Raw genomic sequence first — 80,899 nt, forward strand, 5'->3', positions numbered from 1 at the left:
AAAGTATACTTGTCTCCCGTTGTCGACTTGTTTACTCAGGAAGTGGTTGCTTATAGAGTGGCCAAAAATGCCTGCTTGCCGCTCGTCACGGATATGCTGACGGAGGCTATATCAACGCTTAAACCTAACTCAAAGCCAATTATACACAGCGATCAAGGTTGGCAATATCGCCATCGACAGTATCAGAAAAAGGTAGCAGAGGGTGGGTTAACGCAAAGCATGTCGAGAAAAGGCAACTGCTTGGATAATGCTGTTGCTGAAAACTTTTTTGCTTTACTCAAAACCGAGATGTATCACAACCAAAGCTTTGAAGATGCAGATGCTCTGATAGAGCAAATTAAAGAATACATCGAGTACTACAATACCAAGCGTATAAAAGTGAAACTAAAAGGCCTGACTCCGATAGAATATCGAACTCAGGCCTTGAAAGCCGCTTAACAGAAATGTCCAACTTTACGGGGTCACTTCATAGTCGCTGGCTTTTGCATATCTATAGGTCTACAAATATAGGTTTCGCTTTTCGATTAAAGAACCGCAGCAAGACCTTTACATAGAGGACCCATGTTTGACTTAGTCATGCCAGCAACACTGATACGGCCAGAGCCAACAATGTAGATAGCGAATTCGTCTTTCAGGCGAGTTACTTGCTCTTTGCTTAGGCCAGAGAACGAGAACATGCCGTTTTGGCGCTCGATGAATGTGAAGTCTGCATCAACACCTTCAGATTTCAGTGTGGTTACGAATAGCTCACGCATCTCTTGGATACGGTCACGCATTTCTGCCACTTCCGCTTCCCATTCAGCACGTAGATCAGCATCACCAAGGATGTGAGTTACTACAGCACTACCGTGCGCTGGTGGGTTAGAGTAGATAGAGCGGATGATGCTCTTAACTTGAGAGAACGCTGTCGTTGCTACGTCTGCAGATTCTGCAACTAGAGTGAATGCGCCCACACGCTCGTTGTACAAGCCGAAGTTCTTAGAGAATGAGCTAGCAACAAGGATCTCTTTGTTGTATTGAGCAAAAATACGTAGACCAGCTGCATCTTCTTCAACGCCTTTTGCAAAACCTTGGTAAGCAAAATCGAATAAAGGAAGCAGTTTCTTCTCAGCAACCAGTTTAGCCAGCACTTCCCACTCGTCAGTTGTTGGGTCGATACCTGTTGGGTTGTGACAGCAGCCGTGAAGAAGAACGATATCGCCTTCAGAAGCTTTCTCTAGGTCAGCAACCATGCCTGCGAAGTCTTTGTCTTTTGTTTCAGCGTTGTAGTAGCTGTATTGAGCTGTTTCGATACCCGCAGCAGCGAAAACGCCGTTGTGGTTTGCCCAAGTTGGGTTACTGATCCAGATTTTAGCATCGCCTAGTTGGCGCTTGATGAATTCGCCAGCAACGCGAAGTGCACCAGTGCCACCAGGAGCTTGTGCAGTTTTCGCGCGTTGAGACGTTACGATCTCTGCGTCTGAACCGAAAAGAAGCTTCTGAACCGCTAGGCCGTACTCAGCTGTACCTTCAATTGTCAGGTAAGATTTGGTTTTTTCGCTTTCAAGAAGTGCAGCTTCTGCTTTCTTTACTGTTTTAAGTACAGGCGTTTGGCCAGCTTCATTTTTGTAGATGCCAACACCAAGGTTGATTTTCTCTGCACGAGAGTCTTTTTTAAACTCTTCAGTAAGGCCGAGGATAGGATCGGCGGGAGCAGCTAACACTTTTTCAAACATAATCTTCATCCATGTCAATTGAGAGGGGATAGTATCTATGGGTAGTTATACCTGTATGGAATTTTTAAGACAATACGAAGTGAACAGAAAGGCCAAAAAAAATCCATTTCAATCAGATTTATTGACTAAAGAGGGTATTTGATAACAAAACACCCTACGGATTAACCTATAGGGTGCAAGAAGTTAGTGGTTTTTATATGGATTAGGCTGGTTGAGCAATAAAGCTTTCACGCTCGAGTTCACTTGGTACATTTTTGCCATCTTTGTAGGTCGCGGCAATCGAAACAAACTCTTGTTCGACTGCCAGAAAAGCTTGGACAACTTGCGGGTCAAAATGCGTCCCATTGCCCTCTAAGATGATCTGTTTAGCTTGTTCGTGAGTAAAGGCTGGCTTGTAAACGCGTTTCGATATTAGCGCATCATATACATCGGCTAATGCCATCAAACGGCCAGATAACGGGATATCTTCACCAGACAACTGATTAGGATAACCGCTGCCATTCCATTTCTCGTGGTGAGTCAGAGATATCTCCTTTGCGACTCTTAAGAAAGAGCTACTTCCTAACTGCTTTTCTGCAATAGATAACGCTTCAGCACCAATCGCGGGGTGACCTTTCATTATCTCAAATTCTTCGTCCGTCAATTTACCCGGTTTCAATAATACGCTATCAGGCACACCCACTTTGCCCACGTCGTGCAAAGGCGCAGATTTGTAGAGCAACTCGATGTAGTTTGGTGTTAACAAGCTTGAGTGGGTTTCTGATTTGCTGAGCTCTTGTGCGAGTACCTTTACGTATTCTTGGGTTCTCAGAATGTGAGCACCGGTTTCATTGTCTCGAGATTCGGCCAACGCAGACAAACTTACGATCGCAACGTCACGGGTCGTTTTGACTTCGTTTTGTGCCGTTTCGAGGCTATCAAGCATGGTGTTGGTCATTGATGCCATTGAGCCTAGCTCGTTGTAACCGAAAATAGGTAAACGAACGCCTTGTTCGCCATTGGTGACCTTGCTCAATGCACACTCTTGGCTAAGCAAAATGCGTTTAATCAGTTTGCTCCAAAGTGTCATGATGATGATTGCGTAGCCACCCAGCACCACTGCCAAATAAATGAACTCTTTAATCACGCTGATCTTGCCTGTGCCATCCAACAAGCGTTCAGGGTTGTGCTCTAACCAGAAGATATCTTTAACGGCAATCATCGTCAGCATGGTGGTCAGTGTAACCAGAAGTACGACGACTAACCCGATCATCTGTTTGACCAGAGAGCTTCTTTCACCAATCAATCGGAAATCAAATTGTCCAGACTCTTCCATCTTGTCCATTTGACTAAGCTTGGCATTCAGTTGAAGAATGGTTCCAGTAAAGAAGCCAAATAGGCTCATGCCAAACAGTACTTTCAAATTACTGTCTATGGTGAATTCATAGCTTAAGTTGTAGTAGAGCGCGAAAGGGACACTTGCAGCAAAAAATAACAGGGTATCGAGCTGCGCTAATCGACCTTGTTTGACTAAGGAGTGTTGCGCTAATAAGTAACGACGCGCGAGCCATAATAAGACAAACACAATACTGACTTGTGTGAAAATCTCTAACGTCGTTAAGCTTTCGAGCATAGGGCACACCCGACTGCCGTAGGTGCCAAACAGCACGCCAGCGATGACGTATAATTTAGTCGTTAGCGATTGATTGTAATTTGAAGTATCCATCGATAAGCCTTTGTTGATTTTCATCTTAGGGTTTCGTAACTAATCCTAAGTTTACGAATACGCGATTTTCACATTGATTTACGATTTTCACATTGATTCACGATATTGGAAATTTGCATGGTTAGCATAGCTGACGTGAATAAGACCGGAAATTCTATCGATAGCTTTCGTTGAATGATACAAGAAACTGGTTTGTGTTAGTGATTTGTTAGCTAGGTGGGGGTTATTGCAGCATTACTATGAAGATAATTGAATAGCCTCGTTGAGATTAGAGGCTATTCAGTCGGTATACTTGAGTGGAATCGCGAGTGATTGAGTTCGCTATCTACTTTAAAACAATTACTTTTTCAGGTTGATTTCAGCTTCGATAGAACCTGTTTCAATCTCAGGGTGAGACGCTAGTTTGTCTGATGCCCATTGGTTAAGGTGTTTCAGAATAGCAGACACCGCGTGTTTCTCAGTTGGTGCTTGGTCTTGATCGACGTCGATCTTCTGCTTTGGATGTGAGCCTGTTGCATCTTCAGCGATATGTAGCCAATCTGGGTGCCAGTAATATGGCTGGCCACTCGGTGTTGTCCAACTATGAACACCGTTTGACTCTCCTTTATAACTTAACTGGTCTGCTTCTATTTTTTTCATTGTTATCTCGCATGTTTTTTGGGTTACATCAAATTATAGAGGCGTAGAACGAACTTGGCTCCCGCCTTGGTTACAAACTTAGCAAAGCATACAAAGTTATCTGTGAACTAATTCACACTATTATAGAAATTAGGTCCAATCATATGGATAGCAGCAATAGTTGTTAACGTTAGTGATAAAATCCCCGGCTTATTAGAATTTATCTAGGTAGTACAATTAGATGGCGCGTTATGAAGAGCTTGCAAAGGATATTCGAACTCAGATCGCTAATAACACTTGGCGATCCGGAGAGAAGATCCCTTCGGTACGCATGAGTTGTCGAAATTACAACGTCAGCAATAGTACTGTCTTACAAGCCTACCAATTGTTAGAAAGCGAAGGGTGGATCATCGCTAAGCCTCAGTCGGGCTACTTTGTTGCACCACGTGTGGACGGCGTTGATTATGAACTGCCGTTAGTACACAAAAAGAAAGCCATTAATGATCGCTTATTCGACTTTTTGAAATCGAGTTCAGCAGAGGGTGTGATTCCTTTTGGCTCAGCGTTCCCCGATCCTGACCTTTTCCCATTACCTACCTTGACTCGAAACCTTGCCAGTGCTGGTAGAAAGATGACAGGTGCCAGTGTGATCAATAATCTGCCACCGGGCAGTGAGTCCTTAAGAAGACAAATCGCGCAGCGTTACCTGCAGCAAGGCATTACGGTTAACCATCAAGATATCGTGATTACCTCTGGCGCAATGGAAGCGCTTAACTTAAGTCTGCAAACGGTTACTAAGTCGGGTGATAATGTTGTGATTGAATCTCCCGCTTTCTATGGTGCTTTACAGGCCGTAGAAAGATTAGGACTCAATCCTATCGAAGTGGATGTTTGTCCAATCAATGGATTGAATATTGAGCAGTTTGAAAGCGCACTACAAAACCAAGATGTAAAAGCGTGTTGGCTGATGACGACGTTTCAAAACCCGACAGGGACAAGTTTGTCTGAAGAAGCGAAGCGCCGTGTAGTTCAGATTGCAGAACAACACGAAACCTACATTATTGAAGATGACGTATATGGTGACCTCTACTTTGAAGGGCATAAACCCAAGCCACTTAAAGCCTTCGATAAGACCGATTCTGTTCTGCTTTGTGGTTCGTACTCAAAAAGTCTGTGTCCGGGTTATCGGGTCGGCTGGGTTGTGAACACGCGTTTCAATGATGCCATTCAAAAGCTGCAGCTTCTTTCTACACTGTCGAGTAGTGCGCCTGTGCAGCTTGGCGTCGCACACTTCTTAACACATGAAAGCTACGACAATCACCTTCGTAAATTACGTAAAAATCTTCTAGTGAGAAAAGAGCGATTCATTGAGGTCATTAAGCAGTACTTCCCGCATTCCGTCGAGATTGAAGAACCGGCTGGTGGTTACTTCATATGGATTCGCCTTTCCGCCAAATTCGACAGTCAACAATTTTACCAACTAGCGATTGCTCAGGGGATCAGCGTCGCTTCAGGCGATCTGTTTAGTGAGCAGGGCAGAGTCGATAACGCGATCAGATTGAACTTCTCTTATGAACTCACAGAAGAGAAAAAACAAGCACTAATCTTGCTTGGCAAACTGGCACATCAACTTACGCATTCGTAAAATCTTAAGTCACTCATAAAACAGAGCATGATTTCAACTGTACGGATTGTTTCTGGTGCAACTGTACGCCTTGTACAACAAAGAGTTGTGATTCAATACAGTTAGACCAAATATTGGAGATACCGTTATGTTGAAAATGACTATGGGAAATGAAGTTAAGCTGATTATCGTCGCGATTGTGTGTGCGCTTCTGCTTATTCTCGGCCACGTATTGCTGGCAAAAGCCTTCGCTGATATGGCTTGGGCTGAATATACAACAGCGGCTATCCCGTTCGTTATGATGGCAATTTGCGGTCTCGCGATAAAATACGCTATCGACCAAGATGTCGATTAAGCCGATTATCCAGTGGAATTATTTTAAGCCCTGCCAGAATTTGGCAGGGCTTTCTCGTTTTAAATGACCTGAACTTTTGCATAATTGCATTAAACCTGAGCTCTGAAGGTTATCTCATACTTTAATGCCACAGGCTTTGTAAGTCTGTGTAAGCGAGAAATGGTGATTATTTGGAATATGCATCACCTTTAGTCAAAAACTTGGCTTATTGGTTGTGCTAGGAAATAACCAGAGCCTACCTTTCGTTGTTATATATTCACGTCAATTATTGGTCGCTATGCGATAAAAGTGACCAGAGTAAAGGCTTACAGTACCTTACAGGTTTAAATTTCCCATTTATTACAATTGGTTATGACTAATTGAGATGCGGGATTATGAGATTGAAATATACAAAAACAAACCTGTGCATGTTGGCTTTGTTAGCCACCAATGCTTCAGCAAGCGAACTCCATGTTGATTTGAATCGACTAAGCAATTTTTCGGAAGTTGGTACTAATAGATTGTCTATTACCAGTGAATTTATCGGCTATGAGCTTGATGAGGGAAAGTATCGTTACGCAAGAGATGTTGACTTAAACGGCTTAGATTGGGCTTTTCTTTATGGAGAGCATCAAAGAAAAGATAAACCCAATAGCGCCTTAATTGGTGATGTGAAGGTTATTGGTGATTTAAAACAAGTCGCTACTTCAGAGACTAAAAATGCAGTTGGTAATCGTTACTACTGGCAAGACGGCGACTCTACGGATTATAACCAAGAGCTGGCTTTTTCAGGTTTACTTGTTGGTTCTAGTGGTTTCTCTTTTGACGTTCAGCCGAGTAAAGAAGGGCGATTTTCTGTAGAGCTTTATACACATAATTGGCTGTCTTCTGCTGATGTAACCGCATGTATTAACAAGCAATGCATCACAATTAAAAATGACATTTCCTTTCACATGACCAGTGTCAAAAATACGATTGTTTTCGAATCTCAATCGCCAGATGACATCGTAGAAATCTCATATTCACGCCAATATAGGCAGTTTGATTTTGAATCGAGACAAGGCTATCACGCTATTGAGGCTATCCAGTTGAGAGAGGTTGAGTAACATGAAAAGAATCATTCTAGCATCAGCAATTGTAGCGAGCTTTTCTGCTCACTCAGGTCTCGGGAAAATGGATCGTTCGGTCACTCAACACAAAACGTTCGCTCTACAAACTCAGTTCGATTTTGCCTGTCATATGAATGCGGGTTCCGCGACCTTAATTGACCCTTACTGGGTGATAACGGCAAATCACGTATCAGGCTCTAAAAGTGAAGGGTATGAAAATGCAGTAACTTGTTCTTCTTATGAAAAAGATGAGAACGGTAAGTTCAACGTTATTCATACATCTCGTGCGACAACTGACCCTGATGGTGAGTGGGGGGAGTATGAATTTACCGATGGCATTTATGATTTCGCTCTGGTGCGCTTAGACACGCCAATCATCGGGATTAAGCCTGCGAAGTTACCAGAGAAAGGGATGTTCGATCATTCAGAGGTTTATGAAGTAAATAGCGTTGGCTTTGGTAACTATAACGGCCGTAATGGCGGGAAGAAATTTGTTAAGTACAATGACACAGATAAGAAATGGTTAGCTGAATATAAATATAACCCGGTGATCATGCCTCAAAGTGATTTGCAGTGGCTGATCATCCATGGCGACTCAGGTTCAGGCATTACGATTGAACGAGACGATGAGTTTTACATTATTGGGGAGATAGGCCTTCAATATTATGGCGAGCTTGGTTGGCAAGATACCTTTGATGATGTTTTGGGGAGATTAGATTCCTTAAACAAGGATATGAGGGAGCATGGGTTTAGTTACACGAAGCCAGTCAATCTTGGTGACGTAAGATGGACGCCAACGACCCAGAACAGTATCGAAGATCTTCACGCCTTTTACAGCTATTGGAAAGCTGGAAGTATGGATTTTAATGGTACTTATTGGACGAAGGATGGCGGTATTTACAACACAGCTTATGCGCAAGAAGGTGAAACGTACACTTTTGAAACTGTCATTCCTGCAAACCCAAAAGCGCCCGCTTTTGATGTGTTTGTAAATGGTCGTCAGGTTGCTCATAACATTAAGGCGGATAAGGAGAGCTTATTCTTTAAAGTGAATGCTTTTGAGCAAAAGGGTGATCAGATGGTGATTGAATTTAAGCCGCTAGAACAGACGGGCGAGAAGATACTTTTAGATCACTTTTTGGTTCGAACTGTTGAGTAGATTGAGCTGTTAATCTTTTATCAGTAGGCGCTTAGCAATAGGGGCTTATGAACATACCCTTATAAATAAGTGCGTATAAAAAAACCTCCGTATATACGGAGGTTTTTATTTATCTGGTGCTGACTTCGTTAAAGAAGAAGCAAGCCGATATTAGAAGTTAGCAGAGCGTGGTGTACGTGGGAACGGGATAACGTCACGAACGTTGCCCATACCTGTTACGTAAGACACTAGACGCTCAAAGCCAAGACCGAAGCCAGCGTGAGGCACAGTGCCGTATTTACGTAGGTCGCGGTACCAGCTCATGTGCTCAGGGTCGATACCCATACCAATCATGCGCTCGTCTAGAATGTCTAGACGCTCTTCACGTTGTGCACCACCGATGATTTCACCGATGCCTGGTGCAAGTACGTCCATTGCTGCAACTGTCTTGCCGTCGTCGTTTAAGCGCATGTAGAAAGCTTTGATGTCTTTCGGGTAGTTCTTAACGATAACAGGAGCTTTGAAGTGCTCTTCAGCTAGGTAACGCTCATGCTCAGAAGACATGTCGATGCCCCACTCAACGTCGAATTCAAATTTCTTACCAGAATCTAGTAGGATTTGGATTGCGTCAGTGTAGTCAACTTGTGCGAAATCAGCGTCTACGAATTGCTCTAGACGAGTGATTGCTTCTTTGTCGATGCGAGAAGCGAAGAACTCAAGGTCGTCGCGGCGCTCTTCAAGAACAGCAGCGAAAACGTACTTAAGCATGTCTTCAGCCAGTTTCGCTACATCGTCAAGGTCTGCAAACGCAACTTCAGGCTCAACCATCCAGAATTCAGCTAGGTGGCGGCTTGTGTTTGAGTTTTCAGCACGGAACGTAGGACCGAACGTGTAAACCTTGCTTAGTGCACAAGCGTAAGCTTCAGCATTAAGTTGGCCAGATACTGTTAGGAAAGTTTCTTTACCGAAGAAATCTTCGTTGAAGTCAACTTTGCCTTCGTCAGTGCGAGGTAGGTTTTCCATGTCTAGCGTCGATACGCGGAACATTTCACCAGCGCCTTCTGCATCAGATGCAGTGATAAGCGGAGCTGAAGTCCAGAAGAAACCTTGCTCGTGGTAGAAACGGTGAATCGCTTGAGATAGACAGTTACGTACACGTGCTACTGCGCCGATCACGTTTGTACGTGGGCGTAGGTGAGCAACTTCACGAAGGTATTCGATAGAGTGACGTGTCTTAGCCATTGGGTAAGTGTCAGCGTCTTCAACCCAGCCTACAACTTTAACGTCAGTTGCTGCTAGTTCGAAGTCTTGACCTTTCGCAGGAGACTCAACAATCTTACCCGTTACTTCAACAGAGCAGCCAGTTGTTAGCTTTAATACTTCGTCTTCGTAATTATTAAGATTATTAGGAACCACGGCCTGAATCGGGTCGAAACAAGAGCCGTCATAAATGGCAAGGAAAGAGATTCCAGCTTTGGAATCACGACGTGAACGGATCCAGCCGCGAACAGTTACTTCACTGTCTACCGCTAGCTTGCCGCCAAGTACGTCTGTTACAGGCGCGTAAGTCATGTTGATTTCATTCTCCATTGAGGGACAAATTCAACTCAAAGTCTCTGGCATTACTGCAAATAAACATACATTTGCACAATAATTAGCCGAAACATTAAGTTGTATAAACTTTTTAAATCGATTGAACATATTACCTGTCATACCGACAGCTTCAACCTTTATTCTTGCTTGGTGAAAGAAATATTGTGTCTACTGACCAGAAATACCTTTTAGGGTGTGTTTTTTGTTCGATCTTAGCGTCAGCCTTACCTTTCACCCTATGTGAGCTGTTGAACGAGCAAGACGTAATCGAAACCTTTGTTTTCAATAATGGGAGTGTGATTGTGTTGAGACTCACTCTATATTGGCGCGGATTCAGTCATTTTGGACTTGATCACCTTCTTAATTTCCCACTAAAGCTACAAGAGGAGTTTAATATTCACGTGTTAATTACGCCGCCTTAACCCCTGCATTCTCTCTACACCCGCACTTTTCGAGCGCTCGCTCATTCAAGAAAAACAGTCGATCAAATTATGTCTGAACAAGGCAGGACTGGCTGTACAAGTAAAAGAGAATTACATGCTTAATTATTTAAAAAAACACTGGTTATCAAACGTTAAAGGAGATTCATTATCTGGGATTGTGGTTGCACTCGCATTAATCCCTGAAGCCATCGCATTTTCAATTATTGCAGGCGTTGACCCTAAAGTAGGGCTTTATGCTTCTTTCTGTATCTGTGTTGTAACCGCTTTGGTTGGCAGTCGTCCGGGGATGATCTCTGGGGCAACGGGCGCAATGGCGCTGTTGATGGTCACCTTAGTGAGAGAACACGGGCTAGAGTATCTACTCGCAGCTTCATTTCTTGCTGGCGTCATTCAAATCGCGGCTGGATACCTCAAGCTTGGTAATCTGATGAATTTCGTTTCCAAATCGGTGATTACTGGGTTTGTTAACGCGCTCGCTATTCTTATATTTATGGCTCAGCTCCCTGAGTTGATCAACGTCCCTTCGAGCGTTTATGTATTAGTCGCTTTGGGTTTGGCGATCATTTATCTGCTTCCTTATTTTCCCAAGTTTGGTCGTGCAATACCTTCTCCATTAGTCGCGATTGTTGCCCTGACTATTATCAGTTTGTTATTTGGTTTAGATGTCAGAACGATTGGCGATATGGGCAAGCTTCCGGATTCACTGCCTGTGTTCTTGATCCCTAATATTCCATTCACGTTTGATACGCTCACAACCATCCTTCCATATTCTATTGCTCTATCTCTTGTAGGCTTATTGGAATCATTGATGACGGCGACGATCGTGGATGACCTGACCGATACTGAAAGTAATAAGAATAATGAATGCAAAGGGCAGGGCGTAGCGAACATCGTGGCTTCACTATTTGGTGGTATGGCGGGGTGTGCGATGATTGGCCAGTCGATCATTAACATCAAATCTGGCGGCTTAACCCGATTATCCAGCCTGATCGCCGGGGTTGTTTTACTGCTAATGGTGGTGTTTGTTTCTGATTGGTTGAAGCTGATACCGATGGCCGCTTTAGTGTCTGTGATGATCATGGTTTCAATCGGCACGTTTTCATGGCGCTCTGTTGTTGAGCTTAAAGACCACACACTCCCAACCAATGTAACCATGTTAGCAACCGTGGCGGTGGTGGTGTTTACTCACAATCTCGCAATAGGTGTTGCGGTTGGCGTGGTGTTATCGGCTCTGTTTTATGCGCATGCCAGCAAATCCATGGTGTTTATATCCGATGAAGTGGTGACTAACGAAATGCACACTACCCACCGAGTAAAAGGCCATGTCTTCTTTGCGTCTTCAGATGCGTTTATCGATCTATTTGATTATGACAATGCGACCTCTTTAGTGACCATCGATATTTCGGATGCGTCTTTCCTAGATAACACGTCGGTTGAGGCGCTTGATAAGGTCGTATTTAAGTTCCGTAAAAAGGGCGCTTATGTAGAAGTCGCAGGAATGGATACCGTGAGTGCGAATCTGATATTCAAACACGCGATGTACCACAAGCATAAAGATTTAACTGCGGTTTCCATTACGCACTAATCGTGGTTTAAGGTACTTTAAAAGCCTAAAAGCCTAAAAGCCTAAAAGCCTAAAAGCTTAAAAGCCTGAGCTAGACATTGTTATGAAGATAAAGCGCTCATCTTTGAGCGCTTTTTTGTTGATGTCGGTAGGGGAGTTCTACCGACCTATGACTGACCTTTATCGTTGGTTTTTGAGTTCGATAAGGTGAATTGGTTGATAAGAGATTCAAGGTGATCAGACAGCTCTTCTAAATCATTACTGATTTCACGAGTCTCAGCCGCAGACTGCGATGTGTTGTCGGCGTGAGAAGTGATGGTTTCAACCTTTTGTTGAACATCTTCGGTCGCGTGTGTAGTGGATTGCGTCTGTTGTTGAATATTTCTCGCATGAGCCAGCACTTGTTTCATTTCTTCAACGACACCATTCATTTCAACGGACAGTGCGTCGATATCTGTTGAGCTTTGATGTGCTTGTTCGCAAACGCGATCGGCAGAAGTCAGCGACTCTTCACTGCCTTGCTGGAACTGATGAATGATAGACTCAATACTGCCAGTTGCCTCTGCCGTTCGTGATGCAAGATTTCGAACTTCATCTGCCACCACTGCAAAGCCCCGACCTTGTTCTCCCGCACGAGCCGCTTCAATCGCCGCATTTAAGGCTAGAAGATTGGTTTGGTCGGCAATGCCACGAATCACGCTCAATATTGAAGAGACCTCTCCGGTTTTCTCATTGAGTGTCAATATTTTGTGTTTCACTTCTTCTATGCTGCTGACTAGGTTCTTTATCTCACTACTTGCATCATGTGCTTGGTTAGCACTTTTACAGGCCACATCAGCGGTATGATTGATGAGTTCTGACGCGGTTAAAGTGGCTTGTTCTACATTGACTTGCTGCGCCTGTATCCCTTCGATATTGTTTTGTACTTCAGCGGTTTCGTTTTGTTGATCGCTGGCGGCTTGCTCGGTAATTTGTGCAACACTGGTCAGTTGGTTGGCAGACGCATTCAGTTTGTGCGAGGTGTCTTGTACCCTCTCTAAGCTGTCGGAAACCGTGCCCATGAACGAGTTGATGGAGTTAGCAAGCGTGCCAATTTCATCCTTGCTTTGCTCTGGCAGCCGAGTTGATAGGTTTTTATCACTGCTGACTTGGGTCATAAAGCGAGAGGTTTGTTGAAGCGGGCGAACGATTATCTTACGAATCAATCCCATAGTAAGAACGAATCCGGCAAAGGAGATCACCGCCATGATACCGATCGCTGTCATCGTTTGAGTATTGATCAGCGAGTTGACATGGCTAAGGTTATATTCAAGTCGAATTGCACCTAATACTTCCCCTTCTGGCGCCATATGACATGCCACACAATTGGTGCCGCGATAGTTCTCGCTCGACTTCATTGGCAGAGCAATAACCAAGCCTTTTCCCCAATCGGCAGAAAAGGGTTCGATAACGGTTTCACCCGCTAGCGCTCGTTTATCAATATCATCCATAGGTGTTTGGTTGTCATTGCCAGGCCCGTATAACTTACTCACCGCATCAGCACGCAATACACGAACATTTTCAATGCCTTCTTGAGCTAACGCTTTCTGACGAAGAGTCTCTTTTTGTGCCATGGTGCCAGTGAGCATCATCATATTGAGGCTATCGAAATAGTTGCTCGCTTTATCGTGAAGCTGCTCACTTAACACTGAGTTTACAAGCTGCTTTTGCTGTGAATATTGAAAGTAGGTCGATATTGCTAATAGAAAAGTGAACACGATGGCGAGGGCCACTAGGATTTTAAAGGTGATTGTTGAGCGCATAAGGTGTTTGTTTTTATTAATTATAATGACGCGCATACTTTACGTGTAAGAGACCCTACCACCTATGAGGTATAACCGATTGTGTGACCACACTCCGGTTGTGGTTATGTTTCTGTGATGTAGCGAGTTTGTGATGATGTTCTTTGGGCGAATGAAAGGGAGTTTATCGTTAAATTTGAAGGGTATGAAAAGCCCAATAAACGTACATGGCTTAAACAAAAATCACTTTCTAAAAGGCACCTAATAGATGCCTTCTTCTTCGTATTATTCAATCTGGCTTAACTGCTGAGTCAGTATCATTCCAGTGAGCTTTTACCTAGTTAGGTTTAAGCCCAGTTGAAGTGCCATGCTTAGCTCATTGCGTTCAACAATCTCCTCGACAACTTTGCCTTCATCATTGAATCGGAAGTAAGTAAGGCTAGTCCAAGTAACGTTTTTGCCATTCAGTTGGTAGCCTTTCCACTCATCAGCACCTTTAGCTCTGTGAGTGAGCGCAACAACAACTTGATGGCCGTCTTCTACGATTTTTTGAAACGTCGTTTCCAGTGATTCATATCGGTCAGTAACGTGAACTTTTAACATGGCTTCGAACTCAGAGAGGCCATTAATTATCTTATTGCAATCAGGTCGATGGATCATTGTATCTTCAGCGAAATATTCGCCAATACGGTGAGTTTGTTTACCGTCTACACAATGCTTAAAGTAGTCTTTTACAACCTGAACTTGTTTGCTTGTCATGGTTTCTATCCTTATGTTTGTTGAGTGCCAACAATCTAATGGAACGTTACTGTCTTGAGTAGAGCCCATTTTGTGGATAATCTGTCGACAATATGTAAACAGTGGGGTGAGGTCATGAACGTATTAACGTCTATTAAGTCATTTATTGTGACTGTTGAGGAGGGCAGCTTTACAGGTGCGGCTAAGAAGATCGGAGTGTCGAAGTCTTTGGTTAGTCGCCATGTAAGAGAGCTTGAGGCTTACCTAAATACTCGCTTATTGAATCGTTCTACCAAGTCACTGTCCTTAACTGAGGTTGGTCGTCGCTATTTTAATGAGGCTCATGGGTTGGTCGACGGCATTGAAGATTTAAATGATTCTTTGAGGTTTGATAGTTCAGAAATGGTTGGCTCTTTGAGTGTTATGGCGCCTAAAGGTCTCACTGAGATTATGTTGATGCCCTTCATTTTGACATTTTCAAACAAATACCCAGATGTGGCGTTAAATCTCATGCTTTCAGATGGTGTTCAAGATCTCGCGACGGTTGGTTATGACATTGCGATTCGTTCTGGTGATTTAGTTTCGAAAGACTTAGGAATGATCGCGCGCACTATCTTTGTAAATCAGAACTTGGTTTGTGCTTCACCTAAATACCTAGAAAATAATACAGAGATTACAACGCCAATTGATTTAGCTAATCACACCATAATTGAAGATCCAAACCTTAAGAATGATGGTGTGTGGAGGTTTGAGCTTAGTGGGCATTTTCATGATGTAAATCTGAAGCCAACCCTCACGGTAAACAGCGTGCAAGCAGTGAAGGTCGCTGTTCGTTTAGACTATGGTATTGCAATGCTACCAAAGCAATTGGCCGAAGAAGATATAGAGTCTGGCGCAATTGTGGAAATTCTGCCGCAGTATGCGCTTAAAGAAAGAACGGTTTACGCACTTTACCGCGAGCGAGTGAATACGCCGCGCAAAGTGAAGGTGTTTATTGATGAACTATGTGAGCACTTCTCTTGCTGTTGAATATACTGGCCAAGCGTCATTATTAAAATCCACTTGCCAAAACAGGTGGATTTTTACTTTTACTTTCAATTACCGATTACCGATTACCGATTGCCAGTTAGCTGACGGTTGAAAGGGGAATGGCGTCAGAGATTGATTTTTCTAATCTGATGGCGATAAATTTCGAGGTAGGGGTAAAGGTTCGTTCACCATAGCTGTCTAGAGGAACCAAAGGGTTGGTTTCAGGATAGTAAGCCGCCGCCTGACCCTGTGGAACGTCATAAGCCACCAAGGTAAATCCTTTCACTTTTCTCGTTACACCATCTTCCCAAAGCGACACCATATCGACCTTGTCACCCGGTTTAAAACCGAGCTTCAATATATCGGCTTCATTGATAAACAAAACTTCGCGCATACCAAAGACACCGCGGTAACGGTCATTCAAGCCATATAACGTGGTGTTGTATTGGTCATGGGAACGCATGGTTTGCAAGATCAGATCGGGTTTATTGCCCCCCTGCAAGACCGCTTCATTAATCAGCTGTTTTGGCAGTTCATTGGAGCCAAATTGCGCTTTGCCGCTGAGGGTGTTCCATTGACGGTTTGCGGCAGGATTGACTAAATGAAATCCACCCGGATTTTCCAGTTTCTGATTGAAGTCAGTAAAGCCCGGAATCGTATCTGCAATGAGGTCTCGAATATGTCCATAATCTTGAATGACCCAATTCCAATCGATTGGATGGCTGCCCAGTGTGGCATTGGCAATACCCGCGACAATGGCTGGTTCAGAACGTAAATACTCTGATCGAGGTTCGAGCTGTCCGTAAGAGATGTGAACCATGCTGAAGGTATCTTCGACGGTGATGCCTTGTGGCCCATTAGCTTGTGTATCGATTTCCGTTCGCCCCAAACATGGCAAAATCAAGGCATCTTGACCGGTAACAAGGTGAGAGCGATTGAGTTTGGTTGAGATATGAACGGTAAGGTCACAATTTTTCATCGCCAGATGTGTGCGAGGAGTATCGGGTGTAGCTTGCGCAAAATTACCACCTAAACCAATAAAGACTTTCGAGCGTTTTTCCTCCATAGCTTTAATCGCTTGTATGGTGTTGTGGCCTACATCTCGTGGGACATTGAAGTTAAAGCGGCGTTCTATGCTATCTAGAAATTGGTTTGAGGGTTTTTCATCGATACCCATCGTACGATCGCCTTGGACATTACTATGCCCCCTAACTGGTGATAGCCCAGCACCTGGCTTACCGACGTTGCCGCGCAACAATTGCACATTGGCTACTTCTTTGATGGTTTGTACTGAATGACGATGTTGTGTTAGCCCCATAGCCCAACACATGATCACCTTTTCTGAACGGCGGTACATGTCTGCGACCATTTCTATTTCGCTTAAAGCTAACCCCGATTGTTCAGCGATATGCTCCCATGTTGTCGCATCAACTTCTGCTAAGTATTCATCAATACCTGTGGTGTGTTCGCTGATGAATTTACGATCAAATATGGCTTTGCCTTCGGTTGCGAGCGCATCACGTTCCCATTGCAGCAAATATTTAGCCATCCCACGAAATACCGCCATATCGCCACCTAATGCTGGTCTTAAATAAGCGGTATTGGTTGGTTTTGAACCATTGCTTAACATTTCAACTGGAACTTGAGGATTTTGGAAACGTTCAAGTCCACGTTCTTTCAATGGATTGAAACAGATCACCTGAGCGCCGCGTTTTACCGCTTCACGCAATGGTTCAAGCATGCGGGGGTGATTAGTTCCTGGGTTTTGCCCGAGCACAAAGATCGCGTCTGCTTGTTCAAAGTCGTCAAAAATCACGGTTCCTTTGCCCACACCGACCGTATCTTTCATGCCAATTGCACTGGCTTCGTGGCACATGTTTGAACAGTCAGGGAAGTTATTTGTTCCAAACGCACGGACGAAAAGTTGGTACAAAAACGCCGCTTCATTACTGGCTCGACCCGAAGTGTAAAATTCGGCTTGATGTGGCGAGTCGAGTTGCTTCAAATGCTTGGCTACGAGCGAAAATGCTTCGTCCCACGCGATAGGGATATAGTGGTCGGATGCAGCGTCGTACTTCATCGGATGGGTTATTCGACCTTGGTATTCCAGCCAGTAGTCTGTTTGTGATGACAAGGATGTTACGCTGTGTTCAGCGAAAAACTCAGGATCCACAAATCGATTTGTGGCTTCCCAGTTCACGGCTTTTGCACCGTTCTCACAGAAGTTCACTTTACTGCTGTGTGGGGATTCACCCCATGCGCATCCCGGACAATCAAAACCACCGTTTTGATTCGTTTTAAGCATTGTTCGAATGTTTTTGATGGCGTTTTCGCTGCCCCACCAACTCTTAGTGACGGCTTTTAACGCACCCCAACCACCAGCAGGACCTTTATATTTTTTTATCTGTTCTTTTTGGCTCACAACTGCACTCCTCACACACGGGAACGGCAGTAAACAAGGGAACCGGTAAAAACAGGCGCGTTATAAAAATAAGGCGGGAGTAAAACGGTTTTGATTATTTGGTATCGATACCTGTTTACTGCTTTGAATATTTAGAAATAGACTGGCTAATTGTTTGCCATGATCTAAATCAAAGGTTATGCCGTTAAGGGGCGGTGCGTCCAATTGATATTGCCGACTAAGTGATAAATAGAATCTATCATGGCGAGTAAATATGGAAAGTGTCGCTTTTGTCACAGTGATAAATGGACTTGTCACAGTGATAAATAAAATTTATTAGTCAGTGCGATGTGAGCTCTACTTTACGAGAGATTCGTTGGGCAGCCTTGATATAGCTGAGTCTCCCGTGATAGTTGCTGTCTATCACGCTATAGATAATTTAGATTTGACCTATATTTAAATTAGGCATACTTTGATTTAAATCAAAAATACCGTTGTTATTTTAGCTGTTGCTTTACAGATTGAGCCATTTCCCGTGATAGGTATTTTCAATCACAGAGAACCGTTAATGTACGACGAACGCGAAGAAGACGCTTCATTTCAAGGTTTTACTAATCATTCATGGATATAAAACAACTTAAGTATTTAATCGCTTTAGATCAAACGAAACACTTTGGTCAGGCTGCGACACTTTGTCATATTACTCAGCCTACGTTGTCGATGAGGATAAGGCGTTTAGAAGAAGAGTTAGACCTCGAGTTGATTTCAAGAAGTCAACGTTTTGAAGGGTTTACCGAAGCGGGTGAACGTATATTGGCTTGGGCAAAGACCGTCTTAGCGGCTCATGACGGTTTACAAGCCGAAGCGGCTAACTGCCGTGGTCAGCTGGTCGGCTCGCTAAGAGTTGGCATGGTGCCTTTAGCCAGTCAGAACCCGATGCAGTTGATTAAGCCTTTAGCAGAAAAATTCCCTGAACTTCGCTTTCAAATTTTGTCGATGACATCTGAGCAGATCATAGACCAGCTCAATCGTAACCAACTTGATTTAGGTATGTGTTACACCGACCAGATCAATACGGCTTATTTTGACGTTATAGAAATGAACTCGACGGATTTAGGCATTCTGTATGATAGCCGATTCTTTGATTTTGCTGAGTCGGAAGTCTTATGGGAATCACTCAATAGCATTCCTTTGGGGCTTTTGTCTAAAGGCATGCATTATCGTCATTCGATTGATTTGAGTTTCGGTAGTAAAGGCCTAGTTCCGCAGACTTTGATTGAAAGTAACTCTACGTTTCACCTGATCCAAGCTGTCACCAGTGGCCTGTGCTGTGCTGTTATGCCGCTTAACTCAGGATTGGAAGAGCTCAACGAACAACTGCGTATCGTACCGATAGAAAAAGCCGTGGTGCATTCGCCTCTCGGTCTACTTAAGCGTAAACAAGAACCTTATTCGGCACTCACTGATCAGTGCTTTGCTGAAGCAAAACACTTGTTTAATCAGTGATGTTTGTTTAACCAGTGATATTTATTTAATCAGTAACGTTTTCAGTCTGAGTCGATATCGTCAAGCTGACCGTCTTTCCGGGTGATTTTATGAGATGTATAACTCAATCCTATATTGAACTGCCTGATTTTAATCAAGCGCCTCCACAGCCCAATGCCATGAGCTATCGAGAGCTTACGGGCTATAGCATGGTGGTGGATGCACCTCTGGCAAATGAATCGGCATTGGCGATCAGTTATAACGGGATCAGTCAGGCGGTTATGATGGTGACGCCCGGTCATATGGAAGACTTTGTGCGCGGTTTTAGTTTAAGCACCGGTATCGTAAAAAGATTCAGTGAAATTCGTGATATTGAGATTGGTGGCAATGGTGAATCTCATTTCGCACAAGTAGAAATCAGCAATCGCGCTTTTTGGGACATGAAAACTCAGCGGCGTAACTTGGCTGGAACCACAGGTTGTGGTTTGTGCGGTGTTGAGGCGCTTGAACAAGCACTTCCGGATTTGGTTCCATTGCCATCGTCATTACCACCCAGTCCACTGGTTTTTGAGGGGTTGAGAGGGCGAATTGCCGAACATCAAAAAGCAGCCAAAATATCCGGTGCTTTACATGCCGCTTTGTTTGCGAATTCGAAAGGTGAAATTTCACTTTGTCGTGAAGACATCGGCCGCCACAATGCTTTGGATAAATTAATAGGGGCAATGGCCGTGAACGAGATCAACCCTAAGTCGGGTTTCGCCATTATGACCAGTCGTTGCAGTTTAGAGCTTATCCATAAAGCCGTGCGTGCTGAAATCGCAACCTTGGTTTGTTTGTCGGCTCCGACCTCATTGACGGTCGAATGGGCAAGACGTAATCGCTTAAATCTGATTCACTTACCCAACAGCAGTCCACCTCGTTTATATAGCCCTGCGCCATAAATGCAATGTTTTCGTTTGGATAAGAAGAGAAACCATTGTGTCTCTCTTTGGTTTTTATTATAAATGATTATTGTTTTACGCGGTTTGGTGGTTAATTTGTATCCAAATGGCTATTTTGTTCAATTTAATAGCAAAAAATGTGGTTATAGCGTTGTGTTTCAAAGCTCATTCGATAAGATGAAAACACCTCTAATGACAGAGGTAGGGCAGCAACGGATACGCTGCTTCAAATACTATGGAATGTGACTTAATTATTGGACACATACATGAAATTCAAGATTACATCACCGATTATTGAACCTACGGAAGGTTCACCACATCAGTTAACGCAAACTCACGCTTCTCGTTTTACCTCTTTTAAGACAAGCTCCCCTTTGAACACCCTGTTCGACAACGTCTTTGCACGCTTCTTTACCGCTTATCGCTCCTATTGTTATTCGTTTTATAACTCTATTTCTATCTGAATTCCTTTGTCATCCGCTCGATGTACGAAGACTCACATCTATAAAAACTAAACAAATAAGTTAAAAACAATGAATATTAAAATGATGGGTAGCTCCCTAATTATCGCTGGTACCGCTCTCGGTGCTGGTATGCTTGCGATCCCAATGGTATTAGCTCAATTCGGATTGCTTTACGGCACACTGCTGATGGTACTGATCTGCTTCGGTACGACTTACGCAGCATTATTACTTCTAGAAGCGATCATCAAAGCGGGTGGCGGTCTAGGACTAAACTCAATTGCCCGAAAAACCTTGGGTAAACAAGGTCAGTTACTGACTAACGGCTTGCTGTACGCGTTATTGACTTGCCTATTGATGGCTTACATTCTAGGCGCAGGTGATTTACTGAGTAAGTTACTGTCTAACTTTGGCGTTGAACTCACCGCGACCACGAGCCAAGTCGTGTTTACGTTACTTGCTGGCGCTGTAGTCGCAAGTGGCACCGGTGTGATTGATAAACTCAACCGTGCACTGTTCTTCGTGATGCTTGCTAGCTTGTTTGCAACCATGGTGTTCTTAGCGCCGAGCATGACTCAAGAAAACTTGATGCAGGTAACCAGCCATGACCACGTTGATTTAATCAAAACCAGTGCCATCCTGTTTACGAGCTTTGGCTTTATGGTTGTGATTCCAACCTTGGTTTCTTACAACCACGAAGCGACAGACAAACAGCTGCGTAACATGGTGATCGTCGGTTCTCTGATCCCATTAGTGTGTTACTTATGTTGGTTGTTTGCGGTAGTGGGTAACTTGAGCGAAGAGCAATTCAGAAGCTTCAAGAACGTATCAGATTTGATGGCGGCGTTTGAGGCTCAGTCTCCTTGGGTGGGTAACGTTCTGTCTACCTTCACTGGCTTGGCGTTGCTGACCTCTTTCTTTGGTGTGGCGATGTCTTTATTCAACCAGAACAAGGACATGTTCAACCAAAACACCGCAGTAACGTACTGCATTAGCTTTATCTTGCCGTTGGCGGGTTCATTGCTTGCTGCGGATAAGTTCCTACAAGTGTTGAACTATGCAGGCATCATCTTAGTGTTCTTGGCTGTTTTTGTTCCTCTGGTGATGGTTCATAAGCAACGCTTTATGAAAGTAGCGGAAGACAGATACAGCGCTGAAGGTGGCCGACCAATGATGTTGTTCTCATTGCTGTTTGGTTGCTTCTTGCTTATCTCGCAAGTGATTTAGCAAAACAATTTGGTCGGTTGAATAATTAGGGCGTGTTGACCTTTCGTGGTTAAATTTTGTTCGAGATAAAAGCGTTTTAATCGCGGCGAGGGGGAAGTAGCCTAGTCACTCTAAGCAAATCCCCCTCAACAAAGAGTAAAACGCTTATAGCCGAACCCTTCGGGCAGCGTTTGCTGGCCATTTCTACTACGTTATCGGCTTCTCATGTAAGCTAGCTACACATCGACGCCTCTGCCTTGTATAAATACCCAGCAACTCGCTGCAAAAATCAGCTCGAAAGATCAACACGCCCTAGTCACTAAGTTTCAGCTACAAAAGCTTCAGATACAAAAAAAGGAACGCATTGGCGTTCCTTTTTATTATCTGCTCATTAAAAGCAGACTGAGTTAAGTGTTGGCTTGTTAACTGATGCTGGCCAATAAATTAATACGGACTAGCAAACGAATGCTAATTAACAAACAACCTTAACAGCCAAACCACCTTGAGAAGTCTCACGGTATTTAGCGTTCATGTCTTTGCCTGTTTCTAGCATAGTTTCGATAACTTTATCTAGAGATACAGTAGGCGCAGAAGAGCGACGAAGTGCCATACGAGTAGAGTTGATTGCTTTAACTGCAGCAATACCGTTACGCTCGATACATGGTACTTGTACTTGGCCAGCAACTGGGTCACACGTTAGACCTAGGTTGTGCTCCATACCAATTTCTGCAGCCATACATACTTGCTCAGGGCTACCACCCATAAGCTCAGCAAGACCAGCAGCAGCCATAGAACATGCTACGCCAACTTCACCCTGACAGCCAACTTCAGCACCAGAGATAGAAGCGTTACGCTTGTAAAGACCACCGATCGCACCAGAAGCCGCGAAGTAACGGATGTAATCTTTCTCTGTCACCGTTTGGATGAACTTGTCGTAGTACGCCAATACAGCTGGGATGATGCCACATGCGCCGTTAGTTGGTGCAGTAACAACACGGCCACCGGCAGCATTTTCTTCGTTTACTGCGAATGCAAACATGTTCACCCAATCAACAACCGTCATTGGATCATTGGTTGTTTTTTCTGAAGTAATCAGAAGTTGGCGAAGTGAAGCTGCACGGCGAGGTACACGCAGTGGACCAGGCAAGATACCTTCAGTATTCATACCGCGATCCATACACTCACGCATCGTTTTCCAGATGTTTGCGAAGTAAGTACGAGACTCTTCGTCTGAGTGGAAAGCCGCTTGGTTTTTCATAACCAGTGTACTGATAGAAAGACCACTTTCTTTACACTGATTAACCAGCTCTTCAGCTGTTGTGAATTCGTAAGGTGCTTTAATCGGGTTTTCTTCTTCTTTGCCGAAGCTCTCTTCGTCAACGATGAAACCGCCACCAATTGAGTAGTACGTTTTTGAGTAAGCTACTTCGTCATCAACCCAAGCATGAATGCTCATGCCGTTCTCGTGTAGAGAAAGGTTGGTTTTATGGAAATTCATTCCGCCATCTTTAGGGAACGAAACAGTATGACAGTGCATACCAACAGGTAGACGTTCAGTTTCTTCTACTCGTGCAATAAAGCCCGCGATAGAGTCGATATCTACTTTCTCAGGGGTGTTGCCAGCAAGACCCATGATGATAGCGATATCGGTGTGGTGACCTTTCCCTGTCAGTGATAGTGATCCATATACGTCCACGGTGATTTTAGTGATGTCGCGCAATTTTCCCATTGAACGTAGGTCATCAATAAATTCTTTACCCGCTTTCATTGGTCCAACTGTGTGTGAGCTCGATGGACCAACACCGATTTTATAGATATCAAATACACTAATCATAGCGATTACCTCAAAAAGAGAGCCTCCCAAGGGGAGTAGGGAGGCTCATTTATTATCATTATATTTTTTGTCTAATCTCGCGATATAAGATGGATGTCATCTTATAAATAGGACTTGAGATTAAAGAGCGCCGTAGATTACAGAACTAATAGCCGCTAGACCACATAAAGCTGTAAAGATTTGCACAGGTGCTGATGTTTTGTACTTAGCCATTGCTGGTACTTTCTGCATCGCGAATACAGGCATTAGGAACAGGATAGCTGCAATCATTGGAGCACCCATTGTTTCAATCATACCTAGGATGCTTGGGTTAACTACCGCAACAATCCAAGTTGTAACAACGATGAACGCTAGAGATGCTTTCTCAATCGTGCTGATTGAAGAACCAGAGCGAGACTTGATTAGACCAACAAGACCTTCATGAGCACCTAGGAAGTGACCGAAGTAGCTAGAAGTAATCGCTGCGAACGCTACTAGAGGACCCATGTAAGAGATAAGTGGAGACTCGTGAACGTTAGCTAGGTAAGAAAGTACAGAGATGTTCTGCGCTTGCGCTGTAGCTAGTTGCTCTGGAGATAGAGAAAGCACTACAGAGAATACGAAGAACATTACAAAACCCATCAGCATCATTGCTGCGCCACCAGTGATCGCGTCAGTTTTCTTAACTGCGTCTTCACCGTATACACGACGTTGCTCTTTAGAGAACTGTGAAATGATTGGGCTGTGGTTGAAAGAGAACACGATGATTGGAATCGCAAGCCAGATAATAGAAGGCATTGAAGACCATTCTGGGCTTGTTTCCATCATTGAAGTGTTCCATTCAGGAACTAGGTAGAAAGACAGCGCTAGTAGGACGAATACTAGTGGGTAAACCATTGCTGACGTTGCTTTAAGCATCAGTTCTTTACCGAATACAACACCTGCTGTCATAGCAAGGATCAGTGCACCAGAAAGAAGAGGACGTGGAATAGATTCCATACCCATTTGGTTTACTAGGAAAGAATCCACCGTGTTTGTGATACCAACACCGTAGATAAGAACGATTGGGTAGATAGCGAAGAAGTAAGCAAAAGTAATAATGTTTGCGCCAGTCTTACCGAAGTGCTCTTCAACTGTGTCTGTAATATCAGCTTCAGGGTTTTTAGCAGACAGTACGAAACGAGCTAGAGATTTGTGTGCGAACCAAGTCATTGGTGCCGCGATTAGAGCTAGGATAACTAATGGCCAAAAACCACCCGCACCAGCTTTGATTGGAAGGAATAGTACGCCAGCACCAACTGCTGTACCGAATAGTGATAAACACCAGGTAAAATCTTTATAGTTAAACTTGCTTGAATCTTTAACGGCATTTGCCGAAGAAGTTGTTGTGTTCATGTTAAATTACTCATTTTTTGGGAACAGGAAATAAGTTGGGGCTAATTCTGCAGAATTTTCTTCTGTAAAAAATAGATCTAAATCATGTAATGAAACGGCGTGTCACATGATATGCGAAAAACGGATTTTTGATCACGAAATTGGCGTGCTACAGGTGATTTATGTTCATGCTAGGCATTAGTTTTTATTATGCGAATGGCGGGGGTGGTCAGATTTATACCAGGAAAACGTTTGCGTAAAATTGCATTAATAAATCTGTTCTATAGAAAGGCTGGATTTTGTTAACAGGGATTAAACAAAACGTAGTTGCTATGTAATTTGTTGCACTACATGTCGCTGCAGAGATTGGATGATTTGTGCTGTAACGCCCCAAATTAGGTGCTCTTCGAAGGGCATCGCAAAAACACGATGCTTGATTTGTTTAACGTTAACAGTGTGGCTGTGTAACTTGGCTTGGTCTAAAACATAGGTGGCAGGCACCTCAAAAATCGAGGCCACTTCGTTCTCATCGATGATGGCTTCATAGTCAGGATCGACCATTGCAACAATCGGTGTCACAGAAAATTTACTAATAGTACTCAATGCAGGTAATTGGCCAACAATTTTAACTTGATCCGATCGAATTCCCACCTCTTCGTGGAGTTCTCTAAGTGCAGTAAATTGCATAGAAGGGTCGGAAAGTTCGTGTTTTCCTCCAGGAAAGCTGACTTGACCTGGATGATGCTTTAAATGAGCGGCTCTTTTAGTAAAAATGACATGTAAACCATCTTCTCGTTCCACTAAACCGACCACCACTGCCGCTTTGCGCAATTGATCGCCACTGATATGCGAAACACGCTCTACAGATTCGGGATGATAGCCAACTGTAGGGTTAAGCTGGAATTGTTGAAGGAAGTTTTCTTTATTCATATCAAGCCAATATATTGATTATTATGATTTTAAGTATAGACATAACCGTGGGCTGATTACCAATTTTGAGTGTGTCTTCATTTACTTACCCTTAGTTCAGTCTTTAACTAAGCACAATAAAGGGGAGGGGCAGTCACCCATCTCCTCAAAATGAGGGGTTTTGCTATATTCAATATTTGTACATTTCCGAGTAAGCGTTACCCATGTCATAAAATTAGGTGATGAAACGTAGTTTTTTTGTTTAAGAATTTGATAACAATAACTTAGTAGACCATTCTAAAAAGAAATAGAAGAAAAGGTATGAGATGAAAGGAATCATATTCACTGAATTTTTAGAGCTTGTTGAAGACAAGTTTGGGCTAGAGCTTTTGGAAGAAGTTTTAGAGATGTCAGAAGACGAAGGGATCTACACGTCGGTCGGAAGCTATGACCACAAAGACCTTGTCAGGTTGATTATCAACTTGAGTAAGAAAACCGATATTGATGCCGCCAGTTTACAGCGTGTTTTTGGGCAGTCGGTCTTTAAGAACTTATTGGCCTCATTGCCTAATAAAGCGAGCCTTGCTCATAGCACGACCACCTTTCAATTTATCCAACACGTAGAGCGCTATATTCACGTTGAAGTGAAGAAGCTCTATCCGGATGCGGAGCCGCCGCAATTCAGCTTTATTACCACGACTGAAGCACAGCTTGTTTTTGACTATAAAAGCGCAAGGTGCATGTCTCACGTTTGCTTAGGGCTTATTGAAGGGTGTGCTGAATACCACGGTGAATCTATCGCGGTTGAAATGACGCCGCAAAATGATGACCAAAGCGTGGTTAGGTTTAATCTCAAAGTAGAAAAGTGATATGGATCCGGCATCTGCCATAGAGAAGAAACTTAAGCGTCAAATCGCGGCAAGGAAAGCGGCTGAAGCGTTGTTGGAACAAAAGAGCCTTGAACTGTTTGAAGCTAACCAACAGCTTGAACTTGCTCTGCGTCAGTTAGAAAAGCGCTCTAACGCGAATATACGCCGTATTGAATTCCAAGAACAAATCGACAATCTGTTGATTGATTTCGGGCGCGCGTTCCTTAGAAATGATCTCGATGACGTCATGTTGTCACAATTGACGATGAATGTGACCAACAGTTATTTGATCGAAGCCAGTCGTTTGATTTTGCCTCCCAAGCTGATCCCTCAGTTACACACCTACGACTATGGTGACGAAGCCGTCGAGGTGATAGAGCAATACATTCAAGAACCTCATTGGCAAGGCAACCTGCTAACGGTGCCATTAGAGGTCGAAAAGGTCATAGTCGGCGCGTTAATCGTGAAGGTCAGATTGTTAGACCAGGACTACGAATTCATTCAAAGCCAACTGTTGTTAGTGACCGATCTTATCTGCAGTGCACTAACTCATCAGCTTGCTATCAATCGAAATGTTGAGTCACGTAAACGAGCGGAAGAGTCCGAGAGGGCAACGCGCGACTTTGTGGCCATGATTAACCATGAGCTAAGAACTCCGCTCAATGGTTTGCTAGGTAGTGCAGAATTGATCAGCGATACCGAACTCAGCAGTTCTCAGCGTGAAATAGTGAATAACCTGAGCCAATCTGGAGAGTTTCTCAGAACCATCATTAATGACTTGCTTGATTTCAGCAAAATCAATGCAGGGATGTTGGATCTTATTCCCAAGAAATTTGCGTTGCATGATTTGAGAAATACGATTGAAAGTATCTTCGTCAATCGCGCGATTGAGAAGCAGATCGAATTTAATATCAGTGTCGCATCTAACGTACCTTCTCATTTCCAAGGCGATTTAGAACGTATCACGCAACTGTTTGTAAACTTAATCGGTAATGCGATCAAATTTACAGAAGAGGGGCACGTCAATGTCGATATTGAATGGGACAAAAACCAGTTTGTCTTCTCAGTGGAAGATACTGGGGTAGGCATTGCTGAATCTGCACATAAGACGCTGTTTGAACCTTTCACACAAGCTGACAACTCAAGTAGCCGAAATTATGAGGGCACTGGGCTTGGTTTAGCGATTTGCCGCAAGTTGGTGGCTCTGATGAATGGCGTGATTGGGGTGACCAGTGTTGTTGGCTCAGGCACTACGTTTACCATCTCGATTCCTCTTCAGGTTGTCGATGTACCAGCAGAGAGTGATAGTGTCGCTAGAGGCTTTGAATCTGAAGTCGAATTGTCTCTGCTTAAAGTGCTGGTGGTTGATGATATTAAGATGAACCAGATCATCATCCAACAAATGTTACGTAAATATGAGATTGAACCTGCTACCGCGAGCAATGGTGTAGAAGCTTTTGAGCTTGCTTCAGATAATGAATACGACATTGTTTTCATGGATTGCAGAATGCCCGTCATGGACGGATTTGAAGCGACAGAGAAACTTAGAGCTAAGGGTTACGTTAAACCTATTGTGGCACTCACCGCCGGAACGACGCTGGAAGAGCGGGAACGTTGTATTCAGTGTGGAATGGATGACATTCTTAGTAAGCCTTACACAGCCAACGATCTTAAAGAAATGCTCAAGAAGTGGGGTGTCTCTGCAGTGAAGGTCGTTCAAACAGATTAATAAAGCGTTGTGAGTCATGTGTTCTAGCTCAAAGACTAAAAAACCGAAGTGATCTTACGATCCTTCGGTTTTTTTATTTCGGCTTCTTCTTATATAGAGCTTTCGCTGGCCGTTAAGCCGCGAAACTCGTCATTAAATCGCGGAACTGTCAGTTAATGACGTTATGCTTAACATTCCTCAAGCACAGGTAGGATACGACTTAGTTTATCCAACGTCTCTTGGTACTCAGAAGCACAATCACTATCGAATACCACACCACCGCCAGCCCATGCATAAAGCGTATTGTTCTCTGCCACTAACGTACGAATAGTAATGCTGGTGTCCATTCTGCCATTTCGGCTGATGTAGCCAATACTGCCGCAGTACGCTGAACGTCGATGCGGTTCTAACTCTTCAATGATCTGCATCGCGCGAACTTTTGGTGCTCCGGTAATCGATCCTCCAGGGAAACAAGCTCTCAGAAGGTCAGTTGCAGAGTATTGGTCATCAAGGTCCGCTCGTATCGTGCTCACTAAGTGGTGCACAGCAGGGAAGCTTTCAATATCGAAGAGCTTTGGTACATGAACCGATCCCGGCTTTGCGACTCGGCCAATATCATTACGAAGCAGGTCGACGATCATCAAGTTTTCTGCCTGATCTTTATCGGCGTTGACTAGGTCTTGTGCGTTGGCATCATCAATCATAGGGTTTTCAGAACGAGGGCGTGTGCCTTTGATCGGTTTTGTTTCAATGGTGCCACTATTGAGTTCTAAGAATCGTTCAGGCGAAACACTGATGATTGCGCAGTCGGGCAAACGGATGAAGCCAGAAAAGGGCGCCGAGTTGTATTGTTCCAATTTGTCATAGGCTAACCATTCACTGCCTTGGTATTGGGCATTGAAACGCTGAGCCAAGTTAATCTGATAGCAATCGCCGGATAACAGATACTCTTGAACACTATCGAATTTCGTTGCGTAGTTCTGTTCGCTCATGTTGGATTTCCACGGTGTGGTTAATCCAAAGGGCGCATGTGTTCGGTTTGACCGAGCCACTTGCTGCATCAGCCAATCATGATGTTCATCGATATTGCTGCCGACAATACACGCCGTTTTTAATTGATGGTCAACGATCACAGCCCACTCATACAAACCAACCGCCATGTCTGGCGCTTCAATGTCTCGCTTTGCGAGTGAAGGAAGTGTTTCAACTCTGCGCCCCAAATCATAACTAAAGTAGCCCAATGCACCGCCAACGAATGGCAACTCAGCGTGTTCTTTAATCGCAGGCAATAACTGTTGCTGATATTGGTCGAGTAGTTCGAAAGGATCGGAGTCTGAAACCTCGCACTCTTCATTAACATTAACGGTCGTTTTTGCACCGACTGTCTCAAAGGTGGCGATGGGTTGAGCAACTAAAATATCGTATCGACTATCAACGTGGCTTTCTGAAGCTGAGCGTAATAGCATTGCCCACGGTAGGTTTTCAATATGGGAAAACAGCTGTTTAGCTAAAGTTGATTGATATTCAAGCGGCTTGATTTGGATAGAGCGAAATTCGTTGTTATTCATTTGTTTAATTTGTGACAAAGAGTTCGATCACTGCATGGCGTGTGAGAGGAAGCAAGAGTATCATAAATTGAAAATAAAATGGGTTCTTGATTAGAACGGTGTAATACAAGTGGTTTAGTTTACAGCTATGCAAGCGATTGCTAAAGCAACTAAATACAGCTCAACACAATAAAAAGCTAAGCCAATTAGGCCTGAATAGTCAAACCATGAACCCACATGGAACCAGAACAATAAAGAGGCATGCAATGACGGTTATTCGTAAGCAAGATGTGATCAGCAGTGTCGCTGACGCACTTCAGTACATTTCTTATTATCACCCTTTAGACTTTGTCCAAGCCCTAGAAAAAGCGTACGAGAAAGAAGAGAGCCAAGCAGCAAAAGATGCTATCGCTCAGATTCTTATCAACTCGCGTATGTCTGCGGAAGGCCATCGTCCAATTTGTCAGGATACGGGTATTGTTACTTGTTTCGTGAACATCGGTATGGATGTTAGGTGGGAAACGGATCAAACAGTACAACAGATGGTTGATGAAGGCGTTCGTCAAGCTTACAACAACCCAGATAACCCATTGCGTGCATCTGTCCTAATGGACCCTGCAGGTAAGCGTATTAATACCAAAGACAACACACCAGCGGTTGTTCACATTAATATGGTTCCTGGCAACAAAGTTGAAATTCAAATCGCAGCAAAAGGCGGCGGTTCTGAGAACAAAACCAAGATGGTTATGCTTAACCCTTCTGATGATATTGCAGAATGGGTAGAGAAGACGCTACCAACAATGGGGGCGGGCTGGTGTCCACCGGGCATGCTAGGCATAGGTATTGGCGGTACGGCAGAGAAAGCAGCAGTACTAGCAAAAGAATCTCTGATGGAACACATCGATATTCAAGAGCTTATCGACAAAGGTCCAGAGAACGCTGAAGAAGAGCTTCGTTTAGATATCTTCAACCGTGTAAACAAACTGGGTATTGGCGCACAAGGTCTTGGCGGTCTAACGACTGTGGTTGACGTTAAAATCAAAACAGCGCCAACGCATGCAGCTTCAAAGCCTGTTTGCTTGATCCCGAACTGTGCAGCAACGCGTCACGTTCACTTCACGCTAGACGGCAGCGGCCCTGCAGAACTAACACCACCTAAGTTAGAAGAGTGGCCAGATATTACTTGGGAAGCAGGCGCAAATACACGCCGTGTTAACCTAGATGAAATTACTAAAGAAGACGTTCAAGAGTGGAAGACTGGCGAAACAGTTCTTCTATCAGGCAAGATCTTAACCGGTCGTGATGCAGCGCATAAGCGTATTCAAGGCATGCTTGAAAGTGGTGAAGGTTTACCTGAAGGCGTTGACCTGAAAGGTAAGTTTATTTACTACGTTGGCCCTGTTGATGCGGTACGCGATGAAGCGGTTGGTCCTGCTGGCCCAACAACGTCTACTCGTATGGATAAGTTCACCGACATGATGCTAGAAGAAACCGGCATTATGGGCATGATTGGTAAAGCAGAGCGTGGCCCTGCAACCGTTGAGTCAATCAAACAACATAAATCGGTTTACCTAATGGCGGTTGGCGGTGCAGCTTATTTAGTCGCGAAAGCAATTAAAAAAGCACGCGTGGTTGCGTTTGAAGATCTCGGTATGGAAGCGATCTACGAGTTTGAAGTTGAAGACATGCCGGTAACGGTTGCGGTTGACTCTAACGGCGTGAACGCGCACCAGATCGGCCCTGATACGTGGAAAGTGAAAATTGCTGAAGCTGAAAAAGCATAATTTACCGAAGTCAAAAGTCGTAACAGGCGCTAGCTTCAGCGTTTGAATTGCAATTCTTGACAGAAAGTTGAAGACAAAAGTGCAGCATTATTTGCACTTTTGTCTTATTATCAATGATATAGTGATAAACACATAGTTTGATATAAGAATATAGGAGAGAGGAATGCCTCGTTTTATTCAGATCCTACAGATTATCTTGGCAGTGGTGATTGGTGCTTTTGTTGGTTACGACCTGATCTTGAAAGGGATCAGCATCTTTGATAATAAATACGTGACAATTACTTGTGCGCTTTGGCTAATTGCAGAGATTGCACTGTTTGTTATCTACAAGTTGATTGAAGACGATTAAACGTCGGATACCGCAGAAAAATTCTAAAGCCCCTGATTATGAATGTAGTCAGGGGCTTTTATTCATCTAGCATTAAGAATGTGTATTGCATACTTATCACCATAAGCAAAAACATCAGTATTTAAGATATTCCGATTGGAATAAATAAGTAGGCTATTTTTCCAAATGATTGCGCTCTTGGTGAGTCAGCAATCCAGCCTAACTATCACGGAGTCGTTCAAATGAAACACCTAACTCAAGAAATGAGTGACTTTATAAGCAGAGGAACGGATTCTCACATTCGAGTAGCGGTTACGGGGCTTTCTCGTGCGGGTAAGACAGCATTCATTACTTCGCTGGTAAATCAGCTTCTTCATACGTCTACCCACAAAAATCTACCACTGCTTGCATCAGCGAGAGATGGAAGAATTATTGGCGCTAAACGCATCCCGCAACAAAACATGATGATTCCACGTTTCTCTTATGATGAAGCGATGGAATCTTTGAATGCACAGCCACCAGAATGGCCGGTGCCAACGCGTGATGTCAGTGAGATTCGTCTAGCAATCAAATATAAGCCTGCTAAAGGCGCAAAGAAGCTGCTGAGCAAGAACAGCACCCTTTATCTCGATATTGTTGATTATCCGGGAGAGTGGCTACTTGATTTACCTTTGCTGGATATGGATTTTGATACTTGGAGTCAGTCTCAATTTGCAGCACTAAAAGGCGATAGAGAAACCTACTCGCAACAGTGGAACGCAATGCGTGGTGACGTTGACTTGTTAGCCGAAGCAGACGAAAAGAAATTGGTCGCCATTGCCGATAGCTATACTCAGTACCTTCACACTTGTAAGGATAACGGGTTGCACTGGGTACAGCCGGGTCGATTCGTATTGCCGGGTGAGCTTGAAGGCGCGCCTGTGCTGCAATTTTTCCCGTGCATCGCACCTGAGGGCAAGTTCTCTAAAACAAGTAACTATGCGGTTTTAAAAGCGCGTTATGAAGAGTATCAACAAAAGGTCGTAAAGGCGTTCTACAAGAATCACTTCGCGACGTTCGACAGACAAATCGTGCTGGTGGATTGCTTACAGCCGCTCAATGCGGGCTATGACTCTTTCATGGATATGCGTGGCGCATTAGAGCAGCTACTAAAAAGCTTTAAGTATGGTCGAAGCAATGTGCTAAGACGCTTGTTTGCCCCGAAGATCGACAAGATATTATTTGCGGCCACCAAGGCTGACCACGTGACACCGGATCAACACCCGAACTTGGTATCGCTGTTACAACAGATGGTGCATCCGGCTTGGCAACAGGCGGCGTTTGAACACATCGACATGAGTTGCATGAGCATCGCGTCTATTCAAGCGACCAGCGCGGGTTATATCTCGTCGGGCTCAGACAATGTTCCGGCGTTGCAAGGTGTGACTTTAGATAACGTACCTCAAACCATGTATCCGGGAGAGGTGCCGCGTAAGTTGCCCAATAAACAGTATTGGGAAACCAACCAGTTTGATTTCACGAGCTTTAGGCCGATGGAGCAACATTCCGATGAGCCTTGCCAGCATCTGAGAATCGACAAGGTTTTAGAATATCTCATTGGCGACAAGTTGAAGTAATTGAGGCAATTAAAATGAGTGAATTAAAAACGAAACAGGTCTTTGATGAACCGTTGAAGACCTCGTTCGATGAGCCTGATAAGAATGAAGTTACCCCAGATTTGGGTGCTCAAAAGCTATTCACGGAACAAGAAAAGTTTGTCCCCGTTGCACCACAAGTAGAAACAGATCTTGATGGTGATGCTGAGCAGCAACTGGAACAAGTGATTCGACCGAGTAAAAAGAAGAAGTGGTTTGGAACGGCCTTACTTGTCGCTTTCTCCGGTTTAGTCGGATGGCAAGCTATTGATTCGGTCATTACCGCGATTCAAACAGCAGACTGGCTCGCGTTAGGTTGGGCAGGCTTTATTACTGCTATTGCTTCATTGGGTTTAGGCGCAATAGGCAAAGAGCTGTGGAAACTGCGCTCACTTAAAGATCACTTTAGTGTGCAAGAGCAGAGTGAAGAGCTGTTACAGAGCCAAAGCGTTGGTAAAGGCAAAGCGTTCTGTGAAAACATCGCGAAGCAAGGCGGTATTATCGCTGAATCACCCGCTTATGATAAATGGCGAAACAGCATTAACCCTGCGCACAGCGATGCTGAAGTCTTGGATATGTATGATGCACTCGTTGTTGCCCAACAAGATAAAGTGGCGACTCAAATTGTCACTAAGTTCTCGACCGAATCGGCCGCTTTGGTAGCGGTGAGCCCATTGGCGGCTGCGGATATGTTGCTGGTGGCGTGGCGCAATTTCACCATGATAGACAAGCTTGCTGATGTGTATGGCATTGAGCTTGGTTACTGGTCGCGTATTAAGTTGTTCAAGTTGGTGTTGATCAACATGGCAGCGGCAGGTGCCAGTGAACTCGCGATAGACGCGAGTATGGACCTCGTCTCGATGGATCTTGCAGGCAAGGTTTCAGCTCGAGCAGGGCAGGGGCTCGGTGTCGGTATTCTCACTGCGAGACTGGGTTTAAAAGCCATGACATTGCTGCGTCCTATGCCTTGGCATAATGAGCGAAAAGTAAAAATATCAGATCTTCGCAAAGCCGTCCTTTCTGAAATAAAGCGCATTACGCTTAAATAGAATGAGTTGCTTATCAATAAAGCGCATCACGCTTAAACAAAGCGAGCTACTTATCAACAAAGCGATCTACTGACCAACAAAGCGAGCTACTAACCAACAAAGTGTATGACATTGAGTCGTTTGCGAGTGAAGAGTAAACATATGTTTACTCTTCTTCTTGACTGAACTCAGAGCTTAATCCACACTACTGTCAACTTATCCTGACACCTATAATAGGACTATTTGTGCGTCTTGAAGTATTGTGTGAAGACAGACTCGGCTTAACGCGTGAGTTGCTCGATATCTTGGCCTCAAAAAGCATTGATTTAAGAGGAATCGAAATTGATGTTAAAGGCATTATTTACTTAAACTGTCCTGATATCAATTTTGATGCTTTTAGTGAACTTATGGCTGAAATTCGCCGAATTTCAGGTGTGAAGGATGTACGTAAAATCCAATTTATGCCAAGCGAAAGGCACAACACAGAGTTGATTGCTCTGCTGGCAAACCTACCTGACCCTGTGATAGCGATTGACCTTAAAGGCTCAATCGATATGGCAAACCACGCTGCATTGAACCTCTTTAACAAGCAAGAAGACGAAGTGATCGGTGAGCCGCTCGCGACGTTCGTTCCTAGCTTTAACTTCGCTCGTTGGATTGAAGGCGATGTAACGCGCCATCGTGAAGTTGTGGTGTTAGATGGTTTAGATTTCTCTATTGAGATCCTGCCGATTTACCTTGGTGGTGATGTGAACGAAGCGGTACTGGCTAGCGCGGTAATGACAATTCGTTCTTGCAACCAAGAGATGAACACGCCTGACGCAATCCCTGAACAGAATAACCTAGGTTTTGAACACTTTGTTGGTGTCTCTAATCGCCATAAAGCCTTGATCAGCCAAGCTAAGAAACTGGCTATGCTGGATCAACCTCTGCTTATTGAAGGGGATACAGGCACGGGTAAAGAGATGCTGGCTAAAGCGTGTCATAACCGTTCGAACCGAGCGTCATTCCCATTCTTGATTCTAAGCTGTGCATCGATGCCTGATGACGTAGCGGAGACGGAATTGTTTGGTCATGCACCGGGTTCATTTAACCATGAACAAGGTCATAAAGGCATTTTCGAACAAGCGAATGGCGGTACCGTATTTTTAGATGAAATTGGCGAGATGAGCCCGCATCTACAAATCAAACTGCTGCGTTTCCTACAAGATGGTTCATTCCGTCGTGTTGGTGAAGAAGAAGAGATGCACGCGGATGTTCGTATTATCGCATCAACGCGCCATCGTCTTTCTGAATTAGCCGACTCAGGTTCGTTCCGTGAAGATCTGTTCTACCGCTTGAACGTGCTGACTTTATCGATTCCTGCTTTGCGTGAACGTTCAAACGATGTTGCCCCATTACTGGAGCTATTCGTTGCAAAGTACGCACAGCAATTAGGCATGTTGAAACCAAAGCTGACTCAAGAACTAATCGACCAATTAGGTAACTACCAATGGCCGGGCAACATTCGTCAGTTAGACAATATGGTTCTACGTGCTCTAACAGAGTTGGATTCAGATACGTTAACGGTTGAGCAATTCCACCTGCCACAGCTTGAAACCATGACCGCTGGAATGGCGAACTTGAGCTTAGACGGCTCGCTTGACGAGATCATGAAAGACTATGAGTCTCAGATTCTAGAGAAGCTCTACCAGTCTTTCCCATCAAGCCGTAAGCTTGCAAAACGTTTAAATGTATCTCACACCTCAATTGCGAATAAGCTTCGTGATTACGGTATTAGAAAGAACTGATCGAATAAGAACAAGATTATGGAAGATTTGAGTACACCGGAGCGCATTTATAAGCGTGACGGTAACCTGATTCTGAGAACGGCTGAAATCGACGATGCAGCGATGATCAGTACGTACTTTCAGGCTAACAGAGAGTACCTGAAACCTTGGGAGCCGATTCGCGAAGACGCGTTCTTTGATAGAGCGAGTTGGGCGCAGCGACTGATCAAGTTAAACGAGCTTCATAAAATGGGGCTAGGCTATTACTGTTTACTGATTAATGCTGACTCTAATGAAATGTTAGGCACCATATCGTTCAGTAATTTGTCTCGTTTCCCGTTCTACGCCTGTAATGTCGGTTACTCATTGAGTCAAAGTGCTCAGGGCCACGGTTACATGCGCAGAGGCTTGAGCATGGCAAAAGACTACATGTTTGATGTGCAGAACATGCACCGCTTAATGGCGGGCTACATGCCTCACAATGAACGCAGTGCGGGTGTATTGGAACATCTTGGCTTTGTTCGAGAAGGCTTCGCCAAAGATTACTTACAGATTAACGGTAAATGGGAAGACCATATACTGACCGCGTTAGTTAACCCTAACTGGGAAGACAAACGCAATGTCTAGACTAAATAGTATCTAGGCGTAAGAACAAGTAACGAATTTAAAGGCAGCGAATATCAAGCGATCTCTAGTCGCCGCTGTATAAAAAAGAACATATAGGCATGGTAGATCCATCAGCCTGAGAAGATATTTGAGGAATTTTGATGTCATACACAACTTTGGACGAATACCAAAGAAAATGGATTTTCACTCACCAGTCAATGCCGCTGCCGGCAGAGGATTTGGAAAAGATTAAACCAATGACACAGGCGAGAGCATCTCAGTTCTGGAAAGAGAATGTGAGCCCTCAAAGCCCTGATGCGGAAAGACTAAGTTCGCAAGACTGGCCAAGCAAAGCATCGAACTGGAATGAAGAGATCAGCTGGATGGCAAATTGGGAAGCAGATGAGCCTGAATGCCAGAAGAAATTCTAAACTTCATTGATTGGCAAGATGACGTAACTGTTTATTTTTGTTACGAAAAATACAATATTTTAGAAACAAAATGGTCAGTTTTCAAGAAACACTGGAAGAACTTTTTGTTCTACGATGATGGCCCGATTCTACTAGGTCGCCGCCGTTCAGAAGCACTTTGGTTTGCCACAAACGGCACCGTTAAAATTGGTAACCGTGCTTAAGTTCGGTGTGATTTAATCGAGCGAGTGTTGACGACCCGATCAACAGATAGACAGACAAAAGGCGAGCATTGAGCTCGCTTTTTTTATGCCTAATGATCTTCGAAGATCATCGGAAGGAAACGACTATTTCAGCCCAGTGTATGATGACTATTTTTACTGACATAGAGCAGTTAATTTTCGAAATTGAGATCGCTATCTCATTGGCTTAGTTGAAGTTTTGTGGGGTTGAGCTATCTTTATATTACTGCCTTAGTGGAGGTGAAGTATTATGATTTGGGATACTCTCGAACGTGTAAATAAACTTCGCAAGGAAGCAATGGAAGATCCAGAGTTTTTGGATTCAGCAAAAATGCATGAGGAATGGCTTTTAAGCGAAACTCATAATCAATCGAACAAAGGAGCTAAAGACAAGAAACCGAAAAAGTTATCTGATATTTATGAAAATACGGATTTTCCTATCAACCCAACAGGAACGAAACATTAACAATGATGAACTGCAATACGGCTAAGGCTCTTAACCAAGAAGCGATAAGTCGACTAAACATACCAGCCTTAAGCCACCAATAAAAAAGCCACTTTCAACGAATCGAAAGTGGCTTTTTCTTTACTAGTTAGCGCTCCAATCTAATGAGGCCTGAAACTAGTTATTAATCAGGCTTAACCCGCTTGGTAATGCATCACCAAACACACGCTTAGACTCGCTCTCAGAAAGTTCAGTCACTTCACTCACTAGCGTTAACCATGAATCAGGTACCTTGCTTTGCTTAAGCTTATCAATCACTTGATTACGATAGTCGTCAGAGATATCAAATTGACGGTCACCGGTTTTACGGCAAATCATCACAGCAGCGAAGGCGATCATCTGCTCTTTCTGCCAGTTCTGTTCAAGCAGTTTTGGTAACCACTGTTCAGCTTGCTCTCTAGGAATTACGCTGTGTTGGCTGCCATACAAAGGTGTTCTTGATGCTAATCGACCTAGCGCCCACCAGTGAGCCTGTTCAAATTGGTTATGGTTAATCGCTTTGCTCAAGAACCAGCTTGCCAGCAGCACTTTGTCTTCCACTTCAAGTTGCTCAAGTGATGCCGCTAAACGAACCATGGCTTCATAGCCATTGTCTTGTGCATCTTTGGCTGTCTTAGGGTTTTTCATTGCCCCCGGGTGAAGGTACTTAGCGATGTCAGCCAAAATACTCTCTTGCTGCTCTTGGTTTAATCCACCGGCAACACGACGCCAGAATACCCACCAGTCCGTCCAACCTTGGTGGTTCTGGAACTGAATGTTTTGTTGGTAAAGACCCCAAATTTGTTCGATACGCCATGAGTCAGTCGGATCGCCAAAGCCTGGACGCAGCGAGTAACCCGCCAAACGCAGCCAGTTCTTCTCGTGTGCTTCTGAACGACGGCGGCGTTTACGACCTAATGAAAAGGTATCAAACAGATGGCGAAGGGTCGTGAAGTCCCATTCATCACGCTTACCAAGTCGCTTCTCAAGATCTTTCGATAGTGTTTTGATCTCTTTCGATTCAGCACTCTTCTTGTTGCCGCTATACAGGCGAGAAATCAACTCCTTACATTCATCCAGTCTTGGGTGAAGTTTAGCGGTATCAGACTCGTCACCTTGCTTGTTTCTTACTTCAAACTCTAGTAACCAACGTTTAGAGTCATCTTCTGTACTCACACACTCCATTTTCAGTGTGCCGACTTCCGTTAATTGACACGCGAGCAATACTTCGACGCGTTCTTTTTGGTTGGCTTGGAGCTCTGCACTACCTGAACCTTCCAGTGTAGAAATGTACGGTGGAAGAGGGGAGAACAAGTCAGCGTCGACATTGACCATCACACCATTTTGAATAGCGGTGTCATGAGCAATTTGATCGTGTGTTGAAGTCAGAAGATTAAATCGTACAGGTTCTCCCAAAGTCAGTGAGAAACGACGGCTGTTCAAGCGTATCTCTTGGCCTTCTTCGGTTCCTTTAGCAAGCAGACAAAGCGCTTTACCCATCTTGTTCTTCTCTTGCAGATGCAAGAAGTAAGAACGGGCAGAACCGCCACCGATTTTCAGCTGTGCACCGCGGCGTGCTTTACCAAAGGCAACCGCGCCAAGGGCAACAGACCAATCTGGATGAGGGTTATCAAGCACTGTGATAGGAGAACCGTTCCAGTTGCCCAGTAGCTGAGTAATTCGCTCTGTTACCAGTTCACTGTTGAACACACCACCATTGAGGAGCACACCAACAGGAATTGCAGGTTTGGTATCATCAAACTCAACAGAGTCTGACTTTTCCAATGCGGCTTTAGATACTTGCTGATGTGTCGCTAGGAATTCGGCAACGTGCTTACTTACCGCAGGATCTGCAGCGTAGGGTAGGCCGAACTCGACAACCGCGCTACGTCGTTTGTCGGGTACTTCCGTAAACTCTGAAAGCGGGAAGAAACCTTCTAGTGCAATCTGATGAACTTCTTGTTTCGTTAAACCAATACTCTTGGTACCGCCAAGTAGCTTTGAACCACTGCCCAGCATGGTGATCTTCACATCGTCTGGCGCGTTAGCAGAAAGCAGGCTCTCTTTTGCGGCGCGAGTCTGTTGAATCAGTTTGGTTAGGCTCGAAGCATTCAGCTTTTTGTTTTGATTGAAGCGCTGCTCTGCAAGGTGGGCAAGGGCTAAATCTAGGTTATCACCACCGAGCATTAAGTGTTCACCAACGCCGATACGGTCGAGTGCGAGTTCTTGGTCATCGCCATTGTTTGAGTTGAAGCTTGCTTCGATCAAACTTAAATCGGTGGTACCACCGCCGACATCACACACTAGAATCAGCGGGATCTGTTGAAGCTCATCGGCTGCGGTTTGTTGATGACGGGCATACCAGTCATAACAAACGGCTTGCGGCTCTTCGAGTAATAGAATCTTACCTAAGCCAGCAAGTGCTGCCGCTTCGAGTGTCAGCTTACGTGCTGTCTCATCGAATGAAGCGGGAACGGTGACTACAACGTCTTGGTCTTCCAGCTTATTGCTTGGGTTGCGGTAGTTCCATGCTTGACGGATGTGGTTGAGGTAGCTTGCGCTTGCGACAACAGGAGACACCTTATCGACGTCAGTTGCGCCAGCCCAAGGCAGAATGTCGGAGTTACGATCGACCGCTTGGTGAGATAACCAGCTTTTTGCACTGGATACTTGGCGACCTTCAACCTTAGCACCTAATTCTCGAGCCCATTCACCTACGATGACATTTTGAATATCGCCTTCAACTAAGCTCGTTTCCCAAGGTATGGTGAGATCGGAAGGGGAGATCTGACCTTGTGCGGGATGATAACGAAATGATGGAAGTAGGGGCTTGCGAACCACTTCACCGGGGCCGATGAGTTGGTCAATATCGAAAAGAGAAACGGGAGCATGTTGTAGGTCGTCGTTGATTTCACAGTAAGCGACAACAGTATTCGTTGTGCCTAAGTCAATGCCGACTAAAAAACGAGGAGATGCCATACAAAACCTTATTCTGCCAAAGTGATGACCAGTTAATGGATAATCTTGGTCTTATTATTGTCTTTGGAATGCTTTTAATACAGGGCTAGGGAATCGCATTGATAAAGTAACGGCACCCGTTAAGGTGCCGTTGATTCATTATGCTTGTTCGTTTGAGTCGTTATTCGAGTCTTCACGAACGTCGAACTCAACATGCCACTTCTGACCATTGTCAGTCGCAATGGCTTCTAGATATAACGTGCCTAGTTCAGTAACGCGAGACGCCAAAGTCACGGGAACCACTTCACCTTCGCGACGACCTTCAGAAACAGGCAGTGTCACTTGGATTTCAGGAAGCTCATCCAGATCTTCTGGAGCCCAGTGATCAAGGTGCGTACCCGCTTGGTCTTCACGACGTGTTGTTGAACCGAAGAATTGGAAGTGAACTGGCTGACCAATCACTAGACCGAACTCTTGGCTAGGCACTTGTACGCTTGAACCTTCTTCCATACCAAATGGTGCAACACACAGTGCTTCCATTGGAGGAGCCATACCTGGGATAGCTGGCATCGCACTTTCAATTCCTACGTAGTAAGAAGAAGCTATACCACCGCGGATACGAACGCCTTGGCCACGACGTACTGCGCCGTAGTAAGAAGCGCCACTTGCAACGGCTAGGTCTAAATCTAAACCTGAAAGCTGTTTAGCGAATTCAGCGTCGGCGTTAATCAACCATTCATTGATCGTGTCTGATAGACGGTCAGCAAGTAGGTTAGATTTTAGAACGCCACCATTGAACAGTACCGCTGTTGGTTTGATGAAGTCTGCCGCTGGCGCTTCTGACCCTTGCGCTTCTGTACCGGGCATACCGGGCATGTTTGCAAACGGGTTGAAATCTTGCTGAGCGGTTTCACTATTTCCAGAAAGCGCGTTCGCTTGCTTAGAAAGGAATGCAGCAATGTGACGAGTAATACCTGCGTCTTGAGCGTAAGGCAGACCCATTTGAGTCAGTGCGCCACGCGTCTTTTGTACTGGGTGCTCAGTCACCGCTACTTTCGGGAAGAAGCCATCAACCAATGTTTGTTGAACTTCTTGCTGAGTCAGATCTGTTTTCAGTGTTGCGCCCAGTAGTTTAGAACCACGGCTTGGAACAACGATTGGCACAGATTGCAGTTCAGCATCATTAAGCAATGCTTCTTTCGCATCACGACACGCGTGAGTCATCGCTTGAACCTGCCAAGGAGCCAGTTCTTTGCCTCCTTGAGCCAGTTTCATCTTAAGACGGTAAGCGAGAGCCAAGTCCATGTTGTCGCCGCCCAGTAGGATATGTTCACCTACAGCGATACGGTTCAGGCTTAGGTTGCCTTCATCTTGTGTTACTTCAACCAACGAAAGGTCAGTCGTACCACCACCGATATCGACAACAAGAACGATGTCACCAACGTTTACTTCATCACGCCATGTGTCGTTGCTGTTATCAATCCAGCTGTAAAGAGCCGCTTGTGGCTCTTCAAGAAGCGTTAGGTGAGTGAAACCAACATTACGCGCAGCTTCTGCTGTTAGGTCACGAGCCGCAGGATCAAACGAAGCAGGAACCGTGATCGTTACATCTTGCTCTGCCAGTTTGTGTTCTGGGTTAGCGTGGTTCCAAGCATCTTTAAGGTGCTCTAGGTACAACTCAGTTGTCTTAAGCGGAGATACCTTTTCAACTTCTTCAGGGCTGCCTGCAGGAAGGAACGCATCACGACGGTTCACACCACCGTGGCATAGCCAAGATTTTGCACTTGCTACCAAACGGATAGGGGTTTTCGAACCTAGGTTACGCGCAATCGCACCGACTAGCGCTTTTGGCTCTGAAGACCAAGGAAGAACGCGAGAGCCCGCATTCATTTCATGTTCGTGCGGCTGGTATAGGAACGAGCCAAGTTGGCTGCGAGTTTCTACTGTACCTGGCGCCGTCAATTGAGGGATTGGCATCACCTCAACGCGAGCGTCTTCATTTGTTGTGTCGATGAAAGACAAAACGCAGTGTGTTGTACCTAAATCGATACCAACACTGAACTTAGGCGCCTGATGTTGCTCTTGAGAAGATAGCTCTTGTGAATGCATCTGCGGCGTATGTTCTTGAGAAGAAGACTCGTGCGATGATGGCTGAGTTTGGTGTTCCATTATAGCTCTACCTCTGCCGGTGCAATTACAGATGCATCGTAGTTTTCAGCAAGCTTAGGCAGGTTCATGTCAGTTGCTTTCCAACCTTTGTGAACCAATGTGCCATTGAACGGTGCGTTACCCGTTACGTTGCCAGTTAGGCGAATTTCTTGAGGGTTGAAGCCTTCAACAACCGTGATACGTGTTTCTTCATCTTCAGTGCGGATGTGAGACAGCGTTACGTAATCGGCTAATACTTTTTGACCGCCAGTGTGAATAACACGAGCTGCTGCGCCAACTTCTTCATCAGAGAATGATGTTAGGTCTTCTTTTAGGAAGTCAATTAAACGAGCTTCTTGCTGCATGATAGACAGAAGTTGCATTGCAGAATCTGTCGGTGCTGTTGCTAGCTTAGATTCTACTTCAACGACTTTCTCGATCACTTTTTCTACTTCAACAACTTTCTCTACTTCGACAATTTTTTCAACTGGCTTTTCAACTTCAACGATTTTCTCTACTGGTTTTTCTACGACTTTCTCAACCACTTTGGTTTTACGAGAAACGGCAATTAACAGTAGTAAGACGCTTGATGCAGTTAGGCCTGCGTGAAGCATATCAAACGTCTGTGGGATTAGGTTCAAATCAACGATCATAGTGATTTCTCTTTAAAATTGATTTAACGGTATATTCGTCGGTTTAAAGGAATATACAGATTGGAAAGAAACACGATGGCACAAGTCCAAAACGGTTACTTTCAAGCTATAAATATGGTTGGATACTAGCATATTCAAGGCTTAAGAGTGGTATTTAATGTTTTCAATCAAGTGGGTTTTTAGTGTGTTAGCTTGAAAATTAGTCGAGATTTGTCTGAATATTGGCCGTTGATGTAAGCAAGAGGTAAACAATGCCCGTTTTATGTCAGTTTTTCGACCAAACTTAAATGGAGCCTCATTCCCTTCCGTTATATACTTTTAGCTCATTAGAGCCTATTTGGAACCTATATGCCTCACACCACCGACCCACTAACAGGGTTGAAGAGACGAACTCTCCCATTGGTCGTATTTGCGGTCAGCTTTTTGATTACTGTGTTGTGTTTTATATTAGTCGCGCTGAACCAAAACCGCGCACTGAATATGAATTTGAATAGCTTCGCTACTCACCAGACATTGAGCTTAGAAGCGTTTATCGCTAATGATGTGGCTTATATTGGTTCAGGTGCTAATTTTTTCTATTCGAATGAACCTGAAAACTGGGACAAATTTGACCGTTTTGCTCAGCAAACGATTAATGACTCAAAAAGCTTAATCGGCTTACAGTGGATGCAAAAAGTGCCGGCTGACGAGATTGCCGAGCACACTGCACAGATGAAAGAAAAATACCCGTCTTATGAACTGTTCACGATTCCAAAACACGAAGCAAAAGCCTTTGGTTACATCTTAGATGGCGAGCCGGCGTTCATTGCTAGTGACCTGTATCCCAACACACAAGCAAACGACAATGTTCTTGGCTTTTATTCTTCTCGTGAGCGCTTCAAGCTGGTTTTAGATAATATTAAACAGACGCGTAAAGCGAATGTTTCAGACAAAGTTCGCTTGCTTCAAGACGGCTTAGATCAAGACACACCAAAGACAGGTATGTTGGTTTATCACCCTGTATTTGAGGGTGAAAGCGACAACCTACTCGGCGTTGTAATTGGTTTGGTTCGCACGACTTATTACTTTGAAAATCTGCTGGCTTCGGCTGTGGGCGATATGGATGTCTATATTCGTGTTACCGATACGGGTTTCGAAGCAGAAGACTCCCCAATCCTGTTTGAAACCGAGGGTTATGAAGCCGTTTCTGGCCACCACATAACGAAGACGATTGAATTGACTAACCGTGATTGGAAGGTCGATTACAAAATAGATTCATGCATCTCTTTCTATGGCTATTTGGTATTAACCGGAATTGTTTTGGTGGGGACAACCATCTCTTTATTGTTGGCGTATATCGTTAACATGCAAATCCGAGAGAAAGAGCGTTTGTATCAAATGCTTGATAAAAGAACAGAAGAGCTTCGTTTTTTAGCCAACCATGACAGTCTTACGGAAGTTTATAACCGACGTGCTTTCAATAAGATGTTAGATAAAGCGATACAACGAAATGAACCCTTTAGTCTTATCGGATTTGATGTCGATAAGTTCAAAGGCATTAACGACCAATTCGGTCACCCAGCAGGGGATGCTTTACTCATTCATGTTATCAAGCTGATTTCAGTGAGCCTAAAAGAGGGGGATAACCTGTTTCGTATAGGTGGAGATGAGTTCTGTATCATTTCTAGTATTACAAACCATGAAGCACTAGACCGATATTTACAATGCATTCTAAGCACAGTGAGTCACTCTCATTGTGAGCACAAAGGTCGACAGCTAAGTTGTACTTTGAGTATTGGTGCTGCCATTCGTGCCAACGAAAACACGGAAGAGATTCTGCAAAAAGCAGACAGTATGCTCTATCAAAGTAAGTCAAATGGCCGAAATCGAGTCACAATTGCAGGCTAAATGAGCACTTGATGCAACTGGGGTCGAGTTCTTTATTAGGCTCATGTACAATTTCACGAAATTTTTGACGAGAGAATTAGGCGACGTATGAATCACAATCGAGTGGTGTGTTTCGATTTGGAAATGTGCTGTTGGAGCGAAGACGGTGTAGGAACAACAGGGGAGATCATTGAAATTGGTCTTGCTGAGATCGATCTTGTATCTGGAACCATCGTGAAGCGCGCGCAATATTACGTTAAGCCCGAAAAAGACGAAGTCTCTCTATTCTGCGCCGAGTTAACGGGCATTACACCTCGTAAAATCGAAAAACAGGGTCGCCCATTAGAGTCTGTTATAAAGTCGATGATTAAGAACTTCGGTGGCCCAAAGAAAATCTATGCAGCGTGGGGACGTGACGACCTTATCTTACATAAAGAGTGTATTGAGAAAGGTATCGAACCTCCGTTCAGCGAGTTCTTGAATATCGCCACGCTTTATCGAGTTCAGAATCGATTGAAAGAGAAACGTATTGGTCACCGTGCTGCTCAAGAAGCGAAAAACATTGAGTGGGAAGGTCGTCAGCACTCTGGTTATGTCGATGCTTATAACCTCGCGAAACTGACATTGACGATGCTTTAAAAACTATTCGATAGCCTCTATTTCTTACTCGAAAATTTCGCCCCACAATAAAAAACATCTATTTTCCATTTCGGGAAAATAGATGTTTGATACCGTTTCAGCTTACCTCAGTAGCGATTCTACTACCGTTCTATTTCCATACCTTGTTGTCTGCTGGTGACAGGAACCAACTGGAATGCTGAACCCCACCAGATTGTGCCCAATCCACGATATTAGGGTAGGCAACACAGGCGTCTTTTCTTTCATATGGATGTGACCAAGAGGCTGGTATATCTAAAGCCCAAGGTAGACCATTACTTGTTTGGTAATATTCATTGTTGTCGACAATTGAGTCATCCGCACCTTCACCAAAGATAGCTGTATTCGCTAAGTCGGTATTAGGGTAATTCATTAAGTGGATTTCCTTCTCACGAGCGTTACTCTTGAAGATGAATGGATTAAACACATTGCCACTAATGCTGCTGATAGAGCCGTCTATAACGAGTGAAACGCTATAGTCAACGACACTTCTCACATCCCCTTCTTCAGTATTGTAAAAGTGATAAACCTCTGAGCTAGGTAACATATCACTAACACTATCGATAACCACAAAAACGAGCTCTCCGTTATGACCGCTTTCGGGAGTTAACGATGTTGTTTCGCTGTCATAAGTCTTAGTCAATGAGCTGACATTTGATGCATCTATTCCCGCAAGAGAAATCGCGAAGCTGTTATCTTGGCTTGCACCTCGAGCAATGGCCTGACCATAATAATCGAAGCGTGTTACTTGATTGCTGGCATTGGTATAAGTTCCATACGCATAATGGGTAACGAAATCATTTAGGTCGTAATCTCCCTCATAAGGCCATAGGTCTTCAAAGCTCAGAGTGTACCAACCAGAAGTTGGTGTTCGACTATAGAAGGCGATCGTTGGATCATTCGGCGCGTAATCATTTTCATCTGCAATTCCATCGCCATCTGTATCACCAATTTCAGGCCAAGCGATCTCGGTGATATCACTGATCAACCCATTTGAGTCGATAGCGGTAACTTGAACCTTCCATAGTTCTCCTGCTACGGTTTGGTTGGCTGGTAAAGTGGCCGTATTATTGTCAGCTTTTCCTACAAATTCATCATCGACATAAAAACCTTGGCCAACATCAACGAACCAGCGATAACTGTAGGTTACTGAGTCGCCATCAGGGTCGGCTGGTGTTGGTCCCGTAATACTGACAACGAGATCATGAGCTGTGCCTAGACCAGTACTTCGGCTTAGCTCCGGTGTATATGGTGGGTTGTTTGATGTCTCCGTATAGGTGACACTAATCAAGCTGTATGAGAGTGTGGTATACCAACCGTCTTTGTTGACGTCGATGTCTAAGTCGACATCAACAAGACCGTCATCAAGGGAAGATGCAGGTAAATCAAACACGGTTGTTGACCAGTTGTTGTTGGTGCCTTGCAAGAAACCAGGGGTGAGCATAGAACCGTCTACCGAAACACTGTCGTACTCGCCATTTTCACCATGGTGTGCCTCTGAATCAACATCGAAGGCATAGATGGTTAGGTTGGCTGACGTGATCTGTGCTCCACTTGGGATTGGTACATCATGTTGCCAAGAATAATCTTGGTTGTGGCGGCTGTATTTGCCGAAGCCATACTTCTTGTTGCTTTTAACTTCGTAGTGGGGGGAAGTACTACTAGCATCGATTTTCTGTGTAATTGTGATAGAACCATCCCCATTTGTTGTTGAAGTATTCTCGGTTGCAGCAGATAAAACATGTTGAGAAAAAGAGCTGACCGCGAATGTACCGACTAAGATGAGTGACTTTGTTATATTATTCATATCTCTACCCTTAATCTTTATCCAAATTGATGTCACATGAAACCAACAGATTTGATGTAAGCTCATCTAAATCGTATGTTGACGTGCATTCTAAGTCTTTAACAAGGGCAATTATCGTGATGCTTTGCCAGTGACTAGGGATTGAGAACTTATTGGCGAGTTGTCCGTCCTTGTTTGAGATGCCTGTGTAGAAAGGGTTAGAGTCAGTCGATGAGTTCGAAGTGCTAAACAGTTTGATAATGTGAGAGCCGCGAATATTTTGTGGTTCTCCATTGGTCGTGGAAAAACTACTGACGACATTTACCGCCATTTCAAGCGTTTCGACGCTACTCCATTCAAAGTTATCCGGTACCACTATATCGCTGAATGAATCAACTGTAGCTATAGGGTCACTGACCGTTGCAATTTCCGGTTCTGGTTCCTCACTCGATGAAGAGTTTCCACCACTGGTGCTTCCACCACCACCTCCACAAGCAGTTAACGTAGTACTTAATGACATTGTTAATATCAAGGGGGTCAATGCTTTCATTTTTAATATCCTTATTTAATTAGTTGCATAATGTGACAGCAAGTCTTGTGCCATTTTTAAGTGACTGATTTAATATTATTTTGTTAAAAATTAGGTGCATGTACTCAGAAATCTCTTTCTTTTTTCAAAAAGAGAATCAATTTGAGCAAACTACACCATATAGCGAAAGAGTTGGGCAAGGGTGACAGCCTATTGAGTTAGTTGGGCTCAAAAACTAGTTAAATGGGGCGAGGTTCGGTTTGTGGGCTGACTTAAATTTCGTCTTATGTGTCGAAGAGGAGGAAAATTGTTATCCAAAGAAACCTAATTTCAACAAGTGGTTTATCAATAGTGAATGGCTACATCGCTTATTTTGCGAGTGAATAGTATTCGTTTGAAATTTAGTTTTTTAATTAATATTAAATCTCAGGTTTCGACCTTGATTGGGTAGGGCTAGGTGGTAGCGTTAGCTCACCCAAAACAAGGAGAATAGGATGAAGAACATTATTAAGTATGGATTGGCACTGGGGGCGCTAAACGTAAGTGCGTTGGTTTCGGCACAACCCGTTGTATTGATAAACACTTTTTCAGTCGAGCCAGCCCATGAAGCCGCTACGTTAACGTATTGGGAAGATGCGCGAGACGTATTGGTGAAACAACCAGGATATATCTCTACCAAATTGCACCGCTCGTTAAGCTCGGATGCGACATACCGTTTTATTAATGTTGCAGAGTGGGAAAGCAAAAAGCATTTCCATGATGCGATACAGGCGATGAGAAAAGAATTACCACCTTTAAAAATTGAAGGGGTTTCTGCTGACCCTAACTTGTATGAAATTATTCGCGACTAATTAGGAAGCCACCACAATGAAAACAACTCTAGGAACCTTTTTAGCTATTTTTAGCTTTCTATTTTCAGCCATTCTTTTTTCAACCCATGCCCACGCAGCGGCATACGGCGTGTCAGTGGCTTGGAAAACCGATGACGCCCAAGCCGTATTTGAGGCAATGCCTCATCAGAAAAAAGCATTTGCCAATCTGATTGATGCGGGCTTGGTACACGATATGTTCGTATCACAAAGCTTTATTGGGGATAAAAAGTTTCCGATGATTAAGTTTGTGATTGAAGCGGACAGTGAGCAGCACGTTAGAGACTTGATTGGTAACTTACCATTCCAATTTAAAGAGCTTGTAGAGGTGACTGAAATCCGAGACATCGGTAATAAGTGGTTAAACACGGACGTCGCTTTCACAAACTACGCAGTAGAACTCGCTTGGAAAGAGCCTGAGAATCAATTCATTGTCGATGAGGTTATTAGCAAAGATTTACAAATGGTTGTCGATTGGAGTGCTCAAGGTGTGATTACGTCTGCTTACTTAAAACATCAAGAAATAGCAGAAGAGAAGCCAAACCAAAAAGCGATGATCAGGCCAGTCTATTCAATGGCAATATTGGCTAAAAACGAAGAGCAAGCGCGCGAAGTTGCTAATCAGTTGAATGCAGTAAAGCTAGGCTTCGCTGAAGTTATGGTCAGTGAACTTGGATTCAAACTGGAACTCTAATTTCGCTAGAACAGAATTGTGACCTCGTTTTCAGATTGCGTAACGACGAGGTTTTAATATAGGGCCATGACCAGTTTAGAGTTAAACCTTGGCTATGTTCAAAGGTGAGTGAGTTTACGTGACTGACTCACCTTGTTGTTATTTTATATTGTTACTCACTGAGCCTATATTGTTACTCGCTGAGCTTATATTTAGCTTAATTATTGGCTAAACTTATCACTACTCTTTTCTATGTATGGTTTGCTATTAATTCGACCAAACAAACACTTTTTTGATGACCTTTTTATTTATGAACACCTCGCCGAAATGAACGCCAATAGCCATGAAAAAATCACCTTAGACGCTTCGGGCATTGAGTTGATTAATAACACACTCATTGATTCGGAATCTGGTAAGCGGGTCACCTTATCCCCTTCAGAAGGTCTGATCCTTGAGCATCTAGTGAAGAACAGCCCAAAAGCCGTTGGTCGAGACTTTTTACTTGAGCATTGCTGGCCGGGCAGGGTTGTGACGGGCAGTTCACTTAATGTCGCGGTTAAGAACATTCGCACGGCATTAAATTCGTTTGAGTGTGATTGCAAAATCTTAACGGTTCAAAAGGAAGGGTACAGCTTCAATGGTTTGAAACAGGTCGGTAGTTATTTATCGATGCCAACACCTACCGCTGAAGCGCATGTTGAAGCTGCGTTTTCAGAGAAAGCTGGCATCGATTCAGAGAAAACCACCATCGTCGATGAGTTAACATCACCGCCACCGTTTAAGCTTTCAGGCATGAACCAACAAGCTGGGCAATCAAAGCAACAGGATCCACAATCACGTCAGTTCAAGGCGAAGCACTTTATCGTTCGTCACCAATCTCGTATTGCCGGAATTGTAGTCAGCGCGCTTCTTCTCATGCTGTTTTATCAGTTTGCATTTTTTATAGATAAGAGTGCCTACCGAGGTATGGATGTTTATCACGACAGTTTGAATTTTGATGAAGCCGTTATAAAAGAGCTGGATGCCGTGTCAGAGCTCGGTGTTGATTCGCTCTATCTGCATCGCATTGGTGTTGGGTGTCAAAATATCCAAGCCGTGGCCTTGATAAATGGACATTGGAAAGAGATAAGCCATCAGTTTAAAACTGTCTCTTGCGAAGGCGACAATAACAATGCGCGAGGGCAATAAGTATGAATCGTAAGTTTTGGATGCCTATCTTATTGACGCTGTTTGTGATTCTAAATGTAGGCTTAATCTCTGGGCTCGCAACCAAAAGTACCTATCGATTTTCTGCGGAATACCCGATGGTCGGGTGGGAGAGAATCTCGCTTCGATTGGAAAATGGTCGAGTCAAAATGCAGTACATTGGCTATGACATGGATGGGAATGTCGCTCAAACTAAGCAGATGTTTGGTGTGTTCTTGCGCTGGGGGAATCATTACTACCTTTATCAATTGGACCAAGATCAGGCCCAAGATAAGCAGACATTCAATATCAAGCACTTATATATTCAACAAACCAAAGGTAAGCGCAGTGTGTTGGTATCGAATCAGCGCGGCCTTTATGTAACGAAAAAAGGCGCGCCATTAGAACTTAAAGGCATCATGCATGGCGATCGATTACGCTAATACAGAGGCTTAATGCTAGTAGAGAGCCTTTGGTTAGCTTTTACCGAGTACGTTCAGCTTAGTCTTGATAAAGTCACTGTGGTCAACGTAGAGCAGCTCCGCTGTTTTACGGATCACAGAATCTTCGATAGGGTCAATTTCTCCGTCTGCGTGCGCCACTTCCCACATCGCTTTGATTAAGTCGATTCGCACTGGCTGAGACAGGTCTCTGAGTTGTGATGTAAAGTCATACAGCGAGACTGATTGCTCTACTTTCGGTTCTGCTTGCTCTAGCAGCACCTTTGCTTGTTCTTCATCTAAATCCAGCAAACGTTGCAGAAGCTGTAGCTTAGCGACTCTTTCTGATTCATTGATCTGATGGTCGGCTCCCGCGACTTCACATAATAAACTCGCAATGGCGACATTAGGTGATGTGCCTTGGTTTTTGCTTAGGTCCTGGCCTTCAATCAATTGTTTAAACATTGATGTGAGAGAATTGAACATAACGAGCTCCAGTTAAAATTTGTATCGGGTTCCGTAACGCTGATAGTTATCAACTATAACTATAACTATAACTATAACTATTGGGTCTACAGAGTGTGATCGCAAGCGTCTTTACTAAAAACTGACATTACGGATACGCGAGCGATAAGGTGCACATCCTAGTCCGGTTCTGGAAAACGCGTGACTTTGCCATCGCCGCTGAGGGTGGTGATCGACTGAGGTTTACCATCCACATCTAGCCTCAACTCCCCAATCGCACTGCGGTTTGAAAGGCGATAGAAGGTCTGATTATCAGGGCTTCGCTTCTCGATTTTTAAGCGCTTACGCTTCGTGAAATAGTTCAAAACTGAGCGAGGGCTGTATAATAGGCGGTCCCACACATCGCAGAATTTAAGCAGCGAAGCAGGGAACTGATTTTTAATGCCACTGCAGGTAATTTGATAGATGTTCGGACTGTTGCGACGATACCTAAGCTTGATATCGTAAGCAAAGGAGTAGTGAACGTCACCAGAAAGCACCACGAAATTGGTCGGTGTTTTGGTATGGGTAAAGATACTGATCAGCGTATTGGCACTGCCCGGATGTGCCATCCAGTTTTCAGCGTCAATCACCAATGGCTTACCGATTGTGGTCGCCATCTTTTGCAGTGTTTCAATAAACTTCACGCCAAACATAGGCGCAGCAGAAACGATCACCACTTTATCTTGATTCATTAACTGATGTTGAAACTCAATCAAGGCTTCCCAGTCCATTAAACCTGAAGGCTTATTCATGCGAGACTCGGAACGCCAACGACGCGTTCGAGTATCCAACACAATGACTTTGGGTGAAGTATCTATTGTGTAATGCCACTCTTCAAAGCGACTCAGCATCTCAATAAAGGCTTGATGCTTGTCTGGCTCGATATTACTAACAGAGTGAGTAGTCACTGCATTGCCGGCTTCATTATGAGTTTGTTTACTAATGCGCGGCTGTTTAGTAATGAGCGGTTGATCGACAAAAAGCTGTTTTGCTTGCTCGATAAACGTTTCGTCGAAACTCTCCGGTTTGTTACCCCACCCCTGACACATCCAGTAAGCCGCGAGGCCGTTACCAATGACTTGAGTGGCGAACTGGTTTTGGTCGACGGCATGTTCCCAGCCTACGGTAAGGTTCCAATCATCAGTCACATCGTGATCGTCGAAGATCATGTACGTTGGAATATGCGCGAACAGACGTTGCACTTGCGGCAAGCCAGCAATGAAATCATCCATGATGACGCTTTCATCACGCCACTGTTGCTGCTCAGTCGGTGTTAATTGGCGTCCACCTTGCGTGAAGTTATTCTCGATTAAACGCTCTCGGTTTACACATTGCCACAGTGTTGGAGACCAAACCAACAAGTACATCGCGATAAACTCAGACAGCGTGACCAAGTGGTTTTCGCAGTCGGTAGAGCTAAAAATCGGCACGCCACGATTCGGGAAGAACTTATCGATCATGGATCCTGAAGCGGTGTGGTGCGGTAAATAGTGATGACGCTGATATAAGTGGTATTCACTGTTATACAGTGCGTCACTACTGTTGATTTGCTTAATTTGTGAGTCAGTAGGTAAGCTCTCACCTACAAGGCCAAGCAGTTGAATCACTTGCTGAATAGCATCAAGTGTTGGGCCTGCCACATGGTCGGCGTAAATCTGGTCGCCGCTCATCATCAGCATGTCAGGTCTTTCAGCGACGGTTTGCTCGGCTACCTTGTTATCGGCTGCGACTAGGCTGTCTTTGCTTGGATGATGCGGATTACGGCAAGAGCCATGCAGAATATAATCAGCCGAGGTCGATACCTTAAACTCAACGCGAGATTTACCGTTGTAAACAAGGTGAGGGGCGAGCTCTTTTAGTGAACCTGACTCTGTGTGAATGTCATATTCAAGAAGCGTATTAGTCGGAAACTCACCTTGCAAGCGAATTAGCGTTACCCACGCATGTGTACCGATTTGAATCGAATCATGTTCTTCAAGCGATGAGGTGTAAAACGGTTGGTCTTGTTCTGCTTCAGGATGCTCTTTTTCGTTAGAAAAGCCTGTTTCTAGACTATGTTCAGTTTCACGAATGTGCTTAGTTTCACTAATATAAAGATCAGCCCGGCCAACAAGGGGCGAGCTGGTGGCTAACCAAAGTACCACTTCAGTCGCGGTGGTTTTTCTTAAAATGGGTCCGGCGAGTAACAGGGGAAGAGATGATGTCGTAGAGGGTTTCAATACGGTACCTAAAATCATTGGTGGTTAGTCGTCGTGGAGTTCTTTTGTTTCGAGCTTGTTCGTGTCTGGCTTTGTGGTTTCAAGCTTTGATACTTCAAGCTCTGTTGATTCAGATTCTGTTGATTCAAGTATTTCGATAACTTCCGAGCTAGAAAGTTCATGACCCATTAGAAATATTGCCAATAGAGCATCGGCTTTTGTCTTGGTATCGGAAGGCTCGTCTAACAACAGTTCGAGCTTTTCTCGAATCATAGCAATCTCGTGCTCAACAAAGCCACGGCCTTCTTCATCCCCTTGATTGTCTTCAGGGGCATTATCGAATTCAAGAAATAGCATGTCGCCGTCTAGGTTAGTATCCACCAAACGCTCGGGCAGCCACGCATCACCCATAACAATATCTGGATCGGAATCTTTGGGTAACTGATCTATAATGTTTTGTAATTCGGAGACTTTCACAATACTTTCATTTAACCGAGAATATTCTACATTGTAACGGTCAATGCCGATCAAACCTAAAAATAGTTAGCCGTCATGGTTAATAAATGTCTATTCAGTAACACATTATTTATTACAAAGAGTAATTACATAAGAATGAAGCTCAAATATTTACCGACTCTCACTTCAACTGGAGTGGTTTTACTAAGTAGCGCTTTCCTAAGTGGCATTTTCGTAAGTGCTAATGCGTGGGCTGCTGAAGAGCAAGAGTGGGGCATCGCCGCAATGTTCCGTACTGCGAGCATCCCTTATGACACGTCTGGTGGTGACCAATCGGTTAACTCATTCGTGCCGATGCTGTTTTTCAAGAACGACTATGTGTTCATTGATGGTACCGAGATGGGGGCTTACCTCTATCAAACAGATGATGAGAAATGGTCTTTTAATGCTATCTCTCGCATGCGTTTTATTGATATCCCAGCTTCTGAACAGAACGCAATTGAAGGCGATACGGCGGACTTCGGTGCTCAACTGACCTACCAACTTGATGGTCCTTGGTCTGTCGAGACGGAATTGATGAGCGACAGTGAATTCAACCTCCACGGTAACTTACGTGCTAAAGCCAAGTATGAAACCGGAGATTGGGAGTTTTACCCAAGTGCGACACTTCGTTACAAAAGTGCTGACTTCAATAGCGAGTATTACTCAGCGTCTAATGAAACCATTGGTGCAGGTGTAGATCTGAATGTCGGCGTTGAAGCGCGTTACCATGTGGTTTCAAACTTGTACTTATTGGGTTCAACCAGTGTGACTCGATTAGACGATAATGCCTACGATTCGTCGATAGTCGAAGACCGTTATCAAGGTGAGTTATACCTTGGCTTTGGTTTCTTTAACGACAAAGAGAAAGCACCGAAGCCTAAGTTGAGCAATGCGCCGTATTTACGTGTCGCCCACGGCTGGGCAACGCCATCCAATATTGGCGATATCATGAAGTTCAACACAGAGAAAGACGAATACAACAACCAGTTGACCTCATTCTTCTATGGCCACCCGTTAACGGATGAAGTATTCGGCTTCCCATTGGACATCTACCTAACGCCAGGTATCGCGCATCACTGGAGTTCAGACGTTCAATCAAGCAGCACTGAATACATCATCGCAATCAAAGCGTACTACACCTTTGATTGGCCAACCCAGTGGCGCGTAGGTGTGGCAGAAGGTATGTCTTACATCGATTCGATTACCTATATCGAAGGATCTGAGATGGACCGCAAAGGTTACACAGCAAGCCATCTGTTGAACTACTTAGACTTCTCATTCGATGTGAACGTCGGCGACTTGATTGGTAAGAATGACTTGAACAACTTATGGTTCGGCTACTCATTGCATCACCGTTCTGCGATCTTTGAAAACGCATCCCAGTTCGGGCGTATCAAAGGCGGAAGTAACTACAACACCGTTTACTTCCAGTACGAGTTCTAAAAGCCAATTTAACAATACATGCCGCTCCTTAAATGAGCGGCATTTTTTATGATCTTTAAGTCTGTTTTCACGCTGAGGAAGTGTGAATTGAGCTCTGCATATTAATTAAATTATTCAGGGCTCGATATATGTAAATAAGGTAAGGGTGTTTAAATTAAATATTGATGGTTGTGTAATTAATAAATTTAATTTATTTTATTATTTCTTCATTTTCTTTCATTAATTTTAATTGTTTTGACTATTCTAATTATGTTAATTATTGATTGGTCTCTAATTATGTTTCTTGTTTGTTATTCGATTGTTAATCGATGAGTTGATCACGATAATTTATAAATTTCACCTATATTATATCGCTGTGTTTATATAACAATAACGTGAATTAAGGGAAACAATGAAAGCATATGTATTTGATGGTAAAGAGAGTGCTAAATTAGAAGAGCGCCCGGTACCTAACATTATTAAGCAAAGCGATGTCATCGTTAAAATTGAAAAAACCACTATTTGTGGTACGGATTTACATATATTAAGAAATAATGTCGCGACATTTAAGCCGGGCACTATTATGGGTCATGAAGGCGTTGGCATCGTGGAAGAGTGTGGCGAACTTGTGAGTAAATTTAAGCCTGGTGATCGTGTAATCGTGTCATGTATTACCACTTGCGGCAGCTGCAAAATGTGCCAAGTTTCTAAGTTTGGGCAATGCTTAGACGGCGGTTGGTTACTAGGTAATGAGATTGATGGTTGCCAAGCTGAATATGTCCGAGTTCCTTACGGTGACACAAGCATGCATCTCGTGCCTGATGATATCGATGCCGATTCTCTGGTTCTACTGAGTGATATTTTCCCTACGGGCTATGAAGTGGGTGTGCTTGATGGGCAAGTTCAACCGGGCTGTTCTGTTGCAGTGATTGGTTGTGGCCCTGTTGGTCTCGCCGCATTAATGACCTCCAAGTTCTTCTCACCAAGCGAAATCTATGCGATCGATACTAACCCTCATAGATTGGAAGTTGCCAAAGAATTAGGTGCAACCCACGCGATTGATAACTCTGACGGTAGCGCAGTACAGCAAATTCTAGACATGACTGATGATGTAGGCGTTGACGTTGTGATAGAAGCAATCGGTATTCCAGCTGGCTGGGATATGTCCCAAAAACTTGTGTGCCCAGGTGGTAACATTGCTGTCCTTGGCGTTCATGGCAAGTCGGCGACTATAAACCTTGAAGACATGTGGAAGCGAAATTTCACTATGACGGCTGGCATGGTTCATACCAACACTATTCCAATGTTAATTAAACAGATTAGGGCAGGCCACTTGGAACCTAAGCAATTGATTAGCCATCAGTTTAAGTTATCAGAATCAGAACAAGCCTATTCTACATTTACGTATGCTTCTGACCATAAATCGTTAAAAGTTATTATTTCTAACGACTGTTCATAAACCGCTGATTGTTGAGGTTAAATTGATTAGTAAACCATTTAAAATACTAGTTATAGGTTTAATCGTAAACCTATCCATCGGTATCCTATATGTATGGGGCGTATTCAGTGAACCTTTAGCTGAAGCGCTAGGTGTTGACCCTAAAGATGTCGATGGGCCATACCAGACTTCTGTTTTTGCATTCTCGGTCAGCTTGTTTTTAGCTGGAGTCTGGCAAGATAAAATAGGGCCAAGAAAAGTAACAATACTTGGTGTACTTCTTGTCGGAACAGGGCTCTTAGCTTCTGGTTATGCCTCAACATTGGCGGAATTACAGGTTACGTTCGGGTGTATGGTGGGAGCTGGAATGGGCTTTGCTTATGCTTGTATTGGCCCATGCACAATGAAGTGGTGGCCAGAAAATAGAAAAGGACTCGTTAGCGGTTTAACTGCTGGTGGCTTTGCGATGGCAGCTCTGTATTTAGCACCACTCTCAACAGTCCTGATAGACCATTATGGCATCTTAGATACTTTCAAGATCCTTGGTGTGGGCCTACTTTTTATGATCCCAATGGCATCATTTCTTGTTAATCCCCCCAAAGGATACGTAGCTGAAGAAACGGGCGGGCAAGCGTCCGAATCTGGAGTGGATGTAAATATTCAATGGTTAGATATGCTGAAAACCCCTCAATTTTACCAAATATGGCTAATGTTCATGGTGTCATCTGCAGCTGGCATCATGCTCATTGGGTCAATTGGTAACGTCAGTAAATCCATAGGATTAACATCTGAGGAAATTGCGTTAGGTATCATTTTATTAGCGATCTTTAATACCGCAGGGCGGGTGATTGGGGGATTGGTTTTTGATAAGATAGGACGCGTTCATACGTTAGGGCTAATATTCATGTTACAGGCTGTCAATATGGTGTTATTCACAACGATTGAAACCACTATCCCTTTAATGATAGGAATTTCTATTGGTGCGATGTCTTATGGCGCTTTGTTTGGGGTATTCCCTCCAGTTACCGCGGTTGATTATGGTTTAAAGTCGTATGGAACTAACTTTGGAATACTCTATTCTGCGTGGGGTGTATCAGGTTTCTTCGGAGGTATACTCGCTTCAGTTTCTGGGTCGCCTGAAAATACTTATTTGGCTTATGCTGCTCTGTTACTTTCGATAACTGTAATGAATTATCTAATGAAGCCGGTAGATAAATCCATAATATTAAATAAGAATGCGATAAATCAAGAGTGTTAACTTATTCCACTTTCAACAGGAGTATAACTATTTTTATATGTGACGAGTAAGATTATATATTTTTAGTTGTTGGTTTTGAAATATTTATATCCATTCGCAACTTGTTTTCACCATGCCTTTATCAATCTTGGCTTAGGCAATCTAAGCCAAGATTCTTCCATGATGCTTTTGATGGTACATCTATAATTCCCCAGTTTCAAGTACGAAAAATGACCATTCAACACCTTGTTCTCATTGATTTCTCGGGCGTTTAGGCCGCTAATTACCCTTCCTTTGTGTTAACTCGTTACCGTCCTTTATGATATAATCGCGCGAGTTTAATAAGTACAAGAATAGGACACGCTTTGACTTCGTCTCCGGAAAAAGCAGACAACAACAAGAATGCAGCACAGCCAAGTTCTTCACAGAACGAAGCGAAATCGAATAAGCCTGCATCGAACCGACCTGCTAAGCATTTAAAAGCTAAACCTGCCGATCATTCAGCAGCAGCCAATACAAAAGCATCTCAAAATAGCCCAGCTTCTCTTCGTAAAGCGCTCAACGAATGTATGATGCGCGATCGCTTCCGTTTGAGTAAGCGAATTGCTGGTGCGAGTAGAATTAAAAACGAACAATCCAAGAACGTTGTCTTCGATGAGATTGCGTTAGACATTGCCAAGTCTATGATGACGGCAAATCAGCGTGCCTCGCACAAACCAACCATCGAATACCCAGAGATTCTCCCAGTTAGCCAAAAGCGCGATGACATTGCGAAAGCCATTGCTGAAAACCAAGTGGTTATCGTGGCCGGCGAAACGGGCTCGGGTAAAACCACTCAGTTACCAAAGATTTGTTCTGAGCTTGGCCGTGGCCGCATGGGCTTAATTGGTCACACTCAGCCTCGTCGTCTTGCGGCACGTTCAGTTGCCAACCGCATTGCGGAAGAGATGGAAACACAGCTGGGTGATTTTGTTGGTTATAAGGTTCGTTTTAACGACCAAATATCTGATAAAACACAAATCAAATTGATGACCGACGGTATTCTACTGGCGGAAATTCAGCACGACCGTTTCTTAAGCCAATACGACACCATCATTATCGATGAAGCCCACGAACGTAGCCTGAACATTGACTTCATCATGGGTTACCTAAGAGAGCTTCTGCCAAAGCGTCCTGATCTTAAAGTTATCATTACATCAGCGACCATCGATCCTGAGCGCTTCTCGAAGCACTTTAACAATGCACCGATCATTGAAGTATCAGGTCGAACGTACCCTGTGGATACGCGTTACCGCCCACTAGGTGGTGATGAAAGTGATTCAGATCGTGACCAAATCGAAGGTATCTTTGAAGCCGTTGATGAGCTGTGTGATGAAGGCCAAGGCGATATCTTGATCTTCATGAACGGTGAACGTGAAATTCGTGACACTGCCGATTCTTTAAGTAAACGTAACCTGCGTGATACTGAGATTGTTCCGCTGTACGCGCGTCTTTCTGCAGGCGAACAGAACCGTATCTTCCAGTCTCATACTGGTCGACGCATCGTTCTGGCGACCAACGTGGCAGAAACCTCGTTAACGGTTCCGGGCATCAAGTATGTCATCGACCCGGGTACGGCACGTATTAGTCGTTACAGCTACCGTACTAAGGTACAACGCCTACCGATTGAGCCAGTGTCTCAGGCGAGTGCGAACCAACGTAAAGGTCGTTGTGGTCGTGTTGCTGAAGGTATCTGTATTCGTCTGTACTCTGAGGAAGATTTCGAATCACGCCCAGAGTTTACTGACCCAGAGATCCTTCGTACTAACTTAGCATCGGTTATCCTTCAGATGACAGCGCTAGGCCTAGGCGACATTCAAGCATTCCCATTTGTTGAAGCGCCAGATAAACGTAACATTCAAGATGGTGTAAGGCTGCTTGAAGAGTTGGGTGCGATCGCGACAGTCGAACCGTCTGCGAACAAAAACAAGAATCAAGGCGACGATAAGAAGAAGCTAACCGCTATTGGTCGCAAGCTCGCTAAGCTGCCGATTGATCCGCGTTTAGCGCGTATGGTGATTGAAGCGCCAAGTAATCGGTGCCTGCACGAAGTGATGGTGATTGCTTCTGCGTTGTCGATTCAGGATCCGCGTGAGCGCCCATCAGACAAACAACAATCGTCTGACGATAAGCACAAACGCTTCTTTGATAAAGAGTCAGATTTCATCACGTTTGTGAACCTTTGGGATTACGTTAAGCAGCAACAAAAAGAGCTGTCGAGTAACCAGTTCCGCAAACAGTGTAAGCAAGATTACCTGAACTATTTGCGTATCCGTGAATGGCAAGATGTGTACTTCCAAATTCACCAAGCGATGCGTGAATTGGATACTAAGCTGAATACAGAACCGGGCAGTTACGACGGCATTCACATGTCTCTGTTATCTGGTTTGCTTTCGCACATCGGCATGAAAGACCAAGAGAAGAATGAGTATCAAGGTGCACGTAATGCGCGCTTCCATATCTTCCCTGCGTCTGGCTTATTTAAGAAACAGCCTAAGTGGATTATGTCTGCTGAGCTGGTGGAAACCTCAAAACTTTGGGGTCGTGTTATCGCCAAGATTCAGCCTGAATGGATTGAACCACTAGCAAAACACCTGATTAAGCGCAGCTACAGCGAACCACATTGGTCGAAGAAGCAAGCGGCAGTAATGGCACACGAAAAAGTGATGCTTTACGGAATCCCAATCATCCCGAAACGTTTAGTGAACTACGGTGCGATTGATGCCACTGTCAGCCGTGAGTTGTTCGTGCGCAGCGCTTTGGTCGAAGGTGAGTGGGAAACCAAACATGCCTTCTTCAAGCAGAACCGCAAGCTACTGCAAGAAGTGGAAGAGCTAGAACATAAATCGCGTCGTCGTGACATCTTGATCGATGATGATGAGTTGTTCGATTTCTATGACCAACGTGTTGGCGAAGAGGCTGTTTCAGGCCGTCACTTCGATACATGGTGGAAGCAAACCAGCCAGAAAACACCAGAGCTGCTTAACTTCGAAAAGTCGATGCTGTTCCGCGGTGATGCAAGCCACGTTACTGATTTGGATTACCCTAACTTCTGGCACCAAAATGGTATCAAGCTGAAGCTGAGCTACCAATTTGAGCCGGGCGACGACAACGATGGTGTAACGGTCCATATCCCACTGCCTATCTTGAACCAGATTGACCAAAACGGTTTTGATTGGCAGATCCCAGGCCTACGCCAGGAACTGGTGATTAGCCTAATTAAGTCGTTACCAAAAACGCTACGCCGTAACTTTGTGCCTGCGCCCAACTACGCCGATGCGTTCTTGGCTCGTGTGACACCACTTGAAGCACCGTTGCTGGATTCTCTTGAAAAAGAGCTGCGCCGCATGACGGGCGTGGAAGTAGTTCGTGATGACTGGAAGTTAGACCAGATCCCAGAGCACTTAAAGGTAACATTCCGCGCTGTAGATCATCGCAAGCGTAAGCTTAAAGAACAGAAAGACTTGCATGAGTTGAAAGAGAGCCTGAAAGACAAGGTTCAAGAAACGCTTTCTAAAGTGGCAGACGATGACATCGAACAGCAAAACCTGCATACGTGGAGCTTTGGTGAGTTACCAAAAGTCTACCAGCAGAAACGCGGCGGCTACGATGTTAAAGCCTTCCCAGCGCTGGTGGATTCTAAAGACAGCGTAGAGATCAAACTGTTCGAAACCGAGCAAGAGCAGATCTCGGCAATGAAATCGGGTCAGCGCCGTTTAATCCTGTTGAACGTGCCATCGCCGATCAAATATTTGCACTCGAATTTGCCGAACAAATCGAAACTTGGTTTGTACTTCAACCCATACGGACAGGTGCTCGATCTTATCGATGACTGTATCGCTTGTGGCATTGATAAGCTGATTGAAGAGAAGGGCGGTTTGGTTTGGGAACCAGAGCAGTTTGAAGCACTGAAAGAACACGTACGTGCAGAGCTGGGCGACAGCGTTGTTGAGATTGCTCAACAGGTTGAAACCATCCTAACGACCGCATTCAGCATCAGTAAGAAGCTCAAAGGACGTGTCGATCTTTCAATGGCATTCGCACTTTCTGACATAAAAGCTCAGGTAGAAGGTTTGATTTTTAAGGGGTTTGCCACAGAATGTGGGTGGAAACGCCTGCCGGATATTCTACGCTATATGAGAGCGATTGAACGCCGCATGGAAAAACTGCCGATTGACCCGAACAAAGATCGCTTGCATATGATCAAAGTTGAGTCAGTAATGAATGATTACAAAGAACTGCTGAATAAAATCCCAAAAGGGATCGCGGTTCCAGAAAATGTAAAAGAGGTGCGTTGGATGGTAGAAGAGCTTCGTGTAAGCTTCTTCGCACAGCAGCTCGGTACGCCTTACCCAGTATCAGATAAGCGTGTTAAAAACGCGATTGATGCTTGCTAAAGGAATAAAACTAGACGCAATGGCAAGGTTTGGGTATAAATCTTGCTTATTGCTATTCTAATTAAATAGTTACTACAAAAAGGGCGACTTGGTGGCAATTTATTACCACGCAAGGCCTGCCACTAGGACGAAAAGGTCGAATATGAAAAAAACGTTATTGGCACTAGCACTGCTAGGTGCATCTTCAACAGCAATGGCTGATTCTTGGTTGTACGGCGGCGTAATGGGTGGTCAAAACTCATTTGCTGGTGAAGATGAAACGGCGATGGGTATCCACGTGGGTACTGGTATCCTTCCATTAATTGGTGTTGAAGCTGGTTACTGGGATCTTGGTTCTTTCGACAACGTTAGCTACGGTAACCGTGCTAAACAAGGCGTTGACGTAAGCACAGCTTACCTAGCGATTAAACCAAGCATCGATTTCGGTCCTCTACACGTATACGCGAAAGGTGGTCTTCACTCATACGAAGTGAAAGGCGATAACTTTAAGCAAGACGATGTGGACGTAATGTTTGCAGTTGGCGCTGAGTACTTTATCTTTGGTCCACTATCTGTTGGCGCTAGCTACCAAAACTTCAAAATGAAAGATGACGACTCTGGCGTTTTCTCTCTAAACGCAACTATCCACCTACTGTAATTAATCAGTAAGGCGATCGTAGATAACGGTCGGATAGTCGTTAAAGAGTTCGTTAGAATTCATAAAAAATGCCAGCTTGATAGCTGGCATTTTTGTATCTGTAGAATAGTAATGTCGCTGACTTAAGCGGTATAAGTTAAGCGAGCAGCGCTATTTCTTACTGTTTAGAATCTTCTGAATTCTTGGGTTAATCGCTTTGCCGTGTTGGCTTTCATACTCTTCGCGTTTCAAGTCGTTCAAGTTCTTCACTGAGTTAGCGGCAAGAAGGAACTGCGGTAATTCTGTTTCCAGCATGCCTTTCTCATCTAAACGCTTTGCTTCCAAATAGTATTTCTTAAACAGGCCATCGAGCTTGTTTTCAGCCGTGCGCTTCAAGTCGTACAGTTTGTTTTGGATTAGCCATTTTTCAATGTTGTTAACAGCTGCGCGCGACAACACACGAATACGGCTATCAAGCAGCTCTTCTTCAGTCAAAGAATCTTTAAGGATCCAAAGCTCACCCATTTGCGGCGGCCAACTGTTGCCAAGTTGAATACGCTCATGACAGTGCATTAGCACGCGGTTAAGGCCGTCTGAGTCAACAGAGTGGGCGAACTCAAGAAACTTACCGCTCGGTTCACTACCGTATTGGTATTCCCACTGAGTTTCGTACACGCTCAAGAAAGAACCGAACACATGGATACACCAATCGGTTAGCTCAAGCTCTGCTGGATCTTGATCAACAACAGGCACTTGCTGAGACGCACCAGAGCCCGCAGCGTTTGGTGTCGCTACTTTTACTTCTGTACTTTGTGCTTCAATCACTTCAGGTGCGTTAGGCTGTACGGTAGCGTCAGGTACAACAGGTTGAGCTGGCTCAGAAGGTTGGCTTTTTGCCTTTTTGAATGAGCTGCTGCCTGAAGCGTTCAGATGGGCTAAGCTTTTGTCTATACCCATTTCCTTGAGCTTGTCCTGCATTTCCTGAATATTGAGAGGTCTTCTGCTGTTGTTGTCTTTCATTTTGCTTCTCGTTAACTAGCCAGTACTGCAGCTTGGATTCAATCCGAGATAATGGCATTAATTCATTGGCTTTGGCTTTATACCAGAGGACAAATTTCTTCCATACTAAACTATGGTCACCGGTCAAACCGGAGAATTTAAACGCACGTTCTGCCCATGATGGTATCTCTTCTTCGTTGAGATCATGAGTAGAGACGGTGTTGCTGTTCATTGAGCCTCGACCTTGTGGGCGAGGGGCCTGCTGCATGTGTTGCATTGGTGCCGGAGCAGGCTGAAACTTGGGTGCAGGTGCAGGTGCAGTAGAGTAGACCGGAATACTATTGGTCGGTTGAACCTCAACGTGCGCCGTAGCTTGCTCTTGCTCAATGAGCATTTTGAAAACGTGAATCTCTTTCTTATCTCGATAGTCTACTTTCACCTTATCGAGGAAACCTTGGTCGACTAAACACTTAAGGCAGTCGGCTAAACCAAACGTAGAGAGAGCACAAAGCTGACCTGCCGTTTGTAGGCACACATTGGTGTAACCGAATTCATCAGCACCATCTGCAAGCATCAATAAAACCAGCTTTTCTGCTGGGCTAGAAGTATTCACTTGCCAAGCTAAATAAGAATATTTGGCGCTCAATATCGTGTTCTCAAAAAAGGTAAGTCGTTGTCACTATTGTAAGTCACCCCTTACCGAATTTATAGCAACTTAACAGAAAACGACATTAGTAAGCCAAATATTGACCATAAGGAGAGGTCTGCCCCAAAAAGTAAGCCTACACTCATTCATTCTAGGTCAGAAGGTGGCTAAAGATGGGGTTTACGTCCGTCTTTTTCGGGTCTGATTCTGCACCAAGGCTTAAAATAACGTGGTCTATTAACGTTAAGAATGAGCTTCTAAACTTTCGTGTTGTCTTCATGAAAGCACCTATCTTCTCTCTCTAGTGACTGTTGATGATTTCTCTATCTACTTATTGACCTATTTATCCATACATTCATAGCTTGTATTTAATTTATAAAACACCTTGATATGATCAATATTTGCGCTATTATGACGATAAGTCAGAAATGACGAAGCGTCACAAAATGGTTAGCCACATGAATTTACTATTCGTGTTAATATATTGGACAGGAGCGTTTTAAATGCTGATTAAGCTTAGGGAATAGCTAAGCTCAAATACGGACTGAAAAATTATGTTTGGCTTTGGTTGTAAAGGCGATAAACAAAGTATCTTTGGTTGCAAGGCGGTGCTGTCTAAGAAGCAGCAATCCATCGCAGACCGAGAAGTAGAATTGATGTTGTTAGCAAAAGATCTGGTTCGAGAACAAGGGTTCGGAAACCTGACGATGGATAGGCTAACAGCGGCAAGCTCTTATTCTAAAGGTACGATATACAATCACTTTTGCAGTAAAGAAGACGTGGTTTTAGCGTTATGTATTCATTCTCTAAAGTCTGAGGCACTGTTGTTTGCTCGTTCTGGAGAGTTTGAAGGCAACTCACGCGAAAAGATTGTCGCACTGCACGTTGCGTACCGAGTTTATGCTCGTATGGAACCGGTATTATCAACTTGCGCGATTATGGCGAAAAGCCCATGGGTACTAGAGAAAGCCTCCAGTGCACGCGTGGCCGAGATGAATCAATTAGAAGAGATCGTTATCGAACAAGCGGATCTGCTCGTCAATCAAGCAGTAGAAGCCGGTGACCTAAAGTTCTCTTCTGGCGTGGGTTCAGATGCCATTGTATTCGCCAACTGGTCAATCGCATTTGGTTCAAATGCTTTGTCTCAGAATGCTTCAAACAGTCATTGTATCAAGCGGTTACAAGACCCGTATTCAGTATTACACAATGCGAACATGATTTTAGACGGCCTCAACTGGCAGCCTCTTTCTACTGATTGGGACTACCGCAAAACTTGGCGCCGTGTAGAACAAGAACTGTTCAGTGAAGAAGTCGCTTACTTAGAGTCAGTAGGTCGATAAGCTTCAACTAAGCCCACCTATGTGGGTTTATTAATAACCATTAGTGACGATTCGTCATAAACTTAAGTTTAGCCTAGTGTGGTTTTGGTTTTCTTGAGTATATGACTAAGAATTGTGTTTTTGTCAGCTTCGGCTGGCTTTTTAAGACACAACTATGACGAATCGTCACAAATGGAGACTGTGATGGAACATGACAGCCAGAAGCCCGCTTTCGATCACCAAAATCGAGATAACCGTAATGTCGATAGCGTAAACGGGGATCTAAATAACAGTTGGCACTCAATACCGACCAAGCGTTCGTTTATCGTCCTGCTGGTGGTTTTTTCAATCATCATGCTCTCTGCATTAGGGGCAAAGAACCTCTACTTTAGAGGGGACTACAATATCTTCTTCGAAGGCACCAACAAACAGTTGATGGCGTTCGATGAAATCCAAACCACCTTTGCGAAAACTGACAACCTCGCGATTGTCGTCGCACCTGAAGGCGGTAATGTCTTCACTCCAGAAACCCTCACCTTAATTCAAAACCTCACGGTCGATGCGTGGCAGATCCCGTACTCAAGCCGTGTCGATTCGCTTGCCAATTATCAGCATACCGAAGCCGTTGAAGATGACCTCTTAGTGGAAGACTTGCTGTACGAAGAATACGAGCACACGCCAGAGCGGATCGCCAAAGTAAAACAGATCGCACTCAACGAACCACTGCTTAAGAATGCTTTAGTATCGGCCTCCGGCGATGTGACCATTGTTAACGTGACGGTGCAATTGCCCGAAGTGGACAAAACGGCGGAAGTACAAGAAGTCATTGCGGCTATTAACGCCATGATTGACCGCTATGAAGCACAATATCCCAATGTTGAATTCCATAAAGCGGGCATCATTGCCATGAACAACGCCTTTATGACTTCGGCTCAAGAAGACAGCTCAACACTGGTGCCATTAATGCTGTTGGTGGTGTTGGTGTTCCTGACCTTTATGTTGCGCTCGTTCTTTAGTGTGGTGGCTACCTTAGTTGTGATTATCTCTTCGATTGTCGCGACCATGGGTTTGTCTGGCTGGGCAGGGATGTTCCTCAGCACTGCGACGGTTAACGTTCCAACCTTGGTATTAACCCTTGCCGTTGCCGATTGTGTTCACGTGATTGTGACCATGAGACAAGCCATGCAGCGCGGGATGGAGAAAGCACAAGCCATTCAATACAGCATTAAGCTTAATGCGATGCCGATCTTAATTACTTCTGTCACCACCGCGATTGGCTTCTTGATGATGAATATGTCGGATTCTCCCGTATTACGAGACTTCGGTAACTTGTCGGCATTGGGCGTGATCATCGCGTGTTTCCTCTCTGTGACTATGCTTCCTGCGCTATTAAAACTCTTGCCAGTGAAAACTCTGCCAACAAATGAAGCTGCGGAAAGCAAAGTAACCTTTATGGATAAACTGGGCGATTTTGTGGTGGCTAACCGTAAAGCACTGCTGCCTATTTCTACTCTTGTGATTGTTGGCGCTGCGGCGTTAATTCCGTTGAACAAAGTGAATGATGAATCGGTGAAGTATTTCGATACCTCAAGCGAATTCAGACAAGCAGCCGACTTCATGGAACAGACCGTAAGTGGTATGACGACCATCAGTATCGCAGTCAAAACCAATGAATCTCAAGCGATTGCTGATCCTGTGTTTTTGCAAGCGATTGGTGACTTTACCGATTGGCTACGTGTTCAACCTGAAACCGACCATGTTGCCACGCTATCCGATGTTTACATGCGTTTGAACAAGAACATGCACGGCGATGACGACAGCTATTATCAATTGCCGCTTAACCGAGAACTTGCCGCGCAATACCTGCTGCTTTACGAGATGTCTCTGCCGTACGGCTTGGACTTGAACAACCAAATCAATGTCGATAAGTCATCGATCAAAATGGTGCTCACGGTCGACAACCTAGGCAGCGTGGAATTGGTTGAACTCGAAGAACGTATCTACTCATGGTTTGCAGCCAACGCGCCGCAATATGAAGTGGTGGCATCCAGTCCGTCACTGATGTTTGCTCACATAGGCGAAACCAACATGGCGAGCATGCTATCAACTCTGCCTATCACCTTAGTACTTATCTCTGGCCTGATGATCTTTGCATTGCGCTCGGTTCGCTTAGGTTTAATCAGCCTAGTCCCAAACATTGCCCCAGCGATTATCGGCTTTGGTTTGTGGGCGCTTATCTCTGGTGAAATCAACTTGGGTCTGTCAGTCGTGGTCACGCTCACACTGGGTATCGTGGTCGATGATGCAGTGCACTTCTTGAGTAAATACCAACGCGCCAGAATGGAAGGGAAATCAGCGGAAGAAGCGGTGCGTTACGCCTTCCACACCGTTGGACGCGCATTGTGGATCACAACTGTCGTGCTTGTGGCTGGTTTCTCTGTACTGGCGATGTCGAGCTTCAGACTCAATTCCGATATGGGCTTGCTCAGCGCGATTGTGATTTTCATTGCGTTAGTAGTCGACTTCATCTTGCTTCCAAGCCTGCTGATGATCTTCGACAAACAGACGCACTATTCAGATAAACCTCAGCACGAATCAAAGCTGTCTAAAGCCGAGTTATCTAAAACAGAGCTATCTAAAACAGCGCAAGCTAACCCAGCCGGCGAACTGTCTGCTTCAACCAAATAAGGAATCGTCAGCCTGCTGCGGTGGGCTGACTCAAGGAGAAATTTATGAAAAGCGTTAAACAATCATTCGTTACCACATTACTTTCCGTCAGCTCATTAACCGTCGGCACGTTAACAATCGGCGCATTCGCGGCTTTCCCAGTGTTAGCAGACCCTGCGAAAGGCTTAGAAATTGCCGAGCAACGAAAAGCCGTCGATATGGGGTGGGGCGATTCAGTTGCGACCATGGAAATGCTACTTCGCAACAAACAAGGCGAAAGCAGCTCGCGCCTAATGCGATTGAAGTCGTTAGAAGTGGATGATGATGGCGACAAAGGGCTGACCATTTTTGATGAGCCGCGTGACGTAAAAGGCACGGCTTTCTTGAACCATTCACACATCTCTAAATCGGATGACCAATGGCTGTACTTGCCTGCGTTGAAACGTGTAAAACGCATCTCTTCGCGCAACAAATCGGGCCCGTTTATGGGCAGTGAATTTGCTTACGAAGACTTGAGCTCGTTCGAGTTAGGAAAGTACACCTTTAACTACATTGAAGACGCCAAAATCGAAGGCGTCGATACCTTTGTCTTGGAGCAAGTTCCGACCGATAAAAACTCAGGCTACACCATGCAGAAGGTATGGCTAGACCAACAATATTACCGCCCCGTTCAGGTTGAGTTTTACGACCGTAAAGGCGCATTGCTCAAAACTCTCTCGTTCCAAGACTACAAACAATACCTAAACCAATACTGGCGAGCGCACACTATGTCGATGCAAAACCACCAAACAGGCAAGAGCACGGTACTAACCACGACAGATTTAGCGTTCCAAACTGGTCTTAAGGACAAAGATTTCCAGAAAAACACACTCAAACGTGCAAAGTAAGGCAAGAATATGAAAAGGATTGTGTTAACAGGAACGCAGTTATCTTTAACCTTGGCAGCGACAGTTGGGCTTATGCAGGTGTCGTTGCCATGTGTGGCGGCTGGATTTAGCTCTGAGTTCGTAGAACAGGTCACCCCGGAGCTAGCAGGGCAGGTTAACCTTGAACACAGGCAGTTCTTTAGCGACGGCTTGCAAGGGCAAGATAAAGGGCAAAGCTCGCTGGTGTTACAACCAGAGTTTTATTGGGAACAACAAGAGGGCAATGGTAGCTTTACCTTCACGCCGTTTTACCGCCTAGACAGCGAAGACGATGAACGAACCCATGGCGACGTTCGTGAAGCTCTGTACCTAACGTATTGGGATGACTACGAACTGCGAGCCGGTGTCGGCAAGGTGTTCTGGGGCGTGACCGAATCGGCGCATTTGGTCGATGTGGTCAATCAAACCGATGCCATTGAATCGGTCGATGGTGAGTCGAAGTTAGGTCAGCCTATGGTGCACTTTACCTCAATCAAAGACTGGGGAACCATCGATGCCATGTTATTGCCGTATTTTCGTGAGCGTACCTTCGCAGGGGAAGACGGTCGCTTAAGGCCGACTGTACCTGTATCGGACGATGCGCTTTACGAATCGTCGAGAGAAGAAAAGCATGTTGATGTGGCATTGCGTTATAGCCAAATGTACGGCGATTGGGATGTCGGTTTAAGCTACTTAGGCGGTACAAATCGCGACCCTTATTACCGTGTGGAAGGCAATCAGCTCAAACCGTATTACGCGCAAATGCAGCACTTCGGACTCGATGTTCAAGGTATTATCGGTGACTGGTTATGGAAGCTGGAAAGCATTTATCGCGACAGCTACGACAACCACACCGGCGTGGTAACAGGCTTTGAATACACATGGGTTGGGGCGCTTGAATCCTATTGGGACATCGGCTTCATTGCGGAATACTTGTATGACAGCCGAGGTAACAATGCCCAAACCATCGGCCAAAACGATGTGTTTCTTGGTGCACGTTTCGCCTTGAACGATGAAGACGGCACCGAGGTGCTCACGGGTATCACTCAAGACTTGGACAACAGCGATGTCTACAGTGCCAAGTTGGAAGCATCCAGCCGCATCAACAACAATCTCAAGTGGCGATTAAACGCTTGGTTGTTTGAGAACGAAACCCCAGAAGACTTATTGTTCTTCGCTCGTAAGGATGATTTTGTTGAGGTAGCGTTGGAATATTATTTCTAGTGTTAGTTTGGTGGGGCGCTCTTGTTAAAGGGGGCGTCTCAGATTTAAGACGCGCTATATTTAGAATGTTCAATGTCATCTTTTTATAAAATAGAGCAAATAATCGAATAGTCCCAAAGGTAAAATGGTTATATTTTTCGAGTATCTATAACCTCCGAATATGCATGTAAATTGTGCTGGTGGTATCGGCCCTAAGGGATCTATGAATTTATTTAATTGGGATAAAAACTTTGAAACAGGCATTGGTGTTGTAGATGAACAACATCAATACCTTGTTGGTTTTATCAACCACTACGGAAATCTTTTGTCAGAGAATACTATCTCTATAGACGACATTAACATCGCTTTACTCGAACTCGCGCGCTATGCAGAATTTCACTTTAAAGAAGAAGAATCTTTGATGAGAGATTGTGGTGTCTATGAGTTACACATTGAAGAACACATCAAAGTGCATCGTGTATTTATGCAAGATATCTACAGTATGCAAGCGTTCATCTTAGAAGAAGATCAGGTGTCAGCACGGCAGTTATTGGACTTCCTCATCCATTGGCTTACTTACCACATTCTCGGCATCGACCAAAACATGGCGCGACAAATGGTCGCCATAGAAGAGGGTGCAACACCTCTACAAGCCTTTGAAGCAGAAGAAAAGCAGCAAGACTCTTCGACTGTCCCGCTGTTGGCGGCGCTTAATGGCCTATTTGAACAAGTCTCTGAACGAAACAAACAGTTGTTACGCTTCAACCAGTTACTCGAAGACAAAGTCGAGGAACGTACCGCAGAATTGAAACGAGCGAGTAAGAAACTTGAAGAACTGTCGTTAACAGACTCACTCACTCATTTGCCTAACCGCCGCAGTGCCTTTAAACAGTTAGCGCTACATTGGCAAGATTCCAAAGAGCTGGGCATGCCTTTAGTGTGCATTATGATTGATGCCGACAACTTCAAGCGCATTAATGACACCAGTGGTCATGATGCAGGTGACTTGGTACTACAAACCCTCTCGCGTGAACTGAAAAATACGTTCCGTAATGATGATATTGTTTGCCGGTTAGGTGGCGATGAGTTCTTGGTTATTTGCCCTAACACCGACCTTAAAGGTGGCATGCACATCGCGGAAACGGCTCGACAGAAAGTGTCTCAACTAGAGGTTGAAACCAGTCATCAAGTTTGGATTGGCAGTATTAGTGTCGGTGTGGCTGAAATAACCCAAGAATTCGAGTCCATGAATGAGTTGGTTAAAGCCGCTGATGAGTCCGTTTATTTAGCGAAAAACGCAGGCAAAAACAGCGTTTGTTCGATTCAGATTTAGAGCTCGGTTCACTCGAGATCGAGAGTACCGTTCACTTCAGATCTAGAACACCGCTCGCTTTAGTCTTTGAGCGCTACTCACTTTATTTTTTGAGCGCTATTCGCTTTAATTCTAGAACCTAGTTCACTTTAGTTTTTGAGTGCGACTCACTTTAAAATAAACAAGTGGAACCTGTATTTGTTCCACTTCTTCCTATTCCTCATTAATATCCTGTTAAATTTGCCGTGTTTTTAGTCAATAACTTGCTCTTTTAGCGATTCAATTTGGCATTGGTAGCGTGTTTGATTACTATGTGTAGCTATCTAAAAAAACTAATCATCCGATACGGACACTACCAACTGGTAGATGAGGAAATGATGCAACATCTAGAAGAGATCATTGCTAATGCAACGACTGCTATTGATACAGCAGATTCGTTAGTCGCACTTGATGAAGTGCGAGTTCAGTATTTAGGTAAGAAGGGTGAACTCACTCTTCAACTACAAAGCCTAGGTAAACTTCCACCTGAAGAGCGTCGCACTGCTGGTCAAGAGATCAACAAAGCGAAAGGTGCTGTTCAACAAGCGATCGCAGCTCGCAAAGACGCACTACAACGTGCAGAGCTTGAAGCGAAACTAGCTGAAGAAACTATCGATGTGAGCCTACCAGGTCGTCGCATTGATAACGGTGGTCTTCACCCAGTAACTCGCACTGTTGAGCGTATCGAACAGTTCTTTGGTGAGCTTGGCTTTAGCACTGAGTCTGGCCCTGAGATCGAAGATGCATTCCACAACTTTGATGCACTAAACATCGCAGACGATCACCCAGCTCGTACTGATCACGATACTTTCTTCTTCAACCCTGATCTAATGCTACGTACGCACACTTCTGGTGTTCAAATCCGTACGATGGAAAACGGCAAACCGCCTTTCCGCTTCATTGCTCCGGGTCGTGTTTACCGTAACGACTACGATCAAACTCACACGCCAATGTTCCACCAAGTGGAAGGTATGTTAGTTGATGAGAACGTAAACTTCGCTCAACTTAAAGGCATTCTTAACGATTTCCTTTGTAACTTCTTTGAAGAAGAAGTTGAAGTGCGTTTCCGTCCTTCATTCTTCCCGTTCACAGAACCTTCAGCTGAAGTTGACGTGAAACGTAAAGATGGCAAATGGCTAGAAGTTCTAGGCTGTGGCATGGTTCACCCTAACGTACTTCGCTCTGTTGGCATCGACCCTGAGAAATACTCTGGTTTTGCATTCGGTATGGGTGTAGAACGTCTAACGATGCTTCGTTACGGCGTAAATGACCTTCGTGCGTTCTTCGAGAACGACCTTCGTTTCCTTAAACAATTCAAGTAATCCGGGGCAGTCAAAACTATGAAATTCAGTGAATCTTGGCTACGCGAGTGGGTTAAACCTGCAATTAACAGCGAAGAGCTAGCTCACCAAATCACTATGGCTGGTTTGGAAGTTGACGATGTAGAACCTGTTGCGGGTGTTTTCACCGGCGTTAAAGTAGGTAAAGTGGTTGAGTGCGGTCAGCACCCAGACGCAGACAAACTACAAGTAACTAAAATTGATATCGGCGAAGAAGAGCTGCTAGATATCGTTTGTGGTGCATCTAACTGTCGTCTTGGCCTAACTGTAGCAGTAGCAACAGTTGGTGCAGTACTTCCTGGTGACTTCAAAATCAAGAAAGCAAAACTACGTGGCGTTCCATCGCACGGCATGCTTTGTTCTTTCTCTGAGCTAGGTATCGACGTAGAGTCAGACGGCATCCTTGAGCTGCCAGAAGGCACAACGCTAGGTATGGACGTACGTGAGCTTCTTGAGCTTAACGACGTAACTATCGACGTAGACCTAACAGCAAACCGCGCAGACTGCTTCAGCATCCGTGGCCTTGCTCGTGAAGTTGGCGTACTAAACCGCGCAGACGTTACAGAGCCAACAGTTGAAGCTGTTGCAACAAGCATTGAAGACACAGTATCTGTTGAAATCAAAGCAACTGATGCTTGTCCACGTTACCTTGGCCGTGTGGTTAAGAACGTAAACGTGAAAGCGGAATCGCCAATCTGGATGCAAGAAAAACTGCGTCGTTGTGGTATCCGTTCAATCGACCCAGTTGTAGACATCACAAACTACGTGATGCTAGAGCAAGGCCAACCAATGCACGCATTTGATCTAGCTAAGATCGAATGCGGTATCGTGGTTCGTCTAGCAGAGCAGGGCGAAAAGCTAACACTTCTAGATGGCAACGAAGCTGAACTAAACAGCAACACGCTTGTTATCGCAGACCAAAACAAAGCACTAGCAATCGCTGGTATCTTTGGCGGTCAAGATTCAGGTGTTACTACTGAAACGACAGACGTACTTCTTGAAGCAGCATTCTTCGCACCGGATCACATCCGTGGTCGCGCACGTGCTTACGGCCTTCACACAGATTCTTCTCTACGTTTCGAACGTGGTGTTGATTCAACACTTCAAGCAGCAGCAATGGAGCGTGCAACACAGCTTCTAGTTGAAATCTGCGGTGGTGAAGTTGCGCCAGTAAACGGCAGCGAATCTGAAGCTGATCTTCCTAAAGCAAACGTAGTTGCTCTACGTCGCGCTAAACTAGACAGCCTACTAGGTCACGAAATCCCATCGACAGACGTAGTGGAAATTCTGACTCGCCTAGGTTGTGAAGTTGAAAGCACTGATGCTGGCTGGACGGCAACGTCTCCATCTTGGCGTTTTGATATCGCAATCGAGCAAGACCTAATTGAAGAAGTAGGTCGTATCTACGGTTACGATAACATTCCAAACCAAGCGCCTAAAGCGGCACTTAAAATGAATGACCACAAAGAAGCTAACCAACCGCTTAAGCGCGTTCGTGACCTTCTTGTAGACCGTGGCTACCACGAAGCAATCACATACAGCTTCGTAGAACCAGAACAGCAGAAACTTGTTGTACCTGGTGTTGAGCCGCTAATCCTGCCATTCCCAATCTCTGCGGACATGTCAGCAATGCGTCTTGGCCTAATCCAAGGTCTTCTAAACACAGTTGTTCACAACCAGAAGCGTCAACAGTCTCGCGTTCGTCTATTCGAATCAGGCCTACGTTTCATCCCTGAAGCAACAGCTGAAAACGGCATGCGCCAAGAAATGATGCTTGCGGGCGTTATCTCTGGTACTCGTGGCGAAGAGCACTGGGACATTGCAACTAACACTGTCGATTTCTTCGATCTTAAAGGTGACCTAGAAGCCGTTCTTGAGCTTTCTGCAAACGAAATCGCATACAGCTTCAAATCTGCGAAGCACCCAGCACTTCACCCAGGTCAAACTGCGGCTATCGTAGTAGACGGCAAAGAAGTGGGTATCATTGGTACTGTTCACCCAGAGCTAGAGCGCAAGTTTGGTCTTAACGGCCGTACTATCGTATTCGAAATCGAATGGGCAGCTATCAACACTCGCGTGCTTCCAGAAGCAGTAGCCGTATCTAAGTTCCCTGCAAACCGTCGTGATATCGCGGTTGTTGTTGACCAAGCAGTCGCTTCTGGCGACATCGTAGAAGCGTGTATCGCTGCTGGTGGCGAATTCCTAACAGGCGCTAAACTGTTCGACGTTTACGTTGGTCAAGGCGTTGAAGAAGGTAAGAAGAGCCTAGCAATCGCACTTAGCCTACAGTCTGTAGAGCGCACACTTGAAGATGCAGACATCGCTGGTTCAGTAGATGCTATCGTAGCTTCAATCTCAGAGAAATTCGGCGCAGCACTTCGCGACTAATCTCTTTTGATAGATAGAAAAAATAAAAGGCCTCGCATTGCGAGGCCTTTTTTTGTGGAGCAGGGCTCTAAATCGTAACTGGAAAGGTGAACTAAAGATTAGACTCTCGAGTGATTTTATTTAGTTCAATAAAATCAATGCTTTAAAAGTAAGGGCGTAGTTGTCAATCTAGTTGATTTGATACTTATCTCGCCTCAATGTGAAGGCAGGGATTGTTCCTTCTAGTACCTCAACAATATGATTATTGATAATCTGAGATTCGATACCACCTGATATGAATGAAAAACGGTTGCCATCTTCTTTGTCTATTTCCACTTTAATAACTTGCTCTGAATCCGAAACAACAGCTAAATTAGGGTTGTGGGTTACCATTTGCGTATTTCGGTGATTGCGATCGCTCGTTTCGGTTTATTCCGATCACCTGATCCTACCGTTTTTCTCTCTTCTTATTTTTACTCTAAGTGATCGGATTGCGCCAGTTTTCTCATTGACTCACCTCCCAGTTCTATTCTATGACTATTGTGTACTAGCCGATCCATTAGCGCGTCCGCGACGGTGGCGTTGCCGATCATGTTGTACCACTCACTTACAGGTAACTGGCTGATGACGATTGTGCTGCTGTTTTGATAACGCTCTTCCAGCACTTCTAATAAGTGACCCGCATGCTCTTGAGTGAGTTTTTCCATCCCCCAATCGTCGAGGATCAGTAAGGCTTTCTTAGCCAGCGATTGGAGTTGCTTTTGATAGCTACCATCCAGACGACCAGCGGTCAGGTCGTCAAGCAAGCGAGTTAATCGGTAGTACTTAACCGTTTGTTGTTGGTCACAGGCGCTGGTTGCCAGTGCGCAGGCAAGATACGTTTTGCCTGCGCCTGTTGGGCCTGTAACCAAGATGTTCTGGTGTTTGTATAGATAACTGCCCGTCAGAAGTTCGCTCATCTGTTTACGATTGAGGTTTCGTCCCTCCTTATAGATGAGTTGGCTCGGCTGCGCATCTACTCTCAGCTTGGCTTGTCGTTTTAACCGTTGGATTTTGCTCTGATTGCGATTCAAGATCTCGCTTTCCAGAAGTAGGCTTAGCCTTTCCTCGAAGTCCAGTTCTGCGTAGGTGGTCAGTTGCTCTTGCTGCTGCTCTAATGCTTTCGCTGCATGGCTCAAGCGTAGGGTTTTGAGTTGGTCGTTCAGTGCATTCATATCCTTTCTCCTAGTGATAACTGTTCGGGCCACGAACATTGCTATGAACAAGATTTGGCGTACTCGTGTTGTCTTTACTCAGTTGTCCTTCACGATTGTTTTTCAACAAATTGCAGATGAAGGTGTAATTGGATTTTGTCAGCATCAGCGCATCTTTACAGGCTTGCTCTAGGCGCGATTCGCCATAGGTTTTACTGAGGCTGAGCAAGCCAAGGCAGGAACGATAAGACTGCTCTGGATGAGGCTTGGAGTTCAGCATCTTATTGACGACTTCTCGTGTGGCTGGCCCGATATTAGCTCCCCAGCTAAGCAAGCGCCCTGGCGACCACTTCTGATGTTGATGGTTGCTTGGCATGTGCTCTGGTTGGGTGCTGTTTCCTCGCTCTCTTTGGCTACGTGGATGCTGGGCCACCAAGTTACCTTTATGGTAGATCTGCACCAGGCGATTAGAGGCTTCCAACTCGACATGGTGACCAACAAGTTGATGGGGAACCGAGTAGTAATGACGGCGATATTCGATGTGATAGTCAGGGCCAACTTTGGCTCGTTTAGTTTCGGTATACAGATAACGCTGCCTAGGCAGTGGCTTTAATGCAGGTTTGTCGAGTTTATCGAACAGCGCTTGGCGGCTGGCGCCATACTGTTTCATCTCACGCTGATTTAACTCATTCATGAGTTCACGGATGGCGAGATTCAACTCTTTAAAAGTGTGGAAGGCTTGGTGTCGCAACCGCATCATGATCCAGCGTTCTACTAGGAGCACGGCATTCTCTGCCTTGGCTTTGTCTTTCGGTTTGTAGGGGCGAGCAGGCATCACGGCTGTTTGATAGTGATTAGCCAGCTTTTGATAGCTGTCGTTCAGTCTCGGCTCATAACGATTGGCTTTGGTGACTGCGCTGCGTAGGTTATCGGGAACTAAGAGTTGTGGTACGCCACCGAAGTGTTCGAACGCATTCGCATGCGCCTCTAACCAGTAGGGCTTCCCTTGGCTGGGGAAGGCTTCAACATAAGTGTAATTGGACGCGCCTAAAGTCGCGACGAACACCTCCGCTTCGCGCACTTCGCCTGTGTCAGGGTTGACCACCTGAAGCCGAGGCCCACAGTAATCGATAAACAGTTTATCACCTGCAACATGAAGCTGGCGCATGCTGCGTTTTTGGGTTTTGAACCAACGAGTGAAGTGCTCGCAGAACTGAGTGTAAGCGTAAGCTTGCTCTTGATATTGTTCATGATACTCCTGCCAGAGCAGCATCTTTGTCATACCTTTACGCCTGAGTTCGACTGCGTATTGAGTGAAGTCTGGCATAACTTTATCTCGACTGACTTTCTTGCCGTGATACAGCGCCTGTGTGAGATCTGCATCGCTGCAACTGTCGGGTAGAGGCCAACCAAGTTGGCTTTGTTTAAAGCGAGTAAGGAGTTCTGATACGGTGGACGGGCCGAGTTTAAGGCAAGAAGCGATACTACGATTTGAGAGACCGCAGTCGTATTTAAGGCGTAATACCTCTTTGATTTTGTTCATTGGAGTTCTCTTTTTGGCCATTGTCGCTTCCTTTCCTTCTTGTTTAAGAAGTAAAGAATAGCGAGCTATTGATTTAAAAGAGAAAAAGGAAGGGTTTCGGCCATTACGATCGCGGTTTTCGCTATTCCGATCACCGATTTCGGAGTTAGATTAAAAGTGATCGGATAATCGCGGAATCAGTGATCGGTTTAAACCGAAACGCTGTTTTTCAAGCAAGTTGTCGTGTTTTTTACAATTTAGTAACCTGAATGATTACGCTGCACACTTTTCAGGGTTCAAGTAAACCTCATCGATATAACTCCAGTCTCTTGTCTGCCGACTCCACCTGCCTGGGTGAGTTAATTGAGCACGTCGGTAGACTTGCATACGTTGTCGGAGAATTTCATTATCCTCGCCGCAATGCCTCTGCTGAGGTGTTACATACTTTATGCCACTGTGTTTATGCTCATTGTTATACCAATCAACAAAATTACCAACCCAGCACCGTGCGTCTTCAATGGAAGAAAACCCATCCATTGGCCATGAAGGACAATACTTTATTGTTTTGAACAACGACTCAGAGTATGGGTTGTCATTGCTTACTCTTGGCCTAGAGTAAGAGCTTACGACCCCAAGGTCATGCATCTTTGCACGCATGGTGTAACTTCTCATAGGAGCACCGTTATCAGAGTGCAAAGTAATGTTGCCTTGCACACACTTTTCCCGCCATGCTGCTCTTTGGAGTAACTCCGCTGCATATTCGCCTAGCTCCTGATCATACACTTCTGCACCTACTACTTTTCTACTGAAGATATCCATTATCAAATAGAGGTAATAGTGCTTCCCTCGTATTTTCGATGGCAGATAACTGATATCCCAGC

64 protein-coding genes and 1 pseudogene are annotated in these 80,899 nt (G+C 44.6%); 39 read left to right on the forward strand and 26 right to left on the reverse strand.

What is annotated here, in order from left to right; genetic code table 11:
- Positions 1-438: IS3 family transposase (locus tag H5300_RS05325; protein ID WP_182795588.1), on the forward strand; the 438-nt coding region annotated here is incomplete at its 5' end.
- Positions 439-524: 86 nt separating this feature from the next.
- On the opposite strand, the gene H5300_RS05330 is transcribed toward H5300_RS05325, so the two are convergent.
- The 3 genes from H5300_RS05330 to H5300_RS05340 all read right to left on the reverse strand — a co-directional run bounded on the left by H5300_RS05330 (position 525) and on the right by H5300_RS05340 (position 4,059).
- The gene (locus H5300_RS05330) at positions 525-1,715 is read right to left on the reverse strand and encodes an amino acid aminotransferase (RefSeq protein ID WP_017086475.1); all 1,191 of its coding nucleotides are present in this window, start codon (positions 1,713-1,715) and stop codon (positions 525-527) included.
- A 202-nt stretch (positions 1,716-1,917) separates the two neighbouring features.
- Positions 1,918-3,444 carry an HD-GYP domain-containing protein gene (locus H5300_RS05335; protein ID WP_102503386.1) on the reverse strand — a complete coding sequence of 509 codons (1,527 nt, stop codon included), beginning with the start codon at positions 3,442-3,444 and terminating at the stop codon, positions 1,918-1,920.
- A gap of 315 nt (positions 3,445-3,759) precedes the next feature.
- Positions 3,760-4,059, reverse strand: a complete 300-nt coding sequence (locus tag H5300_RS05340; protein WP_004734705.1) for a hypothetical protein — start codon at positions 4,057-4,059, stop codon at positions 3,760-3,762.
- A gap of 220 nt (positions 4,060-4,279) precedes the next feature.
- On the opposite strand from H5300_RS05340, the gene H5300_RS05345 reads away from it, so the two are divergent.
- The 4 genes from H5300_RS05345 (at position 4,280) to H5300_RS05360 (ending at position 8,264) form a co-directional block, all read left to right on the forward strand.
- Complete coding sequence (locus H5300_RS05345; RefSeq protein ID WP_017090527.1) at positions 4,280-5,683, forward strand: PLP-dependent aminotransferase family protein; 1,404 nt, start codon at positions 4,280-4,282, stop codon at positions 5,681-5,683.
- Between the two features lie 127 nt (positions 5,684-5,810).
- Complete coding sequence (locus tag H5300_RS05350) at positions 5,811-6,017, forward strand: hypothetical protein (RefSeq protein WP_004734707.1); 207 nt, start codon at positions 5,811-5,813, stop codon at positions 6,015-6,017.
- A 407-nt stretch (positions 6,018-6,424) separates the two neighbouring features.
- The gene (locus H5300_RS05355; RefSeq protein WP_017094356.1) at positions 6,425-7,102 is read left to right on the forward strand and encodes a hypothetical protein; all 678 of its coding nucleotides are present in this window, start codon (positions 6,425-6,427) and stop codon (positions 7,100-7,102) included.
- Between the two features lies 1 nt (position 7,103).
- The gene (locus H5300_RS05360) at positions 7,104-8,264 is read left to right on the forward strand and encodes a serine protease (RefSeq protein WP_182795589.1); all 1,161 of its coding nucleotides are present in this window, start codon (positions 7,104-7,106) and stop codon (positions 8,262-8,264) included.
- 150 nt (positions 8,265-8,414) lie between these two features.
- On the opposite strand, the gene asnS is transcribed toward H5300_RS05360, so the two are convergent.
- Complete coding sequence (gene asnS, locus H5300_RS05365; protein WP_004734710.1) at positions 8,415-9,815, reverse strand: asparagine--tRNA ligase; 1,401 nt, start codon at positions 9,813-9,815, stop codon at positions 8,415-8,417.
- Positions 9,816-10,373: 558 nt separating this feature from the next.
- On the opposite strand from asnS, the gene H5300_RS05370 reads away from it, so the two are divergent.
- Complete coding sequence (locus H5300_RS05370) at positions 10,374-11,864, forward strand: SulP family inorganic anion transporter (RefSeq protein ID WP_108194967.1); 1,491 nt, start codon at positions 10,374-10,376, stop codon at positions 11,862-11,864.
- A 146-nt stretch (positions 11,865-12,010) separates the two neighbouring features.
- Here H5300_RS05370 and H5300_RS05375 read toward each other — a convergent pair whose 3' ends face one another.
- Both H5300_RS05375 and H5300_RS05380 read right to left on the reverse strand, forming a co-directional pair.
- Positions 12,011-13,645, reverse strand: coding sequence for a methyl-accepting chemotaxis protein (locus H5300_RS05375; RefSeq protein WP_182795590.1), 1,635 nt, complete (start codon positions 13,643-13,645; stop codon positions 12,011-12,013).
- Between the two features lie 312 nt (positions 13,646-13,957).
- The gene (locus H5300_RS05380) at positions 13,958-14,383 is read right to left on the reverse strand and encodes an ester cyclase (protein WP_017086469.1); all 426 of its coding nucleotides are present in this window, start codon (positions 14,381-14,383) and stop codon (positions 13,958-13,960) included.
- A gap of 114 nt (positions 14,384-14,497) precedes the next feature.
- Here H5300_RS05380 and H5300_RS05385 point away from each other — a divergent pair, with 114 nt between their 5' ends.
- Positions 14,498-15,391, forward strand: a complete 894-nt coding sequence (locus H5300_RS05385; RefSeq protein ID WP_017086468.1) for a LysR family transcriptional regulator — start codon at positions 14,498-14,500, stop codon at positions 15,389-15,391.
- A 97-nt stretch (positions 15,392-15,488) separates the two neighbouring features.
- On the opposite strand, the gene H5300_RS05390 is transcribed toward H5300_RS05385, so the two are convergent.
- Complete coding sequence (locus tag H5300_RS05390; RefSeq protein WP_182795591.1) at positions 15,489-17,813, reverse strand: FdhF/YdeP family oxidoreductase; 2,325 nt, start codon at positions 17,811-17,813, stop codon at positions 15,489-15,491.
- A gap of 600 nt (positions 17,814-18,413) precedes the next feature.
- Between H5300_RS05390 and H5300_RS05395 the strand changes: the two genes are divergently transcribed.
- The 4 genes from H5300_RS05395 (at position 18,414) to H5300_RS05410 (ending at position 21,906) form a co-directional block, all read left to right on the forward strand.
- Complete coding sequence (locus H5300_RS05395; protein ID WP_004734714.1) at positions 18,414-19,298, forward strand: LysR family transcriptional regulator; 885 nt, start codon at positions 18,414-18,416, stop codon at positions 19,296-19,298.
- An 89-nt stretch (positions 19,299-19,387) separates the two neighbouring features.
- The gene (gene fdhD, locus H5300_RS05400; protein WP_017093029.1) at positions 19,388-20,218 is read left to right on the forward strand and encodes a formate dehydrogenase accessory sulfurtransferase FdhD; all 831 of its coding nucleotides are present in this window, start codon (positions 19,388-19,390) and stop codon (positions 20,216-20,218) included.
- Between the two features lie 266 nt (positions 20,219-20,484).
- Positions 20,485-20,682: a hypothetical protein gene (locus tag H5300_RS05405; protein WP_141678066.1), complete on the forward strand. Its 198-nt coding sequence runs from the start codon at positions 20,485-20,487 to the stop codon at positions 20,680-20,682.
- 81 nt (positions 20,683-20,763) lie between these two features.
- Positions 20,764-21,906 (forward strand): amino acid permease, encoded by a 1,143-nt coding sequence (locus H5300_RS05410; protein ID WP_182795607.1) that lies wholly within the window; start codon positions 20,764-20,766, stop codon positions 21,904-21,906.
- A gap of 451 nt (positions 21,907-22,357) precedes the next feature.
- On the opposite strand, the gene H5300_RS05415 is transcribed toward H5300_RS05410, so the two are convergent.
- From H5300_RS05415 to H5300_RS05425, 3 genes are all read right to left on the reverse strand, one after another.
- Complete coding sequence (locus tag H5300_RS05415) at positions 22,358-23,719, reverse strand: L-serine ammonia-lyase (RefSeq protein WP_004734717.1); 1,362 nt, start codon at positions 23,717-23,719, stop codon at positions 22,358-22,360.
- A gap of 120 nt (positions 23,720-23,839) precedes the next feature.
- Positions 23,840-25,093, reverse strand: coding sequence for an aromatic amino acid transport family protein (locus H5300_RS05420; protein ID WP_004734718.1), 1,254 nt, complete (start codon positions 25,091-25,093; stop codon positions 23,840-23,842).
- A gap of 309 nt (positions 25,094-25,402) precedes the next feature.
- Complete coding sequence (locus H5300_RS05425) at positions 25,403-26,002, reverse strand: CoA pyrophosphatase (RefSeq protein ID WP_017080578.1); 600 nt, start codon at positions 26,000-26,002, stop codon at positions 25,403-25,405.
- Positions 26,003-26,307: 305 nt separating this feature from the next.
- Between H5300_RS05425 and H5300_RS05430 the strand changes: the two genes are divergently transcribed.
- Both H5300_RS05430 and H5300_RS05435 read left to right on the forward strand, forming a co-directional pair.
- Complete coding sequence (locus tag H5300_RS05430; RefSeq protein ID WP_017083356.1) at positions 26,308-26,850, forward strand: heme NO-binding domain-containing protein; 543 nt, start codon at positions 26,308-26,310, stop codon at positions 26,848-26,850.
- Position 26,851: 1 nt separating this feature from the next.
- Positions 26,852-28,579: an ATP-binding protein gene (locus H5300_RS05435; protein WP_017083357.1), complete on the forward strand. Its 1,728-nt coding sequence runs from the start codon at positions 26,852-26,854 to the stop codon at positions 28,577-28,579.
- Between the two features lie 167 nt (positions 28,580-28,746).
- Here the strand turns inward: H5300_RS05435 and pabB are convergent, their stop codons facing one another.
- Positions 28,747-30,126 carry an aminodeoxychorismate synthase component I gene (pabB, locus tag H5300_RS05440; RefSeq protein ID WP_182795592.1) on the reverse strand — a complete coding sequence of 460 codons (1,380 nt, stop codon included), beginning with the start codon at positions 30,124-30,126 and terminating at the stop codon, positions 28,747-28,749.
- Between the two features lie 245 nt (positions 30,127-30,371).
- On the opposite strand from pabB, the gene H5300_RS05445 reads away from it, so the two are divergent.
- The 8 genes and pseudogenes from H5300_RS05445 (at position 30,372) to H5300_RS05480 (ending at position 38,372) form a co-directional block, all read left to right on the forward strand.
- Positions 30,372-31,889 carry a fumarate hydratase gene (locus H5300_RS05445; RefSeq protein ID WP_086049566.1) on the forward strand — a complete coding sequence of 506 codons (1,518 nt, stop codon included), beginning with the start codon at positions 30,372-30,374 and terminating at the stop codon, positions 31,887-31,889.
- 163 nt (positions 31,890-32,052) lie between these two features.
- Positions 32,053-32,238, forward strand: a complete 186-nt coding sequence (locus tag H5300_RS05450) for a hypothetical protein (protein WP_004734731.1) — start codon at positions 32,053-32,055, stop codon at positions 32,236-32,238.
- Between the two features lie 221 nt (positions 32,239-32,459).
- Complete coding sequence (locus tag H5300_RS05455) at positions 32,460-33,833, forward strand: YcjX family protein (protein ID WP_121603393.1); 1,374 nt, start codon at positions 32,460-32,462, stop codon at positions 33,831-33,833.
- 14 nt (positions 33,834-33,847) lie between these two features.
- Positions 33,848-34,900 (forward strand): YcjF family protein, encoded by a 1,053-nt coding sequence (locus H5300_RS05460; protein ID WP_182795593.1) that lies wholly within the window; start codon positions 33,848-33,850, stop codon positions 34,898-34,900.
- A 224-nt stretch (positions 34,901-35,124) separates the two neighbouring features.
- Entirely contained in the window at positions 35,125-36,669 is a 1,545-nt protein-coding gene (tyrR, locus tag H5300_RS05465) for a transcriptional regulator TyrR (RefSeq protein WP_017077872.1), read from the forward strand.
- Positions 36,670-36,687: 18 nt separating this feature from the next.
- Entirely contained in the window at positions 36,688-37,275 is a 588-nt protein-coding gene (gene rimJ / locus H5300_RS05470) for a ribosomal protein S5-alanine N-acetyltransferase (protein WP_102456793.1), read from the forward strand.
- Between the two features lie 140 nt (positions 37,276-37,415).
- Positions 37,416-37,888 (forward strand): annotated as a pseudogene (locus tag H5300_RS05475) (DUF2947 domain-containing protein).
- 268 nt (positions 37,889-38,156) lie between these two features.
- On the forward strand, positions 38,157-38,372 hold the full coding sequence (locus H5300_RS05480; RefSeq protein WP_065681265.1) for a hypothetical protein: 216 nt from the start codon (positions 38,157-38,159) through the stop codon (positions 38,370-38,372).
- A 156-nt stretch (positions 38,373-38,528) separates the two neighbouring features.
- Here the strand turns inward: H5300_RS05480 and H5300_RS05485 are convergent, their stop codons facing one another.
- From H5300_RS05485 to H5300_RS05495, 3 genes are all read right to left on the reverse strand, one after another.
- Positions 38,529-41,369 (reverse strand): Hsp70 family protein, encoded by a 2,841-nt coding sequence (locus tag H5300_RS05485; RefSeq protein WP_182795594.1) that lies wholly within the window; start codon positions 41,367-41,369, stop codon positions 38,529-38,531.
- A gap of 138 nt (positions 41,370-41,507) precedes the next feature.
- Positions 41,508-43,517, reverse strand: a complete 2,010-nt coding sequence (locus H5300_RS05490) for an Hsp70 family protein (protein WP_182795595.1) — start codon at positions 43,515-43,517, stop codon at positions 41,508-41,510.
- Positions 43,517-44,149 carry a DUF2760 domain-containing protein gene (locus H5300_RS05495; RefSeq protein ID WP_108117299.1) on the reverse strand — a complete coding sequence of 211 codons (633 nt, stop codon included), beginning with the start codon at positions 44,147-44,149 and terminating at the stop codon, positions 43,517-43,519. Before H5300_RS05495 ends, H5300_RS05490 begins: the two co-directional genes overlap by 1 nt.
- 348 nt (positions 44,150-44,497) lie before the next feature.
- Here H5300_RS05495 and H5300_RS05500 point away from each other — a divergent pair, with 348 nt between their 5' ends.
- Positions 44,498-46,036 (forward strand): sensor domain-containing diguanylate cyclase, encoded by a 1,539-nt coding sequence (locus H5300_RS05500; protein WP_182795596.1) that lies wholly within the window; start codon positions 44,498-44,500, stop codon positions 46,034-46,036.
- Between the two features lie 87 nt (positions 46,037-46,123).
- Positions 46,124-46,654: a 3'-5' exonuclease gene (locus H5300_RS05505; protein ID WP_017083367.1), complete on the forward strand. Its 531-nt coding sequence runs from the start codon at positions 46,124-46,126 to the stop codon at positions 46,652-46,654.
- Between the two features lie 130 nt (positions 46,655-46,784).
- Here the strand turns inward: H5300_RS05505 and H5300_RS05510 are convergent, their stop codons facing one another.
- On the reverse strand, positions 46,785-48,479 hold the full coding sequence (locus H5300_RS05510; protein ID WP_017083368.1) for an LruC domain-containing protein: 1,695 nt from the start codon (positions 48,477-48,479) through the stop codon (positions 46,785-46,787).
- Positions 48,480-48,489: 10 nt separating this feature from the next.
- Positions 48,490-49,008 (reverse strand): hypothetical protein, encoded by a 519-nt coding sequence (locus tag H5300_RS05515; RefSeq protein WP_182795597.1) that lies wholly within the window; start codon positions 49,006-49,008, stop codon positions 48,490-48,492.
- A gap of 473 nt (positions 49,009-49,481) precedes the next feature.
- Between H5300_RS05515 and H5300_RS05520 the strand changes: the two genes are divergently transcribed.
- The 4 genes from H5300_RS05520 (at position 49,482) to H5300_RS05535 (ending at position 52,157) form a co-directional block, all read left to right on the forward strand.
- Entirely contained in the window at positions 49,482-49,838 is a 357-nt protein-coding gene (locus H5300_RS05520; RefSeq protein WP_108195988.1) for an antibiotic biosynthesis monooxygenase, read from the forward strand.
- A 16-nt stretch (positions 49,839-49,854) separates the two neighbouring features.
- Positions 49,855-50,550 (forward strand): hypothetical protein, encoded by a 696-nt coding sequence (locus H5300_RS05525; protein WP_004734745.1) that lies wholly within the window; start codon positions 49,855-49,857, stop codon positions 50,548-50,550.
- A gap of 441 nt (positions 50,551-50,991) precedes the next feature.
- Positions 50,992-51,717, forward strand: a complete 726-nt coding sequence (locus H5300_RS05530; protein WP_405055132.1) for a transcriptional regulator — start codon at positions 50,992-50,994, stop codon at positions 51,715-51,717.
- 2 nt (positions 51,718-51,719) lie between these two features.
- Entirely contained in the window at positions 51,720-52,157 is a 438-nt protein-coding gene (locus H5300_RS05535; protein ID WP_102498025.1) for a hypothetical protein, read from the forward strand.
- 33 nt (positions 52,158-52,190) lie between these two features.
- Here H5300_RS05535 and H5300_RS05540 read toward each other — a convergent pair whose 3' ends face one another.
- The 3 genes from H5300_RS05540 to H5300_RS05550 form a co-directional block, all read right to left on the reverse strand.
- On the reverse strand, positions 52,191-52,640 hold the full coding sequence (locus H5300_RS05540; protein ID WP_004734748.1) for a TerB family tellurite resistance protein: 450 nt from the start codon (positions 52,638-52,640) through the stop codon (positions 52,191-52,193).
- A gap of 158 nt (positions 52,641-52,798) precedes the next feature.
- Positions 52,799-54,898 (reverse strand): alkaline phosphatase family protein, encoded by a 2,100-nt coding sequence (locus tag H5300_RS05545; RefSeq protein ID WP_182795599.1) that lies wholly within the window; start codon positions 54,896-54,898, stop codon positions 52,799-52,801.
- Positions 54,899-54,904: 6 nt separating this feature from the next.
- On the reverse strand, positions 54,905-55,390 hold the full coding sequence (locus H5300_RS05550; protein WP_102267068.1) for a hypothetical protein: 486 nt from the start codon (positions 55,388-55,390) through the stop codon (positions 54,905-54,907).
- A gap of 81 nt (positions 55,391-55,471) precedes the next feature.
- Between H5300_RS05550 and H5300_RS05555 the strand changes: the two genes are divergently transcribed.
- The 5 genes from H5300_RS05555 (at position 55,472) to H5300_RS05575 (ending at position 64,527) form a co-directional block, all read left to right on the forward strand.
- Positions 55,472-56,800 carry a MipA/OmpV family protein gene (locus H5300_RS05555; RefSeq protein WP_108117305.1) on the forward strand — a complete coding sequence of 443 codons (1,329 nt, stop codon included), beginning with the start codon at positions 55,472-55,474 and terminating at the stop codon, positions 56,798-56,800.
- A 391-nt stretch (positions 56,801-57,191) separates the two neighbouring features.
- Positions 57,192-58,238: an alcohol dehydrogenase catalytic domain-containing protein gene (locus H5300_RS05560; protein WP_004734752.1), complete on the forward strand. Its 1,047-nt coding sequence runs from the start codon at positions 57,192-57,194 to the stop codon at positions 58,236-58,238.
- Between the two features lie 22 nt (positions 58,239-58,260).
- Positions 58,261-59,475, forward strand: a complete 1,215-nt coding sequence (locus tag H5300_RS05565) for an OFA family MFS transporter (protein WP_017085627.1) — start codon at positions 58,261-58,263, stop codon at positions 59,473-59,475.
- Positions 59,476-59,819: 344 nt separating this feature from the next.
- Positions 59,820-63,890, forward strand: a complete 4,071-nt coding sequence (hrpA, locus tag H5300_RS05570; RefSeq protein ID WP_182795600.1) for an ATP-dependent RNA helicase HrpA — start codon at positions 59,820-59,822, stop codon at positions 63,888-63,890.
- 142 nt (positions 63,891-64,032) lie between these two features.
- Positions 64,033-64,527 (forward strand): outer membrane beta-barrel protein, encoded by a 495-nt coding sequence (locus H5300_RS05575; RefSeq protein WP_017088180.1) that lies wholly within the window; start codon positions 64,033-64,035, stop codon positions 64,525-64,527.
- A 150-nt stretch (positions 64,528-64,677) separates the two neighbouring features.
- Here the strand turns inward: H5300_RS05575 and H5300_RS05580 are convergent, their stop codons facing one another.
- From H5300_RS05580 to H5300_RS27845, 3 genes are all read right to left on the reverse strand, one after another.
- Complete coding sequence (locus H5300_RS05580) at positions 64,678-65,463, reverse strand: hypothetical protein (protein ID WP_017077898.1); 786 nt, start codon at positions 65,461-65,463, stop codon at positions 64,678-64,680.
- Positions 65,384-66,151: a hypothetical protein gene (locus H5300_RS05585; protein ID WP_182795601.1), complete on the reverse strand. Its 768-nt coding sequence runs from the start codon at positions 66,149-66,151 to the stop codon at positions 65,384-65,386. The genes H5300_RS05580 and H5300_RS05585 overlap by 80 nt, the downstream gene beginning before the upstream one ends.
- Positions 66,152-66,302: 151 nt before the next feature.
- The gene (locus H5300_RS27845; protein WP_259397574.1) at positions 66,303-66,431 is read right to left on the reverse strand and encodes a hypothetical protein; all 129 of its coding nucleotides are present in this window, start codon (positions 66,429-66,431) and stop codon (positions 66,303-66,305) included.
- Positions 66,432-66,705: 274 nt separating this feature from the next.
- On the opposite strand from H5300_RS27845, the gene H5300_RS05590 reads away from it, so the two are divergent.
- The 7 genes from H5300_RS05590 to pheT all read left to right on the forward strand — a co-directional run bounded on the left by H5300_RS05590 (position 66,706) and on the right by pheT (position 77,324).
- A complete protein-coding gene (locus tag H5300_RS05590) occupies positions 66,706-67,491 on the forward strand; it encodes a TetR/AcrR family transcriptional regulator (RefSeq protein WP_017083379.1) in 786 nt (261 codons plus the stop codon).
- 120 nt (positions 67,492-67,611) lie between these two features.
- Positions 67,612-70,158 carry an RND family transporter gene (locus tag H5300_RS05595; RefSeq protein WP_182795602.1) on the forward strand — a complete coding sequence of 849 codons (2,547 nt, stop codon included), beginning with the start codon at positions 67,612-67,614 and terminating at the stop codon, positions 70,156-70,158.
- Positions 70,159-70,202: 44 nt separating this feature from the next.
- The gene (locus H5300_RS05600; protein WP_182795603.1) at positions 70,203-71,024 is read left to right on the forward strand and encodes an outer membrane lipoprotein-sorting protein; all 822 of its coding nucleotides are present in this window, start codon (positions 70,203-70,205) and stop codon (positions 71,022-71,024) included.
- A gap of 9 nt (positions 71,025-71,033) precedes the next feature.
- A complete protein-coding gene (locus H5300_RS05605; RefSeq protein ID WP_102568872.1) occupies positions 71,034-72,266 on the forward strand; it encodes a hypothetical protein in 1,233 nt (410 codons plus the stop codon).
- A gap of 160 nt (positions 72,267-72,426) precedes the next feature.
- Positions 72,427-73,578 (forward strand): GGDEF domain-containing protein, encoded by a 1,152-nt coding sequence (locus tag H5300_RS05610; RefSeq protein ID WP_372306538.1) that lies wholly within the window; start codon positions 72,427-72,429, stop codon positions 73,576-73,578.
- Positions 73,579-73,934: 356 nt separating this feature from the next.
- Entirely contained in the window at positions 73,935-74,918 is a 984-nt protein-coding gene (gene pheS / locus H5300_RS05615) for a phenylalanine--tRNA ligase subunit alpha (RefSeq protein ID WP_182795608.1), read from the forward strand.
- A gap of 18 nt (positions 74,919-74,936) precedes the next feature.
- On the forward strand, positions 74,937-77,324 hold the full coding sequence (gene pheT / locus H5300_RS05620) for a phenylalanine--tRNA ligase subunit beta (protein WP_182795605.1): 2,388 nt from the start codon (positions 74,937-74,939) through the stop codon (positions 77,322-77,324).
- A 168-nt stretch (positions 77,325-77,492) separates the two neighbouring features.
- Here the strand turns inward: pheT and H5300_RS05625 are convergent, their stop codons facing one another.
- From H5300_RS05625 to H5300_RS05640, 4 genes are all read right to left on the reverse strand, one after another.
- Positions 77,493-77,696, reverse strand: coding sequence for a hypothetical protein (locus H5300_RS05625; RefSeq protein ID WP_220503443.1), 204 nt, complete (start codon positions 77,694-77,696; stop codon positions 77,493-77,495).
- An 80-nt stretch (positions 77,697-77,776) separates the two neighbouring features.
- Complete coding sequence (gene istB, locus H5300_RS05630; RefSeq protein WP_048664423.1) at positions 77,777-78,517, reverse strand: IS21-like element ISVch3 family helper ATPase IstB; 741 nt, start codon at positions 78,515-78,517, stop codon at positions 77,777-77,779.
- A 10-nt stretch (positions 78,518-78,527) separates the two neighbouring features.
- On the reverse strand, positions 78,528-80,060 hold the full coding sequence (istA, locus tag H5300_RS05635; protein ID WP_048664424.1) for an IS21 family transposase: 1,533 nt from the start codon (positions 80,058-80,060) through the stop codon (positions 78,528-78,530).
- Between the two features lie 231 nt (positions 80,061-80,291).
- Positions 80,292-80,899: integrase core domain-containing protein (locus H5300_RS05640; RefSeq protein ID WP_182795606.1), on the reverse strand; the 608-nt coding region annotated here is incomplete at its 5' end.

Origin of the sequence: Vibrio sp. SG41-7 (assembly GCF_014164465.1) — a bacterium.
GTDB classification, from domain to species: domain Bacteria; phylum Pseudomonadota; class Gammaproteobacteria; order Enterobacterales; family Vibrionaceae; genus Vibrio; species Vibrio splendidus.

Excerpts from the sequence above, each read along its gene's own strand:
- rimJ (WP_102456793.1), top strand. The coding sequence starts at position 36,688 with ATGGAAGATTTGAGTACACCGGAGCGCATTTATAAGCGTGACGGTAAC.
- H5300_RS05355 (WP_017094356.1), top strand. The coding sequence starts at position 6,425 with ATGTTGGCTTTGTTAGCCACCAATGCTTCAGCAAGCGAACTCCATGTT.
- H5300_RS05370 (WP_108194967.1), top strand. The coding sequence starts at position 10,374 with ATGCTTAATTATTTAAAAAAACACTGGTTATCAAACGTTAAAGGAGAT.
- H5300_RS05350 (WP_004734707.1), top strand. The coding sequence starts at position 5,811 with ATGTTGAAAATGACTATGGGAAATGAAGTTAAGCTGATTATCGTCGCG.
- H5300_RS05555 (WP_108117305.1), top strand. The coding sequence starts at position 55,472 with ATGAAGCTCAAATATTTACCGACTCTCACTTCAACTGGAGTGGTTTTA.
- H5300_RS05385 (WP_017086468.1), top strand. The coding sequence starts at position 14,498 with ATGAACGTATTAACGTCTATTAAGTCATTTATTGTGACTGTTGAGGAG.
- H5300_RS05510 (WP_017083368.1), bottom strand. The coding sequence starts at position 48,479 with ATGAATAATATAACAAAGTCACTCATCTTAGTCGGTACATTCGCGGTC.
- H5300_RS05545 (WP_182795599.1), bottom strand. The coding sequence starts at position 54,898 with ATGATTTTAGGTACCGTATTGAAACCCTCTACGACATCATCTCTTCCC.
- H5300_RS05460 (WP_182795593.1), top strand. The coding sequence starts at position 33,848 with ATGAGTGAATTAAAAACGAAACAGGTCTTTGATGAACCGTTGAAGACC.
- H5300_RS05405 (WP_141678066.1), top strand. The coding sequence starts at position 20,485 with ATGAAATTCAAGATTACATCACCGATTATTGAACCTACGGAAGGTTCA.
- H5300_RS05380 (WP_017086469.1), bottom strand. The coding sequence starts at position 14,383 with ATGACAAGCAAACAAGTTCAGGTTGTAAAAGACTACTTTAAGCATTGT.
- H5300_RS05590 (WP_017083379.1), top strand. The coding sequence starts at position 66,706 with ATGTTTGGCTTTGGTTGTAAAGGCGATAAACAAAGTATCTTTGGTTGC.
- H5300_RS05560 (WP_004734752.1), top strand. The coding sequence starts at position 57,192 with ATGAAAGCATATGTATTTGATGGTAAAGAGAGTGCTAAATTAGAAGAG.
- H5300_RS05600 (WP_182795603.1), top strand. The coding sequence starts at position 70,203 with ATGAAAAGCGTTAAACAATCATTCGTTACCACATTACTTTCCGTCAGC.
- H5300_RS05580 (WP_017077898.1), bottom strand. The coding sequence starts at position 65,463 with ATGGGTATAGACAAAAGCTTAGCCCATCTGAACGCTTCAGGCAGCAGC.
- H5300_RS05345 (WP_017090527.1), top strand. The coding sequence starts at position 4,280 with ATGGCGCGTTATGAAGAGCTTGCAAAGGATATTCGAACTCAGATCGCT.
- istA (WP_048664424.1), bottom strand. The coding sequence starts at position 80,060 with ATGGCCAAAAAGAGAACTCCAATGAACAAAATCAAAGAGGTATTACGC.
- pheS (WP_182795608.1), top strand. The coding sequence starts at position 73,935 with ATGCAACATCTAGAAGAGATCATTGCTAATGCAACGACTGCTATTGAT.
- H5300_RS05420 (WP_004734718.1), bottom strand. The coding sequence starts at position 25,093 with ATGAACACAACAACTTCTTCGGCAAATGCCGTTAAAGATTCAAGCAAG.
- fdhD (WP_017093029.1), top strand. The coding sequence starts at position 19,388 with ATGAGATGTATAACTCAATCCTATATTGAACTGCCTGATTTTAATCAA.
- pabB (WP_182795592.1), bottom strand. The coding sequence starts at position 30,126 with ATGAATAACAACGAATTTCGCTCTATCCAAATCAAGCCGCTTGAATAT.
- H5300_RS05515 (WP_182795597.1), bottom strand. The coding sequence starts at position 49,008 with ATGAAAGCATTGACCCCCTTGATATTAACAATGTCATTAAGTACTACG.
- H5300_RS05480 (WP_065681265.1), top strand. The coding sequence starts at position 38,157 with ATGATTTGGGATACTCTCGAACGTGTAAATAAACTTCGCAAGGAAGCA.
- H5300_RS05395 (WP_004734714.1), top strand. The coding sequence starts at position 18,414 with ATGGATATAAAACAACTTAAGTATTTAATCGCTTTAGATCAAACGAAA.
- H5300_RS05335 (WP_102503386.1), bottom strand. The coding sequence starts at position 3,444 with ATGAAAATCAACAAAGGCTTATCGATGGATACTTCAAATTACAATCAA.
- H5300_RS05360 (WP_182795589.1), top strand. The coding sequence starts at position 7,104 with ATGAAAAGAATCATTCTAGCATCAGCAATTGTAGCGAGCTTTTCTGCT.
- H5300_RS05610 (WP_372306538.1), top strand. The coding sequence starts at position 72,427 with ATGCATGTAAATTGTGCTGGTGGTATCGGCCCTAAGGGATCTATGAAT.
- H5300_RS05520 (WP_108195988.1), top strand. The coding sequence starts at position 49,482 with ATGAAGAACATTATTAAGTATGGATTGGCACTGGGGGCGCTAAACGTA.
- H5300_RS05525 (WP_004734745.1), top strand. The coding sequence starts at position 49,855 with ATGAAAACAACTCTAGGAACCTTTTTAGCTATTTTTAGCTTTCTATTT.
- H5300_RS05575 (WP_017088180.1), top strand. The coding sequence starts at position 64,033 with ATGAAAAAAACGTTATTGGCACTAGCACTGCTAGGTGCATCTTCAACA.
- H5300_RS05410 (WP_182795607.1), top strand. The coding sequence starts at position 20,764 with ATGATGGGTAGCTCCCTAATTATCGCTGGTACCGCTCTCGGTGCTGGT.
- H5300_RS05425 (WP_017080578.1), bottom strand. The coding sequence starts at position 26,002 with ATGAATAAAGAAAACTTCCTTCAACAATTCCAGCTTAACCCTACAGTT.
- H5300_RS05535 (WP_102498025.1), top strand. The coding sequence starts at position 51,720 with ATGAATCGTAAGTTTTGGATGCCTATCTTATTGACGCTGTTTGTGATT.
- H5300_RS05505 (WP_017083367.1), top strand. The coding sequence starts at position 46,124 with ATGAATCACAATCGAGTGGTGTGTTTCGATTTGGAAATGTGCTGTTGG.
- H5300_RS05415 (WP_004734717.1), bottom strand. The coding sequence starts at position 23,719 with ATGATTAGTGTATTTGATATCTATAAAATCGGTGTTGGTCCATCGAGC.
- H5300_RS05435 (WP_017083357.1), top strand. The coding sequence starts at position 26,852 with ATGGATCCGGCATCTGCCATAGAGAAGAAACTTAAGCGTCAAATCGCG.
- H5300_RS05625 (WP_220503443.1), bottom strand. The coding sequence starts at position 77,696 with ATGGTAACCCACAACCCTAATTTAGCTGTTGTTTCGGATTCAGAGCAA.
- pheT (WP_182795605.1), top strand. The coding sequence starts at position 74,937 with ATGAAATTCAGTGAATCTTGGCTACGCGAGTGGGTTAAACCTGCAATT.
- H5300_RS05455 (WP_121603393.1), top strand. The coding sequence starts at position 32,460 with ATGAAACACCTAACTCAAGAAATGAGTGACTTTATAAGCAGAGGAACG.
- H5300_RS05340 (WP_004734705.1), bottom strand. The coding sequence starts at position 4,059 with ATGAAAAAAATAGAAGCAGACCAGTTAAGTTATAAAGGAGAGTCAAAC.
- H5300_RS05495 (WP_108117299.1), bottom strand. The coding sequence starts at position 44,149 with ATGATCGTTGATTTGAACCTAATCCCACAGACGTTTGATATGCTTCAC.
- H5300_RS05450 (WP_004734731.1), top strand. The coding sequence starts at position 32,053 with ATGCCTCGTTTTATTCAGATCCTACAGATTATCTTGGCAGTGGTGATT.
- H5300_RS05540 (WP_004734748.1), bottom strand. The coding sequence starts at position 52,640 with ATGTTCAATTCTCTCACATCAATGTTTAAACAATTGATTGAAGGCCAG.
- H5300_RS05375 (WP_182795590.1), bottom strand. The coding sequence starts at position 13,645 with ATGCGCTCAACAATCACCTTTAAAATCCTAGTGGCCCTCGCCATCGTG.
- H5300_RS27845 (WP_259397574.1), bottom strand. The coding sequence starts at position 66,431 with ATGAAGACAACACGAAAGTTTAGAAGCTCATTCTTAACGTTAATAGAC.
- H5300_RS05330 (WP_017086475.1), bottom strand. The coding sequence starts at position 1,715 with ATGTTTGAAAAAGTGTTAGCTGCTCCCGCCGATCCTATCCTCGGCCTT.
- H5300_RS05445 (WP_086049566.1), top strand. The coding sequence starts at position 30,372 with ATGACGGTTATTCGTAAGCAAGATGTGATCAGCAGTGTCGCTGACGCA.
- asnS (WP_004734710.1), bottom strand. The coding sequence starts at position 9,815 with ATGACTTACGCGCCTGTAACAGACGTACTTGGCGGCAAGCTAGCGGTA.
- H5300_RS05430 (WP_017083356.1), top strand. The coding sequence starts at position 26,308 with ATGAAAGGAATCATATTCACTGAATTTTTAGAGCTTGTTGAAGACAAG.
- H5300_RS05605 (WP_102568872.1), top strand. The coding sequence starts at position 71,034 with ATGAAAAGGATTGTGTTAACAGGAACGCAGTTATCTTTAACCTTGGCA.
- istB (WP_048664423.1), bottom strand. The coding sequence starts at position 78,517 with ATGAATGCACTGAACGACCAACTCAAAACCCTACGCTTGAGCCATGCA.
- H5300_RS05490 (WP_182795595.1), bottom strand. The coding sequence starts at position 43,517 with ATGGAACACCAAACTCAGCCATCATCGCACGAGTCTTCTTCTCAAGAA.
- H5300_RS05485 (WP_182795594.1), bottom strand. The coding sequence starts at position 41,369 with ATGGCATCTCCTCGTTTTTTAGTCGGCATTGACTTAGGCACAACGAAT.
- H5300_RS05500 (WP_182795596.1), top strand. The coding sequence starts at position 44,498 with ATGCCTCACACCACCGACCCACTAACAGGGTTGAAGAGACGAACTCTC.